Below are 115343 nucleotides of genomic sequence, written 5' to 3'. Positions count from 1 at the left end.
CCAAAATTTGCCCAGTACCAATTTCCAAACCGAAATGGGTTTGATCAATAAAAGCTCCAAAGTGCCCATTTTGCGTTCTTCGGAAAAACTTTTCATGGTGATGGCAGGTACCAAAAAGATGAAAATCCACGGGGCCAACAGAAAGAAATTGCTCAAATCGGCAAATCCGTAATCGAAAATATTGTACTCTCCCTTAAAGACCCACAAAAAGAGCCCGTTGAGCAATAAAAACGACCCAACGATCAAATAACCGATGGGCGATGTAAAAAAGGATCGTACCTCTCTCTTAAAAATTGCAAACATTAAGATGGGTTTGTTGATTGAATTTTATTGACGCTCCACGCTTCGGGTTTGTCGGCGAACAATATTTTGGTATTGCCCCACACCGCCTTGAAAAAATCGGATTGCCGATAGTTTTCCAAGTCAGCTTCCTTATCCCAAAAACTGTAGGTGAAAAATATACAAGGGTCTTTAATATCTTGATATAATTCTACCATGTTACAGCCCTGAAAAGCCAAAATCCCATTTTTGGATTCGTCAAACACTCGCTCAAAACTAGGAATATTTTCGGGTTTAAATGTCAGTTTTACGATGCGGATGAGCATTTATAAGAAATTTATGGTTACTGTGTCCCGATAATTCAATCCAAGGAGGGTCGAAGCACCCCCGACCGAATTTAGGTCACTTTTATAGATGGCCAGTTCAACATAGCCCGCCGAATTGAACAATGCCAAGGCATCGCCAGGACCTTTGCGCTGGTTTCTGTCCAAATCATAATTGATAATGCCGTTATAGCTTTGTTGAACTTCCTTAATTTTAGTGGTACGTGCTATAATCTCGAACGAACGGCCATTTCGATAGGCCTCAAACAAGCTTTTTTGAATATTGGTGACCACATTTCCGTAATTGTCAATGTAGATCACATTACCAGAAATGGTTTTACCCTCATTGATGACCCTGGGTTCAAAATCCCGAAGTTCCTTCAATCCTTCAAAAGGTTTTCCAATCACTTCCAATTTACCACCACGGGCAATATGGCATGCCACAGGAATAAAAATGTTCAATACGGGAAAAGAGCTTTGAATACTGTTAGGCAGGTTGATTTCCACAATTTTTTCTGGTTGCAGTTCCGAAGTGATCAATGAAATCACTCCACTGTTTGCACCCACAAAATAGTGACCATCAACCCAAACAACCAAATGCTCATTTTCAGGTGAAATTTCAGAATCTACCCCAACCACATGAACGCTTCCTTTAGGAAAGGATTGATAGGCGTTTTTTAAGATATATGCACATTCTTGAACATTGAACGGGCTTATGTTATGTGAAATATCAACAATGTTTGCATCGGGTAGACTGCTTAGTATTGCCCCTTTAACAGCACCAACATAGTGATCTTTATAGCCGAAATCTGTAGTTAAGGTTATGATTGCCATGCAATACTGTTGATATGTTTTTCCCTTCCCAAATTGATTTTTGGTTAAGTTTGTTTGGTAAAATTAGTTAAAAAAGAAAGAATATAATTCTTCAAAAACAACTGTAACACCTCACTTTTTTTGAACGAACTTGTAATTGAACTTACGGAAATAAGCCCCCAGGAATTTTTCGGGCAGCAAAATGCCAATATTGAGCTGCTGAAAAAGTACTTTCCAAAATTAAAGATTGTAGCCCGGGGCAACAAAATTAAAGTTTTCGGAGATGAAGAGCTCTTGGAGGAGTTCGATAAAAGATTCGATGAACTTACAGGTCAATTTGCCAAATACAACAAATTGGACGAAAACATGATCGAACGTGTACTTACGAGTACCAGCAAGGAAGATTACACCTCTTCCAAAAGTAGCGGTGATGTATTGGTTCACGGCGTAAGTGGCCGATTGATAAAGGCGCAAACAGCCAACCAACGACGTGTGGTGGATGCCTGTAAAAAGGACGATATGGTTTTTGCCATTGGCCCTGCTGGAACAGGAAAAACCTATACTGGGGTAGCTTTAGCTGTGAAAGCGTTGAAAGAAAAACAGGTAAGACGGATTATTTTGACCCGTCCAGCAGTGGAGGCAGGGGAGAACCTTGGTTTTCTTCCTGGGGATTTAAAGGAGAAATTGGACCCATACATGCAACCCCTTTATGATGCGTTACGAGATATGATTCCAGCAGAAAAATTGGAAAAATACATCGAGGACGGCACTATTCAGATTGCACCCATGGCCTTTATGCGAGGTCGTACCTTGGATAATGCCTTTGTGATTTTGGACGAGGCACAAAATACTACCCATGCCCAAATGAAAATGTTCTTGACCCGTATGGGGAAAAACGCCAAGTTTTTATTAACGGGTGACCCAGGACAAATTGATTTGCCACGCAGGGTGATTTCTGGACTTAAGGAAGCCCTTTTGATCCTAAAGGATGTGGATGGCATCAGTATTATTTATTTGGATGATAAAGATGTGATCCGTCACAAATTGGTGAAAAAGGTAATCGACGCATACAAGAATATTGAGCATCAAAATCAATTCTAAAAAATGGGAATGAATACATTGATGTCCACAGATTTTAACTTTCCTGGACAAAAATCTGTATACAAGGGAAAAGTTCGGGAAGTTTATACGTTAGAAAATGATGTTTTGGTGATGGTGGCCACAGACCGCCTATCCGCTTTTGATGTGGTGATGCCCAAGGGAATCCCTTATAAAGGGCAAATCCTAAATCAAATTGCCACCAAAATGATGAAAGATACCGAAGATATTGTTCCCAATTGGTTAATGGCGACCCCAGACCCAAACGTAGCGGTAGGGAAAGCCTGTGAACCTTTTAAGGTAGAAATGGTGATTCGTGGTTATATGTCTGGCCACGCAGCACGGGAGTATAAAGCGGGTAAAAGATTGCTTTGTGGAGTTCCCATGCCTGAGGGAATGCAAGAGAACGATAAGTTTCCTGAACCCATTATTACTCCAGCTACCAAAGCTGAAAAAGGAGATCATGACGAGGATATTTCCAAAGAAGATATTTTAAAAAGAGGTATTGTTTCCAAAGAAGATTATGAAATTTTGGAAAAATATACCCACGCCCTTTTTCAAAGAGGAACTGAAATTGCCGCAAAAAGAGGACTTATACTAGTGGATACTAAATATGAGTTCGGTAAAACCAAGGATGGGGAAATCGTTTTGATTGACGAAATCCACACACCAGATTCATCACGATACTTTTATGCTGAGGGATATGAAGAGCGTCAAGAAAAGGGCGAAGCTCAAAAACAATTGTCCAAAGAATTTGTGAGACAATGGTTGATTTCCAATGGTTTTCAAGGGTTGGAGGGGCAAACTGTTCCTGAAATGTCAGACGAATACATTGAATCCGTTTCCAACCGATATATTGAGTTGTATGAGAATATCACAGGAGAGAAATTCGTGAAAAGTGATATCTCCAGCCTTCAAGAACGTATTCTTGCCAATGTTACTACATATTTGGCAAAATAACCACCATAATTTATGGACTGACCAATAAACTAAAGGGAATTTTATTAATTCCCTTTTTTTATTGTTATGAAAATGACAAATATTTAAAGCTAAATTGATATATTTATGCTAATTAAGTATATCAGTTATGGAAAGCTGTCCAAATTGTTCCTCCACCGAGTTTACAAAAGCTGGAATTATTAAAGAAAGGCAACGTTTTAAATGCAAGGCTTGCGGTTACTACTTTACTGTTCCCAAAATGGGAAAACAAATCGATGATTATTTTGTAAACAAGGCATTACAACTGTATTTGGAGGGATTGACTTATCGTGAAATCGAACGTATTTTGGGTGTTTCGCATGTATCAGTAATGAACTGGGTTCGAAAATACAATATTAAACGTCCGTATAATTCTAAGTACCATCCTACCTACAAAATTTTGAATCATACAGAGCTTCAAAAATACTTTCAGAATCCAGAAAACTTAAAAGGTGCAGGTCAATTGGTCACTGAACTAGGTGATAAGTTTATGCTTATAAAATGGGACCGATTTAAAGATTAAGTATATAAAATTAACGGAAACATATATAGTTTTTTATTTCAGAACAAATTTTTAGGATGTTCGTAGAGCACATAACTCTCTAACATCCAAACTGAAATGAAGAAAATCCTAATTGGAATGGCATTTTGCCTTTTGTTCGTTCCCAAATCATTTTCACAAGGAAACACCGAATATACCGGTGGTTTTAAAATCAATTTTAACGAAGATGGATCTAAATATCTTCGTATGATCGCATGGGGACAATTTTGGGCCCAGTACAACGACAACGCACCAGAGGATCAAAGCGATATTAACTTAAGTGTTCGTAGAGCCCGTTTGTTGACCTTTACTCAGTTGAACAACAAATTCTTGATTCTGTCCCATTTTGGGTTGAACAGTTTAAATGGAAGCAACCTTAGCCCGACAGGGAAAGGTGAATCTTCCCAATTGTTCTATCATGCCTTTTGGGGTGAATGGAAGGTCGCCAAAAACTTCTATGCTGGAACGGGTCTGCACTATTGGAACGGTATTTCCCGTTTGAACAACAGTAGCACCCTCAACTTTATGACCTTGGACAATAACCGTCAATCATGGGCAGTATTGGGACTAAGTGACCAATTTGCTCGTCATTTAGGTGTTTATGTTAAAGGACGCGTGGGACGCTTGCAATATCGCGTTTCCTATAACGAAGCCATAACAAACACCTTGGATGCTGCCAATGATCCTTCCCCCAATGGAAGGGCGGTCTATCGTGGCCGTGAACTGTTGGGCTCCGCCGACGCAGGAAAAGTGTTTCAAGGATATTTTGATTACCAATTCTTGGATGAAGAATCAAATTTTCTGCCCTACAAAGTGGGCACCTACCTAGGAAGTAAAAAAGTATTCAACGTCGGTGCTGGATTCTTGACCCATAAAAATGGGGTAGTGGTTATGGACGGCGCTGGTAATTTGGAAGGTGAAAATGTAAACATATTTGCAATCGATGCCTTTTACGATGCTCCACTTGGAGAAGATGGTTCTGCAATAACTGCCTATGGGGTATTTCAAAATAACGATTATGGTCGTAACTTCAACCTTGGACCCTATGGTACTGGAAACATGATATATGGACATGTAGGCTATTTAATTCCAAGTGCTCCAGATAAGTCTAGAATTCAACCTTATCTATCATACCAAACCAGAACCATAGATGCCATAGATGCCAATGCCACACGGTTAGGATTGGGTATCAATCTTTTTATGACTGGACACCATTCCAAGTTAACACTGGAATATGCAAATTCAAAAGTGGGAAACGGGGATAGTAATGGTATTATCACATTGCAAGCACAGATTTATTTATAACTAAACAACCAACAAATTATGTCAGAAAAACAAAAAAAGGCTACGGCCTATTGGAAAGAGAACCTGAGATACTTGGTCATTCTACTGGTCATATGGTTCTTGGTCTCCTACGGAGCAGGTATCATCTTCAAAGATGCTTTGAACAACATTAAAATTGGCGGATTTAAACTTGGGTTTTGGTTCGCACAACAAGGTTCTATTTATGTATTTGTCATCCTCATTTTCGTGTACGTACGCCTGATGAACAAATTGGACAAAAAATACGGATACAACGAAGATTAACTAACCAACAAAATTTACAATTATGAGTGAAGAACAAATATGGACCTATGTATTGGTCGCACTATCATTCGGACTTTATATAGGAATTGCGATTTGGTCGCGAGCAGGTTCCACAAAAGAATTTTATGTTGCAGGTGGAGGAGTTTCTCCATTGGCCAACGGAATGGCAACTGCAGCGGATTGGATGTCAGCAGCCTCGTTTATCTCTATGGCAGGGATAATTTCCTTTGCTGGGTACGATGGAGCTGTTTACTTGATGGGATGGACAGGTGGCTATGTACTTTTAGCCTTGTTACTGGCACCATACTTAAGAAAATTCGGAAAATTTACCGTACCCGATTTTATCGGAGAACGCTACTATTCCAAAACCGCACGGGTCGTGGCCGTTATTTGTGCCTTGATCGTTTCCTTTACCTATGTGGCAGGACAGATGCGAGGAGTTGGGATAGTATTTTCAAGATACCTTGAAGTTGATATCAATACTGGGGTAGTAATAGGAATGGTGATAGTATTGTTCTATGCTGTTCTTGGTGGAATGAAAGGAATCACCTATACCCAGGTAGCGCAATATTGTGTATTGATTTTCGCCTTTATGGTGCCTGCAATTTTTATTTCCATTCAAATGACAGGGAATCCCATTCCTCAACTAGGTTTTGGAAGTACATTATCTGATGGTTCAGGTACCTATCTTTTAGATAAATTGGATGGTCTTTCCACCGAATTGGGATTTGCGGAATATACCGATGGCTCTAAAAGTTTGGTCGATGTATTTGCCATTACCCTTGCATTAATGGTGGGTACTGCAGGATTACCTCACGTAATTGTTCGCTTTTTTACCGTAAAACGAGTTCGTGATGCCAGAAAATCGGCAGGATTGGCCCTGTTGTTCATTGCAATTTTATACACCACAGCACCTGCAGTGGCGGTATTTGCAAGAACAAACCTGATTGAAACCGTAAGTGGTAAAGAATACGATAAAATGCCCGAGTGGTTCAGTCGTTGGGAGAAAACAGGCTTGATCGGTCATGAGGATAAAAACGGTGACGGTAAAATTCAATATGTAGCATCGCCAGAGGTAAACGAACTTACCGTAGATCGTGATATTATGGTGTTGGCGAATCCAGAAATAGCAGACTTACCTGCTTGGGTGATTGGATTAATCGCGGCAGGTGGACTTGCGGCTGCACTATCTACTGCAGCGGGTCTATTGTTGGTGATATCATCTTCAGTTTCCCATGATTTAATTAAAAACGTATTGAAACCAGACCTTTCTGAAAAAGGGGAGCTTTGGGCAGCAAGACTTTCAGCTGCAGTAGCTGTTGTAATTGCGGGTTACTTCGGAATCAATCCACCAGGCTTTGTGGCAGCGGTGGTCGCCCTGGCCTTTGGTTTGGCTGCAGCATCGTTCTTCCCAGCTATTATTTTGGGGATTTTCTATAAGAAGATGAACAGTAAGGGCGCTGTTTCAGGAATGATCGTTGGTCTTTGTTTGATGCTGTTCTACATGTTAAAATTCAAGTTTGGAATATTTGACGGAGGAAAGGATGCCGTAGCTGGACTTCAAGAAAGCTGGTGGTTTGGTGTTTCGCCTGAAGGTTTCGGTACCATTGCCATGATTGTCAACTTTATCGTGGCCATAGTAGTGAACCAATTCACACCAGAGCCACCTGAAGAAGTACAAGAAATTGTGGAGCACATAAGAATTCCTAGTGGTGCTGGAGAAGCAGCGTCGCATTAATTTAGTTGGTTGTGAAAAAACGGTGCGGGCTTATTTTACCGCGCCGTTTTTTGTAATTTTAAGACGCGGACCATGCAGATAAAAATGAAGAAAAGGCATCAGCAGAAATTGATTCTTATTTCCATCGTACTGTTCTTTTTATGGAATGTGCCTTTTGTCACCATTTTTGATGGTGATGCCCACTTATTTGGTTTCCCTATTTTCTATGTGTTCATTTTTTTTAGTTGGTTGATTTCCATTATTCTCACCTATATTATTCTAAAAAAGTTCTATGAATAATTATACCATAGGACTGGTCATCATCTTGTATTTGGCTATGCTTTTTGTGTTGGCTTATTTCGCCGAAAAGAACAAAAAGAGCAAATGGACCAACAATCCGTATGTGTATACCCTTTCCTTGGCAGTGTATTGTACCGCTTGGACCTATTATGGAAGTGTTGGGATAGCATCAAGCTCGGGTATAAGTTTTTTGCCCGTTTATTTGGGGCCTGCAATAGCCCTTCCCTTATGGATCGTTTTAATGAGGAAGGTCATCCGAATTTCCAAACAGCATAAAATATCCAGTATCGCAGATTTTATTTCCATGCGATACGGTAATAACCGACAATTGGGGGCATTGGTAACCATAACCAGTTTGTTTGCCATTATTCCTTACATTTCTCTACAGCTTAAAGCTGTTTCAGAAACCTTCTCTTTGATATCAGTAAAAGGAAGCTATGAATCCACAGGTTTTTTTGATGATTCCACCTTTTATATAGCCTTGTTGATTGCCGTTTTTGTAGCATTTTATGGCACATTGTCCTCAGATGCATCCCAACATAAAAAAGGAATTATTGCAACTGTAGCTGTTGAATCTATTTTAAAGTTGTGCTTTTTCTTGGCCATAGGTATTTATGTTTCGTTTTACTTATTTGATGGCACTACGGATATTTACAATCAAGCAAGTCTTCAAGAAAATTTCGAGCAATTGACATCCTTCGGAAGTATTGAAAATGGATTCAATTGGCTTTTTACCATTTGCTTGTCCATTTTTGCCATTTTTTTATTGCCAAGACAGTTCCATGTAGCCGTTGTGGAGAATGACAATGAAAGCTACCTAAAGAAAACCATTTGGTTGTTTCCCTTGTATCTTTTGCTCTTCAATATATTCGTGATTTTTATTGCATGGGCAGGTAACATCAATCTACCAGATACCGTGAACCATGATTATTATTCGCTTTTACTGCCATTACAACAAGATAATTACGGTTTGGCCTTTCTTGTTTTTATTGGTGGTTTTACCACAGTGATTTCCATGATTGTGGTGTCAACTTTGGCGTTGTCCACAATGGTGAGCAACAATATTGTGATTCCCTATGGATTTATAAAAACCCTGGTAGAAGGTAACCCTGAAGAAAATACCAAACGCATCAAAAATATCCGCAGGATGGCAATATTTCTGGTGATAATCATTGCCTATTTCTTTTATATCCGCTTTTCTGTACAGTTCTCGCTTTATTCCATTGGGTTGATTTCCTTTGTTATTATTTCTCAATTGGCCCCATCTTTCTTTTTGGGTCTTACCTGGCGAAGGGGAACCGCTAGGGGAGCCGAGATTGGCATCTTGGTCGGATTGGTCATTGTTTTTTACACTTTGTTTCTACCCATTATCAGCCAAGCAGTAATGCCCGAAGTAAAATTTGTTGAAGAAGGATTGTTTGGTCAGGCTTGGTTGCAACCTGCGCATTTATTTGGGCTAAATTATTTAACGCCAGAGAGCAATGCTTTTCTGTGGAGTTTATCTTTTAATACCCTCACTTTTGTTGGGTTTTCATTGCGTACAAAAGGCAATTACAGAGAGCGTAACTATGCGGAGATGTTTGTGAACCATGAGAATTATGGGAATCTTCAAGAAGGTGGTTTTATTTGGAAAGGGGAGGCCTATGTTGCAGACATCAAAAGGTTATTGATTCGATTTTTAGGAGAGCAACGTACCAATAGGGCGCTTCGCCTATTTAACAATAAATATAATATTTCCGAAACCGAAGAACGTGCCGATGCCCGTTTGATTAATTTCTCAGAGAAACTGTTAACGGGAACCATTGGAAGTGCCTCGGCCAAAATTCTGTTGGCCTCAGTTTCTAAAGAAACGCCCATTAGTTTGGTGGAAGTGCTCAATATTTTGGAGGAAAGTAAAGAGACCAAAGCGACCAATAAATTGCTTCGCGAAAAGTCGGAAGAACTTTCAGCTATGGCCAAACAATTAAAAGGAGCCAATGAGGAACTAAGAATTCAAGATAAATTAAAAGACGAGTTTTTAGATACGGTTGCGCATGAGCTGAAAACACCGATAACTTCCATAAAAGCAGCCTCAGAAGTTTTGGAAGACCCAGATATGCCCATTGAACTCAGAAATCAATTTTTGCAAAATATCACCAGAGATACGGACAGGTTAGATACTTTGATTCATAATATTCTGGATTTGGAAAAGTTGGCGAGCAATAGCACCGAATTGGACCTTCAAACCTATTTTGTTCATCAAACCATTCAAAAGGCGGTAAATGGAGTAGAGCAGATTGCAAAAAGGAAAAATGTAAAAATTAAGGTCAAAGCTTCCGAAGATGTCAAAGCAACGTACGATGAAGACCGAATTATACAAGTTTTAACGAATTTAATTTCTAATTCCCTTAAATTTACAGAACCTCGTATCGGGAAGATTAAAATTCATCTTGAAGAGCATAAAAGCGACTTTTTTATTGTTGTGGAAGACAATGGAAGGGGTATTCCAGACGAGGACAAAGAGTACATCTTTGAAAAATTCTATCAATCAAAAAATCAGAATATCAAAAAACCGCAAGGAAGTGGTTTGGGATTGGCTATCTGCAAAAAAATTGTGGAAAGTCATAACGGTTCCATTTGGGTAGACAAAAAAGCCAAGAAAGGAACCCGAATGATATTTTCAATACCAAAGGAGAATGAAACAACATAAAATACTAATAGTAGACGATGAGCCTAATATTGTGATGACCCTGGAGTATGCCTTTAAAAAGAAGGATTTTGGGGTGTTTATTGCCCGCGATGGCACGGAAGCTCTGGATATTGCAAAAAAGGAAAAACCAGATGTGATCTTATTGGATATTATGATGCCTGAAATGGATGGTTTTGAAACCCTTAAACATGTTCGCAGCAACAATGAACTAAGTCACACCAAAGTGGTGTTTCTATCGGCAAAAAATAAAGAAAAGGATATTGAAAAAGGGTTGAAACTTGGCGCAGATGCCTATATGACCAAACCTTTTTCTATTAAAAAAGTGATTGCAGATGTAGAACAGCTTATCACCGAAAAATAGAATTAAAACAATAAATAATATACAATTTAACTAAACTAACTTTCATGAGTAATTATCATATTAAGCACTTGGAGGAGTATTTTCAGGTGTACCGAAAATCGGTTAGAAATCCAGAAGGTTTTTGGGAAGAAGTGGCCGAAGAGCATTTCCATTGGAGAAAAAAATGGGATACAGTTTTGGAATGGGATTTTTCTAAACCCGAAATCAGTTGGTTCAAAGGAGCAAAACTGAACATTACTGAAAACTGTATCGACCGTCATCTTCGCATTCGTGGTGATAAGACCGCTATTCTTTTTGAACCCAACGACCCTAATGAAGAAGCTGAACATATTACATACAGTCAATTGCATGAGCGCGTATGTAAATATGCCAATGTGTTGAAAGATCAAGGCGTAAAAAAAGGAGATCGGGTGGTGATTTATTTACCTATGATTCCTGATTTGGCGATTGCCCTTTTGGCTTGTGCAAGAATTGGAGCCATTCACTCGGTTGTTTTTGCTGGTTTTTCATCCACTGCACTGGCAACCCGAATTAATGATTGTGGGGCCACTACGGTACTTACTTCTGATGGATCCTTTAGAGGCAGTAAAACCATCGACCTTAAAAAAATTGTAGACGATGCTTTGGAAGATTGTCCAGATGTAAAAACTGTTTTGGTAACCAAAAGAACGGGTGCCGATGTTGGCATGAAAGAAGGTCGTGATCAATGGATTCAACCTTTGTTGGATAAAGCTTATTCGGATTGTGTTCCTGAAATTATGGATGCCGAGGACCCATTGTTTATTCTGTATACTTCTGGGTCAACAGGTCGCCCTAAAGGGATGGTGCATACCACAGGAGGTTACATGGTGTATACGGCTTATACGTTTAAAAATGTGTTCCAATACCGTGAAGAAGATGTGTATTGGTGTACTGCGGATATTGGATGGATTACGGGGCACTCTTATATAGTCTATGGTCCTTTGGCCAATGGAGCCACCACGGTAATGTTTGAGGGTGTACCTTCTTATCCAGATTTTGGACGTTTTTGGGAAGTAGTTCAAAAGCATCAAGTAACACAGTTTTATACCGCACCAACAGCCATTCGTGCTTTGGCCAAAGAGAATTTGGATTTTGTCACAAAATTCAACCTGACATCTCTAAAGGTTTTAGGAACGGTAGGGGAGCCCATAAACGAGGAAGCATGGCACTGGTACAACGATCACGTAGGTGAAAAAAAATGTCCGATTGTGGATACATGGTGGCAAACGGAAACTGGAGGAATCTTGATTTCACCTATTCCGTATTCCACGCCAACCAAACCAACTTATGCTACCTTGCCCATGCCAGGAATTCAGCCAGCTTTAATGGATGAAAATGGCAAGGAAATCAAAGGAAATCAGGTCGATGGTCGTTTGTGCATCAAATATCCTTGGCCTTCCATTGCAAGAACTATTTGGGGCAATCACCAACGGTATAAAGAAACTTATTTCTCCGCTTTCGATAATATGTATTTTACTGGTGATGGTGCTTTACGTGATGAGGTAGGGTATTACCGAATCACAGGTAGGGTAGATGATGTGATTATCGTATCAGGACACAATTTGGGTACTGCACCTATTGAGGATGCCATTAACGAGCACCCAGCGGTTGCCGAATCTGCCATTGTTGGATTCCCACATGATATTAAAGGAAATGCCCTTTACGGTTACATTATTCTAAAAGAAACAGGGGAAACCCGTAACCGTGAGAATTTGAGCAAGGAGATCAACCAATTGATCACGGAGCATATTGGCCCAATTGCCAAGTTGGATAAAATTCAATTTGTTCCAGGTCTTCCTAAAACCCGTAGTGGTAAGATCATGAGAAGAATCTTGAGAAAAATAGCTTCCAAAGACACCAGTAATCTGGGTGATACCTCCACTTTATTAAATCCAGAAGTGGTAGAGACCATTATGAAGGAAAGCTTATAAATGGATTTTGGTTAATTAATGTTGAAGGACCTTCTATCTAAGGAGGTCCTTTATTTTTTGCGGTTTTAACTTCTCAATGGTACGCAAAAAGGCAATGGCCGTAATAAAGGCATCTCCCAAGGCGGTATGTCTATCTTTTCGGGAAATACTGAACTTTTTGGCCAAATCATCAAGCGTATAGCGCTCCTTTTTTTGAACCACGGTAGAAATCAACAGCGTTCGAATATAAAGTGATTCTGTATCCAAAGTTTTATTTTTCAGCTTGGGTAGCCCATTTCGTTTTAAGGCTGCATTGATCATATTAATGTCGAACATCACATGGTGACCAACCAATATGTGGTTTTTTGCGTACACCAAAAATTGCTTTAAAGCCTCGAGCTCTGACATCAAATCTCGTTTACTTTTTTTCAGGATTCCATGGATTTCTGCACTATCCGAATCGTAGTGTTCTTGTTCAATGTAGACTTCAAAACTATCCTTCACAACAATATTGTTGTCCAAAAGTTTTAAGGCCCCAATGCAAAGCATTCGGTCTCGAGTCAAACTAAAACCAGTAGTTTCCGTATCCAATACCACAAACGTATTTTCAGGGATACTATCAGGAAGCTTTTCGTTGAAATGTTCCTCGTATTCCCACCAAAAATCGGGAAGCTCCAGTTGCTTTTTCTTAGTGAATGGCCACATTAGCGCAAGAGGTTTTTAACTTGGAATCGCACTTCAATCAATGATTGAATATCCTTTATGGTCTTAAAAGTTCGTTTGAGTTTTATTTTTTCTTCCTTGTTCAATTGGTCCAAAGCAATGTATCGACCTGAATCGTTGTGCAATAAACCTTGTCGGGTTCTAAATTTGAGCAAAGCTTTGCTGGCATAGGAGCAGGCTAAATACAATTCTTTGTTGTTGGGTTCCAATTCCGCCAACTTTTCATAGCGTTCTGCTGTATTGTTGATGGATTTAATGGAATGTGATAAAATCAATACCCGAGCCGCGTCGATTATGGGCATAAGCGCCCGTAGTTTTAAATCGAAAAAGTCTTTGTGTTCCCCATCTTGTTCCACCAAAAAATCCCGAAAGAATCCTGAAGGGGAAGGATTTTGCAATGCACCACTTGCCAAATGGGTGAAGAATTGAGGATAGTGGTTAGCATGATCAAAAATACTGTGCGAAAGCTCATCCGCAAGTGCTTTTTCTCCATAGGTTACATTATAATCAAAAAAGATGGAGGACAATAAAATTTCATCAGGTCCTGGATTGTGAATCCAATGTGCGGTTACATTTTTCCATTCAGTTAAACTATGGCACCAAGAGCGGTTGGAGGCCATCATGTCCGCTGGGCAATATTCAAATCCGATGGTGTTGAGCATTTTGGAAATGCGTTCCCCTAGTTTAATAAAATAGCTTCGGGTTTCTTCCAATTTTTCATCTGGAACATCTTCAAAAATAACGGCATTGTCTTGGTCTGTGTTCAATAATTGTTCTCCCCGACCTTGACTCCCCATACTTAACCAAGTAAACTTCACAGGAGGTTCTTCATCCATTTTGGATAAGGCAATTTGTACCACTTGTTTTGTGGAGGCATCATTAAGTTCCGAAATAATTTTAGAGACCAATCCCAAAGGGATGTTTTGGTCTAAATAGCCCTGTAAAAGATTCATGATACCATGTCTGATACTCCGCAATCGTTTGGCATCGGTGGCTCGTTTTATGGCACGTAGCAGTACAGCTGGGTTATTTCCCACAGCGACCATAATATCGTGCTTGGACAAAATTCCAACTGATTTTGATTCCGTAGTACCGTCTTCTGTTAATATTAAATGGCTAATGTTGCTCTTCATCATGGCCATTTGGGATTGTGCCAATGTTAATTCTTTAGGATAGGTGATAATGGGGGATGACATGATGGATTTGGCTGTTGCCGTAATGGGAAATAATCCTGTAGCCACCTTCTTTCTTAAATCTTTGTCAGTGATAATCCCTAAAGGGAGGTTATCTTTTTCCACCAAAATACTGCTCACATTGTGCTTGGTCATTAAATCTGCAATGGTCTTAATTTTGGTTCCTTCTTTGCAAGTAATAAGTTGGGTGGAATATTTTATGGGCTGGAGGTCCAATATTTTATTGGTGGAATAGCGTTCTGCTGCCTCGTTGTCTCCGTATAATTTACCACGATGTTTAATGGAGTAGGGGTTACCAGTGTTAGATGCAAAGCTTTCGATCAAAAAGTTCCCGATACGCTTGTTTTCGAGTGCCAAGGGTTTAAAATCCTTGATAGGAACTGCATACAAGATGGTTTCTTCGTAGGCCTTGGCTTCTAATTTATAGTTTTCATTCGCCAATAACGGACGCAAACCAAATACATCACCCTCATCGCAAATATCCAAAATTTGACTTTGGCCAGTTTTTGAAAGCGCCACGGCCCCTTTATTTACCACATAAAAATGGGTATGTGGATTTTCATTTTGGGAAAAAACAACTGTATTGGTCTCCTTGTGAATAATTACCACCTCAAGGGAAAGTTGTTCCAGCTGTTTTGCCTCCATGGCATTAAAGGGAGGGTAGTTTTTTAGAAAGTCGGCAATGCGTTCGGAAATGGTGTTTTTCATGGTATCCTAAATGTAAGGGTAAATTCTAAAATTGAGAATTCCTTAAACAAAAAAAGACCACTTTAAAAGTGGCCTTTTGGATAGCATAAAATTGCATATTTCTATTCGGTAACCAAGTAAACCGATTTCAATGATTCCACTAGTTCTTGTTGAGGATCTATACTTGCTGCATTGATAATACCAACTCCCATGTCATGACCAACTGTGGTTCTTAATGGGCGTTTGACTTCCATATTTATTAGTGATAAAATTTCATCCGCAATGTTTTGAGCGTTGGTGGCATCCTCTTGTTGGGCAAACATTCCTTCAAACATACCCAAAAGTCGGTCTCTTCCTGTTGCCAAATTTCCATATTGCCCAAGTACTTGCTCATCGGAGGGTTTAGGGGCACTGTGGATTAAATTGGTACCGTGTCCTCCAGGTTCAACCAATACCGCCTCAATACCAAATGGTTCCAATTCATAGTGCATAGATTCTGTATAAGCTTCCAGAGCAAATTTACTAGCACAATACACCCCAAAATATGGAATGGCAATTCTACCAGCATTTGAGCTAATATTGATGAATAATCCAGATTTTTGCTCTCTCATAAAAGGTAGGGCAGCACGCATAACTCTTGCAGGACCGTAAACGTTAACATCCATGCAACGCTGGTAATCTTCAATGGTAAACGCTTCGGTTAATCCCACGGGCATAATGCCAGCATTATTTATTACAACGTCCAATTTATTACCTGTTGCTATGGTTTTAATTGCATGATTAACCGATTCTTCGTCGGTAACATCCATTTCAATCACCTTAATATGTACACTCTTTTCTTTGGCGTAATTTTCCAAGATTTGAGCTTCTTCTTTATTTTTTCCTTGTGTACCACGCATAGCAGCAAACACCTGGTGTCCCTCTCGCGCCAAAGTTTTAACTGTTAAGAGCCCAATTCCTCTACTAGCTCCTGTAATTACAATTGTTTTATTCATGATGATAAAAATTTAAAATAGACCAGTCGTCTATATTTTGATTAAAAAAATTTATATTAGTATTTGTGTTTTTAAAATTGCCACAAAGCTTTTCATTGGAGTAAGATCTTTAGTCACTTTAGTCCTAAGAATAGCACCTTCCCAGCTGTTGACAATAAAATCAGCCAATTGTTCCAAATCTTTACCCGATGAAATTTCCTTTTGTTCCTCTGCTTCTTTTAGACAAATGAGAAATATATTTCTCATTTTAATAAATTGTTGTTCCAGTATCTTTGAAAAGGTATAATTATTACCAGCTAATTCATTACTACAATTTCCCAATAGGCAACCTTCAGAAAAGTTGTTACTTATATAGACATTTTGGACATCTGAAAAAAGATTAAAAATCCTGGTTAAAGGTGAATATTGGGTTTGGGTAAGGAACGATTCGATATAGTTCAAGGTGTCTGTCGCATACTTCTGGATTACTTGTAAACCGAAGTCTTCCTTGCTTTTAAAATAGTGGTAAAATGATCCTTTTGGTACTCCAACTTGGTTCAATACTTCTTGAATACCAATGCCATTGTACCCCTTTTGAGCTATTATTTGTGTACCAATTGCTAAAATTCTATCCTTCGTTTCAACCTTCATAAGAACAAATATAGTAGAATTAGACCAGTCGTCTATATTTTTAACTGTTTCTTAAGTATAAATGTTTTAGGGGTTTAAACTCTTTTGTGATTTGATTTTAAAGTATGTGTAAAAAAAGACCACTTAAAAAGTGGCCTTCTATTCAAACACGATAGCGCTTAAATTTAGTTACTTTCTGTAGTCCAAAGCAGGAGGGCGATTGCCCAATAAAGGAACATATTTAAAATCCTTTCCTCGTTTTTCTTCAAACTCAATTTTGGCTTTTTCTATCAGTTTTTGGTCTTTATAAATATCAATAGCGGTAAGGGCAATGGTCTTGGCGGCTACCATCATTCCTTTTTTGCCAATAGAGGTCCCTCCAGCTGCAACGGCTTGCCAGCTATGCCCTGGGGTTCCAGGTACAAAGGTTGCCGCAATCATTCCAATGGTAGGTACCACAAAACTTACATCGCCAATATCGGTTGAACCATTAATTTTGGTTCCTGTTTTATAGGGTTGAATGGTTTCATTTTTGGAGGCGTCGATAGTTTCCATACCCAAACTTTTTACGATTTGCTCACCAAACACATTTTCTTCTTCTGAATAATCGAAACCTCCAACTTCTACCAAGTTATCGTACATCACTTCTTGAAGCGTAAGGTTTGGAAGTAATTCATAAGTTCCTCCGATCATTTCATATTCCATGGTAGTGCCAGTACCTAAAGCAGCACCTTCGGCAGCTTTTACGATTCGGTCGAACACATCAATAACCACATTACGGTTAAAGTGACGAGCATAGTAATATACTTCCGCATAATCAGGTACCACATTAGGTGCTTTTCCACCGCTTGTGATCACATAATGAATTCTAGCATCTTGCGGAATATGTTCACGCATCATGTTCACCATAAGGTCCATGGACTCTACGCCGTCTAGTGCAGAACGTCCTCTTTCAGGTGCACCTGCAGCATGGGCAGAGATTCCTGTAAATCTGAACTTAGCAGATTTATTGGCCATGGAGGTAAATGGGTTAGCATTGTTGGAATCTCCAGGGTGCCAGTGAAGTGCTACATCAACATCATCAAAAACCCCTTCACGCACCATATATACTTTACCAGAACCACCCTCTTCAGCTGGGGTTCCATAAAAACGGATTTTACCTTTGGTATTGGTAGCTTGCAACCAATCTTTTACTGCAATTGCAGCCGCAACGGAAGCAGTTCCGAATAGGTTATGGCCACAGGCATGACCAGCTATGCCTCCAGCAGGTTTTTTTTCGGGTACAGCTTGCTGTGAAAGACCAGGCAATGCATCAAACTCACCTAAAACAGCCAAAACAGGACCATCGATACCAAATTCAGCAACAAACGCGGTAGGGATTCCAGCGATTCCAGCCTTAATGGTAAAACCAGCATCTTGTAAAGTTTTTTGAAGTAAGGCAGAACTTTTCTCTTCTTGATAACCGACCTCGGCCAATTCCCAAATTTCCTGGGATATTTCGCCATAAGCTGCGGCTTGTTCGTCCAATTTTTTAAGGACATCTTTTTTGCTCTTTTGTGCTTGCAGATTACTTAAACACAATAGCAAAACAAGTAGGGTTGAGGTTGATTTCAACATACAATTTTGAGTTAGTTAGGCAGCTAAAGTATTGGTTGTGCAATTAAAGGGAAAGTTTTGCGAACTCTTTTGAAGTTGATTTATTGGATTCGTAAAAAATGGCAGAAAATATAACTGTGGTAGAAATGAGAAGCTCCTTAATCGGGAAGTTTTTCAATTCATGATGCGCGGATTTCAACCTTAAACGGACTACATTGATTGACCAAAAGTCAGCAAATTGTTGTCTGGATCAAGTATTGAAAATTCCTTTTGCCCCCAAGGTTTTATTTCTAGCCTACCATCGGGATGGATTGAAGTTTTAGTATCCAAGAAAGATTGGTATAATTCATTAATATTATCGGTTCGAATATAAACTTGACCATAATTTTCTTTTGGGTCAATGGATTTAAATTCAAAAAAATGGATTTGTATTTGGTCCTTTTCCATCATCAAATAACCGTCAAAATCCGCACTGCCAAATACCCTGAAACCTAACTGGTTTTTGTAAAATTCCAGTGTCACAGTTTTGTTGCGCATGGGTAGTTTGGGGTTGATATCGATCAGCATATTGGAATTGTTTGAAACGTAACTTAATGTAGCCATTTTAATTGTGTTTGATTATTGTATGCCATCTTCAATCTATTTCAGTAATTTCATGGAATCACTTTCAATAAAATACCATGAGCATAGATGTAACACCAGCCCAATTAAGTAGACGAACTTTTTTAAAATCTTCCTCCTTGGCAGGGGGCGGGCTGTTTTTGGGCTTTAGCTGGATGGTGTCTTGCAAGGATAATTCAACTGCTGTAAACGACAATCTGCCTGAAGAATGGATAAAAGTAAGTGGATATATAAAAATAGCCACTAACGGAAAAATTACCATTATGTCTCCAAACCCTGAGGGAGGACAGAACGTTAAGACATCCATGCCTATGATCATTGCAGAAGAGTTGGATGCTTTGTGGAAAGATGTGATAGTGGAACAGGCACCGTTGGACACCGAAAACTTTACAAGACAATTTATAGGAGGAAGCCAAGCCATTCGTCAAGGATGGCGAAGTCTTCGAACTGCAGGTGCAACCGTAAAGCAAATGTTGAAACAAGCCGCAGCAGAGACATGGCAAGTCCCTGCGGATGAAATTACAGCATCGGACGGGCAATTGTTTCATGCAGCAAGTAATAAATCGGGTAGTTATGGGGAATTTGTCGCTGCCGCTTCACAACAGCCTATTCCAGAAGATGTAGCTTTAAAGGAGGTCAACGACTTTAAACTAATTGGAACATCACAAAAGAATGTTGATGTTAAAAAGATTATTACTGGAAAGCCATTGTTCGGGATCGACACTTTTAAAGAGGGTATGTTGATTGCAATGCTAGTTCAACCGCCAGCTTTTGGCATGAAACTTAAGGATTTTGATGGTTTAGAAGTGAAAGCATTGCCTGGAATTAGGGATGTATTTGCTATTAAAACCTATAATGAGGATTACAAATGGCAATTTTTTGATACTTGCTCATTTATGGATAAGGTGGTGATAGTTGGCGAATCAACTTGGCAAGTAATTCAAGCTAAAAAACAACTGGAGTCAAAAATACAGTGGGAGTTAAACGATGCATTAGAGATTACTAGGGATAGATTCGGAACCGATCAAACATTGACTTTTCCAGCAGGTTTGGAATCCAGTAAGGATCATATGGATAAAATGAAACAATTGGTTTCTACCAAGGGAACCGAGCAGCGAAAAGACGGAAACCCCGAAAAGGTCTTCGCACAAGCAAGTAAAATTGTAGAAAAAACCTATTCTGCACCATTTTTGGCCCACAATTGTATGGAACCTATGAACTTTTTTGCCCATGTGACCGAAAACAGTGCATTCTTATCAGGTCCATTACAAAAGCCCGAGTTTACAGAAAAAACAGTATCAGCACGTTTGGGAATACCCTTGGAGAACATTGAAATTGAAATGACAAGATTGGGCGGTGGATACGGAAAACGTTCCTATGCCCATTGGTTGGTAGAAGCAGCCATAGTTTCGCAAAAAATGAACGCACCCATCAAATTGGTGTATTCTCGGGAAGATGATATGACTTCAGGAATCTACAGGCCAACCTATATGGCAAAATATAAGGCAGCTTTAGGTGATGACAATAGTTTATTAGGATTACAGGTAAATGCTGGAGGAACGCCCGAAAGTCCATTATATGCAAATCGATTCCCTGCGGGTACGATTGAAAATTATTTAGCTGAGAATTGGATCATTCCTTCCAATATAACATCAGGTTCGTTCAGGGCACCTAGTTCCAATTTTATGGCCAGTGCCGAACAGTCTTTTTTAGATGAATTGGCAGAAGAAATGGGGAAAGATCCTATTTCCTTGCGCTTGGAGTTATTGGAAAATGCAAAATCTAACCCTGTTGGTGAACGAAATGATTACGATGCCGATCGTTACGCGGGCGTTTTAAAATTGGTAAGGGATATGTCCAATTGGGGAGAAGAAAAAGAGGGTGTATATCGAGGTGTTTCTGCTTACTTCTGTCATAATACCTATGCTGCCCAAGTTGTGGATTTGACTTTGGAAAATGGTGCTCCCGTTGTCCAAAAAGTGTATTGTGTCGTAGATTGCGGAATTGTAATAAATCCAGATGCCGCCAATAATTTAATAGAGGGAGCCATTGTGGATGGTATTGGAAATGCCATGTATGGCAAACTTGATATAAAGGATGGAACACCCGAACAACAGAATTTTGATCGCTACAGAATTATTCGGATGACCGAAGCGCCCAAGGAAATTGAAGTCCGTTTTGTAGAAAACTCCATTGACCCAACTGGTTTGGGAGAACCTGCATTTCCGCCCGTGATGCCAGCTTTGGCTAATGCACTATACAAGGCCAAGGGAAAACGATTTGACCATCAGCCGTATAGCGATTATTTATAAATCCTAGCAATTCCCAAAAAAGGCTTGATAAACTGGGATTAGGAGGCTTTAAATCAATCTTTTATTTAAACTTTACTGTTTTCATTTTACCTGATAATCTATTAAATACCTTTTTTTAAACTCTTTAATTTGATTTTCCTCATAAAAAGGAACCCCTGGTTGAGTACCAAATATTTGCTTTCCATCCATTCTCCAATGATATCGGTCCACCAGAAGTATGAATATGTTTTCACTCAAATCCTCATTTTGGTATGCTTTCAAAGCATATGGAAATAATGTACTAAAAACTTCCAACTTGTTTGTATGTGTCATAATAACAGCTGCATTGGACGCAAATTTTGAACCAACTAAAGAAATTCCAGGATAACCATGTTTCTTACATATCTTATACAATGCCTCACTATTGGCATCATCCAAGGTCCTTTGCTTTTCAATCAGGGTTTGGTCTTGGAGAAAATTCGACAAACTCCGATATTTTTGATCTTTGGCAGACAAAGTTTTTATAGTCTCTTTTAGATCAATGTTCAACTGTTTTGCAGGAATATGACTATCGGTTACATTTTGTCCAATTTCTGCCTTATCAGGTGTTACCTTGGTTTCCATTAGATCAATGAATTTCTTACCCAACATTTCATGAAATGGAAGTTTTTCGATACTTCCATAATATCTTGAACTATCATCAATCAAACCTTGAAACTTAACATTGTTCTTGGCTTTACTTTTCAATAACAGAGCTTCTACTTTGGCTATGTCTTCCGATAATAAACAATGGGCAAGTGCCAAGTTCCAATAATCGGCATATGTGGTATCTTTTGACCTGGACAATAGCCTAGTGGTATTTTCAAGAATCTTTTGACCATATTCAAGCTTGAACTCCTCGGTCATTTTTGGTGCTCTGATTTGACTTGTCAATATATTGGCTATGAATAAGAATAAAATAAATGTTATTTTTTCCATGAGCTTGCCTTAATCCTACAAAGAATTTTATCGTTTATTTGAACTTTCAAGTGATAATTATAAGTTTAATTTTTGGTTGATTATTTAACACCAACAACTCATTACTATTCATTATCCCGTCCTTTAATAGTTACATACATTGCCAATATTATCATTAAACTTGATAGAATACGCATCCAAAACCCCAGACCCATATCATCAGAAAAGAAAATAAAATTTATAGCTATTAAAATGGCGCTAGCTATAATAATCAATAAGGGCAAATTCCTTCTTTTCATCGATTATTTTAATTCTCTAAATCACAACTTACGGTACTTTCTCTATAAATAAGAAAGTTTAGAAGGGTATTTACTGTTTTAGTTGACATTTTACCACTTCATTTAAATTGGCCAATATTGATAAGTAATTCTATTCATATTCTTGAGTTTCTTTCTCCAACAATTGAATCACTTTATTGTTCAATGTTTCATATTCTTGATTCTTGATCAGCATATTGTTTAAAAGGAACAATTTGTTATCCACCATACTTTCAAATTTTCTATCCTTTAAGATAATCCTGTTGTCCTGGGGAACAAGCTTACTTTTGCCTATCCTATCTTTAATGGGGGCGAACCTGTAGTCAACTTGTCTTAATGAAATATTGTCGTAGAGATAAGGAACAAAATTGTTTGAACCATCGTTATTTTCTATATCCTCTGTTTGCTGGATATTTGCATAAATACTTGGGATTTGATATAAGTAGTCACGCAAGCTGTCTGAAGCTATTAACGATACTTCACCAGAACTTAAGGCCTCATTTAAGGTGGAAGATTTATGGCTTAAATTTGGTGAGGTTAGAATAGAGTAAATTAGAGAGTCAACAGTTTGTTGATTTTTGTCGGCAAAATCTTCCCCCATAAGCTGTAAAAAATGCTCAGCATCAGTCATCAATGATTTAATTTCAGCAATATTCTTATCAATGGCCATTCTGTTGTTGTAGCTTTCGATAAGCAATCTGTCCATGAGGTTTTTTGATGCCCTACTCTCCGTTTGTTTGGTGTTCCAGTTATTCACTTGCAGAGCCAAAAGAATACCAATCATCACAAGTACAATTTCTCCAACGGCATATTTAAGGTATTTTCCCGTTTTTCCTTCTGAAAGTAATTGCTGGCGGATTTTCCTGAAGAACTTGATCATTGGAGGTTGGTTTCTCTAAAGATATGGTTTTTATGTAATTAGGATAACTTATTGGAAAAGTGATGTACAATTATGTTACGAATTTTAATGGTGATATGTAATAATCTGAGAATGAAATTCTAAAATGTATAGTTCGGCAAACAGTACTGGATACTTTACTGGTATTTTAATCGTTCCTAAATAGACCAATTCTTAACCTCAACTAAATAAACCAATCAATTAGTCAATAATGAAGCATCTTTCTATTACCCTTTTTCTAGTTTTAAGCTCAATTTTACATGCACAAGAAACCAAAACCTATTACGATACTGGTGAATTGAAGGAAGTTGGAATGATAAAGAATGGCAAGCATGTAGGACTTTGGAAAGCTTATCATAAAAATGGCCAATTGGCTGTAATGGTCAATGTTGTAGATGACAAACCAGACGGTGAAATGAAGTCATATCATGAAAACGGGCGATTGGCAGAAGTAAAAGATCATATGCATGGGGAGCAACATGGAATTTTTGCTAGATACGATGAAACTGGTCAAATATTGGAAGAGGGGAATTATGCAAACGGAAAAGAGCATGGCAATTGGAAAAAATTCTACGAAACGGGACAGTTGAAAGAAGTTGGAACTTACCATAATGGTAAAAAGAAAGGAGAATGGAAGACTTTTTATGAAAATGGACAGCAACATGAGTTGGAAACCTATGTTGATGGCAGTAGGGAAGGTCTATACAAAGAATATAACATGAATGGAAGTTTAATTTCTACGGGGAACTTTAAAGATGCATATGAGTCGGGAGAATGGAAGTTCTTTTATGAAGACGGAAAATTACAAGCCAAGGGTAACACACTAACGGGCAGCAGGAATGGAGAATGGGAGTATTATCATGAAAATGGTCAATTATCCATGGTCAAGTTATTTAATAGGGAAAGGCTTATGGAGGTGATTTCTTGTTTTGACGGAAAGGGGAATCCAATGAAAAAAGGAACCTTGATCAATGGAAATGGAACTGTGTATTATTATGATATTGAGGGTAATTTAACTGGTGATGAAGAATATATGGAAGGGGAATTGTTAACTTTTTAATGATTACACTTTTAAAGGGGTGGTTATTATCGTTTAACTGAACTTCGGTAACGTGTAAATGTAAGCGTCAGTAATGGGAAAATGTGCAATCACTTTCCGCTGACGCACCTAATTCAGCCGTTATTCCTTTTACATGTTTTTACAAGCTGCCTTTTATACATCAATGCTTACCTATAAATTCAAGGACAATTTTATTGAACTCATTAGGATTTTGATATTCTAAACCATGAGATGCATTTGATAATTCTTTTACTTCGCTATTAACTATACATTTTGATAACTCGTCAGTAATAACTGTGAGAACTTTAGGAGACCTATCACCCTTTATAAGTAAGGTAGGTTTATTTAATTTATTTAAATCTTCACACACTAATGGCGGATATGGATTTTCAGTTAATAAAATACCTTTAAGTTCGAACGCATTATCCATCATTAGTTTCTTTTCCTTTTCAGTTGCTTTCGAGAAATGGAGACTATCAGTTAAAATACTTCCAATAAATAGTTCAACTGCTTTTTTATCATTATTACTATTAAAGGCTTGAGCCGAAGGCATCACCACATTCATAATAAAATCATTACCTATAGTTTCACCATCAGAAGTATACTGCAAGAATGACACAACTGGTGGTTCACCAAGTGTGAGGCTTTTTACTAATTCTGGATTTTCTAATGCTGCCATTAAAGATGTAAAAGCACCATAAGAATGCCCAACTAGATGTACGGGACCTAAATTAAGTGCTTTTAAAAATTGAGTAAGGTCATTTGAATGTTGAGTTACGGAATAATCGTTAGTTTCATTGGCTTCCTGTTTGTTTGGGTGTGCATAACGTCTACTTATGGCAATTACCCTATAATCTTCTGAAAAAACTTCTGTTTGAGCTTCCCAAGTGCGATAATCACCTACACCACCATGAACAAAAACTACAGGCTCTCCCTTCCCAATATCAAGATAATTGATGGTATAGTCATTAACTTCTATGCTTTTCAATTTTGGAGATTCTACTTCCACCACTTTTTCAGGTTTTGCTTCCCTTTTGTTTTTGCATGAGTATGAACTAAAAAGCATCATTCCAATAATAATTACGGAGATAAGATTAGTTTTCATAATTGGATAATTTAAATTGGATAAATCAACACCTTTATAAAATACTACTTTACTAATTAATATTGTGGAGCTATGTGTGAACTGTTGACCAAAATGTATAGATGGGAATTTTAATTAATATTCTGTAATCCAGAACATTGGCAATGGTAACTTAGTTGATTGAAGGGGTTTATTAGGTTAATCGATGTCTGGAATTCCATAATTTATGCCTTCCTATACATATCCAAAAACCATAGCCTGAAAGTTCAATAAAAAGGTGGGTTAATTACGGCTAGTTGTTAAGGTTTATTTTGTAATATCAAAACGATTCACACGTAAAGAATTAAGTGCCTTCACAACTCTATAGGAAAGGGGCCTGGTCTTTTTTAATTTTTGGTATACCCCCGTCAAATCTTATAGCTTTTATTATCACAATGAGTGTTGAATTATATATTTTAAATAAGTCGAAGTCATATGGTCATTTAAATTATCGGGAAAATATCGGGCACAAAAAAAAGCCATTCAACTAAAACAGCTAAATGACTTTGATTTTTGTAGCGAGAGAGGGACTTGAACCCTCGGCCTCCGGGTTATGAATCCGACGCTCTAACCAGCTGAGCTACCTCGCCATGATTTTTGCTAAGCGGGTGCAAATATATGTTTAAATTTTCGCTGAATCAAAATTCATTATTAATTTATTATTTGATATTTATTTTTTTATCTTCCCAAATTATATCAAATGTCGAAAAGGAATTAAAGAACGCTAACATGAGTGATAAGACTAAATTTGAACTGGAGTTTGTAATCCATGCTTCACCTCAGTTGCTATACAATTATATTGCCACCCCATCAGGCTTGTCAGAATGGTACGCCGATAATGTGAATTCACGCGGTGAAATGTTTACTTTTATTTGGGACGGGGCCGAAGAAAAGGCCAAAATGTTGAAAAGAAAAAGCGAGGAATTCGTAAAATTTGCTTGGGAGGAAAATGAGGACGGTTCATTTTTTGAAATGCGCATTATCGTAGACGAAATAACCAAAGATGTATCTCTATTTATAACGGATTTTGCTGAAGATGACGAGGTGGACGAAGCTAAAATGCTTTGGGAAAACCAAGTATCCGATTTAAAACAGGTTTTGGGTTCCACCTAAACCAATTCTCCAGTAAGCTGTATCTTTGTCCCGCTAAAAAATCGGGACTTTTTCATGGTTAATTTTAACGGAGCACTTTTTGCTGAAGATTCAACGCTATTAACTGCCAACAACAGAGGACTTAAATATGGCGATGCCCTTTTTGAGACAGTTCGTTGTGTAAATGGAACTGTATTTTTTTGGGAGGACCATTATTTTAGGTTGATGGCATCCATGCGAATTCTTCGTATGGAGATTCCTATGGAATTTACGTTGGAATTCTTGGAAGAAGAAATCAAGAAAACTATCGAAGCCAACGCCTTGGGAGATAATTCGGTTAGAATTAGATTGACTGTATTTAGGAATGATGGGGGATTGTATACCCCAGAGACCAATAATGTGTCCTATGTAATTGAAACCTCAGCTCTGGACTCACCATTTTATATTTTGGAAGATGGTGATTATGAAGTAGAGCTTTTTAAGGATTTCTATGTAAACAAAGACATGTTGAGCACTCTTAAAACTTCCAATAAAGTTTTACATGTAGTGGCTAGTGTCTTTGCCAAGGAAAATGGTTATTCTAATTGTTTATTGGTCAACAACGAAAAACAAGTGGTGGAGTCCATAAACGGAAACTTATTTTTGGTAAAAGATAATGTAATTAAAACCCCACCTTTAAGCGATGGTTGTTTGGATGGTATTATTCGTAAAAAGTTGATGGAAATTATCGAAGCCACTGAGGGTTTAGAACTGCAGGAGGCATCCATATCTCCATTTGAACTGCAGAAATCGGATGAGTTGTTCATTACCAATACCATCATGGGAATTCAATCCATAAGTAAATACAGGAAAAAAGTATTCGGAAATACCGTTGCCAAAAGCTTGGTCGGTAAATTGAATGCGAAAGCTAGAATTTCACAGGCTAATTAAGCGAAGGATTTTCGGGGGCATTGGACCAAAGCAGATAATCACCTCCCAGTTCCACCATTTTTTCTTTCCAAAATGCAATGGCAGATTTTTCTAGGATACTGCTTTCATATTCATTTTGCACCACTACCCACGATTTGGAGGATAGTTCCTGGTCTAACTGCTGGGAACCCCATCCTGAATACCCTAAAAAGAATCGTATATCCTGTTGTGAAATGGTACCTCCATTGATAAGTTCTACGGTTTTATCAAAATTGCCGCCCCAAAAGATACCATCAGATATTTCAATACTGTTTTCAATCAAGTGAGGCACTTTATGAATAAAGTAAAGATTGTCCTGCTCAACAGGGCCGCCGTTAAATACTTGAAATGGAATTGTGATTTCAGAAACCAAATCACAAATGGTATAATCCAAGGGTTTATTTAATATAAAACCCACTGAACCTTCATGGTTGTGCTCTGCAATGAGAACCACAGATCTATTAAAGGAAACATCTCCGGTAAGCGAAGGCTCCGCAACAAGCAAATTTCCCTTTTTAGGCTCGTAACTCACCATAGTTATAGGATTCGTGTTCTTAAATTTAACATAATAATCAATATTTGCAAAAAAAGAAGTACCTATTTCAACTAAAAAAGCACCCCTAAAAGGAGTGCTTTCATATATTAAATAAAAAATTGATTAGTTTACTGCACCGCTCAATTCTGCTCCTGCTTTGAACTTTACTACGTTCTTAGCTGCAATCTTGATGGTTTGACCAGTTTGAGGGTTTCTACCTTCTCTAGCGCTTCTTTTAGAAACTGACCAAGATCCGAAACCTACCAAAGAAATTCTGTCTCCTTTTTTAAGAGTTCCTTCTACATTTCCCAAGAAAGATTCCAATGCTTTTTTTGCTGCTGCTTTAGTGATGCCAGCATCAGCTGCCATAGCATCGATTAATTCTGTTTTGTTCATAATGGAATTAAATTAATTGTTGTTAATATAATTTTAATGCTAAACAAATTTATATGGATTCTCCAGTAACGCAAGTAAAACCAAGGGAAATAGAGCTTTTTGTTGATAACTTGAAACGTTTGTTGATAAAGTGGGAAAAAAACGACAAGTTTTAGCTAGCCCAAGCCTAGCAAGGGTTTAGCGAAGATGGGCTTCATTTTCCAAATTTAGGCCATTTAGAATATCACCTACCTTCATTCTACGTTTACCAGGTAACTGAAGTTCCAATAATATAATGAAGCCATTTTTCACTGCAACTTTAAGTGATTTTTTCTCCAACACCAGTGTTCCAATGTTGTAGTTGTGCTCTGTAAGCTCTATTTCTGTAGAAAATATCTTGATTTGTTCTTCTTTATCCCCATTGATCATGGTAGTCCAAGCACCAGGGTATGGGCTCAACCCACGAATATGGTTTTGAATCTGTTCCAAGCTTGTGTTCCAATCAATTTTGCAGGTTTCTTTATGAATTTTTGGCGCTGCCTTTAATTCCGAACTTTCCTGTTGTACTTTTCGAATTACTGTTCCAGCTTCAATCTGTTGGCAAGTTTCTACGACCAACTCACCTCCGATAGCCATTAATTTATCGTGCAAGGATCCCACATTATCCTCGGGAAGTATCTTTTCTGTTTTTTGAAGGATAATATTTCCAGTATCTATTTTCTCATCAATAAAAAAGGTGGTTACTCCAGTTTCCGTTTCACCATTTATAATGGCCCAATTTATAGGAGCTGCTCCACGATATTGGGGCAGGAGGGAAGCATGAAGGTTAAAGGTGCCATATGTTGGCATTTGCCAAACAGCTTTGGGTAACATTCTAAAGGCAACCACAACCTGAAGATTGGCCTCAAGACTTTTCAATTCCTCCAAGAAGTCCTCATCCTTTAAATTGGTGGGCTGCAATACCTTTAAATTATGAGCAACAGAAAATTGTTTTACTGCCGATTCTTGAACCTTTCTACCACGACCAGCAGGTCTGTCTGGGGCAGTAATGACCCCAACCACATTAAAGTCGGCTTTTAAAAGTTGATCCAAGGTCCCCACAGCAAAATCGGGGGTGCCCATAAATACAATACGAAGGGGGTTATTTTTTGATGTACTCATTTTTAAAATTTAAAGCAACCACTTCATCTTCCAGAAGACGTTGCAATGTTTTAAGCAAATCCTTTTCATTCGCACCAGTAACTTTTTCCAACTTGCGGGAGGAATGTGGGCCTAGGTCCAGCAATTCCAATATGCGTTGCTCCAGTTCGTGGGGAGAGACAAGCTTGCTCTTTTTTGTGCAAATATCGCAGGTGCCACACTTTTCTGCATTTTTTTCTCCGAAATAATTCAACAAATACACGTTGCGGCACACCTTTTTATTTTTGATGTAGCCCAACATCGCAGCCATATTGTTCTGTTTCACGGCATTGAGTTCCTTAATTTTATTTGCGAAGGGATTAATGGTATGGTCATCTTCACGGGGAACCAAAAAAGTAATTTCAAGGTCGCTGGTGTTGTTTTGATACTCCACCATCCCATCAGCCAACAATTGCTCCATTATTTTTTTGAGCTTAGCCTCGCTTTCGCCAGTTTTTTTCGAAAGTAAATCCAGACTGATTTTAGTTTCGTATTCCATAATTCCGCCATAGGTGCGCAATATGGTCTGAATTATCGGTGCTGTTTTACGGTTTTTATCCAAATAATCGAATATAACAGCTTTGGACACCACAAATTGTAGGGTAGTTTTCTCCTTAAAGTTTTCGGAAAGGGATAACACTGAATTTTGGTCCAACATCCGAAGGGCATTAAAAGCCATGTTGGGATTAAAGTTGTAGTGCTGACAAAACTCATTGAACTTAAAAGCCAATGGTTCAGAAACCAATTCACCGTACGAAATTTGAAAGTGATTGTTGAGTTTGGAATAGACGGTTTTTACAAAATTGACATCGGGCAAGGCCGATAAAAATTGTTGTTTGGCCCGTTCCTCATCCTCTTTTGAGGTTAAAATAATCGCTGTGGAGGATTTTCCATCCCTTCCGGCTCTTCCAGCTTCCTGAAAATAACTTTCCAGACTATCCGCAATTTGATAGTGCACCACCAAACGAACATCAGGTTTGTCCACGCCCATTCCAAAGGCATTTGTGGCGACCATGACCCGTACTTTTCCGACTAACCATTCATTCAGTTTTTTCTCTTTTTCTGATTTTGGAATTCCCCCATGAAAAAAGGAGGCAGAATAACCATTTTCATTCAAATAGTTGGCGATGGTAATGGATGCTTTTCTGGAGCGGACATACACAATTCCACTTCCGTCTATTTTAGTTAGGTATTTTTTAAGCTGATAAAGTTTGTCCTCGGTATGTTTTACCTTAAATATAATATTGGAGCGTAAAAAAGAATCCTTAAAAACCGAAGCCTGTTCTAGGTTCAGGTTTTCTAAAATATCTTCGATTACCCTTGGTGTTGCTGTGGCTGTCAGTGCGATGATGGGTGTTTCTGGTATTAGTTCCCGCAAAATGGAACAGCCCAGATAGGCAGGTCTAAAATCGTTGCCCCATTGCGATATACAATGCGCTTCATCAATCGCAATAAGGTTCACATTCATTTGTTGAATGCGCTCCTGAACCATACTTTGTTGTAATCGCTCTGTTGAGAGGTATAGGAATTTATAATTGCCATAAAGGCAATTGTCCAATCGGTTGCTGAGTTCTTCAACAGAAATGCCACCTGTAAGGGCAACAGCTTTTATTCCTCGCTTTTTAAGTTGACTTACTTGATCTTGGATCAAGGCAACCAAAGGAGAGACCACAATGCAAATACCTTCGTTCACCAAAGCAGGCACTTGGTAGCAAATGGATTTGCCTCCACCTGTGGGCATTAAAGCCAATACATCCTTGCCCGATAAAACAGTATCGATGATGTTTTTTTGGGAGCCCCGAAAATCATCATGACCCCAAAATCCCCTTAAAATGGAAGTTGTCTCTTTTCGCACTAAGGATTTTTAAGTGTTTCCAAAATAAAATCAATCCTATTTAGGACCGTATCTTTTGGCACTTCGATGGGGTTATAGCCAAATTGTGTGTACGTGTTTACCAAGGCATGATGTAAATGTTCGGCTTCTTCAAAAGTTTCCAATCTTTCATTGTCCGAAACGTAAATATCTTTCCAAGGTGGCACTATAAAAACAATGTCATACCGATGTATTTTACAGGGATGTTCAAATTCTTCATCATAATGCTGACCAAAAAAATCCATGTAGGCCAATACATCTGGTATACCTCTATCAAAAAAACTGATGGGCTCAAGGTTGTCCAGCGCATTTATATACTGTGCTGTTCTTCCGTGAAGCAAATCTTTGTTGAACTGCATGGCGTCATCTGCAAATACCAAAGGATTGGAGATAAATTCTGCCAAACCACTTTTTGACTTTTCCTTTAAGGTCATGTCGCGAATGATCTCATGGTAGCAAATATGCCCTTGTTCCTCCAAAACTTTTACGATGGAAGTTTTTCCAGTTCCAGGTGCTCCTGTAATAACAACTTTGTTCTTGCCCAAACACATTAATTTAACAATACAAAGTAATGAAATAGCCCCAAGTAAAAAAAATTGTGCTCTAAGCCATATATTTGTAGAAAAATGAAGCATGGATAAGGATAATTCAGATGAATTTTATGCAAGGTTGAAGGAGCAGTTGTTGGAAAACACCAGTTGGCCATCCGATTACCTGTATAAATTTATTGTACCTACCGATGAGAAACGCATTGCCCAAATCCATGATATTTTTGATAATACGGGCGCTGTAATAGAATCCAAAAAATCAAAAAAAGGCACTTACACCAGTTTGTCAATTACGGTAAACCTGGAAAGTCCCGATGCGGTTATCGAAAAATATAAGGAAGTATCGGTTGTGGAAGGCGTAATTTCGCTCTAAAGCCTTGATTTGCCATAATTTTATTAATTTGCGTACGTTAATGGAAATACTTCCCGTTGATTAATTTTCATAATACATTTAGTTTGAACTCAGTAGAAAATATAGAATACAATACAGAGCGTCCTAAGCTTTTTATTCCAGAGTACGGTCGTCATTTTCAGAAGATGGTCGATCATGCCGTAACCATTGAAGACCGTGAGGAGCGCAATAAAATGGCCAAGGCCATCATCAGCGTGATGGGTAACCTTCAACCGCATTTGCGCGATGTTCCCGATTTTCAGCATAAATTATGGGATCAATTGTTCATAATGGCCGATTTTAAATTGGATGTGGATTCTCCTTTTCCGATAACCTCCAAAGAAATTTTGCAGCAGCGCCCAGAACCATTGGGCTATCCTCAAAACTTTCCAAAATATCGTTTTTACGGCAACAACATTAAGCGAATGATCGATGTTGCAGTAAAATGGGAAAAGGGAGACATGCGTTCAGGATTGGAATATACGATTGCCAATCACATGAAAAAATGTTACCTAAACTGGAATAAGGACACCGTGGAAGACATAGTGATTTTTGGCCACCTAAAGGAGTTGAGCAATGGTGAGATTGATTTGGCCAAGGATGGTGAAAATCTAACGGATAGTGGACAGTTCTTAAAAAACAGATTGTCCAAATCCAATCGAGGAGGAAGCAAAAAAGGTGGGCAAAGAGGTCGCAAAAAAAGATATTAAACTCCAAAGAAATACATGGGTACATTTCGTATTGAGGGTGGACACCAACTTCACGGTAGCATAACACCCCAAGGGGCAAAGAACGAAGCATTACAGATTCTTTGCGCAGTATTACTTTCAGAAGAAAAAATTACCATAAACAACATTCCCGACATTGTAGATGTCAATAAATTGATTGCCTTATTGGAAGATTTGGGTGTAAAAATCCAAAAGAAAGGCAAGGGTTCCTATACCTTCAAGGCAGATGATGTGAACTTGGACTATTTGCAATCCGACCAGTTTAAACAAGATGGTAGAGGGTTAAGAGGTTCCATTATGCTGGTTGGGCCATTATTGGCCAGATTTGGTAAGGGATACATTCCCAAGCCAGGGGGGGATAAAATTGGAAGAAGACGGTTGGATACCCACTTTGAAGGATTTATTAAACTTGGCGCCAAATTCCGTTATAACAAAGAAGAGCACTTTTATGGGGTAGAGGCTGAAAAGCTTACAGGAACCTATATGTTGTTGGATGAAGCTTCGGTTACAGGTACAGCCAATATTGTAATGGCCGCTGTTTTGGCAAAAGGAGCCACTACCATTTATAATGCAGCCTGCGAACCCTATTTGCAACAATTGTGCAAGATGCTCAACAGAATGGGAGCCAAAATCTCTGGAATCGGCTCTAATTTATTGACCATTGAGGGAGTTGATTCCTTGGGAGGTACCGAGCACACCATGTTGCCCGATATGATCGAAATTGGAAGCTGGATTGGATTGGCTGCCATGACCCAAAGCGAACTGACCATTAAAAATGTGAGTTGGGACGATTTAGGATTGATTCCGAATGTATTTAGAAAATTGGGAATTACAGTTGAGCGAAAAGGCGACGACATTTTTATTCCTAAACACGATAAAGGATATAAGATTCAGAATTTTATTGATGGATCTATCCTCACAATTGCCGATGCACCTTGGCCAGGCTTAACGCCCGATTTGTTAAGTATTATTTTGGTGGTGGCTACTCAAGCAAAAGGAGAGGTGCTTATTCACCAAAAAATGTTTGAAAGCCGACTTTTCTTTGTGGATAAGTTGATAGATATGGGTGCCAAGATCATTCTTTGTGATCCACACCGTGCTACCGTAATTGGTCATGATTTTAAATCTACCTTGAAAGCTACGACCATGGTGTCACCAGATATTAGGGCAGGTGTTTCATTGTTGATTGCCGCCTTATCTGCCAATGGTACATCTACCATTCATAATATTGAGCAGATCGATCGCGGTTACGAAAACATTGATGAACGACTTAGGGCTATTGGTGCGAAAATAGTACGCATGTAATTTAGTCTTCTTTCGGAATTAAAATCGTGACGCGAGTTCCAGTCGCAGTACCCTTGTTCAGGTTTTCAATTTGAACCAAATCAAGATTGGTGAATTTCTTCAGGGCATCGATACGTTTTTCAGTAATCGACATGCCTCTTGAGATTCTATCACTTTGTTTTTTGTTTTGGTTTGATGAGATGCCAACTCCATTATCCTCGATGATACATTCAATGAATTCTGGACTATCGTTGAAGTACAGGTTTAATTGTTTAGAACCCTCTTTGGGCATTAAACCGTGGATGATGGCATTTTCAATATAGGGTTGCACCAAAAGCATGGGCACTTCATGGGCATCCACATCCAGATTTTCATCAATATGAAAGACGTATTGGAAACTATTGTCGAATCGAAGGGCTTCCAATTCCACATAAATTTTTAGCAATTTGATTTCCTCGCTCAACAACAAACTGATGTTGATGGAGCTTTCCAGTACTTGACGGAGCAGTTTGGAAAACTTGCACAAATAATTGAGTGCATTTTCTCGGTCGTTGGCATGAATCAGGGATTGGATGGAGTTCAGTGAATTAAAAATAAAATGCGGATTCATCTGGGCACGGAGCATACGTTTTTCCAGTTCCTTGTTCATGCTCTCGATAGTTTGGTTCTGTTCGGAAATCAAGGTGTTTTTTTCCAATAGAACAGCATTGCTCTTTTTCTTGCTTCGAAACCTGAAGTACAACAAACTGGCAGAAAAAAGTAAAAGCAATGAAATAATAATTAAATACGTCATCCGTTTGTTGTTCAAAGAAATTTCACTGCCCAATAAGGCCATTTGCAGTTCATTTTCCTTTAACTCACGGTCTTTTATATAAACATCGTGAAGTATTTGCAGGTTTTGGATTTCCTTTACTTTGGTCTCGTTGAGTAGGCTGTCTTGGTACACCATACTTTGTTTGAGGTGTTCATTGGCTTTGCCATAATTGCCAATTTGCTCATGTATTTGAGCTGCCAAGTCATGTGCTTTTTGTTTGTTCTCATATTCGCCCATAACCTTTAGTGCTTCTAGATTTTTATTGGAGTATTCAAGGGCATTCTCCATTTTATTTTGCTGAAACATAAGGTTGGCCAGATTTTCATATGCTAGGGCGATTTCCTGTTTTAAGGAGTGTTTTATTGCTGTCTGTAACGACTTTAACAAGTAGTCTTCTGAAAGACTCCATTGCTTTAAGTTCAGGTAACAAAGACCAATATTTGAATAGACTTGGCTTAGTTGTAGGGTGCTATTATTGTTTTGAAAAATTGTGGCTGCTGGTAAAAGTTTCTCTAAGGCCGCATCATAATCCTTGTGTTTAAGGTCAATTTCTGCCATATCTGCATACATACTAGATTTAAAGGTTTCGCTATATGCTCTTCCATAATTTTCGACAGACCTTTGGTAACTATCAATGGCTTTTTGGTAATTTTCAATTGCCTTTTCATCTTCGTCCATTTTATCATATAACAATCCAAGGTTTCCGTAGATAAAATGTACGTCTTCATAGTACTGTACGGAATCAGCAATTTTTAATCCTTCAAGGTAATATTCTTGACTGGTGGGATAATCGCCGATTCGCTTGTAAATAATTCCAAAGGTGTTAAACAGATTGATTAGGGTATCAAAATCATTATGTTGTTTGGTTAGTTCAAGACATTGCTTCAAATATTCCAGCGACTCCACATAATTACTGGTCATTCCGTGGGTTAATGCCAGCGTATATATTCCTTTGATTTCCCCTTGGGCATATTCAATTTCTCTGGATTTTTCTATACTTTGTTGAATGAGGTCAATCGACTTTTCAACGTCCAATGAACGTATAGCAATGCTTTGAGATCGTAATAATTTTACTTGAGTAGTATCATCAGCAGTCTTCATCAGGTTTTGAAGACTGTCCAATTCCTTTGTTTGGGATAGACAAAACTGACCAATAAGAAGCACAACCCAAAGGGTTGGGATTAAGGTTTGGCTGGGTTTCATTTAGTTTGTTTTCAGCAAGATACATGAAACTATGCTAAAACCACAGCTAAATTTAGGGATTGCCCTTTTCAGTTTACGGATTAACCATATGAAACTACGGATTTACCATAGCGTGCAAAAAAACTAGCTTTTTTCCACCAATTTTCCATCAGGGTATAAGGCAAATCTACCTTTATCTTTTTCGTGTACATTATCGGCATGTGGCCATGGCCATCCTCCAAATTGGGTTAGACGGTATTCCTCCATCGCTTTTTGGATTTCCTCTTGGGTGTTCATTACAAAAGGACCATATTTTGCCACGGGTTCTCCGATTGGTTTACCTTGCAAAAGCATAAAATGAGCCTTTTTTGAACCTGTTTTAATATGTACATCTTCCGAAGGGTCCAATACAATTCCAAAATTCGGGTTGATTTTTTTATCACCGATATGGATTTCATCCCCATCATAAAAGTAAAGTACACGGTTTACCGATAAACTTGCTTTTGGCAAAACATATTCTGAATCAGCATTCACGTGAATGTTCCAAACAGCCACTTCATTTTCTGGATTGGCTGCCCAAGAATCTGGGGCAGGAGTAATGGGTTCAATATTTTTATACGTACCCGCAACTACTTTAATGGTTGCGTTATCTTCGTCAACAATAGGTATATCTTCATTCCATAGCATTTTAAAATGAGGGTCAACAAACTTTCCAGCTTTTGGAAGATTCAACCAAATCTGAAACAGTTCCAAAGGATTTTCCACATCATCTTTTAACAGCGGAAACATTTCAGAGTGTTGCACACCTCTTCCCGCCGTCATCCATTGCACATCTCCCTCTCCAAATCTTCCTGCGGCACCCAACGAATCGGAATGATCGCAATATCCTTTGTTTACAATAGTGATGGTTTCAAAACCACGGTGTGGATGGTATGGAAATCCAGGAATGGTTTGTCCGTGGTACATGCGCCAATCGTTACTCGGGTCAAAATCACTGCCCAAGTTTCTGCCAGCCAATAAAGAGGCGTCGGGGCCCATTTCTCCATTTCCTTTAGGAAAATGGTCCAAATGGTACACACTGAACAAAAATGGATCTAGGGTCTGCCAAGGTGAACTTAACGGAAAGGTTTGTACAACAGGATTTTTCATAGCGTAATAGGTAATGAGTTAAAAAAGGCCTGCAAAAGCAGGCCTGAGTTTAATTTATTTTCCAGGAATTGGTGGAGGACCATCGATCATGGCCTCATATTTTACATCACCTTTTCTGGTTTTATATTCTTCTTTTACTTTTTCCACCAATTTTGGGTCATCAAAAAGATCCAACATGGTCATCCCCATAGCTTTGGAGGCATAGATCATACCTTTGTGACCAATGCTCATTCCTCCACAGGCAACCACGGCCCAAGAGTGCCAAGGAGTTCCTTTTGGAGCTACGGTAACACCTAAATTAATGTTAGGTACATTCCAACTAACATCACCTACATCGGTAGATCCACCACCTGGAAGCGCTTCTGTTTCTTTTAGGGGGTAAACTGCTCCGTCCATACCTACTTGTGGTTTTCCAGTAGCTTCTTGAATGGCTTTTCCATAGGTTTCTTCCTCTTCGGTATAAGTGATAGGGCCCAAAAGCTCCAAGTTGTTTTGCATGATTTTGCCTCCCTCACGATTCACCAAGGTTTCATAAATACCAGAAATCAAGGAGTATTTGTATTCTACATTCGCCATGATAGCAGCACCTTCGGCCATCGCTTTAACTCGTTCAAAAGTTGGAAGCATCACCTCTCTTTTAGGGTCACGTACACGTACCCACAATCTTGCATAATCAGGTACTACGTTAACCACTTGTCCGCCATCTTGAATGTGGTAGTGGATACGAGAAGTTGGTTTAATATGCTCTCTGTAATAGTTGATACCTGTTGTGTATAATTCTAATCCGTCGGCAGCGCTACGTCCATTCCATGGGTCTGCAGAGGCATGGGCAGCCTGACCATAGAATTCAACCATAAAATCTATTAAGGAAAGACCACTTTGAACGTCGGCTTCAATTTGAGCAGCAGGGTGCCAGCTTACATTTACATCAACATCGTCCCAAAGTCCAGCTTCTACCATCCACACTTTACCAAAGTATTTTTCTTCTGCAGGAGTTCCGAAAAACTTAACGGTTCCTTTTATGGTTCCAGCTTCAATTTGCTCTTTGATTGCGATAGCAGCTCCCAAACTTGCAGCACCGAACATATTGTGTCCGCAACCGTGACCTGGTTCGCCTTCAATTCTTGGATCTTTGGTCGGTACCGTGTTTTGGGAAAGTCCAGGAAGCGCATCAAATTCACCCAACACACTAATTACTGGTGATCCAGAACCATAAGTAGCGATAAATGCGGTTGGAATATTCGCTACCCCACGAGTTACGGTCATTCCATTTTCTTCGGCATAATCTGCCAACAATTCTGCTGAAATAGATTCTTCAAAAGCGGTCTCGGCCAGTGCCCAAATGGAATCACTGATTTTAATTAGGTTGTCCTTGTGCTTCTCTACGGAAGCAACAACAGCTTTTTTGTCCTTGGTCATCTTTTGGGCGGAGAGGTTTAAGGTCACCATTCCCAAAAGGAGTAAGGTTGAAATTTTCTTCATTTTAAAGGTTTTGAGTTAGTTATAAACTGTTGATTTCATCTTTCTTCAAGAGTCTGAAACGAAACTTCATCAACAGGTAATAAAATTAAAGAAAAAGCTTCAACTGACCGCTTCTTTGTAGGTTTTTAAACAGCGTTCACGCGCCATTTTATGGTCGACCATCGGTTCTGGATAAGTCAATTCCTGAAGGTCTGGCACCCAAGTGTCAATGTATTTTTTGTCCTTGTCAAACTTATTGATCTGCGTGGTCGGATTAAAAATCCTAAAGTAGGGTGCAGCATCCACACCACTTCCAGCGGCCCATTGCCAATTGCCCACATTGCTGGCCATTTCGTAATCCAACAGTTTTTCGGCAAAATAGGCTTCTCCCCAACGCCAATCAATTAACAAATGTTTACAAAGAAAACTGGCCACGAGCATTCGAACACGATTGTGCATGTACCCAGTTTGGTTCAATTCTCGCATTCCAGCATCCACCAGGGGATAACCTGTTTCTCCCTTTTTCCACTTTTCAAATTCCGACTCATTGTTTCGCCATTCAATTCTATCGTATTTTGGTCGGAATGCCGAATTGACCGTATGCGGAAAATGCCATAAAATTTGCATGAAAAATTCACGCCAAATCAGCTCGTTCCAAAAGGTTTCATTCTTTTCGTCTATGGCTTTTTTTACCATTTTTCGAATGGAAACAGTACCAAAACGCAGGTGTGGACCTAAACGGGAAGTGCCATTTTCTTTTGCGGGATAGTCCCGTGTGTCCTCATAATTTTGAATCAGATCTGAAGTGACTGTAAAATCGGGAACTTTAATGGAAGCTTCCTCAAACCCTAAATCTTTTAAAGAAAGTTGTGGCAGAGATTTGGATTGGAATAGTTTGTCACTAAGGTGATTTATGCTATCGTACTCCTTTAAATTACTAGTTGGATTAAAATTCTCTTTCCATTTGCGCATGTAGGGAGTGTAAACTACATACGGGTCTCCATCATCTTTGACCACTTCGTCTTTTTCAAATATCACTTGATCCTTAAAGGTGTTGAACTGGATATTATGCTCTTCCAAGAACTCCTTTATTTCCTTATCGCGTTTTTTTGCATACGGTTCATAATCGTGATTGGTATAGACTGCGTCAATATGGTATTCTTCGATTAAATTTTTGAACACCTTTTTGGGTGGGTCATAAAATTGAGCTATTCCGCTACCATAATCTGTGCCTAGTTGCTTATTCAGTTTTTGAAGTTGATCATGGATAAAAGTGACTCGTGCATCATTTTTTGGTAACTGTTCTAATATTTCTGGGTCAAAAATGAAGATTGGAAGCACAGATACATCATTTTGAAGGGCATGGTAAAGTCCAACATTGTCATCCAGTCGTAAATCGCGTCTAAACCAAAAAATGATAATTTTATCCTGCATTAGTTTACATTTAATGTGGACATACCTCCATCAACACCGATTACCTGACCTGTAACCCAAGAATTATTGGAATCCAATAGAAAAGTAGCCATGTTGGCAATGTCTCCAGTTTTTCCAACCCTTTTCATGGGGTGTCTTTGATTTATCAGTTCTTTTTTCTTGTCGTTACTCAATAACCGTTCGGATAAAGGTGTATCGACCAATGAAGGGGCAACAACGTTTACTCGGATTTTTGGGGCATATTCGGCAGCCAATGCTCGCGCAAAACCTTCAATGGCACCTTTTGCAGCTGCAACACTAGTATGAAAAGGCATTCCAGTTCCAACAGCAACCGTACTGAAAAAAACCATACTCGAACCTTCATTCATTCTATTGATAATTGACTTGACTGCTTTTACCAATGCGAAAAAGTTGATTTCCATATCGTTTTGAATGGTGTCAATTCCCATGGTCTTAAATGGTTTTAGGTTGATGCTGCCAGGACAATATACAAAGCCGTCCAATTTTTCGGGAATTACTTTTTCAGAAATATCTTCTTTTAGTGCATCAAATGGAATGTGGGTAATATTTGGATTAGAAAGTAGTTCAGAGCTTCGGCTTGCCACAAAAACGTGATGGTCTTTGGATAGCTTTTTGGCCATTTCCAAACCAATACCGTAAGAGCCTCCAATCAACAATATCTTCTTTTTCATATTATATTTTTGATATACTCAACTGATTTTTTGTACCCGATACTTTCCCGAATAAATCCGCAAGTTTTTGTTCACGGAACTCAAAAATTTTCTGTAATTGTTTTTTAACCAAAATCGGATGAACCAAACGGCCTAAAAATCCAAAGGGTAATTTATAATCAATAATGTCTTCCATTTCCACACCTTCGGGAACTTCTTTTAAAAAGTGTTTATGATGCCATAGCGCATATGGGCCAAAACGCTGTTCGTCCACAAAGTATTCTCCATCTTTTACATGGGTTATTTCGGTGACCCATTTAGTGGATACCATTGGAAAAGGCTTTACTATATATTGGATGACCTGACCTTGAAACATAGGTCGGTCAGCTCCTGCCAAAATATGAAACCCCATATGGGATGGTGTAATTACTGCTAAATTTTTTGGATCAGACAGAAAATCCCATGCTTCCCTTTTGGTAATTGGGAATACTTGTTTCGATTTTAATTGATAGAGTTGCATCAAATTAAGTTTACACAAAGATAAAATTATATTGTTTAATAAAATAAAAAATAAGTTAAACAAAATTGTAAATTTGAAACTGGAACGCTTTTGATTTCATCTCAATCCTTTTAAGGATTTATTAACAAATAGAGGTGGGGTTTATCTTTAGCTTTGTTCCACTAATCACTTAAAAACATTATCATATGAAAAAAGTTGCACTACTATTATTTGTTGGTTTAATGTGTGTTACCCTAAATGCACAGATAGAAACTCCAGCTCCAAGCCCGTTCTCTACTTTGGAACAAAAGGTTGGATTAACGGATGTTACAGTTAAATATTCTAGGCCTTCTATGAGGGGTAGAAAGATTTTTGGTGGACTTGAAACTTATGGAGAAATCTGGAGAACAGGTGCCAATCAAAATACCATTATCACTTTTAGTGATGACGTAGAAGTTGAAGGAAAAAAAATAAGTGCTGGAAGTTATTCCATTTATACCAGACCTAATGAAGCTGTTTGGGAAGTTTTCTTTTACACAGATATAGAAAATTGGGGCAATCCAGCAGAATGGGACGCCTCTAAAGTAGCGGCTACTGTTAAGGTTGAAGCTATGGAAATTCCAATGCCTATTGAGACGTTCACTATTACCATTGACGATTTGCATAACAATGGTGCTACTTTGGGAATTATGTGGGAGAACACTTATGTAGGTGTAAAATTTGTGGTTCCAACCGTAGATAAGGCCATTAAAAGCATTGAAGCTACCATGAATGGTGGAGGAGAGCTAACTGCCAACGATTATTTTGCAGCTGGTTCCTATTATTTTTCTGAAGGTATGAACATGGAGCAAGCAAAAACTTGGGTTGATAAAGCTGTTGAAATGGATGGTGGAAAAGCGTATTGGATGATGCGCACCCAATCTTTGATCTATGCTAAACTTGGGGATAAAGAAGGAGCTATTAAAGCTGCCAAACGTTCTTTGTCTGCGGCTCAAGAAGCTGGCAACCAAGACTATGTTAAATTGAATACAGAGTCATTACAAGAATGGGCTGAGAATTAATCGTTCAGCTTTTCAAAATATAAGAACCCACTTTTTAAGTGGGTTTTTTTTAGCTCTCTACTTTCGAGTTATTGAGGAAATTATCGAATGCCTGTAGCAAACTTGCGAGCAGGATAACCAAAACACATCCAAAGGCATTCAGCCATAAATAAGACATCCAATCCATATACCACCCGACAATTACAATAATCTGGGTAACAATAGCCGCAACAAAAACTGCATTTCCTTTTACAAATTTGAAAAAGAAGGCCAGAAGGAATATTCCAAGTACATTGCCATAGAAAATGGAACCGATAATATTTACCAATTGAATAAGATTGTCAAATAGGTTGGCCACATTGGCTATCCCAATGGCAATAATTCCCCAAAGCAATGTAAAACCTTTGGTTGCCATTAAATAATGCTTTTGATCGAGATCTTTTTTCTGGTTTCTTTTATAAAGGTCCAAAGCGGTAATCGTTCCCAAAGCGTTTAATTCTGATGCTGTTGAAGACATTGCGGCGGAAAGAATAACTGCCAAAAGCAAACCGATAAGTCCTGTGGGGAGATTGTTCAAAATAAAATGGATGAACACATAATCTTTGTCATTGGTTTCCACTTGACCATCTGCTTTAGAAATTAAACTACGGGCCGTTTCACGACTCATGTTTTCCTTTTGGTTGATTCGGATGATATCCTGTTTGGCCTGTTCAATAGCATTATATTCCTTGAGTTCCAAGGCTTCGGAGAAGGCATCTTGTGCCATTCGCTTATCTACTTCAAGTTTTAGGTGCTCAGCCTCAAGGGATTTATAATTTTCTGCATATTCCGATTGCATCACGGCTTCAGTAGCTGCAGGATTAAAATTTAGGGGAGAGGCATTGTATTGATAAAACACAAAAACCATGGCTCCAACCAATAAAATGAAGAACTGCATCGGAATTTTAAAAATTCCATTGAACACCAAGGCCCACTGACTTTCCCGAATCGACTTTCCTGACAGGTAACGTTGTACTTGACTTTGGTCTGTACCGAAGTAGGCGAGTGCCAAAAAGAATCCACCAGTAATACCACTCCAAAAAGTGTATCGGTTGTCTGGGTCTAATGTAAAATCTAGAATATTGAGTTTATTATTGGCACCAGCAACCTTTAGAGCTTTTGCAAAAGAAATATCCGTTGGCAATGCACTGAGAATAAAAAAGAAGGCGAAGAACATACCCAGCATAATGATGAACATTTGCTGCTTTTGCGTAACACTTACAGCCTTGGTTCCTCCAGAAACTGTGTAAATGATTACCATTATTCCGATAATCACGTTCAGGGTTCTTAAATCCCAACCCAAAACCGCAGATAAGATAATGGAAGGTGCATAAATGGTGATTCCTGCTGCCAATCCTCGTTGAACCAAAAACAAGATAGCCGTCAATGTTCTAGTCTTAAGATCAAAACGGCCTTCCAACATTTCATATGCCGTATATACCTTCAGTTTTTTATAAATAGGGATAAAAATGAGGCAGATGACTACCATGGCCAAAGGAAGACCAAAATAGAATTGTACAAAACCCATTCCGTCATGGAAAGCTTGTCCAGGCGTAGATAAAAAGGTGATGGCACTTGCTTGGGTCGCCATTACTGATAGACCGATGGTCCACCATTTTATATTGTCGCCACCACGAACATAATCTTCAACACTATCATTGCCACGGGTTTTCCAAACACCATAGGCCACAATAAATAATAGGGTGCTACCAAGTATAATCCAATCGAGTAATGCCATTCAGGATTTTAGTTGTTTAGTATCATTATGAGGTAAAAAATCAAAATATAAATGGCGTTTAAAAAGAGTACAATGCTATACTCTTTTTTCCATTCGAATTTAGTATCCATGTTATCCTTTGACATTACTTTCTTTTTTTACTTCATCTTTTCCAACGGAAAGCATATTGGCGAACAATTTATAAGCTCCTGAAACTCCGACGGGAAGTTCCCTAAAAAAGCTCAAGCCAGTGTAAATATAATGACCTTCTCCATAAGGTGCCACTAAAAGGCTACCTTGGGTCGGTGATTCTCCTTCGTCGCTCATCTCTAAAATTGGAGTAAAATCTGCACTCCACTCACTTGGGAAATACAGTCCACGTTCTTGTACCCAACCATCAAAGTCTTTTTCCGTGATGGCATTTGGGTAGCTCACCAACGAATTATTTTTGGCCAAGATACGCACATTGGCATTTTCGTCTGTAACTCGATCTCTGGAAAGCGTTAAATCGTAAGGTGCAATATTTTCAAACTGACTGGCCCAACGACCAGCAGTGTTGTATTGCACAATCATGGTTCCCCCTTTTTCTACATAATCAAAAAGGATAGGCTGTTTAAATTTTAAGGCATCCACTACATTATATGCTCTAATTCCGACTACCACCGCGTCATATTTATCCAACGAACCCACTTGTATGTCATTTGGGTCAATAAGATGCACTTGGTAGCCAATCTGTTCCAAACTTTCAGGTACATTGTCACCTGCTCCCATAATGTATGCGATGTGTTCTCCAGATTTCTGAATGTTCATACGAACTACCTTCGCTTCTGAAGGCAGCAAAATGGATTGCTTTGGAATATGGTCGTAATTGATTTCAACAAGCTCTTTGTTATAGGTGTTGTTTCCAATAGTAATTACAGGTGAAATTTTTCCTTCACTGCCTGTTTGAGGTGGTGAAACCTTAAAACTCACACTGATTTCTTCCCCTTTTTGGGCAATAGAAAATGGAATGCTACTTGGGGAAACCAGCCAACCTTCAGGATGGTTCAAAACAACATTTCCAGAAACATCATTTTTACCTGCTCTAATTTTTACTTGCACGTCTTTGGTATCTGCATTGGCGAAAATCAAGACTTTTTCATCAATTTTAGAAGTAGCTTCGGGCAAAATTGCGAAAGGTTCGTACACCTCACCTTTATCGGGTTTGGAATAGCGATAAATAACAGGCTTTTCAATATTGATGGCAACACCATCAACTTCCAAAGCGAAAGTAGCCGTGAAAGCACTTGGCGTTTCAGGTTTACCAATCAATGTTTGGTCATTTACTGTATATGTACCTAAAGTTCCTGGCTCGTTCAACCAATAAGGACTCGTATAATTTGTATTTGCTGGAACCGCAAAACTGATATCGTAATTTAATTTAAGGTTGTTTGCCAATACTTTATTCGGTGTGATTTTTTCAGAAACACCACTAAGCGTTATGGATTTTAAAGTAATAGTATTCGCACTACGGTTGATAGCTTCAAAATTAACTTTTGCCGTGCTTCCGGGCGTAGCTGAAGCTTCAGCGGAACTAGCTTCAATATAAAGCCCTGCACAATTTAAAATTAAGGTTTGAAGCTCCTCCGATTTAAGGGTTCTCCAATGTTCATCCTCCACTTTTTGAAGCAATTGATATGCTTTCACCAATTCAGGAAGATGTTTTTCAGGATTCCTAAAATTGAAATTCTTTTCTACGGCATAAAGAATTTCACCAACTGCTTCACCACCTTTTACGCGAGACCAAGTGGTGTTGATGCCATCAAAAACATCGTTGTTTTTGGGCATATCTCCTTTAAGTAACTCAATGTATTCCATGGAAGACCCTCTATCGGTCAACCTTCCAAAGCCTTGACATAAATGTTGGCTACGCGCCAAAGCGGCAATTTCGTTATTGGATAGGCCTAATTCAGGATAATAAGTGCCCACATCCAAGCTGACCATACCCGATTTATCCACTTTTTCAAACGCTTCTTGACTTCCGTATTGCCACCAAGAAGTATTGTAGAAAATTCGTTTGGGTTGCCAAGGAGTAGTATATTCCAATTGCTCGGCATACACTTCGGGATTGTTCGCAATATCAAAAGCTTCAACACTTAAAACGGCGGAAGAAGTGTGATGGCCATGGGTTGATCCAGGTGTTCTGTGGTCGAAACGATTCACAATTACATCTGGTTTTATTTTGCGAATGGTCCAGACCACATCTGCCAAAACTTTTTCTTTATCCCAAATCTTAAGGGTTTCGTTAGGATGCTTAGAGAAGCCAAAATCGTTGGCTCTGGTAAAACGTTGTTCCCCGCCATCCTTATGTCGGGCAGCCAATAATTCCTCGGTACGCAAAACACCCAAAAGTTCACGGAGTTCGGAACCAATTAAATTTTGCCCACCATCTCCTCGCGTCATGGAAAGGTAGACCGTGCGCGCTTTTTCATGGTTGGACATATACGAAATTAGGCTTGTGTTCTCATCATCGGGATGAGCCGCCACATAAAGTGCCGTACCTAAAAAGTTGAGTTTTTGTAGTTCGTGATAGATCTCAGCAGATGTAGGTTTATCTGGTTTTTGGGCATGAAGTAAGGTTACAGAAAATACAATAGCCGAGAGGGTTACCCATACGTATTTCATTGTTGGTTGTTTAGTGGTTGTTTCAAATATAGCCTGTTTGTGGTCAGTTGGGGAATAATTTAGAAGAGTTTTAACATCGCCTTTAAAAGGTGTTACAAACCTAAACTGTCCCTTAATCCTAAATCCCTATTTTTATTCTGACCCCAATAGGCTGATTTATATGTTTTGATTTTTGTAGCGGTAGTGGTCATTTTTTTCGCATTTGGACCAAATCCGCTGTTAAATTCTTCTGTCCAACTTTCAATGGAAAAGGGAAAGTCAGATGTAAAAGTTATCATCAAATTTCGTTCCAAGTCTGGGTAGGAAATGGAATAGGTTGAAATTCCATTCGAGGTTGTAAGTTCGGCTTTTGCGGAGTATGCTTTCATTTCTTGATGCTTCAAGCGAAGAAATTCCAAAGATGGAATCATTTCTATTTCACCCAAAGGAAGATCGGTTGGATTAATTCGGATTTTGTTCCAGATTTCATTCTCAAGGTTGGACTTTTCCAATGAAAATTCTTGATCAGCCTCTCCCTCAAAATACGAATGGGAAGTGAACTCAAATTGTTCACGATTGTTCAATTGGGAGTACACATGTCCACACCACTCCTGAACCGACAAGCTGGTTTTAATGGCATTTTGATTATCGTAAACAGGATAAAACGTACTGGCCATAATAGAGTAGGGATAAATTCCCGTCACAAACTTTTTGGTGGCATTCAATTTTAAAACTGATATATTTTCAGGGTTGCTTTTATCCGCCTTAACTTGTTTTTCGGGTAAAAAAGGCTCGGTTACATAAATTAAAACTGCTTTGCCATCTCGTATTTCACCATAGCGGGCCTGTTGTAATTCGTAGGAAGTAATTTCAGCTTCACCAGCATACCAATAGGCCTTGAAATCTTCCGATAATGGTTTTTTTGGTGATTTTTCTTTGGAAATAGGCTTTGCTGTTGATTCAGTTTCTTTAGGTTTTGGTGCTTCTTGCTTGCAGCTAAAGGCAAAAACAAGAAACAGACTTAAAAGGAAAAAATAGGGTTTCATAGGAACATTTATCTGATTCATGGGAATTGTCGCGATATCTCAAGATACTTAACTTTTTGCAATGCAAGGAAAAATGTAGTTTTGCAAAATATTTCGGAAGCAAAAACTTTTGACATGCAACAGATTGAGTTGATGGCACCTGCGGGTAATTTTGAATCCTTACAAGCCGCATTGGACAATGGAGCGGATTCGGTGTATTTTGGAGTGGAACAGTTGAACATGAGGGCAAGGGCCACCATGAACTTTACATTGGACGACCTGCCAGAGATTGCCAAACGTTGTAATGAAAAAGGAGTAAGAACCTATCTTACCCTAAACACCATTATTTACGACCACGACCTTTCCATTGTAAAAACCCTGTTGAAGAAAGCCAAAGAGGTTGGATTGACAGCCATTATTGCCATGGATCAAGCGGTAATTGCATCCGCTAGGGAATTGGGTTTGGAAGTGCATATTTCCACTCAAATCAATGTGACGAATATTGAAACGGTAAAGTTTTATGCCATGTTCGCCGATACCATGGTGTTAAGTCGGGAGTTGAGTTTGCGACAAGTGAAGAAAATTACCGAACAAATTGAAAAGGAACAAATTAAAGGCCCATCTGGTCGATTGGTCGAGATTGAGGTGTTCGGTCACGGAGCTTTGTGCATGGCCGTTTCGGGTAAATGTTATATGAGTTTGCATTCCTATAACTCTTCTGCCAACAGAGGTGCCTGTAAACAAAATTGCCGCAAAAAATATACGGTGATTGACCAAGAAACTGGTTTTGAAATGGAACTGGACAATGAGTACATCATGTCGCCCAAAGATTTGTGTACCATTGATTTTCTGGATCAAGTGGCCGATGCGGGAATCAAAGTTTTGAAAATTGAGGGTAGGGGACGTGCTCCAGAATATGTGGCTAAAGTCATCAAATGTTACCGTCAAGCTTTGGATAGTTTGTACGAGGGTAATTACGATAAGGAAAAAGTCATCATTTGGATGCAAGAACTAGAAAAAGTCTACAATCGTGGTTTTTGGAGTGGCTATTATTTAGGACAAAAATTAGGCGAGTGGAGTAAAATTCCTGGTTCTTCGGCTTCCCAAAAGAAAGTGTATATTGGCAAAGGAGCTCACTTTTTTCCAAAAACCAATATCGGGGAGTTTATTATTGAAGCTTATGATATTTCCATTGGAGACACCATTTTGGTAACAGGACCAACTACGGGAGCCAAAGAAATGAAAATAACCCAAATGTTGGTGAACGATGCCAAACTTTCTACCGCTAAAAAAGGCGATTCTGTGACAATTCCTTTGGATTTTAGGATTCGACTTTCAGACAAATTGTACAAGATCGTTGAAAATAAGGTAGAAGCGTAATGGTGGTGGTTACGCTGCAACGCGATAAATGTATTGGGTGTAATTATTGTGTGGAAATGGCCCCCGAACAATTTGCCATGTCCAAAAAGGATGGGAAATCCGTTTTGTTGCATTCCAAGGACAAGAAAGGATTTTACACCATCAAATCTCATGACGAGGGTATTTTTGATACCTGCGAACAAGCCTCAAAAGCCTGTCCAGTAAAAATCATTTCTGTAAAAAGAACTTAACTATAGTTCCATCAAGGTTTCATAGACCAAATGGGTGGGTAGACCAACCACATTAGTGTACGACCCTTGAATTTCGGAGATACCAATCATCCCGATCCATTCTTGAATGCCGTATGCACCAGCCTTATCAAAAGGTTGGCAAGTGTCAATATAAAAGTTGATTTCTTCATCAGTAAACTCCTTGAGCTTCACTTTGGTGATGCTACTCACTGTTTTTTGAAAGTCTTTTGTGGTAAAACAAACGGAAGAAATCACCTCATGCCAATCCCCAGAAAGGATACGGAGCATTTCAAAAGCCTCTGTTTTATCAGCAGCTTTAGCCAAAGAGGCATTTTTGTGCCAAACCACTGTGTCCGAAGTAATCACAATTTGGTCAGGTTCCAATTGTTTTTTAAAAGGAGTGGCCTTTAATTCGGCTAAATATTCAGAAATTTCCTGACCTTGTAAATGTTCGGGATAAACTTCTTCAACAGATTTTGGGTCGATAATAAAATCGAGACCCAATTCTTCCAAGAACATTTTACGTCGTGGTGAACCAGACGCCAAAATAATTTGTTTGCCCTTAAGTTTTTCTTTCAGTGGATTTTTAGTCATTCTTGGCGCTAAAATTATCGTTCCAATCTCCACGAACTTTTAAAACCTGCTCAATGATGTCCCGAACGCAGCCATCACCTCCATTTTTATGGGAAACGTAATCACATATCGTCTTTACTTCTGGAATAGCATTTTGGGGTGCTGTGGCCAAAGCCACCATTTTCATAGGTGGAATATCAGGCATATCGTCACCCATATAAACCACTTGTCTTGGGTCAATATTGTAAATGTCCAAATATTCCTTTAAAGGCTCTTCTTTGTGGTGGGAGCCCATATAAAAATCAGTAACTCCAAGTCCTTTTAAGCGCTCTTTTACCCCCTCGTTGGTACCACCCGTGATGATACAAACATTATAGCCTTTTTGAATGGCAGTTTTAAGGGCGTAACCATCTTTTACACTCATTTTTCGAAGCAATTCACCCTCGGAAGTAATTAACACCATTCCGTCTGTAAAAACACCGTCCACATCAAAAACAAAGGTGGTGATATCGCTTAAAAGTTCTTTATAATTCTTTTTCATAGGCTTGTTTTATGGCTTCGCTCAATAATTTATAGATGGCAATGTGTTTTTCATTCTTTAAAAGTTCCAAATGACTTGCCATACTTTTTTCATCGTTTCGTCTTGCTGGTCCTGTTTGTGCCTCTTTGGGAGAGAGGGTTTGCACTTTTTCGGCAGTTTCCATAATCAAGGGTTGCAACAAATCAAAAGGTAGGCCCTCTTCCAAACAAATTTCTTCACCAACCCCATACAGGTAATTGGTAAAGTTGTTTACAAAAACGGCTGCAAGATGCAATTTTTTTCGCTGTTCAGAATCAATTTCATGGACCTTTTCTGAAATGGTTTCCGCTAGAATCCGCAATGTTTCCAAGGATTGAGGTGCATCAGCCTCAATACAAATGGGAATAGTTGAAAAATCGACAGCTTTACCTTTGGTAAAGGTCTGCAGTGGATAAAAAACACCACGGTTTTCAGGCTCAATGGCACTCATTTCCACAACACCAGACGTATGCACAACAATTCCTTTTTTATCTTTTAAATAGCTAGAAACTTCTGCAATGGCATCATCTTTCACCGCAATCACATAAACATCAGCATCTAAAATTGAATAGAAATCATCGGAAGTTGTGGTTTGGGTGGCAAAGTCTTTCAAACTTTCTTGATTTCGACCCACAAGCTGAACTACTTGGACCTTTCCCGATTTGGAAAATGCCCCGAACACATGTTTGGCGAGGTTGCCAGTACCCAAAATTACTACGTTGAGCATACCCAAAACTACAAATTTAGAGGCGATGCATCATACAGGAAATTAACAAATCTCATTCATTTTTATAGTTTCTAAAAACCAGTAAGTTGTAAAAAGGCCGTATTTTTGCCAGCCGAAAGCAGACCGAATTTCCATGATCGATATTCTTAAAAAGACCCTTTTTTCCACAAGACTTATGGCCGTTCTTTTTTTGGTTTTTGCGGCAGCAATGGCCATTGGAACTTTTGTGGAGAGTTATTACAGTACCGAAACCGCAAGAATTTACATTTATAATGCCACTTGGTTCGAGGCCATTATGGTCTTTTTTGTGATCAATTTTATCGGGAATATTTTCAGATATCGACTGCTCGAATGGAAAAAATGGGCAGTGCTTATTCTTCACGTATCTTGGATTCTGATCATCATAGGAGCTTTTGTGACCCGATACATCAGTTACGAGGGCATGATGCCCATTCGTGAGGGTGCTACAGAGAAAGTATTCTATTCCGATAAAACCTATTTGACGGCCTACATTGATGGCGATATCGGAGGCGAAACCAAAAGACGAATCCTTGAAGATGATATTTTGGTGACTCCCGAGGGTAAACGCTCGAGCTTACCATGGAAATCTGATTTTAATGGGCAACCTTTTACCATTTCTTTTGTGGATTTTATCCGTGGAGCTGAAAAAGGTTTAATTCCTGATGAAAATGGGCAAGAATACTTGCAAATTGTAGAAGCAGGGAATGGGCAACGCCACGAGCATTATCTGGAAAATGGAAAAATAGCCAGCATTCACAATGTGCTTTTTGCATTGAATAATGAAACCGATGGGGCCGTCAACATTTATTATGATGCTGAGAACGGATTTCGCATCCAGTCACCATTTGATGGAAATTTTATGCGCATGGCCGACCAATTTCAAGGCACGGTTGCCAGTGATAGCATTCAAACTTTACAATTACGCTCCTTGTACACCATGGCTGGAATGCAATTTGTGATTCCAGAGCCCATTGTCAAAGGAAAATACGGCATTGTAAAAGTGCCTGAAGAAGAAATTACTAAAGTAACCCAAGATGCCCTTGTGGTTGCCATTGAAGCCAATGGTGAATCTCAAGAAGTAAAATTATTGGGAGCCAAAGGAACCACCAATTTCTCAGATAAAATAAGTGTTGGAGGATTGGATTTTACCCTGAGCTACGGTTCAAAAGTCTACGAACTTCCATTTTCAATCGAACTGAACGACTTTATCGCGGAAAAATATCCTGGCACTGAAGCGGGTTATGCCTCATTTATGAGCAAGGTGACCGTGCACGATGAGCGTCCGTTTGATTACGATATTTATATGAACCATGTTCTGGACAATAAGGGATATCGTTTTTTTCAATCCAGTTTTGATCCAGATGAAAAGGGCACAGTACTATCTGTAAACCATGATGTTTGGGGTACTTGGATAACCTACATTGGATATTTCTTGCTGTATATAGGCTTGATGGGCATTATGTTCTTTGGCGATACGCGATTTAAAGATTTACAACAGATGTTGGAGAAAATCAAGGCAAAAAAAGCTGCTTTGACAATTGCTTTACTATTGTTGACTTTTACTGGAGTTCAAGCACAAGAAACTACAGACGAACATGACGGACACTCCAGCATGCCTACGCAAGCTCAGATTGATTCAGTTATTTCGGCTACAACCGTTTCCACAGAGCATGCTGAAAAATTTGGAGCCTTGGTCATCCAAGATAGTGAGGGCCGAATGAAGCCAATCCATACTTTTTCTTCTGAATTATTGAGAAAGTTAAGCGGAAAGGATAAGTATAAGGACATGACTGCCAATCAGGTTTTCCTTTCCATGATGCTGAACCCAGGCGTTTGGTATACCGTGGATTTGATTGAGGTGGGGAAATGGCAAAATGATAGCATTCGAAAAGTAATAGGAGTTCCCTCAGGAACGAAGTATGTAAAAGCGACTGACTTTTTTACTGACAAAGGGGCGTACAAATTACGATCTTATCTGGAAAAGGCCACCTCCACAACCAATCCCTCCAATTTTGAAAAGGACATTAAGAAAGTGGGAGAAAGGTTGAGCTTGTTGGATATTGCATTGAGCGGAAATATGGTAAAAATATTCCCTTTGTTGAACGATGAGAACAACAAATGGATTTCAGCCGTAGAATTTCGCGGTGGAGAATATCAAGTTCAGGATTCGTTGTATTCCAATTTTATCAGGAATGCAATGCCCTATTATTTGAATTCCCTGCAACAATCCATCGCTTCTGGCGATTACTCACAACCTGATAAATTGATTGAGGCGTTCACTCAGAACCAAAAAAATCATGGAGAAGAGGTTTTGCCCTCAGAAAATAAGATAAAGACAGAGATTATTTATAATAAGTTGGACTTGTTCAACCGTTTGTATAAATACTACGCCATGGTTGGGGTACTCTTGTTCTTTGTGTTGATTGCCAAGATTTTTAAAGAAAGAAAGTTCTTGGATGCTTTTGCCTATTTATTAAAAGGAACCATTATCCTATTCTTTGTTTGGCATACAATAGGTTTGGTGTTGCGATGGTATATTTCGGGCCATGCACCTTGGAGTGATGCCTATGAAAGTATTCTATATGTAGGATGGGCGACCATGGGAATCGGTTTGGCCTTGGGACGAAAAAGTGAACTCACTATTGCTGCCAGTGCCTTTGTTACTTCTATGTTGTTGTGGATCGCACACCAAAGTTGGGTAGACCCTGCCATTGGTAATTTGGTGCCCGTTTTGGACAGCTATTGGTTAATGATTCACGTAGCGGTTATTGTGGGTAGTTATGGGCCTTTAACAGTTGGGATGATCTTGGGTGTGGTCTCGTTACTTTTGATGGTAATGACCACTGAAAAGAACAAAAAGCGAATGGATCTTAATATTAAGGAATTAACCGTGATTAACGAATTGTCCTTAACAGCTGGTTTGGTAATGCTGACCATTGGAAACTTTTTAGGAGGACAATGGGCCAATGAGAGCTGGGGACGTTACTGGGGATGGGATCCAAAAGAAACTTGGGCCTTAATTTCCATTATGGTTTACGCCTTTGTGTTGCACATGCGATTGGTGCCAGGACTTCGAGGAAAATGGACCTATAACTTTGCCAGTATCGTAGCTTTTGCAAGTATTATGATGACATATTTTGGGGTGAACTTTTATTTGGTTGGACTGCACAGTTATGCAAGTGGGGACCAAGTAATAACCCCAAGCTTTGTATGGTATACAATACTTGGGGTCTTTATTTTAGGAGGCATAAGCTTCTGGCGTTATAAAGTGCATTACGCCAAAAAGTAGACTATTTTTCCAATAAAAGCTTCATAATTTCTTCAGCTGCAACTTTTCCCTTTTCCTTTAGGAAAGCTCTAGAAGTATTGTCACCCAATTCAAAAACGATGGCAGGCATTCCGTGGTGCACATAAAAGTACTTGCTGGAAACCATTGTATTTTCAATATCGTCCGAAGCACGAACGTTGGTCTGCTTTTGAGGTAATCTTTCACTGATGTTCTCTATCCAATCAAAAATGATTTTTCCCTTTTCACCAGTAGCCGTGGTATCAATAGGGTAATAGATATCATCCCAAGTAGAGTGGAAATCCGCTCCAAAAACAAAGTCATAGTCTTTGTCTTTCTCAACTAGAAAATCACGAACATTTCGGGTTTCAGGCTGATTGAAGTTCTGCCAATCCCTGTTCAGGTCAATTCCGCCCATGTTGTGTCTCCAGTGGCCATTATCGGCTCCATCAGGATTCATTAACGGCACATTGAAAACAACATGTTCTTGTCTAAAAGCTTTTGCCAAATCAGAATCTCCTGTAATGGTTTCAATAAAGGATTTCATCACAATAAAACCAGTAACCTCAGGTGGGTGCTGTCTGGAAATGATCATCAAGGCTTTTTTTGCTTCTTTGTTTTCATTGATTTCCATCACTTTCATGGTTCTCTTTTCTTTGGAAAGACCAATGGGATAATTCTCAATAAAGGGTTTTTGACTCAAGGAATCTACCCATTCTTGAACAACGGAAGAGGTATACAATTCCTGAGCCGTAATCCAAGTTGGATTTTCAGTAACGCTGATGGTCAATTCGGCAGATTCTGGTGCCGCACCCAATCCAAATTCACCCTCACCTGGATTTATGGGTTTAAAATAAATGCTGTCCAATGGCTTAAATGTTCTACCATCCGTACTAATTTTTGGGTAATACCTGCTTCGAGAATCCTGGTATTTCAATTCTACCTTAATATCCCTCGCCTCGGTTGACCATACTTTGAATCCATACCAAGGGCTCACATTGATCGGGGTATTTTCCGCAGTCACCCAAATGGTATAATGGTCATCACCATCATAGGCAACACCGTTTAAACGGGCACCATCAAACTGGTTGGAGAAAAATGTGGTACTGTCGTTAAATGCCCAAACCCCACGCCATTGCTTTTGAATGGGCTTGTCCACCGTGGGAACTATTGGGCTTTTTCCCTGACCTTGATAACCAGAAGATGTTGTTTCGGCTTCTTCAGGGGATTTTTTACAGGATAACATTCCTAGGGCCAGAGCAGCACTTAGGATAAAGACTTTTTTAAACATAAAATATTGAGTTAGTTGGACTGCTAAGGTAAGCACATGCTAATTAGCAGAAAATGAAAAAAGTATAATAATGTTTCCGTTTTTTTTGCATATTTGCATCATTATGAAGCTATAAGAATTATGTACGCGATAGATGTCACCGTTGGGGAAACCCGATTTATGTAACCGAAAACTCCTCGGTTACTCGACATTTCACTTCTTTTTTCACACATAATTCTTTTTATAATGACGAATCAACATACAAATTCATTTAAAAAATTTATTCAGTATTTCTGGATAGCTATTTCTGGTAAGGAAACTGAATTTACTTCGGGAAGCATCCGAAAGGCGATATTTATGCTTTCCATTCCCATGATTTTGGAAATGCTCATGGAATCCATTTTCGCATTGGTGGACATTGCCTATGTTTCCAGTGTTAGTGTTAATGCGGTGGCGACTATTGGATTGACGGAATCCGTAATCACTTTGGTCTATGCCTTGGCCATTGGTTTAAGTATGGCTGCAACGGCCGTGGTTGCCCGTAGAATTGGCGAAAAGGATGTTGCTGGAGCTCGAATAGCTGCAGTACAGGCCATTAGTTTGGGTGTTTTAATCTCCATCATAATCGGAATCATTGGAATTATTTATGCCAAGGATATTTTGGCTTTGATGGGCGGCGAACCTGATTTAATTGCGGAGGGATATGGTTACACCCAATTTTTGATTGGAGGGAACATCACAGTGGTCTTATTGTTCTTGATCAATGCCATTTTCCGAGGTGCGGGAAATGCATCCATTGCCATGTGGGCCTTGGTGCTTTCAAACGGACTCAACATTATTTTGGACCCCATGTTTATTTTCGGTTTTGGTCCAATCCCTGAATTTGGCGTGATGGGAGCAGCCATCGCTACGAATATTGGTAGAGGAACCGCTGTAATTTTTCAGCTGGGAATCTTGTTCTTTGGTTGGGGTAAAATCAAATTGGTGGCCAAAGATTTGGTCATCAACCTTAAGGTAATGTTGAACTTGATCAAGGTTTCTTTAGGTGGAATTGCCCAATTCTTGATCGGTACTTCCAGCTGGATTTTCCTTATGCGCATCATGTCCGAATTTGGCAGCGAAGTATTGGCGGGTTACACCATTGCCATCCGCGTGATGATGTTCACCTTAATGCCATCATGGGGAATGAGCAATGCTGCAGCTACATTGGTGGGTCAAAATCTTGGGGCCAAACAACCTGACAGGGCAGCCACTTCCGTTTGGAAAACTGGAAAGTACAACGCCATTTTTATGGGAACGGTTTCTTTGGGATATCTACTTTTTGCCAATAGCATTATTTCGTGGTTTAATACCACCCCAGCAGTTGTTAAGAGTGGTGCCCTTTGCTTACAAGTAATTGCAGCGGGCTATATTTTCTATGCCTATGGCATGGTGATGAGCCAAGCGTTCAATGGGGCAGGGGATACCAAAACTCCAACAAAGATCAACTTTTTATCCTTTTGGTTGTTCCAATTGCCCATTGCCTATGTAACTGCAATTATTCTGGATTGGGGTGAAATAGGTGTTTTTATGGCCATTACACTTGCGGAAGTTCTGCTGGCAATTCTAGCTATTGTTTGGTTCAAAAAAGGCAAGTGGAAGCAAGTTCAAGTATGATGGGTTTCGTATCTTTAGCCTAAAGATTGACCAACATGACTGACAACAAAAAAGGACTCAATACTATTTGCACCCATGAGGGTGAATTAGAGGATACCTTGTTCAAAGGAGCAGTGTCTCCTTTATATATGAGCACTTCCTATGAGTTTGAAGATGTAGACGTAAAAAGATACCCAAGATATTACAACACGCCCAATCAAGAGGCATTGTGCAAAAAAATGGCAGCCTTGGAGCATACTGAGGCTGCTTTAATTTTTGGTAGTGGAATGGCCGCCATCAGCACAGCCTTAATGGCATTTTTACAGGCTGGTGACCACGTGGTTTTACAACAGACCATATATGGAGGTACTTACCATTTCGCGGTAAGCCAGTTTGAAAAGTTTGGTATTTCCTATTCGTTTACCTCTGGTTGGGAGGTTGAAGATTTTGAAAGAGAAATCAAACCCAACACAAAAGTGTTGTACTTGGAAACTCCATCCAATCCCTTGTTGACCATTACCGATATAAAAGGTGTGGCTGATTTGGCCAAGAAGAAAGGAATCTTGACCATGATCGACAATACCTTTGCAAGTCCTGTGAACCAAACTCCTGTTGATTTGGGAATTGATATAGTGATCCACAGTGCTACCAAATACATGGGAGGTCACTCCGATATTTGTGCTGGTGTGGTTATGGCCTCCCAAGAGCATATGGATAAGGTTTGGCAAACTGGGATTTGTTTTGGGGGAAGTTTGAGCGATTACACCGTTTGGTTATTGGAGCGAAGCATCAAAACCATGGCGATTCGCGTAAAAGCCCAGAATGAAAATGCCATGAAGATGGCTACCTATTTAAGTCAAAGTAAGGATGTGGATAAGGTGTATTATCCTGGATTGGTTGATCATCCTGGGCATGAATTGGCAAAATCCCAAATGACAGGTTTTGGAGGTATGTTGTCTTTTGAATTGAATTCAGATATTGATGCCTCTTTGTTCTTCAAAGAGCTACAGTTGATAAAACCATCCATGAGCTTGGCTGGTATTGAGAGTACTATGCTTTCTCCTACTCAAACCTCCCATTCATTGATGAGTGCGGAAGATAGGGCCAAGCAAGGCATTAAAGATTCCCTGATACGTTTTTCGTTGGGAATTGAGGATATAGAAGATTTAATTGCGGATATTGAACAGGCCATTGCCAAAGTAAAATCCATGACCGTTACTGCATAAATACACATGAAGTTAGATATTTTAGTTTTCGGCGCGCATCCAGATGATGCCGAACTAGGGGCTGGTGCCACTATTGCGAAAGAGGTTGCCAATGGAAAAAAAGTGGGAATCGTTGATTTGACCCGAGGAGAATTGGGTACCCGTGGTTCTGCTGAAATCAGGGACCAAGAAGCCGCAAATGCCGCCAAAATATTAGGTGTTTCCGTTCGTGAGAATATGGAATTCGCCGATGGGTTCTTTGTAAACGACAAGCAGCACCAGTTGGAACTCATTAAAATCATTAGAAAATACAGACCAGAGATTGTATTGTGCAATGCCATAGATGATCGTCATATTGATCATGGTAAAGGTTCAAAATTGGTAAGCGATGCCTGCTTTTTGAGTGGGCTGGTAAAAATTGATACCAAAATGGATGGAGATGACGAATGGCAAGCTCCTTGGCGTCCGAAAGTTGTGTACCATTACATTCAATGGAAGAGCTTGGAACCTGATTTTGTGGTGGACGTTTCAGAATTTATAGAAAAGAAGACCGAAGCTATCATGGCCTATAGTTCACAGTTTTATGATCCTAACAGTGATGAACCTGAGACACCAATCAGTAGTAAAAACTTTACCGATAGTGTCAATTATCGTGCTAGGGATTTAGGTAGAATTGTAGGAGTTGAATACGCTGAGGGCTTTACCGTGGAGCGTTTTGTTGCCGTCGACAGTTTGGACAAGTTGATTTGATCAACTGGCTTTTTGGTATCTTTTTTCAGCTTTTGGTATCGTGAAATAGAATGTTGTTCCTTTTCTAACAACACTTTCTACCCAAATATTCCCGTTGTTTTTCAGGATCATTTCCTTACATAGAGATAAACCAAGCCCTGTCCCTTTTTCATTATTGGTTCCGTAAGTGGTTACATTGGACGAGCTTTCAAAAATCTTTTTCTGCATTTCTTCGTTCATACCCACACCAGTGTCACGAATGGAAATTTCCCAAACATTTTCTTTCTCCTTAGCGTCTATGGTGATGAGGCCATTTTCTGGCGTAAACTTGATGGCATTGCTCAACAGGTTTCTAACGACAATATCAATTTGATTGTTATCTGCCCAAATTCTTGGGTTATCAGGTAGCTGATTAATGATTTTGATGGATTTACTCTTCGCAATTTCAGACAATAACTGAATGTTATTGATCACTATATAACTTAAAGAAATACGCTTCGGCTTGGTCACCACTCCGTTCATTTGGTTTTGCCCCCACGAAAGCAAGTTGTTCAATGTAAAGGAAATATTCTCTACATCGGACTTAAGTTTTGGAATAAAAGAAAGGAACTCATCTTTGGTGATGTCTCCATCGGTAAACATTTTAAGCATACTTTGTAGTGCTCCAATAGGACCTCTTAGGTCGTGACCAATAATTGAAAAGAGCTTGGTCTTGGTACTGTTGATTTCATTCAACTGTACTTCACGTTCTGCCACCGCAATTGATTTTTCTTTAAGCTCCTTATTCAATTTTTTCTGAATGTTTTCACTTCTGCGAATAACAAAAGTGATAATACTCAAAATCAAAAGAATGATAACGGAAAAATAGATGTAGTTTCTTTGTTTGGCAAGTGCTTGTTGATTGGCCTTAATCAGTTCCTGTTTTTCTTGCTCGTATTGTAGCTTAGTTTCCAAAAGCGATAAGCTCTGTTTGCTTTTATCTTTGGACAACGAATCGGAAAGCATTTTAAAACTTTCAAGAAATGCTAAAGCCTCTGTATCGTGATTATTTTTTTTGTGCAGTTTATACAAGGTCTCAGAACAATCAATTTGTCCTTGAATGGATTTTATCTTTTTGGATAGGTCCAATCCTTCCTGTGCATATTTATAGGACAAACTATCGCTTTCAAGTCCTAAATAGGCCTTGGCCAAACCGTTCATCAATTGAATTTTTACTCGATCATCATCGATTTGATGTTTAAAAAGCTGATTACTCTGATCAAACCAGTATAATGCCCATTTATATTTTTGTTGATCCAGATAAATATCACCTTTTACTTCATAGGCATAAGCCAGCCAATCGATGATTTCGTGCTTTTCAAAAGTATTGATGCTTCGGTTGATGTTGAACATTGCATTCTTAAAGTCCTTTGCATCCTTGTAGAGCGTTGCCATGTTGCTCTGGGTTTCCGCATCCACAATTTCGTTGCCCAATGTTCTATTGATTTTTTGAACGGTGTCATAGAACATTAAGGCATTTTTAAAATCCTTTTGATCTGCATAAAGACTAGCTATATTTTCATTAAGAATGGAAAGTGCTTCCAGCTCGTTTACCTTTCTGGCAATATCAATACCTTTTAGGTTTAGGTTGAGCGCCTCAGCATAATTGCCTTCAAAACTTGCATTTTGTGCAAGCACATTTAAGATGGAGATTTCAGATACATAATCCTCAGTCTCTTCTGCAAGATAAAGGGCATCCTTATAAAGAGGCATAGCTTTTTCACGTCTGCCTTTTTCATAATAATAGCTGCCCATTCCACGAAGCCCATTAATTTTTCCATAGGAATAATCAACGGCTTCACTGTACTCAAACACTCTTTTTGAAATGGAATACACACTATCAATATCCAAATACCTATAGGATTTACCTAGTTGAACCAATAAGTTAATGTGGGTGGTATCGGATGGGTTAAATTTGTTGGTCGACTCCAGTCGTTGAAATTTATACTCCAAACTGTCCTTTTTATTGGACTGAGCTTTGCCCGTCAAACTTTGAAACAATATAACGGTGCATACCAATACATGTATCGGTAGTTTTTTTAAGTTAAGATTGAAGTTTTTTTCTGACAACAAGTGGTTGAATTATTTACGGTAAAAATAATTTTCAAACCCATATCCGAGAATTTTTTGTTGTGAAATGCTCGAAATTATGTGTTTGGTCTAACAAAACGTGCATTTGGTCGACAAATTATACCTTTGGAGTACTTTTTTGGTTCCGAGAGGTTTATAGTGAGATTGAAAAAGGATTTGAGATACCCTTTTAATAAATGCATCTTATTTGTAAAAATATTTTGGTTGAATCAATACAAAAAAGTATTTTTGCATCCGCTTTAAATGGTGGTTGTAGCTCAGCTGGTTAGAGCGCTGGATTGTGGTTCCAGAGGTCGCCGGTTCGAACCCGGTCTTCCACCCTTAAGTTGTAAAATCCCAAGCTTTACGGTTTGGGATTTTTTTTATGGAACAAACCAAAAAAAGGCCCTTTTAATGGGCCTTTTCGTTTTTTAAGTAATCTATTTTCTTAGTCCGTGGCTTTATCTACAACCAATTTGTTGTCCTTATTTGCAATTTCCCAAGCTGTGTAAAATATTAAACGGCTACGGTTTTCCAATAGGTCATAATTGATTTTATCAGGAGTGTCCCCAGGTCTGTGGTAATCTTCGTGGGTACCATTAAAATAAAAGATGATCGGAATATTGTTTTTAGCGAAGTTGTAGTGATCACTTCTGTAATAAAAACGATTGGGGTCGTTTTCATCATTATAGGTGTAATCAAACTCTATGTTGGTGTATTTTTTATTGATGTCTTCTGAAAGCTCATGCAATTCAGAACTCAATTTATCGGAACCAATAAGGTATAGGTAATTTCTTTGCCCTTTGTAATTAGGATCAATTCTACCGATCATATCAATGTTTAGATCAACAACAGTGTTTTCCAAAGGAAAAATAGGATCTACATCAGTATAATATTGAGAACCAAGCAATCCTTTTTCTTCTCCAGTTACATGTAAAAATACAATCGAACGCTTTGGTCCATTGCCCTCATCGGCTGCTTTTTTAAAGGCTTGTGCTATTTCCAATAGTGCTACGGTTCCCGAACCATCATCATCGGCCCCATTATTGATTTGTCCACCATCTGTGATTCCGATATGGTCCAAATGCGATGAAATAATTACATATTCGTCTGGCTTTTCGGAACCCTTCAAAATGGCTACCACATTTTCCGAACTCATTTTCTCATCGGCTGCAGCAATATTCAAGCTTAATTTTACAGGAACATTTTGGGCTTTGTTATCCGTTTCAATATCACTTTTAATGGCTGTAGCAGCTTTTTCATCCAAATAAATAAGAATATTGTCATTGCCTAAAGCAGTCAATTGCATTCTACCACTGTTGTTGTTTTTCATAAATTCAAAATACCCTTTGAATCTAGGAAATGTCAACGCATCAAAATAAAGAACCCCTTTGGCACCTTTGTTCAATGCAATTTCTGTTTTTTTACTAGTAGCTTCAGATGCATTGCTCCAAACCGATTTTTCCATGGAACCTGTTAGGGTATAAATTCCATTTTCAACAGGCTCCCCTGCTTTGATCAGAACAAACTTGCCCTTAACATCAATTCCGTTATAATCGGAATACTCGCCATCTTCAATGCCGTATCCAACATAAACAATGCTGTTAACTTCTTCTTTTGCTGCTGAAAATGTTACGATATTTTCACCCAACTCCAAGGTTGTGTTATTGATGCTAATATTTCCCACAGGAACCTTAGATACTTCCAGGGGTACATTTTGAAAATAATCACCATTGGCTTGTGCTGCTGGAATTCCCATTTCTTCATAAAAAGACTTCAAATATTCCACCGCCTTTTTTTGTCCAGCAGTTCCTGTTTCCCTGCCTTCAAATTCATCTGATGCATAGGTGTACAAATGGTCTTTTAAATCGTTTTCTGTAATGGTTTCGCCGTAGGCAACGGGATCTAATATTTTAGGAGCCTGAGGAGCTTCCGTAACTGTTTTCTGCGAAGAGTTGCAGGCAAACATCAGCCCAACGGCCAATACTAATAATTTTCTCATCTATTAATTTATTTTCAAAATCTCCCAAAAGTAGTCAAAAACTTGCTAAAGAATTCGCAATATATGCATTAACATTATCGTACCCTTTATGTATCTTGGCGCTCTTTTAATTTCTAGGTCAAAGGCAGTTATATGGGGAAGAATAAAAGTGTTATTGTTGTTGGGGGAGGTATTGTTGGACTATCAACAGCTTACTTTTTGCAAAAGGAAGGACATGAGGTTACGGTTTTGGATAAATCGGATATTACTTCAGGAGCTTCATTTGTTAATGCTGGGTATTTAACACCGAGCCACATTATTTCATTGGCTTCACCTGGAATGATTACCCAAGGATTGAAATATATGTTCAATTCTGCAAGTCCTTTTTATATGAAACCTCGATTAGATCCAGAGTTTATTAAATGGGCCTGGAATTTTAAAAAGTCGTCTACAAAGGAAAAAGTAGCTATCGCAATGCCTATAATCCGTGATATTAATTTATTGAGTCGTTCACTTTATGAAGACATGCAAAAGTCTGGTGATTTGGGCGATTTTGAAATAGGGGACAAGGGACTTTTAATGATGTACCAAACCGATGCCGCCCGCGATCATGAAATAGAGGTGATTGAAAAAGCAGCTCCTTTAGGATTGGAAGGAAAAGTTCTGAGCTTGGAAGAACTTAAAAAATTGGAGCCCAATGTGGAGTTGAATGCAAAAGGAGCCATTCTTTGGGAGTGCGACCGACATACTACACCACCATTAATTATGAAAAGATTGTTGGAACACCTGGAGAAATCTGGAGTGACCATCAAGAAAAATGAGGCTGTTTTGGATGTTTCGACCAGTAACGGAAAAATTACCGAAGTAAAAACAGAAAAATCATGCTACAAAGCAGATGAAGTAGTTTTTGCAGCAGGTTCATGGACTACTGGCATAGCCAAAAAACTTGGTGTAAAAGTGCCTTTGCAAGCAGGAAAAGGGTATCGAATTAACATGGAAGCTCCCACTCATATTACCATGCCAGCCATTTTAATGGAAAAGAAAATTGCCGTGACCCCGATGGAAGGATTTACCCGTTTTGCTGGAACCATGGAGTTTTCGGGAATTAACCATACTATCCGAAAGGAAAGGGTAGAGGCCATTGCAGCTGGAGTTGAGGCCTATTATACTGGACTTAAAATTCCAGAAGCAGATAAAAGCAATGCCAAATGTGGATTACGCCCTGTTTCTCCAGATGGTTTGCCTTATATCGGAAGAGCAAAGGCATTCAGTAACCTAACTATTGCTACGGGACACGCTATGATGGGTTGGAGTTTGGGACCTGCCACAGGTAAAATGGTTACTGAAATCATTTCAGGCAAAAAATTGTCTATGGACATTAGTCCGTTCCATCCACAGCGTAGGTTTTAAAAATAGTGTTGATACTGTAAAAATAGGCACGGTATGTGCGATAAATTTTTTGGTTGCCCCTATTAAAAGGCTAATTTTACAGCATGAAAAAACACTATACCATCTTTTTCCTTTTTTCTGTTTTTATCAGCCTAACAAGTTGGTCACAAGAAGTTCAGATTTTCCATGTTAGGGATTTTGATCTTGTGGGCAAAGTAAAATCTTGTTTGGTGATCACGGATTATGGCCGTGAACTTTTCGAATTTAACGAAGATGGTATTTTAGTAAAGACTGTAACCCAATACAACGAACAAGACCAAGATATTACCTATTATAAATATGAAGGAGTAGAATTGGTTGAAAAACGAATGGAAAGTTACAAAAACAATACCTTGGACGAATCCACTTCCATGGCCAATTTTTACGAGATTGATACAGTTCCGAATCGGAAGGTGTTGGAAAAAATAATTTCCTACGACAAGCAATTTTTGGAGCAACAAGAGTATCAATACGATGATCTAGGAAATTTGGTTCGTATAGTTTCTTCGAATACAGATGGGGTAGATGAGACCACTTTTGAACATACCCAAGTAAAAAATGAAACTACGGTGAGCACCTTTACCAATGGCATACTTGAAAAATCTGTACGTACTTCCGAAAAAAATGGCCCTAAAGGAACACAAAAGGTGGTATTAACCAAGGAGTATATCGATGGTGAACCAAACCGAGCCACCGAAGAGGTGTTCAATACAAATAATAAGCTGGTGACCCACGAAGATTTTGTGTACGACCTCAATGAAAAGGAATTTGTGTCGCAACAAAAGCAATACTACCAGTATTCGAATAATAGTTTAAGCAAGGTGGTAACCAAAACCCTGAATACAGAAGCTGCTGAAGAATATATTTTTCAGTATGATAGTCACAAACCCAGCAACTGGGTAAAACAAATTGTTACGCCCAAAAACAACTACACTACGCGAATAATTAAATATTACGAGGAAACTGAACCTTCAGAACAGTCCAATAAAAAGTAATTTTTTTTAGGAGAGGTTTTAAATCAACCCTTCGATAATTTCGGGTTTTACTTCATGGGTGCCTTCAAAATTTATGACCTCGGCTTTTCCTTGAAACAGATTTTCGTATTTCACATGTTCGGCTTCCAATCGTTCTGGAGTTAGGAATTCATCATTGTCACCATAAATTATTTTGATTTTGGTTTCATCAAAATCTAAAAACTCAAAATCTGTAGGTGTAAGCTCATTGGGTATTCCTCCCGCATAAAGCACCACCAGTTTACAGTTCATTTTACGTTGGGTCAACCATCTGGCAGCGACAGAAACCCCTTGTGAAAATCCAAAAAGGATAAAATTCACATTATTTGGAAGGGATTCAGCATCAAGAACTGCATCAATATAACTGAGCACATTATTGATTTCGGTGGTTGTATTTTCTTTGGTCAACCAGCTTGCACCGACATATTTAAATTCGTTTTTCAAATAATATTTCGATGGAGCTTGCGGAACAATAATGTAGTTTTCTTCAGCATTTAGTCCATTGAAGTATTTTACAAAGTATCTGCTTAAATACCCATACCCATGAAAAACCAACCATACATTTTTTGTTTTTGGGGTTAACTCGTTCTGGGTCAAGTATGTATTTTCTGTGGTATAGGTTACGGTCTTTTCGGTGTTGGACATGATTGGTCTTACCTATTTAATTATTGCAAAAGCTTTGTGTAATTTTACAAAAAACTAGAAGGATGAACGAGCACAAAGAGAAAATTCTGTCCGTTTGCAACGAAATATGCAAGGGCACCATGATGGAGACATTGGATATAACTTTTATAGATGTTGGAGAGAATTTTCTGTTAGCACAAATGCCCGTAACACCAAAGGTGCATCAACCCGATGGCGTTTTGCATGGAGGAGCTTCCGTGGCATTGGCTGAAAGCGTAGGCAGCGCCGCATCCTATATTTTTTTGGATGGAAAGGAGTTTTTTGTGAGAGGAATTGAGATCGCGGCTAATCACGTTAAATCCATTCGGGAAGGGTATGTGTATGCCAAGGCTTCTATTTTGCACAAAGGCAGAACCACCCAACTTTGGGAAATAAAAATCACCGATGGAGAGGGTCAACTGATTTCCAACTGTAAATTGACAACCATTGCATTACCCAGAAAATAAGTCGGCAGAAGACCTTTTTCATAAAATTGAGGAGAGTTTTGAATCAAAACTTCCTTTTGTGGTGTATCGCAAACCTCAAGAAAATAAACTCACTGCCGTTTTTCAACAAACAGATCACCTTCATTTTGTAAAGGATTTTACGGAACGAGGGTTTGTTTTTGCTCCCTTTGTTTCGAAAGATGACCTTGTTTTGATTCAACCAGATTCGGTTTTGGAGATTGAAGCAGCATTTGAAAACAAACTCGAAAGTTCGTCAATTTCACCAAAATTAGATGATGAAGAAGCTCATGTTCAATTGGTGGAAAAGGGTATTCAAGAAATTCAAAAAGGGAACCTTAAAAAGGTGGTGCTATCTCGAAAAATAGAGGTTGAAGTTTCAAAGGACCCCACCACCATTTTCAAATCACTTTTAGGAAAATACTCCAATGCATTTTGTTATTTGTTTCATCATCCAAAAGTGGGAACTTGGTGTGGTGCCACGCCTGAGACTTTGGTAAAATTGAAGCAAAATGAATTGTTTACAGTCTCCTTAGCGGCAACCTTACCTTTTCAAGAAAATGTAGAACCAAAATGGGGAAGTAAAGAGGTGGAGGAGCAACAAATGGTTTCTGATTATATCAATGGTCAGCTCACCCCATTTATGGACCAATTGGATATTAGCAAAGCTAAATCTGTTAGAGCGGGGAATTTATGGCATCTACAATCTGAAGTGAAGGGAACCTTGAGCTCCAATGTTGTTTTAAAAGAAGTGATTTCTGCTTTGCATCCCACACCTGCGGTTTGTGGAATTCCTACCAAAGAAGCTCAAAAGTTCATTTTAGAAAATGAGAATTACCAGCGTAGTTATTACACTGGATTTTTGGGCGAAATCAATTTAAAAGCATCTAAAGAAGTTTCCCTTTATGTGAATTTAAGGTGTATGGAATTCAAGGACTCAATCGCATCTATTTTTGTGGGTGGCGGAATCACTGGAGCATCCAACCCAAAATTGGAATGGGAGGAAACCCAAAACAAGAGCAAGACCATGCTCAACATCCTCTAAAATCCTATTTCAGAATTTAGGCGAATCCCGTTCAAGGATGTATTTTTGTAGTCCATGATGTACTCAGATATTCCCGCTGCACAAACCTTGGTTTTGTATTTTAAATCCAAGGGGGTTAAAAATATTGTAATCGCGCCAGGGTCCAGAAATGCTCCACTGACCATAAGTTTTACCAAGAACTCTTTTTTCAATTGTTATAGCGTTGTAGATGAACGCTGCGCTGCCTTTTTTGCCATGGGAATGGCCCAGCAGTTGCAGGAGCCAGTCGCCGTGATTTGTTCTTCGGGTAGTGCCATGTTGAATTTTTATCCTGCAGTGGCTGAAGCTTTTTATAGTGATATTCCTTTGATTGTGGTATCGGCAGATAGGCCTAGTTATGGTATCGATATTGGTGATGGACAAACCATTCGTCAAGAGAATGTACTGGAAAAACATATTGGATATTCTGCCAATTTGAAGCAGGATGTGTCCCATGCTTCCTATAAAGTAGCGAAGTTTGGCAAAGTTCTTTTGAAAGAATCTCAGGAAGATATCCAATCCTATAACGAAAAGGAATTGGCCAAAGCATTGTCAGTTGCTTTCAATGAAAAATCTCCTGTGCACATCAATATTCCTTTTGAAGAACCATTGTACGGTAGGGTAGAAGAGCCAACGGTTACCATTCAAGATGAAGCTATTTTGGATGTTGAGCCTACAGCCATTGAAGATTTAGATGGGTTAAAGGAAATTTGGCAAAATACCACTAAAAAAATGGTTTTGGTAGGGGTAAATCAACCCAATGACATTGAGCAGTCGATATTAAAAGCACTTGCGGAGGATGATAGTGTTTTGTTGTTTACCGAAACCACTTCCAACCTGCATCATCCCGAATTTTTTGAAAGTATTGACAGCATTATTGCCCCCATTGAAAAATCGGAGGATAAGTATAAGTTGTTTAAAGACCTGCAACCTGAACTTTTGGTCACCTTTGGTGGTTTAATTGTTTCCAAAAAGATAAAGGCTTTTTTAAGGGAATATCAACCCAAAAACCACTGGCATATTGGTACAAAAAAGGCCTACGATACTTTTTTCTGTTTGAATCGACATATTGAACAGGATCCTAATACCTTTTTAAAGACTATTGTTTCAGATAATAAGGTTTCTAGCCGTTACAAATCCCGTTGGAAAAAGGTCAAGGCAAAATATGAGCAAAAAAGGGATGAATACGTTAAGCAAATTCCATTTTCCGATTTCAAGGCTTTTGAGCAGATTTTAAAAACTATTCCCAAAGGTGCACAGGTACATTTGGCGAATAGTTCCACCGTTCGTTATGCGCAATTATTTCCCATGAATGCTTCTTTAAAGGTATTCTGTAATCGTGGCACTAGTGGAATTGACGGTAGCACTTCTACAGCCGTTGGGGCATCAATCCATAGCTCGGATCCAACTTTGTTGATTACAGGGGATCTCAGTTTTTTTTATGACAGTAATGGGTTGTGGAACCGATACGTCCAACCAGATTTTCGGATAATTCTCATCAATAATGAAGGTGGTGGCATTTTCAGAATTTTGCCAGGAAAAGAGGATACTAAAGAATTCGAGACCTTTTTTGAGACCCATCATCATTTTACAGCAGAGCATTTGGCCAACATGTATGGTTTTGAACATCAACAAGTGAACAACGAAAATGATTTGGCCGAAAGTCTACAAAACTTTTACAAAGCTTCAGATAAACCCAAAATTCTAGAGATAGCAACCCCTAGAACATTGAACAATAAAATTTTGCTTGGCTATTTCGATTTCATATCTTAGACCTCCACTATAAAAACAAAGAACACCTAACTGTTATGAGTAAAAGAGACGAATTGATTGTAAAGTACGCTGAAGACATCAAAAATAAGTTTGGCGTAACTCCAGATATGGATTTTTTAACCAAAGTAGCCATTGGTTTAGGTCCAGCGATATACAATTTAGATGCCTCCAAAGTTTCTGGTTCCGATGATAAAGAATTGGAAACGGTAAAGAATAATTTCTTGATGAAAAAATTGGGCTTGGATGATAGTCCAGCTTTAATGGAAGCCATTAATGATGTTATCGTGAAATACGGAACATCAGAAAAAAACAAACATCGTGCGGTCATCTATTATATGTTGGCAAAGCACTTTAAAAAAGAATCGGTTTACAATTAAGATTACACAAATCCGGTTAAGAAGCTGCCCACACTGAGGGCAGCTTTTTTTATACACACAATTTACACTTACATTTGTCCTATGATAGAATTGGGAAATTATAACACCCTTAAAGTGCTCAGAAGCACTAGTGTTGGACTTTTTTTGGGAGATGATGAAGGAACGGAGATTTTGTTGCCCAACAAATATGTGCCCGAAGATTTTGAAATAGATGCAGATCTTGAAGTGTTCTGTTATTTGGACAATAATGAAAGACCGATTGCCACCACTTTGCGACCCAAAATAATCCGTAACGGTTTTGCTTATTTGGAAGTCAAGGAAGTGGGAACTTATGGTGCTTTTTTGGATTGGGGATTGGAGAAGCAATTACTTGTTCCCTTTAGGGAACAGCCCCAACGAATGGAGGAGGGTAGGAAGTATGTGGTCCATTGCTATATGGATGAAGAAAGTATGCGTTTAACGGGTTCTGGCAAGGTGGATAGATACCTTTCCAATGATAATGTGGACTACGAATTGAATGCAGAAGTAACCGTTTTAGCGCAACGAAAAACACCTTTAGGTTGGGAAGTGATTGTGGACAACAAACACAAAGGCCTCATTTTTGACAGTGATATTTTCAAACCGATTTCGGTGGGAAACCAATTGAGGGGTTATGTGAAAAATGTAAGGGAGGATAAGAAAATAGACATCTCGTTACAACCTATCGGGGCCAAAATGTTGGAGCCTACGGCAAAGATTATTTTTGAAGAATTGGAAAAGAACAACGGATTTTTGCCCTTGCACGATAAATCATCTCCAGAGGAAATAAAGGCCACATTGCACCTAAGTAAAAAAGCATTTAAAAAAGGGGTGGGTATTTTATACAGACAACGCAAAATAAACATTCAGGACGATGGTATTTATTTGTTGTAACCTTCTCTATTTGTGCTGAATGTTTCAAACCGATTAGTTTTTTTCTTCCAACAAAAATTTTACATTTGTAGGTATACGTATTAACATATTGGTAGTTATGCCTTTAGCATAGCGAATAATTTATAACTCCCTCACCATATGCCTTTTATTGAAGAAAGTGATTTATTGGACCTTCATAAGGATATAGACAAGGCCCAGATTATCAACGAACGTCTGCTCGACCAAATAAAATACAAGAATAAAGACCTCAGAAAAATAAAGCTTCAACGTAACGTGCTCTTAGGTTTTGTTGGCCTATTTGTAGTTGGTGCTTTGGCCATTACCTCGTTTACAGCAGGATTGAGTAGCAAGCAATCTTTTGAAAACCAGAACAACGTCTTGGTGTCCATTGATAGTTTGGATGTGATTAAGGCCCGTTTGGATAACCTGAGAAGTCAAAACGAAGAATTGAGTTTGGTGAAGGAATTCTATTTGGCCAAAGAATTCTTGGGCAAGAAAAAGATTTACTCCGTTCAAGTAAAATCCTTTGTGGATAATAACGTCACTTTGGCTTCCGAAGCCTTGACAAATACCCTTTTTGTAAAGACCAATCCATTTTATGCCTATTCCCTGGGGAACTTTGAAACTTTGGAAGAGGCACAAAAATTTAGAAAGCAATTGGTGCAAATGGGATTTGATGATGCTTTTGTAGCATCTTATCAAGACGGAAAACGAATACAAATCGAAGACCCCTTTTAGTATTGGCAAACACTAAGGCTTGGATTCAAGCTGCAAGACTCCGAACATTACCACTTTCCCTATCTGGGATTATAGTCGGTACCGCTTTGGCCATGATGCATGGTCAGTTTGATGTAACCATTTTTGTTTTAGCCCTGTTGACCACGGTCGGTTTTCAGGTGACTTCCAATTTTGCCAACGACTACGGTGATGGTGTAAAAGGAACCGATAACGAAGACAGAATTGGCCCCGTGAGAGCGTTGCAAAGTGGTGCCATTAGCCGTGCCAATTTAAAGAACGGAATAATCATCTCCATTATTATAAGTATGGCCTTGGCCTTGGTTTTGATCTATAAAGCCTTTGGACTTGATAACCTTCTCTATATTCTCATTTTCTTCGTTTTAGGGCTTTTAAGTATCTGGGCAGCCATAAAATATACTATGGGTTCCAATCCGTATGGTTACAAAGGCATGGGTGATTTGTTTGTGTTCTTGTTCTTTGGATTACTGGGTGTTTTGGGCAGTATGTTTTTATTCACCAAGAGTTTACATGCCACGGCTTGGTTACCTGCCATTGCCATTGGCTTGTTATGTGTTGGTGTTCTCAACCTGAACAATCTACGCGATGTGGTATCCGATAAAAAACACGGAAAGTACACCTTGGTGGTGAAAATGGGATTTGAAAACGGGAAGCAATATCATTTTGCATTGATAAGCATACCTTTACTTTGTTTTCTATTGTTCATTTATTTGGAGAACATTCATTGGTCGCACAGCTTCTTTTTATTGGCTTTTATTCCCTTGTTGATTCATTTACGAAAGGTAATGGTGACCCAAGATCCAGGATTGCTGGACGGGGAGTTGAAAAAATTGGCATTAAGTACTTTTTTATTGGCCGTACTCTTCATAATTTCAGTTAATATTTTTTTGTAAATTTGATTTACAACCATATAAACTATAAAGGACTTGGAACAACCAATTAAGATTTTAATCGTTGAGGATAATGTGATCATCGCGGATGATATGCAATCCATGCTGGAGGAAATAGGCTACGAGATCGTAGACAATGTGATTGTTTATGAACAAGCCGTAGATGTACTTAAAAACAATCATGTAGACTTGGTCCTTATTGATATTATCCTTGCTTCGGATAAAACAGGCATCGATTTAGGAAAGCATATAAGGGACACTTACAACATTCCTTTCATTTTTGTAACATCCAACTCTGATAGAGCTACAGTAGAGAATGCCAAAACCGTTAAACCAGATGGTTATTTGGTAAAACCGTTTGAGCAGCAAGATTTGTACACTTCCATTGAAATTGCACTTTCCAATTTTAATTATGCCAAAAAAGGCAATGCTGGTAACTCAGAAGAGAATGATGCTGCAGACGGCATAGCCTCTAATTCTATTTTGAAGGATTCCATCTTTGTAAAAAAGCAACACCTATATTATAGAATTCAGTTTTCCGATATTCAATTCATCAAGGCAGATAACGTTTATTTGGAGGTGAACACGGTAGATAAGAAATTCTTGGTACGTTCCCCTTTAAAGGATTATTTGGAGAAATTACCACAGAACAAGTTTTATCGTGCACATAAATCGTACATCGTAAATGTAGATCATATAGATGCCATCAACTCAAAGGATATTATGATCAATAATAACCTTATTCCAATTTCAAAGGACTTTAAGGAGTTTATCCTTTCATCGATGAACAGTTAAACAACTTAGCTTTAGAATATATAAAGTGTCTTTCGGGGCACTTTTTTTATGTCCAAAAATCATTTTTAGGGAGAACACCACAAGTTTTGGTCGGTTCACAACAATATTTTCCATCCCAGAACAAAGGCCCCTACTTTAGCAGTGTTAATAAATCAGAAAGTAATTTTTTCATTTTCATATAGTGTTCTCGTAAAAGGGTCTTGTTGGTAAAAAGCAGGGCCTTTTTCAATTTATGGGAGTTACGTTTTATTAGAACTCCATGAAAAGCACAAAACATCGATAAACTGCTACTTCACATACATTGAAGTGCTTTTCACAACAGAAATTGACCCTTTCACAACAATACCGAGCAACTCTTTCCTATTGGATTTAATTTTGAGGACAAACTAACGTTCTTTATATACCCCATACTTTGTTTTCAGTGTCATTTGGTCTTTGAAAACAGTTACATTAATTGGGGCTATAAAGGAAATGGGCACAATAACTATATAGGGCACAAGAATTCATCTTCCTGAGCACTATATCAATTTAATTAATGGGACGTTACGTAAGACTTTTATTCACCGCGATATTTTTTCTTTTTCTGTGCAATGCATCAGCTCAGTCTATTTTGGACGACGAGCAAAGTGTATTGAAAGAATTTCAAGATGCCAATATGCCTGCCAATAGGTTTGAGGTATTTTTTAATTCCATCAACAGATATAACATAAATTCACCCTACGATTGGTTGGATACCATCAAAATCTATAGGACAAATGCCGAAAAAACCAATGATACCAACGCGATTCGCTTGTATTTGGTGATGGAGGCCCAGCTCTACAATGATTTAGGGGAATTTGATAAAAGTACTGCGGTAGCTCGTGAACTTTACGAGTTGAAAGACACCTTGGATATGGAATCCCGTAATAGGGTTCTTAATGTGCTGGATAACAACTATGCCAATTTGCAGTTGTACGACAAGCAAATTGAGATTCGCCAAGAAAAACGGGAATTGGGCATTACGGATAACGTAGCTTTTTACGATATCTACAGTAATTTAGGCCTTTATACTGAAGCGTGGCAGCAATTTGCAAAAGAAGTAAGACCAACCATTGCTGATAACGATTCTTACACATTGGCCAAATACCATAGTAAACTTGGTAACTTCCTCAGATTGGACGATTCTGCACCAACTGCACTTCGAGAATTGAACAAGGCCAAAGGATATTTGAATATCTATAACAATGATATTTCCATTCAAAAAAGCGAAGATGATATTTTTGAGGCGGAATTATTAGAGGCAAAAATAGATGGAGGTATTGCCAAGTGCCATGTGGTAATGGGCGAGTTGGAAGAGGCCATTCCATTATTGGAAAAAAGCATCGAAGTTTTAAAAGCTTCTCCCCATAACAATGATCAGAAGGAAGTGGTTGAAAATACGCTGTTCTTGGCCGAAGCCAATTTAAAAATGGACAAGAATATTGCGGCCAAAAGAATTTTGGACACCGAATTCAATAATGTTAGTATTCTTCAGACCATTAAAAAGAATAGTTTACTGGCAATTTATTATGATAAGATTGAAAACTATCAAAATGCCACGAGCTATTATAAAAGAAATGAAAGAATAAAGGATTCGCTGGAGGCAAAACAATCCAACATTATTAAACAGCAATTGGTGACCATTGTTGCCAATGAAGATTTGATAAACAAAGAGCGTTTACTCGATCAAAAAAATCGAGATATGGAGATGATAATGAGCGACATGAAGGCCAAGGAAGAAAGAAGTAATTTGGTATTTGTATCCTTGATTTTTACGCTGATGGGTTTTGCAGGATTGGTTTATGCCTATTTAAAAAGTATTAAAAACCAACGATTGATTGCAGAGCAAAAATATATTATTGAAAATGCTCTGATTGAAAAGGACTCTTTACTAAAGGAAATTCACCATAGAGTAAAAAACAATTTGCAAATGGTGTCGAGTTTGTTGAGTCTTCAAACCAAAAACACCCGAAGTAAAGCAGCTATTGAGGCATTGGAAGAAGGTAAGAGTAGGGTGAAGGCCATGGCTTTAATTCACCAAAAACTGTATCAAAACGATGATCTTTCTGTGATTGAAATGCAGGGTTACATCGAAAGTTTGATTAATAGTGTACAATCGGTTTACAAAAAAGGAGGACATAATATCAGTATTACCATTGATGCAGAAGGCACCGAATTAGATATTGATCGCGCCATTCCTTTTGGATTGATATTGAACGAATTGGTATCCAATTCCTTTAAATATGCCTTTCCTGAAAACGACGAAAACGGAAAAATCTACATCCATTTGCGTAAAAATGGAGACCAAGGTTATTTTGAATATACCGATAACGGAGTTGGATTACCAGAAGACACTGATGAGCGTTCCAATTCGTCCATGGGTATTCGCTTAATGAACAGATTGGTGAACCAGTTGCAATCTAAATTGAATATTGAAAAACAAACGGAAGGTGTTCGCTTCTGGTTTAATTTTAGTTAAGGTTAACGCACTTGACTTTTCAGTACCATTTTGTGCAATAGTTTGGGGAAGAATCTTTTTAAATAGATGCCCATAATTTCTTTTCCCCCGATATAGGCTTCAAACTTATTTTTCTCAATTGCCGCAACGATTTTTTTTGCCGCAAGTTCGGGGGTAATACCATTTTGTGTAGCAACATCATCCTTAATTTGTGGGGAACCATCACCTGTTAGTGCATTTTTGGCCACATTGGTTTGAACAAACCCTGGGCAAATCATTGTGACTTTTATGCCATGCTTTTCATGCTCCATTCGCATAACATCAAAAAATCCATGAAGCGCATGTTTGGCCCCACAATACCCCGATCTATAGGGTGAGCCAAATTTTCCCATCAAGCTCGTAACAGAAACAAAATGACCACTTTTTTGGGCAATAAAGTGGGGTAGAATGGCTTTTGATAGGGCAACAGTACCTAAATAATCTATATCAATGAGTTTTTTATAGACAGACATGTCGGTGTCCATAATCAAAGAACGTTGACTGATTCCAGCATTGTTCACTAGCATATCCACCTTGCCAAAAACACCAATGGCCTTTTCACTAATGGCCTCCAATTCCTCATGGTTTGCTAAATCTAAGGGTATTACGGCAACTTTGGCTGGGTTTTCACAACTTTCCTTGACCCGTATTAATTCCGATTCGTTTCTAGAGGAAATAATCAGATTACAGTTGTGTTTGCTTAACAAAAGCACCAAGCTTTTGCCAATTCCTGAAGAGGCGCCAGTTACCCAAATGGTTTTTCCGTCGATGCTTGCCATTAGTTCGTATTTAGATGTAAAATATACTTAAATTTGAATCCACTCCATGAAAGCAAGCTACAAAAAGTATATCCTCGATTTTAAAGTTCCAAGTGGCACTTCGCGTGGCATACTCACCCAAAAAGAAACTTGGTTTATTGTTCTCAAAGACCAAGATAAAATGGGAATAGGGGAGTGCGGAATTTTACGAGGCCTGAGTGTGGATGATGTTCCCGATTACGAACAAAAACTAAAATGGGCTTGTGAAAATATTCATTTAGGAAAAGAGGTATTGCTTAAAGAATTGAATGAATTCCCCTCAATCCAATTTGGTTTGGAACAAGCGTATCTATCCCTCGATGCAAACAATATGTTTGAGCTTTATCCTTCTGATTTCACCAAAATACAAGCTCCAATTCCCATTAATGGGTTGATTTGGATGGGTGATTCTAACTTCATGTTGAAGCAGTTGGAGCAAAAACTAAAAGATGGGTTTCAATGCATCAAAATGAAAATAGGTGCTATTGATTTTGAAAGTGAAATTGCCATACTTCAATCCATTCGGGATAATTTTTCACCTGAAGAAATAGAGCTTCGTGTTGATGCCAATGGTGCTTTTGCTCCTGAAGAGGCCTTGCAAAAATTGGAGCGTTTGGCTCAATTTAAAATTCATTCCATCGAGCAACCCATTAAAGCAGGGCAGTGGGATAAAATGGCCCAACTTTGCGAAAAAACACCTTTCCCCATTGCATTGGATGAGGAATTGATTGGCATTTTTGATGTAACTAAAAAGGCGGAACTGCTACAAACCATACAACCGCAATACATTATTTTAAAACCAAGTTTGGTAGGTGGATTTCAAGGAAGTCAAGAGTGGATTGATTTAGCAAACAAACAACAAATAGGATGGTGGATCACCAGTGCACTCGAGAGCAATGTTGGATTGAATGCCATTTCGCAATGGACCTATACTTTGAGTAGTCCCATGCCTCAAGGACTGGGTACAGGGAGTTTGTATACCAACAATATTGAAAGCCCTTTACAAGTGGAAAAAGGAGCTATTTTTTATAACAATGCCCTAAATTGGGACAAAGAGCTAATTGAAAATATATGTACATAGAACAAGCGTATAAAGGACTTACAAATCGTTGGAGATATATTGTGGGACTTTTGATTGTATTTATTTTTTGGCAAATACTTGGTGGAATACCACTATTGTTTGCTGTAATGATGAAATCTGAGACCTTTACTAATTTACCAATCGATCTAGGTCAAATGGCAAGTTTACTTGGATCCAATCTTTTTTTCCTTCTGATCATGGTAACGTTTTTTGTGGCTATGCTTAGTTTATGGATAGTTGTAAAGTATATCCATAAACTGCCCTTTAAACACTTTACCACATCACGTAAAAAGGTGGATTGGAAAAGAATCATTTTCTCATTTGTACTCTGGGGAATAATTTCATCAGGTATGATCGTTTTGGATTTGTATCTGTCACCAGAAGATTACGAGTTTACTTTTCAACCAGTCCCATTTTTTATTCTTTTAATACTTTCCATAATTTTTGTCCCGATTCAGACAAGTTTCGAGGAATATTTTACAAGAGGGTATTTAATGCAGTCCATTGGATTGGCTGTTCACAATAAATGGCTGCCATTGATTGTAAGTTCCTCTCTTTTTGGCCTGTTGCACATTTTTAATCCTGAAGTGGAAAAATTGGGCTACGGTATTTTGGTTTTTTATATAGGAACAGGATTTTTTCTTGGTATTTTAACCTTGATGGATGAAGGTTTGGAATTGCCTTTGGGTTTCCATGCTTCCAACAATTTTTTTGCCGCACTTTTAGTAACGGCAGATTGGATGGCATTTAACACCAATTCCATTTATAAAGATGTGTCAGAGCCTGTACTCGGTTGGGATGTTTTGATTCCCGTTTTTGTGATCTATCCCATTTTACTTTTTATTTTCTCTAAGAAGTATGGCTGGAAAAATTGGAAAGAAAGACTTTTTGGAAAAGTGATGACTGAAGAAGAATTTGTAGCGCTATCAAATGAATCATCCGATTTGGCATAATATTCATCCTGATTTTAGATTTAATGGAGCTTCATACACTAATGATGAGCTGATTGCATTAGGAAAGGAATTGGTCAATACGGATGAAGCTTATCAAGTACATATAGGTCAATTTTTATTGGATTGGCTTTCGGATAAATCTATTGTTGAAGTTTCAACTTCAGGATCGACAGGTACTCCGAAGATAATCGAACTGAGAAAAGAGCACATGGTCAATTCTGCTTTGGCCACAGGAGCTTATTTTCAATTGGAACCCAGACAAAAGGCACTTTTGTGTCTCCCTTTAACTGGAATTGCAGGAAAAATGATGCTGATCCGAGCCATGGTTTTAGGGCTTCATCTGGACGCTGTAGAACCCTCTTCAAAACCTTTGCAAGAGAATAAAACCTATGATTTTGCGGCCATGGTTCCTTTGCAGGTGCAAAATTCAATCGACCAACTTTCCCAAATCAGAAAATTGATCATTGGCGGTGCTCCAGTTGACACAAAGCTTCGCTACATATTACGGGATAGTTCTGTTGAAGCTTTTGAAACTTATGGGATGACGGAAACCATAACCCATATCGCAGTTAAAAAAACCAACCATAAACCATCCGAATATTTTGAAACCCTTTCTGGAGTTACCATTCAAACCGATGACAGAGGATGTTTGGTAATTGATGCTCCCAAAATTTCAGATGCTGAAGTGGTGACCAATGATTTGGTGGAAATAAATGGTGAAAACCAATTTAAATGGTTAGGTAGATATGATTCAATAATCAATTCTGGAGGCATCAAACTGTTCCCTGAAAAAATTGAAGAGAAATTGGCACCCTTAATTAGGGAAAGATTTTTCTTGGCTGGTTTACCAGATGAAACCTTAGGACAAAAATTGGTATTGGTTGTGGAAGGAGAACCTTATAATGAGCAAGATTTACTGCAATCGATCAAATCATTGCCAAGCATTTCAAAATACGAAGTACCCAAACAGGTTTACTTTGTAAAAACCTTCACAGAAACAGCTACACAAAAAATCAACCGAACAAAAACACTCGAACGAATTACTTAAATTTACTAGCTTCAAACCAAAAATAACCCTCATGCGAAAAACCATCCAACTTCTATTATTTGTTTTACCTCTAATTGCACTATCCCAACAAATCCTGCCTGAGGTGGAACGGGCCAGAGTAGTGGATGAAATTTTGGAAGAACGTTTCAACGTATTGCTTCCCAAATTAATGGACGATACAGGAATTGATCTGTGGGTGGTGATTTCACGGGAATACAATGAAGATCCTATCTTAAAAACCATGCTGCCAGCCACTTGGTTGAATGCGAGAAGACGAACTATTCTACTTTTTTATAGGGACAAATCCAAAAATACCATTGATAAATTGGCCGTAGCACGTTACAATGTGGGAAAAAGCATTGAGTCTGCTTGGGATAAGGAAAAAGAACCTGACCAATGGAAAAGATTGATGGAATTGATTTCGGAAAGAAACCCCAAGACCATCGGACTTAATTTTTCCGAGGATCATAACATTGCAGATGGATTGGATAAAACGGATTATGATGCTTTTATGGACTATTTGCCCAATAAATTCAAGAATAAAGTTGTTTCAGCAGAGCAATTGGGTGTACGTTGGATTGAAACCAGAACGCCGCGTGAAATGGCCATTTTTGCACAATTGACTGACATTACCCATAATATTGTAGCTGAAGCATTTTCCGAAAAAGTTATTACTCCAGGGATCACCACCACTGATGATGTTGTTTGGTGGATGCGCCAAAAAGTAACTGATTTGGGCTTGGAAACTTGGTTTCACCCAACAGTGGACATTCAACGTAACCAAGAAGCACTGGTGGACCATTTGAGTTCTTTTTCTGGAAAGGTGGATGTGGACAAAGTGATCATGCCTGGTGATTTATTGCATTGCGATTTTGGAATAACGTATTTACGATTGAATACCGATTGTCAAGAAATGGCCTACGTGCTTAAACCAGAAGAAAAAGAAGCACCGTCTTTTTTAAATAATGCGTTGTATGATGGAAACCGAGTACAGGATTTCTTGACCACCAATATGATCAAAGGACGCGTTGGCAATGATATTTTGGCAAAGGCACTTCAAGGAGCGAAAGGTGCAGGGCTTCGTCCTTCCATTTACACGCATCCACTGGGAACTTATGGCCACTCTGCAGGAACAACAATCGGAATGTGGGATGCCCAAGGTGGTGTGATGAAAGATGATGGTGAAAACTATCCATTAAACCCAAATACATGCTATGCCATCGAATTGAACGCTACCGTAAATATCCCTGAATGGAACCGAGATGTGCGCATTATGCTTGAAGAGCCAGGTTTTTATGGAGAAGATGGATTTAGGTACATCAATGGAAGGCAAACGGAGTTGTTGTTAATCCCAAGACAAAAAGAACAATTGGGCAATTAAATTTTGTAAATTTAGTAACCATCTAATTTTCATCATATTATGAGGTTGCTAAAAATTGCTTGTTTTTTCCTTTTATTTTCTGGATTTTCTTATGGTCAAAATGCGATATCAGGTCGTATTTCTGATGGTAAATCCCCTTTGTCCAATGTCAAGGTGCATAATTTAACCTCTGGTGCGCAAACCAGTTCCGATACACAAGGAATTTACCAGATTAAAGCACAACCGAGGGAAGAACTCCGCTTCACCTACATGGGAATGGATACCGTAGCAATTCTAGTGGAGGATGTAACTCGAATCCTTAATGTAAAAATGGAGTTGAAGATTGAAGAATTGGATGAAGTGGAATTGGTAAGTGAGGTTGGAAGAAATAAACAACGTATTCTTGAGCATCAATATGCGACCAATAAAAATTTGATTCGTACTGCCTTTGGAATAATAGATAAGGAAACTTTTGCGGGAAGGCTACCGATTCTCACGAATAAGGATATGATCAGTAACCATTATAATTTTGGAATGTATCTGATTGGAAAATTCGCAGGGACAAAAGTTATCATCAATCCCGACTATACCTTTCAAGTATATTCAAGAGGAATGGGATCAATTATGGCGCAACAACCCATGATTTATGATATTGACAGCCAAATTTTCACGGAAGGGCCCTCTTGGTTAGATCCAAATAATATTGAACGTGTTGCCCTTATGCCTGGTATCAATGCCACTGCAAAATATGGAACTATTGGGGCAGGAGGTGTTATCGTGGTGAATACTAAAAATGGGACCTACAAGGCAAATCCCAAAGAACCCTATGATCAAGCTAAACTTCGTAACAATTATATGAATGGTAAAGTTGCTCAAAATGGAAATGGCGCATCCAAACCACAATATTTGATTGACCTTGAAAATAGTGCAACTGTTGAGGAAGCAAAGGTTGTTTATCAAGAAAAGGGGCAGGTATATGGAAATCATCCCAACTTTTTATTGGATGCATACGTTCATTTTTATGACGTAAGAGGGCAAAAGGAATTTGCAGATGCTATTTTAGAGCGATTTGTTCAGGTGTCTGAAAAAAATCCTGTAATGTTAAAGGCATTGGCCTATACCTTGGAAGATCAGGATAGAACAAAAGATGCACACGAAATTTATAAAAAGATCTATAAGCTACGACCAGATTACGCCCAAAGCTATATTGATCTCGCCAACAGTTATAGAAACTTGGATATGCCAGATTCGGCTACCTCGCTTTTTGCCAGACATTCCTATCTATTGGATGAAGGAATGCTACAAAACGATTCTTTGAACCTGGCCACCTTGATGCAACGCGAAATGGATAACTTGTTTTTATTGGAAAACAGTTCCATGAAAATTCATAAAAGAAAAAAAACCGAACAAGATTTTTATAGTACCCGATTGGTTTTTGAGTGGAACGATTCGGAAGCAGAATTTAACCTGCAATTTGTAAATCCAGAGAACCAATATTTTAATTGGAAGCATAGCTTAGCAGAAATGCCCGAGCGCATTCGTTCCGAAAAGAAACTAGGTTTTTCCATGGCCGATTTCTTATTGGACGATGAATTGGCAGGTATTTGGAAGGTGAATGTGACCTATCTGGGCAATAAACAATTATCCCCATCTTATTTGAAAGCTACTATTTACAAGAATTACGGGAGTAAAATTCAGAGTAAGGAAGTTCAGGTCTTTAAGCTAAGTACTAAGGGGGCGAATCAACAATTTTTCGAATTGAGGCTTCCATCAAGGGTTGCTAATAATTGATAGCAAGGTTATGAGGAATATAGTCATTGCTTTCATCCTAGTGTTGGTTTGTCATAACTCTATGGCTCAAAAGGTGGTACAAGGTCATATTTCCAATGAAGGACTGCCCTTATCTGGTGTGCACGTTATCAACCTTTCATCTGCAAAAAAGTCATTTTCCAATTCTGAAGGATTTTATACAATCGTTGCAGCACCAAAAGAAGAACTTCAATTTACCTACATGGGAATGGATACCGTTTCGATAATTGTTGAAGATGTGACCAAAACCCTGAACATTTCAATGATATTACGAACAGAGCAATTGGAGGAAGTCGTAGTGTCCAAAAAAGTTAATAAACAGAAGGAATTGGGGATGAATTATTTTTCCGACCCATCAATAGTAAATTCCTTTTACGGGTACTTAAGTCCTAATACTGTTGCCTATCAGCTTAAAGTAATAGATGGTTCTGAATTTAATGTGGGAGCAGATATTTTGGAAGCGATCGCCAGTAGGCGATCGGGAATGCGGGTGAAAACCATTTTAAAGGGAGGGATTCCAACAAAAGTGTTGTATATGAGGGGAATGGGGTCCATAAATAATAGTCGACCAGCCATTTTTGAAGTAGATGGACAAGTATTTCAAGATGCTCCTGTTTGGATCGATTTGGCCATGGTTCTCCGCGTTGGTATCATTCCTGGAATACAAGCCGTTGTTCGTTACGGTCCCACGGCGAGTGGTGGAGTTGTAATTATCAATACCAAAAGCGGGGTACATGGTTTACGAGAAGAAAATAGCGGTAAACTTTATGATCAAGCGCGTTTGCGCAATAATTTTGTTACGGGTAAGGTAATTTCCAATCAGGATGTATCAGAAGGCTATCCTGAATATATTTTGGAAATGGAAGGCACAACAACTCAAAATGAAACCCTTGAGCTTTATCATAAATATGAGCGGCAATTTTCCAACGTCCCCTATTTTTATGTGGATTCCTATGCCTTATTTTTTGAAAAATATGGGGGAGCGGTGGCAGATAAAATTATTGAAGCGAATTTTGATGCTTTTGAAAATAATGCCGTTTGGTTAAAAGCTTTGGCATTTACCTACGAATCCCAATCCCGTTTTAAACAAGCTCATGAAATCTATAAAAAGGTCTATACTTTACGCCCAGATTATGCGCAAAGCTATATGGATCTGGCCAATAGCTATCGGAATGTAAATAGGTCAGAATCTGCCAACTCATTACTTGCTCGACATTCATTTTTGTTGGATGAAGGTTTGTTGGTATCAGATACTTTACATCTTACCGAAATGATGCAAAGAGAGATTGACAATTTAAATTGGGACAATACTAAGAATTCCAATCAATTTGAAACTGGTACCCCACAAAATGAATTTAGCACACGTTTGGTGTTTGAATGGAACGATTCCGAAGCCGAATTTGATTTACAGTTTGTAAATCCAAATAATCAATATTTTAGTTGGAAACATAACTTGTTGGAAATGGCAGATCGCGTCCGTTCGGAAAAGCAGTTGGGCTATTCTATGGTCGACTTTTTATTGGATGATGAACTACCAGGGATTTGGAATGTAAATACCACCTATTTAGGAAACAAACAATTGACTCCAACCTATTTAAAAGCCACGATTTATAAAAACTACGGGAGTAAATTTCAAACTAAAGAAATAAAGGTGTTCCGTTTGGGTATGAAAGGTGTGAATCAACGATTGTTCTCCTTTCCCGTGACATCAAGTATTGTCCAAAGCAAATAAATTATACCTGTAGAACGCCCATATTAAAGTGCTTTTCAATGGGGGAGTGATTAGCAGCTTCAATACCCATACTTATCCATTTGCGAGTATCCAAAGGATCAATAATGCCATCCGTCCAAAGTCTTGCGGCAGCGTAATAAGGCGAAATTTGATTGTCGTAACGTTGCTTTATTTCATCAAAAAGTGCTTTTTCCTTATCAGCATCCAAAGGCTCACCACTTTTTTCCAAACTAGCCTTTTCAATTTGCAACAATACCTTGGCGGCAGAATTTCCACTCATTACGGCTAGTTCGGCACTTGGCCAAGCCACAATTAATCTAGGATCATAAGCTTTTCCACACATGGCATAATTACCAGCACCGTAACTGTTGCCAATTACCACTGTGAATTTGGGTACCACTGAATTACTCACGGCATTCACCATTTTGGCACCATCCTTAATAATGCCTCTGTGTTCACTTTTGCTACCCACCATAAAACCCGTTACATCCTGCAAAAACACTAAAGGAATTTTCTTTTGGTTGCAATTTGCGATAAATCGTGTGGCCTTGTCCGCGGAATCGGAATAAATGACCCCGCCAAACTGCATCTCACCTTTTTTGGTTTTTACCACCTTACGTTGGTTTGCTACAATACCTACGGCCCAACCATCAATTCGAGCATATCCTGTTAAAATGGTTTTTCCGTAGCCTTCTTTATATTGTTCAAACTCGGAATCGTCGACCAAGCGTTTGATAATTTCCAACATATCGTATTGGTCACTACGAGACCTGGGCAAGATTCCGTAAATATCCTCTGGATTCTCAATGGGTTTTTTGGGTTCAGAACGGTTAAAACCAGCCTTGTCAAAATCTCCAACTTTATCGACTATATTTTTGATTTTATCCAAGGCATCTTTATCATCCTTGGCTTTGTAATCGGTAACGCCGCTTATTTCAGAATGGGTTGTGGCTCCACCCAATGTTTCATTATCAATACTTTCTCCAATGGCAGCTTTTACCAAATAGCTTCCAGCCAAAAATATGCTTCCTGTTTTGTCAACAATCAAGGCTTCGTCGCTCATAATAGGCAAATACGCACCTCCAGCAACACAGCTTCCCATCACCGCAGCAATTTGGGTAATTCCCATACTGCTCATAATGGCGTTGTTTCTAAAAATGCGACCAAAATGTTCTTTATCAGGAAAAATCTCATCCTGCAAGGGCAAATACACCCCAGCACTGTCCACCAAATAAATGATGGGCAATTTGTTTTCAATGGATATTTCTTGGGCCCTTAAGTTTTTCTTTCCAGTAATCGGAAACCAAGCCCCAGCTTTCACTGTGGCATCATTGGCCACCACCACACACTGTTTGCCTTTTACGTAGCCTACTTTGACCACCACACCACCTGATGGACATCCACCATGTTCTTGGTACATATCCTCTCCAGCAAATGCACCAATTTCAATGGAATTTGAACCCTCATCCAACAAATAATCAATACGTTCACGAGCCGTCATCTTGCCTTTGGCATGATGCTTTTCTATTCGCCCTTTTCCACCACCCAATTTTACCTTGGCGAGCCTGCGTTTAAGGTCAGAAAGTTGTAATTTATTATGGTCTTCGTTTTTATTGAAGTTAAGGTCCATAGGATCAAATATGATTAGTGGGATAAAGATAAGGAGTTATAATCATTACTTTTGAAGTATATGGAAAGCAAAATAAAATGGGGTATTCTGGGCCCTGGGAAAATTGCCAGAAAATTTGCGTCAGACCTACAATTGGTCGAGGATGCAGAAATTTCCGCCGTAGCATCAAGGAATTTGAATCGCGCTAAACAATTTTCAGATGAGTTTAATGTGGAGCATGTTTTTGGAAGCTATGAAGAATTATTTGAGTCCAAAACAGTGGATGTGGTCTATGTAGCCACTCCGCATAATTATCACAAGGATCTGACCATTCAAGCTTTGAAGCATGGTATTGGGGTGATTTGTGAAAAACCTTTGGGTGTGGGTAGTAGCGAAGTGAAACAAATGGTGGCTGCTTCCAAAGAAAACAATGCCTTTTTAATGGAGGCCTTGTGGTCCAGATTCAATCCCTCCATTCAAAAAATAAAACAATTGGTAGATGATGGTGCCATTGGCGATTTGGCTTATTTGCATGCCGATTTTGCTTTTTATGCCCTCGACCGCGATTTGGATTCCAGATTGCTGAATCCAGATTTGGCTTCAGGTTCAATCCTCGATATTGGAATTTATCCCATTTTCCTATCCTATTTATTATTTGGAATGCCCAATGAAATAATGGCGAAATCAAAGTTTCATGAAAACGGGACTGAACTTCAAACCAGCATGATTTTTGATTATGAAAATGCTCAGGCGGTCTTGTTCAGTGGTTTGATGGGGGATTCAAAAATGGAAGCTGAACTATCAGGTTCCAAAGGTGAGATTTTCATCAATCCTAGATGGCATGAAACAGATGGTTTTACTTTAGTAAAGGATAAAGAAGAAAAGGTGTTTGATCTTCCTTTAAAAGGAATCGGATACTATTATGAGATTCTCGAAGTCCACCAGTGTTTGAGGAACAATCAGATTGAAAGCAATTTATGGTCGCATCAAAATAGTTTGGATTTGGCCGAATTATTGGATAACGTAAGGGGAAAATGCGGAGTAACCTTTCCTTTTGAAACTTAAATCCTATTTTCGGCTTTGCATTATACCTATTTTTACGATATTTGAATTTCTTCAGAAATAGATACAATGGGAATGAACAAGAACACAGTGCTAGCCTATGCCACATGGATTATGATTTTGGTTGGATTGGGTATGATCGCACTTGGAGCTTTTAAATATGACGAGGTTGCTGGATACGGTTTTGCCGCAGTAGGAATTGGCTTTTTTGCCGTTGCTTGGGTATTCAATGCCCTAAAAGGTAGAGTGTAACCTTATTTTTTCATAACAATTTAATTTACAGTAAATGTCAGACGATAAGAAAGTCATTTTTTCAATGTCTGGGGTTACCAAGACCTATAAAACGGCCAATACCCCTGTGCTTAAAAATATATATTTAAGCTTTTTCTACGGAGCCAAAATTGGGATTTTGGGTCTTAATGGTTCAGGTAAATCCACCTTGCTAAAGATTATCGCAGGGGTTGATAAAAACTACCAGGGTGATGTGGTTTTTTCACCAGGATACTCTGTGGGGTATTTGGAACAGGAACCACAATTGGATGAAGACAAAACCGTACTTGAAGTGGTAAAGGAAGGTGTTGCTGAAACCGTTGCCATTTTGGACGAATACAATAAAATAAACGATATGTTCGGTTTGCCCGAAGTGTATGAGGATGCTGATAAAATGCAGAAGCTTATGGACAAGCAAGCAGCACTTCAAGATCAGATCGATGCTTCAAACGCATGGGAATTGGATACCAAGTTGGAAATCGCGATGGACGCTTTGCGTACCCCTGATTCTGATAAAAAAATCAGTGTATTATCTGGTGGTGAACGCAGGAGAGTAGCTTTGTGCCGTTTGTTGTTGAAAGAACCCGATGTTCTGTTGTTGGATGAACCTACCAACCACTTGGACGCCGAATCGGTACACTGGTTGGAGCATCATTTGGCACAGTATAAAGGAACCGTAATTGCCGTAACGCACGACCGTTATTTCTTGGATAATGTTGCGGGTTGGATTTTGGAATTGGATCGCGGTGAGGGAATTCCATGGAAAGGAAACTACTCCAGTTGGTTAGACCAAAAGGCCAAACGTTTGGAGCAAGAGAGCAAACAAGCTTCCAAGCGTCAAAAGACATTAGAACGAGAGTTGGAATGGGTGCGTCAAGGTGCCAAGGGTAGACATGCCAAGCAAAAGGCCCGTTTGAACAATTATGATAAATTGATGAGCCAAGACCAGAAACAGGTTGAGGAAAAATTGGAGATCTATATTCCGAACGGTCCCCGTTTGGGAACCAACGTAATTGAGGCCAAAGGCGTAAGCAAAGCTTTTGGTGACAAATTATTGTATGAAAATTTAAACTTCAACTTACCACAAGCGGGTATTGTTGGTATCATCGGTCCTAATGGTGCTGGTAAAACTACCATCTTTAAGATGATCATGGGAGAGGAAACTCCCGATAAGGGTGAATTTATTGTAGGTGATACTGCAAAATTGGCTTATGTGGATCAGTCACATTCCAATATTGATCCAGAGAAATCCATTTGGGAAAATTTCAGTGACAGTCAAGAATTGATAAATATGGGAGGGAGACAAGTAAACTCCCGAGCTTATTTGAGTCGATTCAACTTTTCAGGAAGTGAGCAGAATAAAAAGGTAAACATGCTTTCGGGTGGTGAGCGTAACCGTCTTCATTTGGCGATGACCTTAAAAGAAGAAGGCAACGTATTGCTTTTGGATGAGCCTACCAACGATTTGGATGTGAATACGCTCCGTGCCTTGGAAGAAGGTTTGGAAAATTTTGCTGGTTGTGCCGTGATCATTTCGCACGACAGATGGTTCTTGGATAGGATCTGTACCCACATTCTTGCTTTTGAGGGCGATTCTCAGGTGTATTTCTTTGAAGGTTCGTTCTCAGACTACGAAGAGAACAAAAAGAAACGCTTGGGAACGGATATCATGCCCAAGCGTATCAAGTATAAAAAGTTGATTCGATAAAAGGAGGTAATTATTCTTCCCTTTCGAGATTTTTGATTCCGTCCTCCAATAATTTTTTGGCCTTTTCCAAATAAGCTTTTTGGTGAGAGGCCAAACTATTAGGGTCTTGGGTTCCCGCAGGCACTGTGCCTATGGATTTCGATAATTCCACCAATTGAATGATGGCATTTTCGGCGGAGATGAGTTTGTCATCTGCATGCTTTTCGAACACCTTGATCATTTCGGCCTCCATGGAATTATTGGAAGTAGTGGTTGTTTCTTCCTCAATGATTTCAGAATTCTCGTCAATGGAAACAACATCCATATCTTCATTTGGGCCAGGCGAAGAAACTCCAAGCGTGCATTGATCAACAATGGTTATTAACTCATTAATTTCACCCAAAGCTTTTTTTGTGAAAAAACGTCCAGCTTCCCAGTCGGTTGGCTCAATGGCTTTGTCCAAGGTCTCCATGGCATCGAGTCTTTTATTTTTTGCCTTATCGCATCCGCAATCCTCCATAAAGGGTTCGGATTTTTCAAGAGCGGTAAGAGCTCTTTCAGCATAATACATTTGATGCTCAAAGTTAGTGGCGGACATTGCCTTTTTACTATGACTTAGGGCATAGGTTACTTTGGAATAAAAATTGTCGCATTGACTATAGGTAGCATTTGCAGCAAAAATAAGTGCCGCAACTACAAGAACATGGGATTTGGGAGCCATATTACTGTATTTGATTTGGTTACTAGTTCGATACCCTAACGGTTAAATAGGGAATTTATTTTGTTTTGTTAATAATCTTCATTGGGGTACCAATCCACGAGCACTACTTCGATGTTTGGATCACCCGCATTTACCAAACTTTTAAACTTGTTCACATCGCTTACATTGGGACGACCTCTAAAGTGATATGGATAAACTTGTTTTGGTTTAAATTCAATCACGGCATCAGCAGCACTTTCTTCCGTCATGGTGTAAGGGAGGTTCATACAAATAAAAGCCTTGTCAATATTTTCTAGGGCACGCATTTCGGGAATATCTTCGGTATCTCCTGAAAAATAAACTCTTTCATCACCAAAAGTGAACACATATCCATTTCCTCTGCCTTTTATATGAAAATCTTTGGCCTCTTCTCGAAGATTATACATAGGAATAGCCTCTACGGAAAATCCTGCGATTTCTTTTACCTCCCCATTTTTCATGGTTGTGGTTTTGGATTTTAAATCTTCGGACATTTGTAATGCCACGGCATCAGGTGCAATAATGGTTGTTCCCTCTAGCTCCAATTCACCCAAAGTTTCTGGGTTAAAGTGATCTCCGTGCACATCGGTAATAAAAATAAGGTCTGGTGATGGTTGACCTTCAAAGGCGGCTTTTCCACCTACGGGGTCTATATATATGGTATTCCCATCCCATTCAACTACAGCAGTGGCATGCTCAATAGGGATAATGGTTGCAGCTGCAGGTTTTTCTTCTATCGCCACAGTTTCAACTTCTGTGGTTTCCTCAGTCTGTTCTTTTTTCTCTTTGCAGGAAATGATGGTCAATGAAATCAGTCCCATCAATAAAAATAATTTACTTTTCATGTTGCTTTGTTTTCTTTAAAAATAAGTGATTACTAATACATATATCGGAATCGGTTAACAATTTTTTTTAATTCATATAATCCAAATCGAAATCCAATGCGTATATAAATCAAACACGATTGATTAATAACCTTAAAACTGAAATCAATTAAAATAAAAAAATTATGACTGAAACAAAAAATAACAACGGATTGAAGGTAATTGCTGGATTGTTGGGTGTTGTTCTTTTGGGAACTATTATATACACCGTTAGCCTTTACCAAGACAAAAAAGCCACTACTCAAGCTTTAACTCAAGAGAAAGATTTGGTAGTTGAGGATTTGAACAACCTTAAGTCTGAGTACGACAAGGCTATTTTGGAAAGCAACGCCACTAACGAAGAGTTGGTTGCTGCACGTGACAACATTGCAAAATATATCGATTCTGTAAACGGAATGAAAGCTGATATCGCTTCCCTTTCTCGTTACAGAAGACAAGTAAGCGTTCTTAAAGCAGAAAGAGAAAAATTGTTGAAACAAGTAGATTCGTTAACGCAATCTAACAGCTTGTTGGCTATGCAAAGAGACAGTACTTATTCTGAATTGGAAAAGCAAACTGTTTTCAACGATTCTTTGATCGTACAAAATACACAATTGGCTGATGCCGTTGAAAGAGGTTCTGCGCTTAACCTATCTGTAATTAGTGTAGATGCAGTAAAAGAAAGAAGCAGTGGGAAATTGGTTTCTACTTCTAGAGCCAGAGCTACTGATAAATTCAAAGTTTGTTTCACTATTGCTGATAACGTAATCGCTGAAGCTGGTGACAGAGAGTTCTTTATTGAAGTTCTTGGACCACAAGGAAATGTATTGGGAGAAGGTTTGACAGCTACTACAGAAGAAGGTGCAACCTTGACTTATAGTAAAGCTACAAACTTCTACTACGAAAATGATGCTTTGGATGTATGTGACTATCTAAACAAGCCTGCTGATGAGTTCCAAAAAGGTAACTACATGGTAAATGTTTACGATAGCGGATTGAAACTATTGGGTACTTCCAAGTTCATCTTGAAATAATACACACTATTATCACTATCACTAAAAAGGCCCGTCCAACTTGGACGGGCCTTTTTTATTCAATTGGTTCGGTTTAAAATTTATTTTAAACTTCCCACCATATCTTCAGGTTTTACCCATTCGTCATATTCCTCGGGAGTAACATAACCAAGGGAAATGGCCTCTTCTTTTAAGGTTGTACCATTTTTATGGGCAGTGTTGGCAATTTCCGCAGCTTTGTAATATCCAATTTTGGTATTCAAGGCAGTTACCAACATCAATGAATTGTTCAATAAGGTTTTAATGATTTCGTGGTTCGGCTCAATACCAACAGCACAATTCTCATCAAAACTCACACAAGCATCCCCAATCAATTGAGCAGATTGTAGAATGTTTGCGGCCATTACGGGCTTAAATACGTTCAATTCGTAATGACCTTGTGTTCCACCAACGCTAATGGCAACATCGTTACCCATAACTTGGGCACAAACCATTGTCAAGGCTTCACATTGGGTTGGATTGACTTTTCCTGGCATAATGGAACTACCTGGTTCATTGGCTGGAATAATAATTTCTCCAATTCCTGAACGAGGACCTGAAGCCATCATACGGATATCGTTTGCAATTTTGTTTAAAGAAACAGCCAATTGCTTCAATGCACCATGACTTTCTACAATGGCATCATGGGAAGCCAAAGCTTCAAATTTATTTTCCGCAGTGATAAATGGTTTTCCTGTAAACTCGGCAATGTATTTTGCAACAAGCACATCATAACCTTTTGGTGTGTTCAGTCCAGTACCAACAGCAGTACCACCCAATGCCAATTCACTTAAATGTGATAATGTGTTTTTCAAGGCTTTTAATCCATGGTTCAATTGGGATACATAGCCCGAAAATTCTTGACCAAGGGTTAGGGGAGTAGCATCCATCAAGTGGGTTCTACCAATTTTAACCACATCTTTAAAGGCTTTGGATTTGGCCTCCAAGGTATCGCGAAGCTGTTCTACACCTGGTATGGTAACGTCCACAATTTTCTTGTAAGCCGCAATGTGCATTCCTGTTGGAAAAGTATCGTTGGACGATTGACTTTTATTCACATCATCATTGGGTTGGATGGTTTTTTCACCCTCACCTATTTTTTTACCAGCAATTTCATGGGCACGGTTTGCAATAACCTCGTTCACGTTCATATTGCTCTGGGTTCCCGAACCCGTTTGCCAGATTACCAAAGGGAATTGGTCGTCGTGTTTTCCTTCAAGAATTTCGTCGCAAACTTGGGCAATCAAATCTCTTTTTTCTACCGCTAATACACCTAATTCGTGATTCGCGTACGCAGCAGCTTTTTTTAGATAGGCAAAACCGTAAACCACATCCAATGGCATGGATGCAGGTGCACCTATTTTAAAGTTGTTTCGGGAGCGTTCAGTTTGGGCGCCCCAGTATTTATCCGCGGGCACTTTTACCTCGCCCATGGTGTCTTTTTCTATCCTAAAGCTCATAGTTAAAATATTATACTTACAAAGGTAGGGGTTAGGGCTTTTAAATGGTAGTGGAATAGGATAATTACACTTTTTTTTGAGCTAGGATTTGTTTTTTTTCCGAATAAGAAAGTATCTTTGTTGAAACAAAAGGATAAAAGATGTTCGATTTTGACCAATATTTAGGTTTTTTAGCTTTTTTAACAATTTTAACCATCGGATTTTGGTTGATGATTTTCTTGTTGACCTTTGTAGTACCTTACTGGTTGATTGGTAACCTTAGGGAAATGTTTAAAGAAAGAAAAGAGGCTAAACAAGCCCAACTAGAAGAATAAAAAAAGAAGCCGTTTGGCTTCTTTTTTGTTTTGGACCTTTTCGTATTTGAAATTATTTCAAATTTGATCAGGTTATTTTTTTGACGATATTTTAAACGCATAAAAAAAAGGAAGCCTTTCGGTCTTCCTTTTTTCATTATAGAGAGGTTGGTTGGTTTCTAATTTTCTATCCTTCAAATTGTCTTTCCTCTTCTCCATCATCTTGCCCAGGACCGCGTCGGTTGTTACGCTCTTTGGGTTGGTTGAATCGGTAAATGAATGACAAGTTAGCCTGTCTTTTTCTCCATTGGAACTCACTGTCCGTGGTAAATGTAGGTGTTTGTGTAAACGACTGACGTTTTCTGGAGTTGAATACATCACTAACATTTAAAGAAAGTGTGGCTTTATCTTTAAACAAGTCCTTGCTCAATGCCAAATTTAAAGAGAACATAGCTTTGCTCTCGGTTTGGGCATTCTGACGAGGGCCCATAAAGAAAGAGTTGGCCTGCAATTCGATTTTTGCTGGAAGTGTGAACTTGTTGCTCATTCTAGAGAAAAAGCTAGAGTTGGACGTTCCGTAATCGATACCATTAAATTCACCATCAGAAGTGAAGGTAAAGAAGTTGACACTTCCGTTCATTCTCCACCATTTGAAGGGACTATAAATAATTCCTGCTTCAGCACCTATTCGCTCATTAGTGGAAAGGTTGATGGGTACTGAACGGATGATTTGAATACCATCTGAAGTAAATGACCCTGTTTCTTCCGTAATAAATTCAAAAGATTGTGTTTCTCTTTGATAATACACTGAGGATGTTAAGGTTAACTTCTTCCATCGTTTCATATACCCCACATCAAAGGCATCTGCATAAGCAGGATCTAAGTCTGGGTTACCTTGAAACACATTGGTTCTACTTGATCTAGAAGGGAATGGATTAATGAACCATCCTCTAGGTCTGTTGATTCTACGGTTATAACCTACCGAAATATTTTGTGTCTCGGAAAGTTCATAGATCAAGTTCACTGTTGGGAAAAGACCTAGGTAGTTTTTATCAAAATTAAGGTCCACATCTTCACCGACTAGCTCTTCCAAAACTGAAGTATCTACATCGGAATCTACATTACCCTTCATTACGGTATTCTCTAATCGCAATCCTAACAATACAGAGATCTTACCATATTTGTTACCGTATTGGGTGTACAATGCATTTACATTTTCATGGTAAGTGAAAATATTGGTCAAATCCCTATTGGTTTCAAAGTTTCCTGAACCTTGATTTAAGGTATCCAACTGGTAATCATTTACTTCCTTTTGGAAATTACCACGGTAACCTGCTTCAAATTGAGCATCACCCATGGGCAACACATAGTCAATCTGGGTTAAAAACTCATCTTCAGTTTGTATTTCGTATATATTCTCTAAGGCAATTAAGCTATCACTAGGAATAAACTGATCTTCGCGAATTCCAGTTAAAACATCTTCCGTGTTGGTTGAATACTGGAAATCTGCTGTCAATTTGTGACCGTCATCATTGATATTGTTGGTATAATTGAATGAGTATTGGGTACTACGGTCTTTTTCACCCTGTTCCTCAGTTCTAAGGGTACGACTGCTCAAACTTCCATCATTAAAACGTTGATTGTTGTTTTCAGTAATATCGTTCCCATCGGACCATCTGTAAAAAACACTACCAGTAATGGAAGATTTATCAGTTAAGAAATATTCCATTCCAAGGTTGATGTTGAACCCGTCGTTGTTTCTGGTAATATCCCTGTCCTCCAAAATTCTATCGAAAGCACTGGCATCAGACAAATAACGGTTATCGTTAAAACCACCTCCTGGAGATTCTCTGTGGAAATATCCAAGGGTGTTAAAGATGTTGAACTTTTCGGTACGAATGTTCAAGTTGGTTGTAGCTCTTGCGTTAAAAGGAATACCAACGGTTGTGTTGATAGATCCATTGATACCCAATGTCTTTTCCTTTTTAAGAACAATGTTCAAAATACCCGCGGTTCCTTCAGCATCATATCTAGCAGATGGACTGGTAATTACCTCTACTTTTTCAATTGCATCTGCAGGTAGTTGCTGTAAAATATCGGTAGAACCAAAACCTGCTAGGGCAGAAGGTTTACCGTTGATAAGAATCCGTACATTGTCGTTTCCTCTAAGGCTGATGGCGCCCTCTACATCTACAGATACAGAAGGAATATTACTCAAGGCATCACTTACGTTACCACCGCTGGTGGTGATGTCTTTTCCAATATTATATACTTTTTTGTCCAAACGAACCTCTACGGTGGTTTTTTCTCCAACCACTTCTACTTCGGCTAATTGGGCAACATCAGGTGATAAACTGATACTTCCAAGATTAGTGTCGGAAGTAAGAGCTTTACCGTTTAAAGAATAAGTTTTATATGAAATAAATTCTACACGAATATTGTAGGTTCCTGGTGCGGTTTCAATTTCGAAATTACCATCCAAATCGGTGATTCCCCCTGTAACACTATTGGGGTCATCAGCTTTTTGAAGAACAAAAGTGGCATATTCCAGTGGTTGACCAGAATCGGAATCCATTACTTTTCCAGTAACGGTTATGGGTTTTTGCTTCTGCTGTGCCTGACCTTGAAAAACAAATGCGGACATCAACAGTAAAGGAATTATAATCCTGTACATAGTTTGATTTTAGTTCCGCAAAATTGTCTGGAATAAAAGAAGGCACGAAATTAATCTCTATCAACAACGGATTTGTGCCTGCGAATGACCTTAAAGAATTGTTAATCTTTTTTGTTCTTCTTTTTTCGCTTCTTTTTCACCTTAAACTGGTTATTTTGGAGCTCAACATAGGCTTCATACTTTTCAGGAGGGAGACCAGCTTTAAGTTCTTCGTCTTGTCTTTTCTGAATTTTTTCTACCTCTTCCTTCATTTTCAAAGGTTCCAATTCCAAAATGGAAAGTTCAATACGTTGTTGTACCGATTTGGTCAATGAGGTTTTAACAATGGCCTCCTCAAACGGATCCAATCCCAATGCTTCAGTAATGGAGGGCATTTGTGACTCCACAATTTCTTCGGCAGTAGGAGGGGTTTCCTTTTTATCTGTTTCAACGGGTCCAGCCTGAGGAACATAGCTGCGTCCCCTGCCATACATGCCTCCATAACCGTAGGGTGAACCATAGCCGTATTGGGCAGAAACTTCGTTAATGGCAAAAAATCCAAGACAAAGGGATAAAAACAAAAGGGACTGAATGCTTTTCATGCGATAAATATAAGATTTAGGAATTAATCTATTGAAGAACCTTTGTTAAAATAACTGATTATCAGAATTATAATATACTCTTGATTTGCTCTGGTGGTCTACCCACAATCGCTTTGGAACCATTAACTACAATGGGGCGTTCAATGAGTTTTGGATGCTCGACCATGGCGGAAATCACCTCGTCATCTGACAAGGTTTTGCCCTTATAATTTTCCTTCCAGACAGCTTCATTTTTGCGCACCAAATCCAAAGGTGAAATACCTAATTTTTCAATCAAGATCGATAGTTCTTCTTTGGAGGGAACATCATCCAAATACTTTACAATTTCAAAATCCTGACCAGATTCTTCTACAATTTGCAATCCTTCTCTAGACTTTCTACAACGCGGATTATGATAAATTTTAATCATGATTTTTTAATTTTCTGATATCTGAATTCTATTCCTCTTTTTGCCCCATCATCATCAAATAGGCCTTTAAAAAGGCATCCAAATCGCCGTCCATAACCGCATCCACATTTCCTGTTTCTTCAGCTGTACGTACATCTTTTACTAATTTATAAGGATGCATCACATAATTTCGAATTTGAGATCCCCATTCAATTTTCATTTTGGATGATTCAATTTCGGCACGGGCTTCCTGTTTTTTTCGAAGTTCAATTTCGTACAACTGCGATTTCAACATTTTCATAGCTGTAGCCCTATTATCATGCTGTGATCTTGAATCCGAACAAGAAATTTGTATCCCTGATGGCTTATGCACCAATTGCACTTTGGTTTCCACCTTATTTACATTTTGTCCACCTGCACCGCTAGAACGTGCTGTAGTGATCTCAATATCGGATGGATTTATATCGATTTCTATGGTGTCATCTACTAAGGGATACACATAAACGGATGCAAAAGAGGTGTGTCTTTTGGCATTGCTGTCAAAAGGGGAGATGCGCACCAAACGATGCACCCCATTTTCACCTTTCAGCCAACCAAAAGCATATTCGCCATCAATTTCCAAGGTAACTGTTTTTATGCCTGCTACATCACCTTCTTGATAGTTAAGCTCTTTGATTTTATACCCATTCTTTTCGGCCCACATCATGTACATACGCATGAGCATGGAGGCCCAATCACAACTTTCGGTACCACCTGCGCCAGCAGTAATCTGAAGTACAGCAGTTAGTTCATCACCTTCTTCGGAAAGCATGTTCTTGAACTCCAATTTTTCAATGGCAGCAAGGGATTTTTCCAACTGTTTGGTGACTTCTTCTTCGGAAACCTCACCAGCTTGTTGAAATTCCAATAAAACTTCAAGGTCACCAACCAAATTGGTGGCTTCCTCAAAATCTTCTACCCATTTCTTTTTGGATTTTATGGACTGCATTTGTTTTTGGGCTTCTTGTGGGTTGTCCCAAAAACCAGGTTCGAGGGTCTTTTCTTCCTCGTTTTCTATTTCGATGAGTTTGGCATCAATGTCAAAGATACCTCCTTAACGCACCAAGGCGCTCAATAAGATCTTTTTGCTGATCTGTAGTTACCATGTATTTAATTTTCGGTCAAAAATAAGTTTCTTTTGGCATATAACCTTGCAAAATTATTGCTGCTGTTGTTGCTGTGCCGCTTTTACCATTACGGTGTATTTGGTTTCGTTTTTACCTTGCGTGTACACTACACCTTTAAGTGGGGCACAATCGGTATAATCCTTTCCGTGGCATACCTTAATATGGTTGTGGTTGGCCAATAGGTTGTTGGTTGGGTCAAACCCAATCCAGCCTACATTGGGCACAAAAGCTTCGGCCCAGGCATGCATTTGTGAATCTCCAAAAAAGCCGTTACCTTGGTGTAAATATCCTGAAACGTAACGCGTTGGCACGCCATGATGCTTGGCTATGGCACAAAACAAATGGGTGAAATCTTGACAAACGCCATGTCTGTTTTCAATGATTTCATCCAGTGATGTGTTTACGTCGGTCACCCCTGTTTTAAAATATAAATGTCCAAACGCCCAAGTGTTCAACTCGGTTAAATTTTGGAAAATGGACAATTCATCTTTAAAGGTGTAAATGTTGCTGTGGTGCTCTTTAAGAATGGTGAATTTTGTTTTTCGTAAATAAGGCTCGTTGTCGGTCTTAAATTCGATGCTATTTAGTAAAGCTCTTTCTTCAGCAACATCCAAGGGTAAATCAAAATCATAGGGATTGATTTCTTTTTTGGTAAGCTTAAAATGGGCATTGAACTTTATATGGTCTATAATTCTGTTTGCACGAACCTGCACCGTGGTAAAGCCCAAACCATTGATGGAAACACTGTTTTTTTCTCCTAGATCATTTTCAAAATGCCAATAGGTAAGTTCCTGTGTTTCATTCTCTTCTGGAATAACAAGGAACTGCCAAAAAGCAGCATCCAACCCTTTTTCATACGAATTCTGGGTATCGTAATCTATTTCATAATCGTACAACATTCACCGCATTTAAAATCGGGCCAATTTAATTAAATTCGACTAGTAGTGGAAGAATTCTTTCTCCATGTTCTCGCTAATTTTGAACATTTTGTTAAGAATGTTGTTTAAGTTGCCCTGAATGTCTTCTTGTATTTCTTCTATTAATTTAAACTCATATTCTGCACGTATTTTCCCAACCTGAAACGCAGTGGATGCTTTGGCATATTCCACTTTTTTGTCCAACACCAAAATATGTTTGTACACTTGGTTGATGCAGTTCATAAAGGAACGTGGACAGTTCGGATTGAGCAATAAAAACTCTAAAGTAGAGGTGCTATTTGGTGATTTTTTATACAAGCGGCGCATCATGTCGTACGATTCGGCACATTTTAGCAGGGTGCTCCATTCGTAACTGTTGCCAATGGGGTCACCATAACTTCCTTGGGCCATCAAGGCATCGTTGAACTTTGTATTTACGATTCTAGTTATCTGAATTGCCCGCTCTATGTTCACGCCTAACATAATGATGGCATAAACTTCATCATGTAACAGAGTACCCCTAATTTTACCGCGAAGCACGGCCGTCATCTCCGTTACATTAACCGTAAAATCGTATAAGTTGGTTTTCATGTAAGTCTCTGACGGATAATCTATCACAAAGTGATAAAACTTGTTCAGAGCTTCAAAAAGTTCCGTGGAAATCAAATCCCGAGAACTACTGGCATTCTCACGAGCCAATTTAATACTGCTTAAAACAGAATAGAATTTATCCTTGTTCAAACCGATATCGTATAAAACTTCTTCTTCATTCAATTCAATGGAATCGTCCATAACGGGGTCGCCCACCATAAAAAGCATGGATCGTAATACAAATTGTCGTGATTGTGAAAGTTGATGCGGCGCATCGAGGGATGAGAAATAATTCACGTTCATAAAACGAGCAATATGTTCTGCACGTTCAATATATCTACCCATCCAAAATAGGTTGTTGGCTACTCTTGCAAGCATAAAATTATTCTTTTAGTACCCAGGTGTCCTTGGAACCACCGCCTTGGGATGAGTTTACAATAAGATTTCCTTCTTTTAATGCGACCCGTGTTAATCCACCTTTCAACACAAATTGTTCGTCTTTACCCAGCACAGTGAAAGTCCTAAGGTCGATATGGCGTTGCTCAAAGGATTCTTTTTGGTCTATATAGGTAGGATGAACCGAAAGTGACATAATAGGTTGGGCCACATATTTTCTTGGGGCGGCTTTTATTTCTTCCTTTACCGTGTCAATTTCAGCTTTGGTCAATCGGTTTCCAATGGAAATTCCGTAACCACCAGCCTCATCCACAGGTTTAATTACCAAGTCCTTAATATTATCCAACACATATTTAAGCTCATCAGGTCGGCTACAATGGTAAGTATGTACATTTTTTAAGATGGGCTCTTCGTTCAAATAATACTTTATAATGTCTGGCATGTAGGTATAAATGGCCTTATCATCAGCAACTCCAGTTCCAGGCGCATTGGCGATGGTCACGTTTCCTTTTTTATAGGCAGCGAACAATCCAGGTACGCCGAGAGTAGAATCAGGATGAAATTCCATAGGATCAATGAACAAATCATCTATTCTACGGTAAACTACATCCACCCGAACTGGACCTTGGGTGGTTTTCATGTACACAAAATCGTTCTCGACAAAAAGATCACGTCCTTCCACCAATTCAACACCCATGGCCTTCGCTAAATAGGAATGCTCATAATAGGCGGAATTGAACCTACCTGGAGTAATTACTACACAAACGGGAGTGTCTACGCCCTGTGGTTTCGCAGTTTCCAGAAGATTCAACAAGTTTTCTGCATAGTTGGTAACGCTATAGGTTTTGTAATGGTTAAAAACGCCAAACAATGCCCTTTTTAGAGCTGTTCGGTTACAGATAACATAGCTTACGCCTGAGGGACACCTAATATTATCTTCCAATACATAATAATTGCCATCGGAATGTTTAATAATATCGGTCCCAGAAATATGGTTGTATATTCCATTCGGTGGGTCAACACCCATCATTTGATGCAGATAGTTAGGAGAGGAGCTCAAAAGTTCCAAGGGCACAATTTTATCCTTTACAATCTTCTTTTCGTGGTACACATCCCATAGAAAATGATTGAGGGCAATGTTTCGTTGAATGGCCCCTTTTTCAATAATATCCCATTCTTCTTTGGAGATTATTCGAGGAAAAAGGTCAAAAGGGAAAATTTTCTCCTGACTATGCTCATCACCATACACTTGAAATGTGATTCCTTGGTTGAAAAATGAGGATTTTGCCTTGGTATTCAAGTTTACGTAGTCCTCAATGGTTCTAGACCCATAAAGATCTAAAAGCTTCTGGTACACAGATTTAACATCGCCATTGTTTTTGAAAACTTCGTCAAAAAGGCCGTCCTTTTTGGTATAGCTGGAGAAGATGGATTTGTCGATTGGTGGGCCCATATTTGTTTTTCCTTAAAATATGGAATTTCAACGGCTTATGAAATGAACATCACAAAAAAATTAAGCCTTCAAAAAACAAACCCCATAAAAATATTCATGCAATTTTATCAAATTGAACAATAGTTTGAATGTCTATTAGAAAACTAATTTTTTAAAATGATTTCCATAATTTAGGGGGCAATATTTCAACCAAATTATGAAGAATTCAGTATCCCTCTTATCCCTTTTTTTAATGGCCTGTTTGGGTCTGGGAGCCCAAACTTTTGAGAAAACAAAAGATTTCCAAAAATTCAGCGGCTATTTCAACTTTTTCTATGACGATAGCACCGACAAAATTTATTTGCAGGTAGATGACCTTGAAAAGGAATTCCTGTATGTGTATGCTCTAAGTAGTGGTGTAGGAAGTAACGATCTTGGTCTGGACCGTGGTCAGTTAGGAAATGAGCAAGTCGTTTTTTTTAGAAAAGCGGGCACCAAATTATTATTGATTCAACCCAATTTGACGTTTAGAGCCATCACAGACAATGATTTGGAACGTAAAGCTGTAGAGCAGGCGTTTGCCAAATCAGTTTTGGAAGGTTTTAAAATCGAGGAAGAATCCGACGGAAGCTACCTAATCGATTTCACCGATTTCTTGATGCGCGATGCACATGGAGTTTCCAACCGTTTAAAAATGAGAAAGCAAGGCTCGTACAATTTGGACAAATCCAAAAGTGCATGGGCATTTGACAGAACCAAGGCATTTCCTAAAAATGTGGAGTTTGATGTAACCTTAACCTTTAAAGGTGACCCTCAAGGGTATTTTATCAGATCTGTGACACCAACTCCAGGTTTGGTGACTGTTGCACAGCATCATTCTTTAATAGCATTGCCCGAATATGAATTTGAAAAGCGGGATTTTGACCCAAGAAGTGGCGGTTATCCTTTTTCGTATTACGATTATGCAACTCCAGTGCAAGAATCTCTCATTAAAAGGTCAACAAGGAGACATCACTTGGAAAAGAAAGACCCTAATGCAGCCGTAAGTGAAGCTGTGGAGCCAATTATTTATTATTTGGATAACGGAACACCAGAACCCATCCGTTCCGCTTTGTTGGATGGTGGTAAATGGTGGAACCAAGCTTTTGAAGCTGCTGGTTACAAAGATGCTTTTCAAATGAAAATGTTGCCAGACGATGCAGATCCATTGGATGTTCGTTATAATGTAGTGCAATGGGTGCACCGTTCCACAAGAGGTTGGAGCTACGGTAGCAGTGTTGTTGACCCTAGAACTGGTGAAATCCTAAAAGGACACGTTAGTTTGGGAAGTCTTCGAATCCGTCAAGATTTCTTGATTGCCCAAGCTTTGATGAACAAGCCATTTGAAGAAAGAGACGACAATTACGAACCGATGTTGGAAATGGCATTGGCTAGAATCCGTCAGCTTTCCGCACACGAAATTGGCCATACTTTAGGGTTTACACACAACTTTGCAGCAAGCACCAACAATCGTGCTTCCGTAATGGATTATCCACACCCACAATTTGAGTTGGATGGTGATGATATTAGTTTCGCCAATGCATACGATACTGGAATCGGGGAATGGGATAAAGTCATAGTAAAATATGCTTATACCGATTTTCCTGAGGGTACTGATGAGAAAGCAGCATTGAATGCCATCTTAAAAGAAGCTCAGGATGCAGGATTGCGTTATATTTCCGATCAAGATGCAAGACCACAAGGTGGTGCGCACTATTTGGCGCATTTGTGGGATAATGGCAAGAGTGCTAGTGAAGAATTGGACGCTATGTTGGCCATCAGAAAACAAGCTATCGACAATTTTTCTATTGATAACATAAAAACTGGTGAGCCGTATTCAGTTTTGGAAGATGTGTTTGTACCCATTTACTTTTTCCATAGATACCAAACCGAAGCTGTTTCTAAAATAGTTGGTGGTTTGGATTATAATTATGCCGTAAAAGATGGAGGTCAAACCCCAGTTGAAATGGTAAGCAAAGCTGTTCAGGAAGATGCCATGGAGGCTATTCTAAAAACATTGGATGCTTCCGTAATTGCCATTCCAAAGGATAAATTAGCCTTGTTCCCACCAAGAGCTATTGGTTTTAACCGTACCAGAGAGTCCATCAACAGCAGAACAGGAGTAAGTTTTGATGCACTAGCAGCTACTGAAACTTCTGCAGATATGACCTTGGGTCTTTTATTGCACCCTCAGCGTGCTTCCCGATTGATTCAGCAAAAGAGTTTGGATAAAAACAACTTGGGTCTTGAAGAAGTATTGGATGAAGTTATCGATGGGACAATAGGATCCAGCCATAAAGATGCTTACGAAGCGGAAGTACAGAATACCATTAACTATAGAGTGTTGTACCACATCATGAACTTGGCTGCTCACAACGAAGTGCACCCTCAAGTAAATGCGATTGCGAACCAAACATTGGGTGAATTGAAAGCCCAATTGTTGAGCAGTGGAAAAAGTGCTACTGCTTCTGAAATGGTACGTAGAATAGATGCTTTTGCAAAAGAGCCTTCAGAATTTAAATTGATTCCTGTAGAGAAAATCCCTGATGGATCACCGATCGGGATGGACTGCATGGATTAAAAAATTCAAGAACAAGTTCAAGAGTCAATTGTGATTCAATGAAAAGAGTATGAAATCTTGATAATAAAATAAGGTATTGTATTTGGACTTTATTTTTGAATTTGAACTTTTATGATAATTAATCTTATAAGTGATACAGTCACAAGGCCTTCAGCAGGAATGTTGGAGGCCATGATGGCTGCTAAGGTTGGGGACGATGTTTTTAAAAACGACCCGACCGTTAATGCTTTGGAGGCTAAAGTGGCCGACTATTTTGGGATGGAAGCTGCTTTATTTTTTCCAAGCGGCACCATGACCAACCAAACGGCAATTAAAATCCATACCCAACCAGGAGACCAGTTGATCTGCGACAAATACGCCCATATTTATAATTATGAGGGTGGTGGCGTAAGTTTCAACAGTGGCGTTTCCTGTAAATTGGTAGATGGAGAGCGAGGCATGATGACCGCAAAACAAGTGGAAGCCTCCATAAACCCACCTGATTTTTACCATAGTCCTTTAACTACTTTGGTGTGTATCGAAAATACCACTAATAAAGGCGGAGGAGCTTGCTGGGATTTTGAAGAATTGAAGAAAATCCGAAAGGTTTGTGACGAACACCATTTAAAATATCATTTGGATGGCGCTCGTTTGTGGAACGCCCTGGTAAAAAAAGGGGAGGACCCAAAAGCATACGGTCAATTGTTTGATACAATCAGTGTTTGCTTAAGCAAAGGAATGGGTTGCCCTGTGGGTTCCGTTTTATTGGGAAGCAAAGCTGATATCGATAAAGCACTTCGAATCCGAAAAGTATTTGGTGGAGGTATGCGACAGTCTGGATTTTTGGCTGCGGCTGGAATTTACGCCTTGGCAAACAATATCGAGCGATTAGCAGAAGATCATAAAAAAGCAGAAGAAATAGGGGAGCTTTTGGGTTCGTTGGATTTCATTAAAAAAGTAGAACCGATTGAAACCAATATCATCATTTTTGAGATTGATGAAGAAAAAATGTCATCCGAGGAATTCTTGGCCCAGTTGACGCAAAACAAAGTTTCCATCATTGGAATGGGGCAAGGAAAATTGCGCATAGTTACGCATTTGGACTACACCGACGAAATGCATGCCCATTTTTTGAAAATCCTAAAAACTATTGGATGATTTGTCATTTCGGGCGAAGTCTAGAAGTCATTGGGTCTCGACTGCGCTCGACCTGACAATTTAAGTTCAAGTATCAAGCTCAAGAGCATCTAAAAATCCAACAATCCAAAAATCTAGATATCCGAACCGTTCTCGATACATTCCGAAATGCTTTCGGAACACTCGAACTGACAATTTAAGTTCATGTATCAAACTCAAGTTCAATATCATTTAAAATCTTGCAATCCAAGAATCTAGTAATCCAGCTATTCGAACTCGTTCTCGATACATTCAGAAACGCTTTCAGAACACTCGAACTGACGACAGATTTCAGATTTCAGACCTCTGACTACTGATAACTGATTACTATATACTAACTGCTATCTACTTCATAAAAGCATCCATCCCAGGAATATTGGGCATGCCTTCTTTGGCAACAGCGGCCAATTCAACTTCGTTGATTTTAGTTGCTTTTTCGATAGCTTTATTGAGGGTTAAAATCAAGTAATCTTCCAATTGTTCTTTGTCTTCCAACAACGAATCATCAATGGAGATAGACTTAATTTCCCGATTCGCAGTCAAGGTCACTTTTAATTTGCCATCCGAAGATTGTTCATCTACCATAACCGTGTTCAATCGTTCTTTTGTGGCTTCCACTTTTTTCTGGGCTTCTTTTAGTTTGCCCATCATTCCCATTAAATCTCCAAACATAGGTTCAATTTTAATTCATTGTAAGCCCAAAAGTAGTAAATTGGCTAAAACACTAACCAATGAAACAGTACATTCCAAAGGTATTTATTCTGGGATTATGCCTTATTTTTGCAAGCTCTTGTAAAAACAGTAAAGAAGAATCCATGAGTTTAACTCCCCCTGTGGCCCCAAAACATCCGACCAAACTAGAAAAGCACGGTGATGTTCGTATCGATGACTATTATTGGATGAACAATCGGGAGGACCAACAAGTTTTGGATTACTTGAATGCCGAGAACGAGTATTACCAAAAAATGACGGCCCATACCCAAGCTTTTCAAGAAGAGCTTTTTAAGGAAATGAAGGCCAGAATTAAAGAGGACGATTCTTCTGTACCCTACAAAATGGATGGTTACTGGTATATTACCCGATACGAAGAGGGGAAAGAATATCCCATCTATTCTAGAAAAAAGGAATCTTTGGATGCCGAAGAGGAATTGTTGTTTGACTGTAATGTGATGGCCGAGGGTCATGAATTCTTCAATTTAAGGGGTGTTTCTGTAAGTCCAGATAATACCATGGCCACTTTTGGAACCGATACCATTTCCAGAAGACAATACAATATTCAGGTGAAGAATTTGGATACAGGTGAAATTTATCCTGACATTATCGAGAACACCACGGGAAGCTCTGTTTGGGCCAACGACAATAAAACTTTGTTCTATACCAAAAAAGACCCAGTTACGCTTCGTTCCGATCGTATTTTCAAGCATGTTTTGGGAACTTCCTCCGATGAGGACGAGTTGGTATTTCACGAAAAAGATTCTACCTACAACACATTTGTTTACAAGACCAAATCAAGAAAATTCATTGTTATTGGTTCAGGAAGTACATTGACCACTGAATTTCGTTTTTTAAATGCAGATGATCCAACGGGTGATTTTACCATTTTCTCACCAAGGGAAAAAGGGGTGGAGTATTCCATTTCGCATTACGATGGCAACTTTTATGTCTTGACTAATAAAGACAAAGCCACCAACTTTAAGTTGATGATCACGGATGAGGACAATACCACCTCCGACAACTGGAAAGAATTCATTCCACACCGAGAAGACGTTTTGTTGGAAGATATTGAGATTTTTAAAGACTATTATGTGCTTTCAGAGCGTGATAATGGCCTCAACAAGATGAAAATCTCCAAATGGGATGGTTCCGATAGCTATTATTTGCCTTTTGATAGCGAAACTTACGTAGCGGGCCCATCAACCAACCTAGATTTTGATACCAAAGAACTCCGCTATTATTACAATGAAATGGGGGCTCCGTATTCCATTATCGATTTTAATATGGAAACTCAGGAGAAAACCGTCAAAAAGGAACAAGAAGTTCTTGGCGGCACCTTTGATAAAAACAATTACAAAACAGAACGTCTTTGGGCCACGGCTAGAGATGGGGTAAAAGTGCCTATTTCTTTGGTTTATCATAAAGACACGCCTTTAGATGGTACGAGTCCGTTGTTGCAGTACGGTTATGGTTCCTACGGCGCAACTATCGACCCTTATTTCTCATCCATTCGTTTGAGTTTGTTGGATAGGGGATTTGTATATGCCATTGCGCATATAAGAGGAGGGGAGTACTTGGGAAGACCTTGGTACGAAGATGGAAAACTCTTCACCAAAAAGAACACGTTTACCGATTTTATCGATGTTTCCAAGTTTTTGATTGACTCCAACTACTCAAGTCCAGAGCATTTGTACGCCATGGGCGGTTCCGCTGGTGGACTTTTGATGGGAGCCGTGATCAATATGGCTCCAGAGCTGTATCACGGCGTTATTGCAGGAGTACCTTTTGTGGATGTGGTCACTACCATGTTGGACGATACCATTCCACTTACTACTGGAGAGTATGACGAATGGGGGAATCCAAATGAGAAAGAATATTACGATTACATCAAAAGCTATTCTCCATACGATAATGTGGAGGCCAAAGCTTATCCTAATATGTACGTTTCCACTGGTTTGCACGATTCGCAAGTGCAGTATTGGGAACCTGCTAAATGGGTGGCCAAATTAAGAGAATACAAAACTGACGATAATCTTTTGTTTTTAGATACCAACATGGATGCTGGACACGGTGGCGCTTCTGGCCGATTCGAAGCTTTGAAGGAAACCGCAAAGGAGTACGCATTCATTTTAGATCTTGAAGGAAAAGTCAATTAAAAAATAAAATATTACATTTGCAGCGAGTAATTTACTTATCCCCATAAGTGTTGCTCCTTACCTAATACCAGTTATGAAGAAACAGATAAATGCGCATAGCAATATCCTAGACCTAATTGGAAGTACCCCCTTAGTTAAGCTAAACAACATTACAGCCCCACTTTCTGGAAACTTCTACGCGAAATTGGAATCCTTTAATCCTGGGCACTCCGCAAAAGATAGAATTGCAAATCATATCATTGAGGAAGCCGAGCAAAAAGGTATTTTAAAACCTGGTAGTACCATTATCGAAACCACCTCGGGCAACACAGGATTTAGTCTTGCCATGGTGAGTATCGTAAAAGGTTACAAGTGTATTTTGGCAGTAAGCTCAAAATCATCTCCAGATAAGATTGACATGCTTCGTACCATGGGTGCCAAAGTTTACGTTTGTCCTGCACACGTGAGCGCCGATGATCCAAGATCGTATTACGAAGTGGCTAAAAGATTGCATAGCGAAACTCCAAATTCCATTTATATCAATCAATATTTTAACGAATTGAATATTGATGCCCACTATAAAAGCACAGGTCCTGAAATCTGGGAACAGACCAATGGACAGATTACTCATTTAGTGGCTTGTAGTGGAACAGGCGGGACTATTTCTGGAATTGCACGCTATTTAAAGGAGCAAAATCCAAATATTAAAATATTAGGGGTTGATGCCTACGGTTCTGTATTGAAAAAATACCACGAAACTGGAGAGTTCGACCACAACGAAGTATATCCCTACCGAATTGAAGGTTTGGGTAAAAACTTGATTCCAACCGCTACAGATTTTAACAGTATAGATCGTTATATCAAGGTTACCGATGGCGAAAGTGCCCACATGGCCCGTAAATTGGCGCAAACTGAGGGTATTTTTGCAGGATACACCAGTGGTGCTGCCACCCAAGCGTTGTTTCAATTGAACACGGAGGGTGAATTTACCGAAGACAGCAATGTGGTTGTGGTATTCCCAGACCATGGATCAAGATACATGAGCAAAGTGTACAGCAACGAATGGATGGAAAACCAAGGCTTTTTCGATATTCAAAACGCTGAAGTGCCCGAAAAGATTGAGTATATCAAATAAAACACTACTACTCTATAACACCTCGGAACGGCAATGAAATTCATTGCCGTTTTTTATATCTGAAAATCGTTGTGTGAGGTTCACAAAAATCTATATTTTTGCAGTTGAAATAATATTAAGGTAGATGAGAGATTTATTCGATAGAATCATTGAGAACAAGGGACCTTTGGGAAAATGGGCTTCACAGGCTGAAGGATATTTTGTGTTCCCGAAATTGGAAGGACCTATTTCCAACAGAATGAAGTTTCAAGGAAAAGACGTAATAACGTGGAGTATCAATGATTATCTCGGATTGGCAAATCTGCCAGAAATTAAAAAAGTGGACGGAGAAGCCGCATTGGAACACGGTGCTGCCTACCCAATGGGTGCTCGAATGATGAGCGGTCACACCGATTTCCACGAACAATTGCAAGATGAATTGGCAGCATTTGTCAATAAAGAAGCTGCTTATTTATTGAATTTCGGTTACCAAGGATTTATGTCGGTAATCGATGCTTTGGTTTCCAAGGATGACATTATCGTTTACGATGTGGACTGTCACGCCTGTATAATTGACGGTGTTCGTTTGCACATGGGTAAGCGCTTTACTTTTAAGCACAACGACCCAGAAAGTTTAGAGAAAAACTTGGAACGTGCCACTAAAATGGCCAATGAAACTGGAGGTGGAATCTTGGTGATTTCTGAAGGTGTATTTGGAATGCGTGGTGAGCAAGGTATTTTGAAAGAAATCGTTGCACTTAAAGATAAATTCCAGTTTAGACTATTGGTTGATGATGCACACGGTTTCGGTACTTTAGGTAAAACTGGTGCTGGAGCAGGTGAGGAGCAAGGAGTGCAAGACCAAATTGATGTGTATTTGGCCACTTTTGCTAAATCTATGGCTGGTATCGGTGCTTTTGTAGCCGCGGATAAAGAAATTATAGAGTATTTAAAATACAATCTTAGATCGCAAATGTTCGCAAAATCTTTACCAATGGTGTACGTAAAAGGCGCCTTGAAAAGATTGGATATGTTGCGTACCATGCCAGAATTGAAAGCCAAGCTTTGGGAGAACGTGAATGCGCTTCAAAATGGACTTAAAGAACGTGGTTTTGATATAGGAACCACTACCAGTTGTGTAACTCCTGTATATTTGAACGGTAGTATTCCAGAAGCGATGGCCTTGGTAAAAGATCTTCGTGAAAACCATGGAATTTTCTGTTCCATAGTTGTATATCCCGTTATTCCAAAAGGATTGATCTTGTTGCGTTTAATTCCAACTGCAACCCACACTATGGAAGATATCAAAGAAACTTTGGATGCCTTCTCATCTATTCGTGAGCGTTTGGAAAATGGAACTTACAAAAGACTTTCTGCTGCTGTAGCTGCGGCAATGGGAGAGTAATTTAAAGTTTCACCCCAATTTTTAGGGACAATTCGGGATTAAGAAAAGGAGGGTCATAAATTTGATTGTCCACCCTAATATCGTCCGTTCCTGCAACCCGAAGGCTCAAACCCGCCCATGGACTTAAGTAAAATCTATTGCTTAAATTAATAATGTATCCTATACTGCCATTCAATAAATAACTTTGATAGGAGGTGGTTTCCAACTTTTGGTCTGATTTTATGGTGCCATCCCATAAAACTAATCCACCACCAAGCCACATGCCAGTTTGATTCTCATTTAAAAAATAATCTGCAATCAGTGCATAGGAATTAATTTCATTATCGGTAAACCCTTCAGGAACAATAAAATCGGGCATATTCACTTTAGCGAATAATGCTCGCCCCCCAAAGTGACCTTTTCTGGCCCAAATTGCACCAAAATAACCTCCAGTAATATAAGGCAGCACATCCAACTCAACTCCTACTTGGATTTTATTCTGTTGTTGGGAATGCCCTGTTTGTACTATGGTAAAAAACACACTGAAACAGAGGAAGACTTTAAATAGCGCTGTAAATGTTGGGGTAGTATGGTGCATCCTGCTATGAGTTTACCACACTAAGTTAAAGATTTTTCAACTCTAGAGTCTCTAAAAATAGATCAATGATTTCTTTATCCTTGGGATAATCTTCATTCAATAACATGGTCACTACGATAATCCCCTCATCTTTCTTACCATAGGTAGCAACCGTATAGACCTCTTTGTCACCTTTATACGTTAGGGTAGCTTGAATCCCTTCAATAGTTTGACCGCTTTTGAGTTGTTTTTTGAATTCAGATTCCGATTTTTCGTACCCGTAGTTGATGCTTTCTTTGGTTATCTCGTTAAGCATAAGTTGAGTTAAACTACTAGGGTTAATAGTTCTGTACTTTTGAACCATAAAACCATTTCCTGTGGAACTCATTATCATACATTGGTCAATTCCTTCATCAATTTCTGAATTGGAAACACTAAAAGTTTTATCGTGACTAAAGGAAACCATGTCATCGGAATAGGTCAACACATTGGGTTGGGCAATTTTCAGGGTCAAATGCTCTCCAGAAGTCGTTTTGTATTGAACCGTCTGATTCATGTTTACAGATACCGTATCCTGATTAATGATTACATAATAATTGCCTTGTGCTAAGGCAAAATTTATAAACCCTAAAAGGAAAATCCCTAGGGTGATGATTGATTTCTTCATAGTTAATGGTACAACACGTTTTAATTTGGTTGGAGTATATAAAACGAAATATTGGATTTAGTATTGTTAAATTTATTAGGCTAACAATATCAACAAATTACTCCAAAGTGTTCGCCGAGTTGGGTGGAATAGGGTCATGGTATTCCTGTTCCAGTTCCTCTACGTTTTTCTTACTTAGGTTTATGGTGTGTGATACATGTAACCAAAGTGCATGGGTATGCACATACTGTCCCGCGCTAGATGTATTAAAAAACTGGTCGTTCCAGGCCAAAGCCACGCTCATCCATTTGCTAAATTGTACGGTGGAAGTAATAACAAAACGGTTTTTATCGAACACATTGTACACCACATTTTTGCCTGCATTTAGCATAACCTCGTCGCTTATTCCCAAGCTTAATTTAAAATCGGGATTGTCCTTAGAAAGTTTCGCAATGGGAATTTTTGTGCTCAATGCATACCTGAATCGAACCGCGAATGTGTTGTCCGATTGAATTTTATCGTCCACAATAGGGTTGAAAAAGCGTTGCTCAAACCGAAACCGATGGCTCAAGCCAAACTTTTTGCCCGCCGTGGGCACTACCAATAATTCTTCGTAGGGTCTAAATTCGGCAAGTCTACGGTCTCCATTACTAATTAATTCAACATAGGTAAATCCAGATGCAACACGAACATGGTCAGTTAATACAAATCGACCTCCAACTCGTCCGAAAAAAACAGAAAATGATTCAAAACCGTCACGCCAACGTGCTCCAGCATTTCCAAATACGGACCAATGTTCGCTTAAAAGAACGGTGTTGTTATATTGAAGCCATTGTTCGCCTCGTTTAATAATCTCTTTTTCCTGTGAAAAGAGTAGGGCCATGTTAAAAAAACATAGCGTTAGAATCGTGATATGTGCAGTTTGAGTTTGTTTTAGAAGGGGGAAACTTCTTTTCATTTGCAACGGGATTGGATAGGTTCCCATTGCTTTTTTAAAGGTTGAAACATAGGGTTTGGTTGGTTATTTATTGGTTTTACAGGTCTTTTACATAGGTTCTTCTTCTTTTAATCACTTTTGGGTCAAAATGCTTCCACATTTGTTGGATAGCAAGATTATCCTCCAACTCTGGCGTTCGTATACAGTTGACCACGCCCCGTTTTTTAAAGGTATGATAGTATTCGTTAAAAATAATGGATGTTACCCCTTTATTTTGATAATTTGGGTGGATTCCAATCAAATAAAATATGGCATCCTTGCTGTTTTTTCGTGCACTCAATAAATGAAATATACCCAAAGGGAACAATTTTCCATTTGCTTTTTGTAGCGCTTCAGAAAAGGAAGGCATTACAATGGCAAAAGCCACCAAATTGTCTTCGGCATCCACAACAAACTTGATGTATTCTGGATTGATAAAGCTGATGTATTTCTTTTTGAAATACTCCTTTTGGATATCCGTAATCTTTACAAAGGAAGAAAGCTTGGCGTAGGTCTCATTAAATAGGTCGAACATTTTATCCACCCATGGCATAATGTCCGCACTTTTATCAAAGTTGAGTTCTTTTAGACCATATCTTTTCTTGATGAGCAAATTGGCTTTTTCAAAAAGCTTAGGGTCGGCATTGGAGGCCAAAAATTTGCTTTCGCGATATTCTTTTTCTTTGGTAAAACCGTGGTGTTCAAAATGAGATTGGTAATACGGGTGGTTGTACCAAGTAACCATGGTTCCAATATGGTCAAAACCTTCGGTAAGTACACCCACCTTATCCAAATTGGAAAAACCAACGGGACCTTCCATATATTCCAGTTGATGTTGTTGGCCAATTTCTTTTACCTTATCCAATAAAGTTTTGGAAACCTCTAGGTCATCCACAAAATCGAACCAACCAAAGCGCATTTTCTTAAGACCTTGTTCTTCAACTTCCAACCGATTGATGATGGCAGCTACGCGGCCTACAATTTTATTGTCTTTATATGCTAAAAAGAAGGTAGCCTCCGCACTTTTAAAAACAGGATTTTTGGTCTTGTCAAAAGATTCCATCTCATCTTTGATGATGGGTGGCACCCAATAGGGCGAACCTTTGTAGAGGGAAAAAGGAAATTTCACAAAGTCTTTTAAGTCCGACTTGGTCTGAACTTCTTTAATGGTAACCATACATCCTAATTATACCTCAATATTAGGAATATTACCATCAGCATAAAAGCGTCGGGGGGCAAAACTTAGAAATCTATGCCGTCTTTATTCTTTTTGCCCCGCTTTTTTGACTTTTTCCTATTGGAATTCTTTTTGATTTTACCATTTACACCCGATTGTTGCTCCACAATGGGAATAAATTCATCTTTATGAAAATCCAATCGGTAGGAGAAGCCAA

At 38.8% G+C, this 115343-nt stretch carries 101 protein-coding genes, 2 tRNA genes and 1 pseudogene (2 of these 104 running past the window's edge); 52 read left to right on the top strand and 52 right to left on the bottom strand.

Annotation, left to right across the window (positions count from 1 at the left end):
- The 3 genes in view from gldF to BLQ18_RS13395 are tightly spaced (each overlapping or abutting the next) and all read right to left on the bottom strand, a layout consistent with a single transcriptional unit that may run on beyond the window.
- Window positions 1–303, bottom strand: the beginning of a protein-coding gene (gene gldF, locus BLQ18_RS13405) for a gliding motility-associated ABC transporter permease subunit GldF (protein ID WP_090297280.1). Its footprint begins 429 nt before the window's first position; 303 of the gene's 732 nt are visible here — the first part of the coding sequence; it begins with the start codon at window positions 301–303; its stop codon lies off the left edge, out of view.
- Window positions 303–605 carry a putative quinol monooxygenase gene (locus tag BLQ18_RS13400; protein WP_090297276.1) on the bottom strand — a complete coding sequence of 101 codons (303 nt, stop codon included), beginning with the start codon at window positions 603–605 and terminating at the stop codon, window positions 303–305. The genes gldF and BLQ18_RS13400 overlap by 1 nt, the downstream gene beginning before the upstream one ends.
- Entirely contained in the window at window positions 606–1436 is an 831-nt protein-coding gene (locus BLQ18_RS13395) for an SAM hydrolase/SAM-dependent halogenase family protein (RefSeq protein WP_090297273.1), read from the bottom strand.
- Between the two features lie 120 nt (window positions 1437–1556).
- Between BLQ18_RS13395 and BLQ18_RS13390 the strand changes: the two genes are divergently transcribed.
- The 11 genes and pseudogenes from BLQ18_RS13390 (at window position 1557) to acs (ending at window position 12638) form a co-directional block, all read left to right on the top strand.
- Window positions 1557–2516: a PhoH family protein gene (locus BLQ18_RS13390; protein ID WP_090297271.1), complete on the top strand. Its 960-nt coding sequence runs from the start codon at window positions 1557–1559 to the stop codon at window positions 2514–2516.
- 3 nt (window positions 2517–2519) lie between these two features.
- The gene (locus BLQ18_RS13385; protein WP_417935110.1) at window positions 2520–3473 is read left to right on the top strand and encodes a phosphoribosylaminoimidazolesuccinocarboxamide synthase; all 954 of its coding nucleotides are present in this window, start codon (window positions 2520–2522) and stop codon (window positions 3471–3473) included.
- Window positions 3474–3600: 127 nt separating this feature from the next.
- Window positions 3601–3690: pseudogene (locus BLQ18_RS17220) on the top strand (transposase-like zinc-binding domain-containing protein); the annotation flags it as partial.
- Window positions 3691–3711: 21 nt separating this feature from the next.
- Entirely contained in the window at window positions 3712–4014 is a 303-nt protein-coding gene (locus BLQ18_RS13380) for a helix-turn-helix domain-containing protein (RefSeq protein WP_175443763.1), read from the top strand.
- Between the two features lie 96 nt (window positions 4015–4110).
- Window positions 4111–5337 carry a hypothetical protein gene (locus BLQ18_RS13375; protein ID WP_090297265.1) on the top strand — a complete coding sequence of 409 codons (1227 nt, stop codon included), beginning with the start codon at window positions 4111–4113 and terminating at the stop codon, window positions 5335–5337.
- An 18-nt stretch (window positions 5338–5355) separates the two neighbouring features.
- Window positions 5356–5619 carry a DUF4212 domain-containing protein gene (locus BLQ18_RS13370; protein WP_090297261.1) on the top strand — a complete coding sequence of 88 codons (264 nt, stop codon included), beginning with the start codon at window positions 5356–5358 and terminating at the stop codon, window positions 5617–5619.
- Window positions 5620–5641: 22 nt separating this feature from the next.
- Window positions 5642–7357 (top strand): sodium:solute symporter family protein, encoded by a 1716-nt coding sequence (locus BLQ18_RS13365; RefSeq protein ID WP_090297258.1) that lies wholly within the window; start codon window positions 5642–5644, stop codon window positions 7355–7357.
- Between the two features lie 72 nt (window positions 7358–7429).
- Window positions 7430–7636, top strand: a complete 207-nt coding sequence (locus tag BLQ18_RS13360; RefSeq protein WP_245668123.1) for a hypothetical protein — start codon at window positions 7430–7432, stop codon at window positions 7634–7636.
- Complete coding sequence (locus BLQ18_RS13355; protein ID WP_090297254.1) at window positions 7629–10325, top strand: ATP-binding protein; 2697 nt, start codon at window positions 7629–7631, stop codon at window positions 10323–10325. Before BLQ18_RS13360 ends, BLQ18_RS13355 begins: the two co-directional genes overlap by 8 nt.
- Window positions 10312–10686: a response regulator transcription factor gene (locus BLQ18_RS13350; RefSeq protein WP_090297250.1), complete on the top strand. Its 375-nt coding sequence runs from the start codon at window positions 10312–10314 to the stop codon at window positions 10684–10686. Before BLQ18_RS13355 ends, BLQ18_RS13350 begins: the two co-directional genes overlap by 14 nt.
- A gap of 44 nt (window positions 10687–10730) precedes the next feature.
- The gene (acs, locus tag BLQ18_RS13345; protein ID WP_090297247.1) at window positions 10731–12638 is read left to right on the top strand and encodes an acetate--CoA ligase; all 1908 of its coding nucleotides are present in this window, start codon (window positions 10731–10733) and stop codon (window positions 12636–12638) included.
- A gap of 33 nt (window positions 12639–12671) precedes the next feature.
- Here acs and BLQ18_RS13340 read toward each other — a convergent pair whose 3' ends face one another.
- From BLQ18_RS13340 to BLQ18_RS13315, 6 genes are all read right to left on the bottom strand, one after another.
- Window positions 12672–13322: a 3'-5' exonuclease gene (locus tag BLQ18_RS13340; RefSeq protein WP_090297243.1), complete on the bottom strand. Its 651-nt coding sequence runs from the start codon at window positions 13320–13322 to the stop codon at window positions 12672–12674.
- Complete coding sequence (locus BLQ18_RS13335) at window positions 13322–15241, bottom strand: DUF294 nucleotidyltransferase-like domain-containing protein (protein WP_090297239.1); 1920 nt, start codon at window positions 15239–15241, stop codon at window positions 13322–13324. The genes BLQ18_RS13340 and BLQ18_RS13335 overlap by 1 nt, the downstream gene beginning before the upstream one ends.
- A 101-nt stretch (window positions 15242–15342) precedes the next feature.
- Window positions 15343–16215: an SDR family oxidoreductase gene (locus BLQ18_RS13330; protein ID WP_217630555.1), complete on the bottom strand. Its 873-nt coding sequence runs from the start codon at window positions 16213–16215 to the stop codon at window positions 15343–15345.
- Between the two features lie 51 nt (window positions 16216–16266).
- Complete coding sequence (locus tag BLQ18_RS13325; RefSeq protein WP_090297232.1) at window positions 16267–16845, bottom strand: TetR/AcrR family transcriptional regulator; 579 nt, start codon at window positions 16843–16845, stop codon at window positions 16267–16269.
- Between the two features lie 168 nt (window positions 16846–17013).
- Window positions 17014–18441, bottom strand: coding sequence for an amidohydrolase (locus tag BLQ18_RS13320; protein WP_090297228.1), 1428 nt, complete (start codon window positions 18439–18441; stop codon window positions 17014–17016).
- A 189-nt stretch (window positions 18442–18630) separates the two neighbouring features.
- Window positions 18631–18987, bottom strand: coding sequence for a bleomycin resistance protein (locus tag BLQ18_RS13315; protein ID WP_090297636.1), 357 nt, complete (start codon window positions 18985–18987; stop codon window positions 18631–18633).
- Between the two features lie 113 nt (window positions 18988–19100).
- Between BLQ18_RS13315 and BLQ18_RS13310 the strand changes: the two genes are divergently transcribed.
- On the top strand, window positions 19101–21353 hold the full coding sequence (locus tag BLQ18_RS13310; protein ID WP_090297225.1) for a xanthine dehydrogenase family protein molybdopterin-binding subunit: 2253 nt from the start codon (window positions 19101–19103) through the stop codon (window positions 21351–21353).
- A gap of 81 nt (window positions 21354–21434) precedes the next feature.
- Here the strand turns inward: BLQ18_RS13310 and BLQ18_RS13305 are convergent, their stop codons facing one another.
- Together BLQ18_RS13305 and BLQ18_RS13300 are read right to left on the bottom strand one after the other, a co-directional pair.
- Complete coding sequence (locus BLQ18_RS13305) at window positions 21435–22238, bottom strand: hypothetical protein (protein ID WP_175443762.1); 804 nt, start codon at window positions 22236–22238, stop codon at window positions 21435–21437.
- Between the two features lie 480 nt (window positions 22239–22718).
- Window positions 22719–23486, bottom strand: coding sequence for a DUF6090 family protein (locus BLQ18_RS13300; protein ID WP_090297216.1), 768 nt, complete (start codon window positions 23484–23486; stop codon window positions 22719–22721).
- A 229-nt stretch (window positions 23487–23715) separates the two neighbouring features.
- On the opposite strand from BLQ18_RS13300, the gene BLQ18_RS13295 reads away from it, so the two are divergent.
- On the top strand, window positions 23716–24564 hold the full coding sequence (locus BLQ18_RS13295; RefSeq protein ID WP_090297213.1) for a toxin-antitoxin system YwqK family antitoxin: 849 nt from the start codon (window positions 23716–23718) through the stop codon (window positions 24562–24564).
- 160 nt (window positions 24565–24724) lie between these two features.
- Here BLQ18_RS13295 and BLQ18_RS13290 read toward each other — a convergent pair whose 3' ends face one another.
- Together BLQ18_RS13290 and BLQ18_RS13285 are read right to left on the bottom strand one after the other, a co-directional pair.
- Window positions 24725–25669, bottom strand: coding sequence for an alpha/beta fold hydrolase (locus BLQ18_RS13290; RefSeq protein ID WP_090297209.1), 945 nt, complete (start codon window positions 25667–25669; stop codon window positions 24725–24727).
- A 534-nt stretch (window positions 25670–26203) separates the two neighbouring features.
- A tRNA-Met gene (locus BLQ18_RS13285) sits at window positions 26204–26277 on the bottom strand.
- A gap of 139 nt (window positions 26278–26416) precedes the next feature.
- Between BLQ18_RS13285 and BLQ18_RS13280 the strand changes: the two genes are divergently transcribed.
- Together BLQ18_RS13280 and BLQ18_RS13275 are read left to right on the top strand one after the other, a co-directional pair.
- Window positions 26417–26800 carry an START-like domain-containing protein gene (locus tag BLQ18_RS13280; protein ID WP_090297633.1) on the top strand — a complete coding sequence of 128 codons (384 nt, stop codon included), beginning with the start codon at window positions 26417–26419 and terminating at the stop codon, window positions 26798–26800.
- Window positions 26801–26854: 54 nt separating this feature from the next.
- Complete coding sequence (locus tag BLQ18_RS13275; protein WP_090297206.1) at window positions 26855–27709, top strand: aminotransferase class IV; 855 nt, start codon at window positions 26855–26857, stop codon at window positions 27707–27709.
- Here BLQ18_RS13275 and BLQ18_RS13270 read toward each other — a convergent pair.
- From BLQ18_RS13270 to BLQ18_RS13250, 5 genes are all read right to left on the bottom strand, one after another.
- Window positions 27702–28262 carry a YqgE/AlgH family protein gene (locus tag BLQ18_RS13270; protein ID WP_090297200.1) on the bottom strand — a complete coding sequence of 187 codons (561 nt, stop codon included), beginning with the start codon at window positions 28260–28262 and terminating at the stop codon, window positions 27702–27704. The two genes, BLQ18_RS13275 and BLQ18_RS13270, sit on opposite strands and share 8 nt — an antisense overlap.
- A 123-nt stretch (window positions 28263–28385) precedes the next feature.
- The gene (locus BLQ18_RS13265) at window positions 28386–28658 is read right to left on the bottom strand and encodes an HU family DNA-binding protein (protein WP_090297196.1); all 273 of its coding nucleotides are present in this window, start codon (window positions 28656–28658) and stop codon (window positions 28386–28388) included.
- Window positions 28659–28835: 177 nt separating this feature from the next.
- Window positions 28836–29798, bottom strand: a complete 963-nt coding sequence (gene fmt, locus BLQ18_RS13260) for a methionyl-tRNA formyltransferase (RefSeq protein ID WP_090297193.1) — start codon at window positions 29796–29798, stop codon at window positions 28836–28838.
- Window positions 29779–31671 (bottom strand): RecQ family ATP-dependent DNA helicase, encoded by a 1893-nt coding sequence (locus BLQ18_RS13255; RefSeq protein ID WP_090297189.1) that lies wholly within the window; start codon window positions 31669–31671, stop codon window positions 29779–29781. The genes fmt and BLQ18_RS13255 overlap by 20 nt, the downstream gene beginning before the upstream one ends.
- Complete coding sequence (locus BLQ18_RS13250) at window positions 31671–32234, bottom strand: AAA family ATPase (protein ID WP_090297630.1); 564 nt, start codon at window positions 32232–32234, stop codon at window positions 31671–31673. Before BLQ18_RS13250 ends, BLQ18_RS13255 begins: the two co-directional genes overlap by 1 nt.
- 88 nt (window positions 32235–32322) lie before the next feature.
- On the opposite strand from BLQ18_RS13250, the gene BLQ18_RS13245 reads away from it, so the two are divergent.
- The 3 genes from BLQ18_RS13245 (at window position 32323) to murA (ending at window position 34661) form a co-directional block, all read left to right on the top strand.
- Window positions 32323–32610: a DUF493 family protein gene (locus tag BLQ18_RS13245; RefSeq protein ID WP_090297185.1), complete on the top strand. Its 288-nt coding sequence runs from the start codon at window positions 32323–32325 to the stop codon at window positions 32608–32610.
- Window positions 32611–32693: 83 nt separating this feature from the next.
- Window positions 32694–33338: a DUF4290 domain-containing protein gene (locus tag BLQ18_RS13240; RefSeq protein ID WP_090297623.1), complete on the top strand. Its 645-nt coding sequence runs from the start codon at window positions 32694–32696 to the stop codon at window positions 33336–33338.
- 15 nt (window positions 33339–33353) lie between these two features.
- On the top strand, window positions 33354–34661 hold the full coding sequence (gene murA / locus BLQ18_RS13235; protein ID WP_090297182.1) for a UDP-N-acetylglucosamine 1-carboxyvinyltransferase: 1308 nt from the start codon (window positions 33354–33356) through the stop codon (window positions 34659–34661).
- A gap of 1 nt (window position 34662) precedes the next feature.
- Here murA and BLQ18_RS13230 read toward each other — a convergent pair whose 3' ends face one another.
- The 6 genes from BLQ18_RS13230 to BLQ18_RS13205 form a co-directional block, all read right to left on the bottom strand.
- The gene (locus BLQ18_RS13230; protein WP_090297178.1) at window positions 34663–36657 is read right to left on the bottom strand and encodes a tetratricopeptide repeat-containing sensor histidine kinase; all 1995 of its coding nucleotides are present in this window, start codon (window positions 36655–36657) and stop codon (window positions 34663–34665) included.
- 123 nt (window positions 36658–36780) lie between these two features.
- Window positions 36781–37785 carry a pirin family protein gene (locus tag BLQ18_RS13225; protein WP_090297173.1) on the bottom strand — a complete coding sequence of 335 codons (1005 nt, stop codon included), beginning with the start codon at window positions 37783–37785 and terminating at the stop codon, window positions 36781–36783.
- A 54-nt stretch (window positions 37786–37839) separates the two neighbouring features.
- Window positions 37840–39267 carry an amidohydrolase gene (locus BLQ18_RS13220; RefSeq protein ID WP_090297170.1) on the bottom strand — a complete coding sequence of 476 codons (1428 nt, stop codon included), beginning with the start codon at window positions 39265–39267 and terminating at the stop codon, window positions 37840–37842.
- Window positions 39268–39366: 99 nt separating this feature from the next.
- Window positions 39367–40680, bottom strand: a complete 1314-nt coding sequence (locus BLQ18_RS13215) for a cryptochrome/photolyase family protein (protein WP_090297167.1) — start codon at window positions 40678–40680, stop codon at window positions 39367–39369.
- Window positions 40680–41372, bottom strand: coding sequence for an SDR family NAD(P)-dependent oxidoreductase (locus tag BLQ18_RS13210; RefSeq protein ID WP_090297164.1), 693 nt, complete (start codon window positions 41370–41372; stop codon window positions 40680–40682). Before BLQ18_RS13210 ends, BLQ18_RS13215 begins: the two co-directional genes overlap by 1 nt.
- A 1-nt stretch (window position 41373) precedes the next feature.
- On the bottom strand, window positions 41374–41871 hold the full coding sequence (locus tag BLQ18_RS13205) for an SRPBCC family protein (protein ID WP_090297160.1): 498 nt from the start codon (window positions 41869–41871) through the stop codon (window positions 41374–41376).
- A 185-nt stretch (window positions 41872–42056) separates the two neighbouring features.
- On the opposite strand from BLQ18_RS13205, the gene BLQ18_RS13200 reads away from it, so the two are divergent.
- Window positions 42057–42911: a DUF2911 domain-containing protein gene (locus tag BLQ18_RS13200; RefSeq protein ID WP_090297157.1), complete on the top strand. Its 855-nt coding sequence runs from the start codon at window positions 42057–42059 to the stop codon at window positions 42909–42911.
- 49 nt (window positions 42912–42960) lie between these two features.
- Here BLQ18_RS13200 and BLQ18_RS13195 read toward each other — a convergent pair whose 3' ends face one another.
- The 3 genes from BLQ18_RS13195 to BLQ18_RS13185 all read right to left on the bottom strand — a co-directional run bounded on the left by BLQ18_RS13195 (window position 42961) and on the right by BLQ18_RS13185 (window position 48335).
- The gene (locus tag BLQ18_RS13195) at window positions 42961–44667 is read right to left on the bottom strand and encodes a sodium:solute symporter family protein (RefSeq protein WP_090297154.1); all 1707 of its coding nucleotides are present in this window, start codon (window positions 44665–44667) and stop codon (window positions 42961–42963) included.
- A gap of 111 nt (window positions 44668–44778) precedes the next feature.
- Window positions 44779–47310, bottom strand: a complete 2532-nt coding sequence (locus tag BLQ18_RS13190; protein WP_090297151.1) for a PIG-L family deacetylase — start codon at window positions 47308–47310, stop codon at window positions 44779–44781.
- A gap of 92 nt (window positions 47311–47402) precedes the next feature.
- Complete coding sequence (locus tag BLQ18_RS13185; RefSeq protein WP_245668122.1) at window positions 47403–48335, bottom strand: septum formation inhibitor Maf; 933 nt, start codon at window positions 48333–48335, stop codon at window positions 47403–47405.
- Between the two features lie 114 nt (window positions 48336–48449).
- Here BLQ18_RS13185 and BLQ18_RS13180 point away from each other — a divergent pair, with 114 nt between their 5' ends.
- The gene (locus BLQ18_RS13180; RefSeq protein ID WP_090297620.1) at window positions 48450–49694 is read left to right on the top strand and encodes a peptidase U32 family protein; all 1245 of its coding nucleotides are present in this window, start codon (window positions 48450–48452) and stop codon (window positions 49692–49694) included.
- On the top strand, window positions 49694–49924 hold the full coding sequence (locus tag BLQ18_RS13175; RefSeq protein ID WP_090297143.1) for a ferredoxin: 231 nt from the start codon (window positions 49694–49696) through the stop codon (window positions 49922–49924). The genes BLQ18_RS13180 and BLQ18_RS13175 overlap by 1 nt, the downstream gene beginning before the upstream one ends.
- Here BLQ18_RS13175 and BLQ18_RS13170 read toward each other — a convergent pair whose 3' ends face one another.
- From BLQ18_RS13170 to BLQ18_RS13160, 3 genes are read right to left on the bottom strand one after another with little or no spacing between them, the layout of a single operon-like run.
- The gene (locus tag BLQ18_RS13170; RefSeq protein WP_175443761.1) at window positions 49925–50518 is read right to left on the bottom strand and encodes a Maf family nucleotide pyrophosphatase; all 594 of its coding nucleotides are present in this window, start codon (window positions 50516–50518) and stop codon (window positions 49925–49927) included. It lies immediately after the preceding gene.
- Window positions 50511–51038 (bottom strand): KdsC family phosphatase, encoded by a 528-nt coding sequence (locus tag BLQ18_RS13165; protein ID WP_090297134.1) that lies wholly within the window; start codon window positions 51036–51038, stop codon window positions 50511–50513. Before BLQ18_RS13165 ends, BLQ18_RS13170 begins: the two co-directional genes overlap by 8 nt.
- Entirely contained in the window at window positions 51022–51783 is a 762-nt protein-coding gene (locus tag BLQ18_RS13160; protein ID WP_090297131.1) for a Rossmann-like and DUF2520 domain-containing protein, read from the bottom strand. Before BLQ18_RS13160 ends, BLQ18_RS13165 begins: the two co-directional genes overlap by 17 nt.
- A gap of 133 nt (window positions 51784–51916) precedes the next feature.
- Here BLQ18_RS13160 and BLQ18_RS13155 point away from each other — a divergent pair, with 133 nt between their 5' ends.
- Window positions 51917–55093 carry a cytochrome c biogenesis protein CcsA gene (locus BLQ18_RS13155; RefSeq protein ID WP_090297128.1) on the top strand — a complete coding sequence of 1059 codons (3177 nt, stop codon included), beginning with the start codon at window positions 51917–51919 and terminating at the stop codon, window positions 55091–55093.
- Between the two features lies 1 nt (window position 55094).
- On the opposite strand, the gene BLQ18_RS13150 is transcribed toward BLQ18_RS13155, so the two are convergent.
- The gene (locus BLQ18_RS13150) at window positions 55095–56381 is read right to left on the bottom strand and encodes a M14 family metallopeptidase (RefSeq protein WP_090297125.1); all 1287 of its coding nucleotides are present in this window, start codon (window positions 56379–56381) and stop codon (window positions 55095–55097) included.
- Window positions 56382–56606: 225 nt separating this feature from the next.
- On the opposite strand from BLQ18_RS13150, the gene BLQ18_RS13145 reads away from it, so the two are divergent.
- From BLQ18_RS13145 to bshB1, 3 genes are read left to right on the top strand one after another with little or no spacing between them, the layout of a single operon-like run.
- Complete coding sequence (locus tag BLQ18_RS13145) at window positions 56607–58016, top strand: MATE family efflux transporter (RefSeq protein ID WP_090297122.1); 1410 nt, start codon at window positions 56607–56609, stop codon at window positions 58014–58016.
- Window positions 58017–58051: 35 nt separating this feature from the next.
- Window positions 58052–59221 carry a trans-sulfuration enzyme family protein gene (locus tag BLQ18_RS13140; protein ID WP_090297118.1) on the top strand — a complete coding sequence of 390 codons (1170 nt, stop codon included), beginning with the start codon at window positions 58052–58054 and terminating at the stop codon, window positions 59219–59221.
- A gap of 6 nt (window positions 59222–59227) precedes the next feature.
- Entirely contained in the window at window positions 59228–59950 is a 723-nt protein-coding gene (gene bshB1 / locus BLQ18_RS13135; protein WP_090297115.1) for a bacillithiol biosynthesis deacetylase BshB1, read from the top strand.
- On the opposite strand, the gene BLQ18_RS13130 is transcribed toward bshB1, so the two are convergent.
- On the bottom strand, window positions 59951–61921 hold the full coding sequence (locus tag BLQ18_RS13130) for a tetratricopeptide repeat-containing sensor histidine kinase (RefSeq protein ID WP_245668121.1): 1971 nt from the start codon (window positions 61919–61921) through the stop codon (window positions 59951–59953).
- A gap of 383 nt (window positions 61922–62304) precedes the next feature.
- Between BLQ18_RS13130 and BLQ18_RS13125 the strand changes: the two genes are divergently transcribed.
- Window positions 62305–62380 (top strand) — tRNA-His (locus tag BLQ18_RS13125).
- A 106-nt stretch (window positions 62381–62486) separates the two neighbouring features.
- Here the strand turns inward: BLQ18_RS13125 and BLQ18_RS13120 are convergent.
- Window positions 62487–64040, bottom strand: a complete 1554-nt coding sequence (locus BLQ18_RS13120) for a M28 family peptidase (protein ID WP_090297109.1) — start codon at window positions 64038–64040, stop codon at window positions 62487–62489.
- 132 nt (window positions 64041–64172) lie between these two features.
- Between BLQ18_RS13120 and BLQ18_RS13115 the strand changes: the two genes are divergently transcribed.
- Window positions 64173–65429, top strand: coding sequence for an NAD(P)/FAD-dependent oxidoreductase (locus BLQ18_RS13115; RefSeq protein WP_090297106.1), 1257 nt, complete (start codon window positions 64173–64175; stop codon window positions 65427–65429).
- A gap of 83 nt (window positions 65430–65512) precedes the next feature.
- Entirely contained in the window at window positions 65513–66442 is a 930-nt protein-coding gene (locus tag BLQ18_RS13110) for a hypothetical protein (protein WP_090297102.1), read from the top strand.
- A gap of 18 nt (window positions 66443–66460) precedes the next feature.
- On the opposite strand, the gene BLQ18_RS13105 is transcribed toward BLQ18_RS13110, so the two are convergent.
- A complete protein-coding gene (locus BLQ18_RS13105) occupies window positions 66461–67105 on the bottom strand; it encodes an alpha/beta hydrolase (RefSeq protein ID WP_090297099.1) in 645 nt (214 codons plus the stop codon).
- Window positions 67106–67167: 62 nt separating this feature from the next.
- Here BLQ18_RS13105 and BLQ18_RS13100 point away from each other — a divergent pair, with 62 nt between their 5' ends.
- The 9 genes from BLQ18_RS13100 to BLQ18_RS13060 all read left to right on the top strand — a co-directional run bounded on the left by BLQ18_RS13100 (window position 67168) and on the right by BLQ18_RS13060 (window position 76650).
- Window positions 67168–67590 carry a PaaI family thioesterase gene (locus tag BLQ18_RS13100; protein WP_090297094.1) on the top strand — a complete coding sequence of 141 codons (423 nt, stop codon included), beginning with the start codon at window positions 67168–67170 and terminating at the stop codon, window positions 67588–67590.
- Entirely contained in the window at window positions 67571–68632 is a 1062-nt protein-coding gene (locus BLQ18_RS13095) for a chorismate-binding protein (protein WP_090297091.1), read from the top strand. Before BLQ18_RS13100 ends, BLQ18_RS13095 begins: the two co-directional genes overlap by 20 nt.
- A gap of 54 nt (window positions 68633–68686) precedes the next feature.
- Window positions 68687–70423, top strand: a complete 1737-nt coding sequence (gene menD / locus BLQ18_RS13090) for a 2-succinyl-5-enolpyruvyl-6-hydroxy-3-cyclohexene-1-carboxylic-acid synthase (RefSeq protein ID WP_090297087.1) — start codon at window positions 68687–68689, stop codon at window positions 70421–70423.
- A 35-nt stretch (window positions 70424–70458) separates the two neighbouring features.
- Window positions 70459–70800: a DUF2853 family protein gene (locus tag BLQ18_RS13085; protein WP_090297083.1), complete on the top strand. Its 342-nt coding sequence runs from the start codon at window positions 70459–70461 to the stop codon at window positions 70798–70800.
- An 81-nt stretch (window positions 70801–70881) separates the two neighbouring features.
- Complete coding sequence (locus tag BLQ18_RS13080) at window positions 70882–71712, top strand: CvfB family protein (protein WP_090297079.1); 831 nt, start codon at window positions 70882–70884, stop codon at window positions 71710–71712.
- A 138-nt stretch (window positions 71713–71850) separates the two neighbouring features.
- Window positions 71851–72450 (top strand): SPOR domain-containing protein, encoded by a 600-nt coding sequence (locus tag BLQ18_RS13075; RefSeq protein WP_090297076.1) that lies wholly within the window; start codon window positions 71851–71853, stop codon window positions 72448–72450.
- Window positions 72451–72452: 2 nt separating this feature from the next.
- Window positions 72453–73361: a 1,4-dihydroxy-2-naphthoate octaprenyltransferase gene (gene menA, locus BLQ18_RS13070; protein WP_090297072.1), complete on the top strand. Its 909-nt coding sequence runs from the start codon at window positions 72453–72455 to the stop codon at window positions 73359–73361.
- Window positions 73362–73394: 33 nt separating this feature from the next.
- Window positions 73395–74153: a LytR/AlgR family response regulator transcription factor gene (locus tag BLQ18_RS13065; protein ID WP_090297067.1), complete on the top strand. Its 759-nt coding sequence runs from the start codon at window positions 73395–73397 to the stop codon at window positions 74151–74153.
- Window positions 74154–74688: 535 nt separating this feature from the next.
- Complete coding sequence (locus tag BLQ18_RS13060; RefSeq protein ID WP_090297063.1) at window positions 74689–76650, top strand: sensor histidine kinase; 1962 nt, start codon at window positions 74689–74691, stop codon at window positions 76648–76650.
- A 2-nt stretch (window positions 76651–76652) separates the two neighbouring features.
- Here BLQ18_RS13060 and BLQ18_RS13055 read toward each other — a convergent pair whose 3' ends face one another.
- Window positions 76653–77447 (bottom strand): SDR family oxidoreductase, encoded by a 795-nt coding sequence (locus BLQ18_RS13055; RefSeq protein WP_090297059.1) that lies wholly within the window; start codon window positions 77445–77447, stop codon window positions 76653–76655.
- A gap of 46 nt (window positions 77448–77493) precedes the next feature.
- On the opposite strand from BLQ18_RS13055, the gene menC reads away from it, so the two are divergent.
- Genes menC through BLQ18_RS13025 form a run of 6 tightly spaced genes read left to right on the top strand, consistent with a single transcriptional unit; the run spans window position 77494 to window position 85448 of the window.
- A complete protein-coding gene (gene menC / locus BLQ18_RS13050) occupies window positions 77494–78546 on the top strand; it encodes an o-succinylbenzoate synthase (protein WP_090297052.1) in 1053 nt (350 codons plus the stop codon).
- Window positions 78537–79499 carry a CPBP family intramembrane glutamic endopeptidase gene (locus BLQ18_RS13045; protein WP_090297048.1) on the top strand — a complete coding sequence of 321 codons (963 nt, stop codon included), beginning with the start codon at window positions 78537–78539 and terminating at the stop codon, window positions 79497–79499. Before menC ends, BLQ18_RS13045 begins: the two co-directional genes overlap by 10 nt.
- Window positions 79477–80547 carry an AMP-binding protein gene (locus tag BLQ18_RS13040; protein ID WP_090297043.1) on the top strand — a complete coding sequence of 357 codons (1071 nt, stop codon included), beginning with the start codon at window positions 79477–79479 and terminating at the stop codon, window positions 80545–80547. Before BLQ18_RS13045 ends, BLQ18_RS13040 begins: the two co-directional genes overlap by 23 nt.
- 31 nt (window positions 80548–80578) lie before the next feature.
- The gene (locus tag BLQ18_RS13035) at window positions 80579–81928 is read left to right on the top strand and encodes a M24 family metallopeptidase (RefSeq protein WP_090297038.1); all 1350 of its coding nucleotides are present in this window, start codon (window positions 80579–80581) and stop codon (window positions 81926–81928) included.
- 39 nt (window positions 81929–81967) lie between these two features.
- On the top strand, window positions 81968–83698 hold the full coding sequence (locus tag BLQ18_RS13030) for a carboxypeptidase-like regulatory domain-containing protein (protein ID WP_090297031.1): 1731 nt from the start codon (window positions 81968–81970) through the stop codon (window positions 83696–83698).
- Window positions 83699–83708: 10 nt separating this feature from the next.
- A complete protein-coding gene (locus BLQ18_RS13025) occupies window positions 83709–85448 on the top strand; it encodes a carboxypeptidase-like regulatory domain-containing protein (RefSeq protein WP_139150399.1) in 1740 nt (579 codons plus the stop codon).
- Between the two features lies 1 nt (window position 85449).
- Here BLQ18_RS13025 and BLQ18_RS13020 read toward each other — a convergent pair whose 3' ends face one another.
- Entirely contained in the window at window positions 85450–87078 is a 1629-nt protein-coding gene (locus BLQ18_RS13020; RefSeq protein WP_090297023.1) for an acyl-CoA carboxylase subunit beta, read from the bottom strand.
- 60 nt (window positions 87079–87138) lie between these two features.
- On the opposite strand from BLQ18_RS13020, the gene BLQ18_RS13015 reads away from it, so the two are divergent.
- The 3 genes from BLQ18_RS13015 to ettA all read left to right on the top strand — a co-directional run bounded on the left by BLQ18_RS13015 (window position 87139) and on the right by ettA (window position 90097).
- Entirely contained in the window at window positions 87139–88122 is a 984-nt protein-coding gene (locus BLQ18_RS13015) for a Gfo/Idh/MocA family protein (RefSeq protein ID WP_090297019.1), read from the top strand.
- Window positions 88123–88188: 66 nt separating this feature from the next.
- Window positions 88189–88371: a CAL67264 family membrane protein gene (locus tag BLQ18_RS13010; RefSeq protein ID WP_090297015.1), complete on the top strand. Its 183-nt coding sequence runs from the start codon at window positions 88189–88191 to the stop codon at window positions 88369–88371.
- Window positions 88372–88405: 34 nt separating this feature from the next.
- On the top strand, window positions 88406–90097 hold the full coding sequence (gene ettA, locus BLQ18_RS13005) for an energy-dependent translational throttle protein EttA (protein ID WP_090297012.1): 1692 nt from the start codon (window positions 88406–88408) through the stop codon (window positions 90095–90097).
- A gap of 10 nt (window positions 90098–90107) precedes the next feature.
- On the opposite strand, the gene BLQ18_RS13000 is transcribed toward ettA, so the two are convergent.
- Together BLQ18_RS13000 and BLQ18_RS12995 are read right to left on the bottom strand one after the other, a co-directional pair.
- Window positions 90108–90797, bottom strand: coding sequence for a hypothetical protein (locus BLQ18_RS13000; RefSeq protein ID WP_090297009.1), 690 nt, complete (start codon window positions 90795–90797; stop codon window positions 90108–90110).
- Window positions 90798–90865: 68 nt separating this feature from the next.
- Entirely contained in the window at window positions 90866–91660 is a 795-nt protein-coding gene (locus BLQ18_RS12995; protein ID WP_090297006.1) for an MBL fold metallo-hydrolase, read from the bottom strand.
- Window positions 91661–91824: 164 nt separating this feature from the next.
- On the opposite strand from BLQ18_RS12995, the gene BLQ18_RS12990 reads away from it, so the two are divergent.
- Window positions 91825–92712, top strand: a complete 888-nt coding sequence (locus BLQ18_RS12990; RefSeq protein WP_090297002.1) for a hypothetical protein — start codon at window positions 91825–91827, stop codon at window positions 92710–92712.
- 80 nt (window positions 92713–92792) lie between these two features.
- Here the strand turns inward: BLQ18_RS12990 and fumC are convergent, their stop codons facing one another.
- The 8 genes from fumC to BLQ18_RS12945 all read right to left on the bottom strand — a co-directional run bounded on the left by fumC (window position 92793) and on the right by BLQ18_RS12945 (window position 102649).
- A complete protein-coding gene (gene fumC / locus BLQ18_RS12985) occupies window positions 92793–94190 on the bottom strand; it encodes a class II fumarate hydratase (protein ID WP_090296999.1) in 1398 nt (465 codons plus the stop codon).
- Window positions 94191–94670: 480 nt separating this feature from the next.
- On the bottom strand, window positions 94671–97157 hold the full coding sequence (locus BLQ18_RS12975) for a TonB-dependent receptor (RefSeq protein ID WP_090296990.1): 2487 nt from the start codon (window positions 97155–97157) through the stop codon (window positions 94671–94673).
- A 101-nt stretch (window positions 97158–97258) separates the two neighbouring features.
- Entirely contained in the window at window positions 97259–97738 is a 480-nt protein-coding gene (locus tag BLQ18_RS12970; RefSeq protein ID WP_090296985.1) for a hypothetical protein, read from the bottom strand.
- 67 nt (window positions 97739–97805) lie between these two features.
- A complete protein-coding gene (gene arsC, locus BLQ18_RS12965; RefSeq protein ID WP_090296982.1) occupies window positions 97806–98147 on the bottom strand; it encodes an arsenate reductase (glutaredoxin) in 342 nt (113 codons plus the stop codon).
- A gap of 28 nt (window positions 98148–98175) precedes the next feature.
- A protein-coding gene (prfB, locus tag BLQ18_RS12960; protein WP_139150398.1) for a peptide chain release factor 2 occupies window positions 98176–99271 on the bottom strand; the annotation gives its coding sequence in 2 pieces (ribosomal slippage) (window positions 98176–99207 and window positions 99209–99271; 1095 coding nt in all).
- A 53-nt stretch (window positions 99272–99324) separates the two neighbouring features.
- A complete protein-coding gene (locus BLQ18_RS12955) occupies window positions 99325–100191 on the bottom strand; it encodes a transglutaminase-like domain-containing protein (protein ID WP_090296979.1) in 867 nt (288 codons plus the stop codon).
- Between the two features lie 39 nt (window positions 100192–100230).
- On the bottom strand, window positions 100231–101178 hold the full coding sequence (locus BLQ18_RS12950; protein ID WP_090296975.1) for an alpha-E domain-containing protein: 948 nt from the start codon (window positions 101176–101178) through the stop codon (window positions 100231–100233).
- Window positions 101179–101182: 4 nt separating this feature from the next.
- Entirely contained in the window at window positions 101183–102649 is a 1467-nt protein-coding gene (locus BLQ18_RS12945) for a circularly permuted type 2 ATP-grasp protein (protein WP_090296971.1), read from the bottom strand.
- Window positions 102650–102845: 196 nt separating this feature from the next.
- On the opposite strand from BLQ18_RS12945, the gene BLQ18_RS12940 reads away from it, so the two are divergent.
- Both BLQ18_RS12940 and BLQ18_RS12935 read left to right on the top strand, forming a co-directional pair.
- The gene (locus tag BLQ18_RS12940) at window positions 102846–105248 is read left to right on the top strand and encodes a zinc-dependent metalloprotease (RefSeq protein WP_090296966.1); all 2403 of its coding nucleotides are present in this window, start codon (window positions 102846–102848) and stop codon (window positions 105246–105248) included.
- A 111-nt stretch (window positions 105249–105359) separates the two neighbouring features.
- Window positions 105360–106385: a threonine aldolase family protein gene (locus BLQ18_RS12935; RefSeq protein WP_090296963.1), complete on the top strand. Its 1026-nt coding sequence runs from the start codon at window positions 105360–105362 to the stop codon at window positions 106383–106385.
- Between the two features lie 363 nt (window positions 106386–106748).
- On the opposite strand, the gene BLQ18_RS12930 is transcribed toward BLQ18_RS12935, so the two are convergent.
- Entirely contained in the window at window positions 106749–107075 is a 327-nt protein-coding gene (locus BLQ18_RS12930) for a YbaB/EbfC family nucleoid-associated protein (protein ID WP_090296959.1), read from the bottom strand.
- A 59-nt stretch (window positions 107076–107134) separates the two neighbouring features.
- On the opposite strand from BLQ18_RS12930, the gene BLQ18_RS12925 reads away from it, so the two are divergent.
- The 3 genes from BLQ18_RS12925 (at window position 107135) to BLQ18_RS12915 (ending at window position 111771) form a co-directional block, all read left to right on the top strand.
- On the top strand, window positions 107135–109273 hold the full coding sequence (locus BLQ18_RS12925; protein WP_090296955.1) for a S9 family peptidase: 2139 nt from the start codon (window positions 107135–107137) through the stop codon (window positions 109271–109273).
- A gap of 73 nt (window positions 109274–109346) precedes the next feature.
- A complete protein-coding gene (locus BLQ18_RS12920) occupies window positions 109347–110387 on the top strand; it encodes a cysteate synthase (RefSeq protein WP_090296951.1) in 1041 nt (346 codons plus the stop codon).
- Window positions 110388–110511: 124 nt separating this feature from the next.
- Window positions 110512–111771, top strand: coding sequence for a cysteate-C-fatty acyltransferase (locus BLQ18_RS12915; RefSeq protein WP_090296947.1), 1260 nt, complete (start codon window positions 110512–110514; stop codon window positions 111769–111771).
- A 1-nt stretch (window position 111772) separates the two neighbouring features.
- Here the strand turns inward: BLQ18_RS12915 and BLQ18_RS12910 are convergent, their stop codons facing one another.
- The 5 genes from BLQ18_RS12910 to BLQ18_RS12890 form a co-directional block, all read right to left on the bottom strand.
- The gene (locus tag BLQ18_RS12910) at window positions 111773–112348 is read right to left on the bottom strand and encodes a hypothetical protein (protein ID WP_139150397.1); all 576 of its coding nucleotides are present in this window, start codon (window positions 112346–112348) and stop codon (window positions 111773–111775) included.
- A 25-nt stretch (window positions 112349–112373) separates the two neighbouring features.
- Entirely contained in the window at window positions 112374–112994 is a 621-nt protein-coding gene (locus tag BLQ18_RS12905) for a hypothetical protein (protein ID WP_090296938.1), read from the bottom strand.
- A gap of 97 nt (window positions 112995–113091) precedes the next feature.
- Window positions 113092–113856, bottom strand: a complete 765-nt coding sequence (locus tag BLQ18_RS12900) for a DUF2490 domain-containing protein (RefSeq protein WP_175443760.1) — start codon at window positions 113854–113856, stop codon at window positions 113092–113094.
- Between the two features lie 151 nt (window positions 113857–114007).
- On the bottom strand, window positions 114008–115126 hold the full coding sequence (locus BLQ18_RS12895) for a GNAT family N-acetyltransferase (RefSeq protein WP_090296930.1): 1119 nt from the start codon (window positions 115124–115126) through the stop codon (window positions 114008–114010).
- 65 nt (window positions 115127–115191) lie between these two features.
- A protein-coding gene (locus BLQ18_RS12890) for a transporter (protein ID WP_090296926.1) crosses the window boundary here: on the bottom strand, window positions 115192–115343 show its 3' portion. Its footprint extends 832 nt past the window's final position; only the last 152 of its 984 coding nucleotides appear in the window; its start codon lies off the right edge, out of view — the gene reads right to left on this strand; it ends in the stop codon at window positions 115192–115194.

Source organism: Flagellimonas zhangzhouensis, from assembly GCF_900102925.1.
Lineage (GTDB): Bacteria > Bacteroidota > Bacteroidia > Flavobacteriales > Flavobacteriaceae > Flagellimonas > Flagellimonas zhangzhouensis.
This window is presented reverse-complemented; position numbering and strand designations above follow the sequence as displayed.

Bases quoted from the DNA above. Each gene is read 5' to 3' on its own strand.
- BLQ18_RS13400 (WP_090297276.1), bottom strand. From the start codon at position 605: ATGCTCATCCGCATCGTAAAACTGACATTTAAACCCGAAAATATTCCT.
- BLQ18_RS13395 (WP_090297273.1), bottom strand. From the start codon at position 1,436: ATGGCAATCATAACCTTAACTACAGATTTCGGCTATAAAGATCACTAT.
- BLQ18_RS13385 (WP_417935110.1), top strand. From the start codon at position 2,520: ATGGGAATGAATACATTGATGTCCACAGATTTTAACTTTCCTGGACAA.
- BLQ18_RS13380 (WP_175443763.1), top strand. From the start codon at position 3,712: ATGGGAAAACAAATCGATGATTATTTTGTAAACAAGGCATTACAACTG.
- BLQ18_RS13375 (WP_090297265.1), top strand. From the start codon at position 4,111: ATGAAGAAAATCCTAATTGGAATGGCATTTTGCCTTTTGTTCGTTCCC.
- BLQ18_RS13370 (WP_090297261.1), top strand. From the start codon at position 5,356: ATGTCAGAAAAACAAAAAAAGGCTACGGCCTATTGGAAAGAGAACCTG.
- BLQ18_RS13365 (WP_090297258.1), top strand. From the start codon at position 5,642: ATGAGTGAAGAACAAATATGGACCTATGTATTGGTCGCACTATCATTC.
- BLQ18_RS13360 (WP_245668123.1), top strand. From the start codon at position 7,430: ATGCAGATAAAAATGAAGAAAAGGCATCAGCAGAAATTGATTCTTATT.
- BLQ18_RS13355 (WP_090297254.1), top strand. From the start codon at position 7,629: ATGAATAATTATACCATAGGACTGGTCATCATCTTGTATTTGGCTATG.
- BLQ18_RS13350 (WP_090297250.1), top strand. From the start codon at position 10,312: ATGAAACAACATAAAATACTAATAGTAGACGATGAGCCTAATATTGTG.
- acs (WP_090297247.1), top strand. From the start codon at position 10,731: ATGAGTAATTATCATATTAAGCACTTGGAGGAGTATTTTCAGGTGTAC.
- BLQ18_RS13340 (WP_090297243.1), bottom strand. From the start codon at position 13,322: ATGTGGCCATTCACTAAGAAAAAGCAACTGGAGCTTCCCGATTTTTGG.
- BLQ18_RS13335 (WP_090297239.1), bottom strand. From the start codon at position 15,241: ATGAAAAACACCATTTCCGAACGCATTGCCGACTTTCTAAAAAACTAC.
- BLQ18_RS13330 (WP_217630555.1), bottom strand. From the start codon at position 16,215: ATGAATAAAACAATTGTAATTACAGGAGCTAGTAGAGGAATTGGGCTC.
- BLQ18_RS13325 (WP_090297232.1), bottom strand. From the start codon at position 16,845: ATGAAGGTTGAAACGAAGGATAGAATTTTAGCAATTGGTACACAAATA.
- BLQ18_RS13320 (WP_090297228.1), bottom strand. From the start codon at position 18,441: ATGTTGAAATCAACCTCAACCCTACTTGTTTTGCTATTGTGTTTAAGT.
- BLQ18_RS13315 (WP_090297636.1), bottom strand. From the start codon at position 18,987: ATGCTGATCGATATCAACCCCAAACTACCCATGCGCAACAAAACTGTG.
- BLQ18_RS13310 (WP_090297225.1), top strand. From the start codon at position 19,101: ATGAGCATAGATGTAACACCAGCCCAATTAAGTAGACGAACTTTTTTA.
- BLQ18_RS13305 (WP_175443762.1), bottom strand. From the start codon at position 22,238: ATGACCGAGGAGTTCAAGCTTGAATATGGTCAAAAGATTCTTGAAAAT.
- BLQ18_RS13300 (WP_090297216.1), bottom strand. From the start codon at position 23,486: ATGATCAAGTTCTTCAGGAAAATCCGCCAGCAATTACTTTCAGAAGGA.
- BLQ18_RS13295 (WP_090297213.1), top strand. From the start codon at position 23,716: ATGAAGCATCTTTCTATTACCCTTTTTCTAGTTTTAAGCTCAATTTTA.
- BLQ18_RS13290 (WP_090297209.1), bottom strand. From the start codon at position 25,669: ATGAAAACTAATCTTATCTCCGTAATTATTATTGGAATGATGCTTTTT.
- BLQ18_RS13280 (WP_090297633.1), top strand. From the start codon at position 26,417: ATGAGTGATAAGACTAAATTTGAACTGGAGTTTGTAATCCATGCTTCA.
- BLQ18_RS13275 (WP_090297206.1), top strand. From the start codon at position 26,855: ATGGTTAATTTTAACGGAGCACTTTTTGCTGAAGATTCAACGCTATTA.
- BLQ18_RS13270 (WP_090297200.1), bottom strand. From the start codon at position 28,262: ATGGTGAGTTACGAGCCTAAAAAGGGAAATTTGCTTGTTGCGGAGCCT.
- BLQ18_RS13265 (WP_090297196.1), bottom strand. From the start codon at position 28,658: ATGAACAAAACAGAATTAATCGATGCTATGGCAGCTGATGCTGGCATC.
- fmt (WP_090297193.1), bottom strand. From the start codon at position 29,798: ATGAGTACATCAAAAAATAACCCCCTTCGTATTGTATTTATGGGCACC.
- BLQ18_RS13245 (WP_090297185.1), top strand. From the start codon at position 32,323: ATGGATAAGGATAATTCAGATGAATTTTATGCAAGGTTGAAGGAGCAG.
- murA (WP_090297182.1), top strand. From the start codon at position 33,354: ATGGGTACATTTCGTATTGAGGGTGGACACCAACTTCACGGTAGCATA.
- BLQ18_RS13230 (WP_090297178.1), bottom strand. From the start codon at position 36,657: ATGAAACCCAGCCAAACCTTAATCCCAACCCTTTGGGTTGTGCTTCTT.
- BLQ18_RS13225 (WP_090297173.1), bottom strand. From the start codon at position 37,785: ATGAAAAATCCTGTTGTACAAACCTTTCCGTTAAGTTCACCTTGGCAG.
- BLQ18_RS13220 (WP_090297170.1), bottom strand. From the start codon at position 39,267: ATGAAGAAAATTTCAACCTTACTCCTTTTGGGAATGGTGACCTTAAAC.
- BLQ18_RS13215 (WP_090297167.1), bottom strand. From the start codon at position 40,680: ATGCAGGATAAAATTATCATTTTTTGGTTTAGACGCGATTTACGACTG.
- BLQ18_RS13210 (WP_090297164.1), bottom strand. From the start codon at position 41,372: ATGAAAAAGAAGATATTGTTGATTGGAGGCTCTTACGGTATTGGTTTG.
- BLQ18_RS13205 (WP_090297160.1), bottom strand. From the start codon at position 41,871: ATGCAACTCTATCAATTAAAATCGAAACAAGTATTCCCAATTACCAAA.
- BLQ18_RS13200 (WP_090297157.1), top strand. From the start codon at position 42,057: ATGAAAAAAGTTGCACTACTATTATTTGTTGGTTTAATGTGTGTTACC.
- BLQ18_RS13195 (WP_090297154.1), bottom strand. From the start codon at position 44,667: ATGGCATTACTCGATTGGATTATACTTGGTAGCACCCTATTATTTATT.
- BLQ18_RS13190 (WP_090297151.1), bottom strand. From the start codon at position 47,310: ATGAAATACGTATGGGTAACCCTCTCGGCTATTGTATTTTCTGTAACC.
- BLQ18_RS13185 (WP_245668122.1), bottom strand. From the start codon at position 48,335: ATGAAACCCTATTTTTTCCTTTTAAGTCTGTTTCTTGTTTTTGCCTTT.
- BLQ18_RS13180 (WP_090297620.1), top strand. From the start codon at position 48,450: ATGCAACAGATTGAGTTGATGGCACCTGCGGGTAATTTTGAATCCTTA.
- BLQ18_RS13175 (WP_090297143.1), top strand. From the start codon at position 49,694: ATGGTGGTGGTTACGCTGCAACGCGATAAATGTATTGGGTGTAATTAT.
- BLQ18_RS13170 (WP_175443761.1), bottom strand. From the start codon at position 50,518: ATGACTAAAAATCCACTGAAAGAAAAACTTAAGGGCAAACAAATTATT.
- BLQ18_RS13165 (WP_090297134.1), bottom strand. From the start codon at position 51,038: ATGAAAAAGAATTATAAAGAACTTTTAAGCGATATCACCACCTTTGTT.
- BLQ18_RS13160 (WP_090297131.1), bottom strand. From the start codon at position 51,783: ATGCTCAACGTAGTAATTTTGGGTACTGGCAACCTCGCCAAACATGTG.
- BLQ18_RS13155 (WP_090297128.1), top strand. From the start codon at position 51,917: ATGATCGATATTCTTAAAAAGACCCTTTTTTCCACAAGACTTATGGCC.
- BLQ18_RS13150 (WP_090297125.1), bottom strand. From the start codon at position 56,381: ATGTTTAAAAAAGTCTTTATCCTAAGTGCTGCTCTGGCCCTAGGAATG.
- BLQ18_RS13145 (WP_090297122.1), top strand. From the start codon at position 56,607: ATGACGAATCAACATACAAATTCATTTAAAAAATTTATTCAGTATTTC.
- BLQ18_RS13140 (WP_090297118.1), top strand. From the start codon at position 58,052: ATGACTGACAACAAAAAAGGACTCAATACTATTTGCACCCATGAGGGT.
- bshB1 (WP_090297115.1), top strand. From the start codon at position 59,228: ATGAAGTTAGATATTTTAGTTTTCGGCGCGCATCCAGATGATGCCGAA.
- BLQ18_RS13120 (WP_090297109.1), bottom strand. From the start codon at position 64,040: ATGAGAAAATTATTAGTATTGGCCGTTGGGCTGATGTTTGCCTGCAAC.
- BLQ18_RS13115 (WP_090297106.1), top strand. From the start codon at position 64,173: ATGGGGAAGAATAAAAGTGTTATTGTTGTTGGGGGAGGTATTGTTGGA.
- BLQ18_RS13110 (WP_090297102.1), top strand. From the start codon at position 65,513: ATGAAAAAACACTATACCATCTTTTTCCTTTTTTCTGTTTTTATCAGC.
- BLQ18_RS13105 (WP_090297099.1), bottom strand. From the start codon at position 67,105: ATGTCCAACACCGAAAAGACCGTAACCTATACCACAGAAAATACATAC.
- BLQ18_RS13100 (WP_090297094.1), top strand. From the start codon at position 67,168: ATGAACGAGCACAAAGAGAAAATTCTGTCCGTTTGCAACGAAATATGC.
- menD (WP_090297087.1), top strand. From the start codon at position 68,687: ATGATGTACTCAGATATTCCCGCTGCACAAACCTTGGTTTTGTATTTT.
- BLQ18_RS13085 (WP_090297083.1), top strand. From the start codon at position 70,459: ATGAGTAAAAGAGACGAATTGATTGTAAAGTACGCTGAAGACATCAAA.
- BLQ18_RS13080 (WP_090297079.1), top strand. From the start codon at position 70,882: ATGATAGAATTGGGAAATTATAACACCCTTAAAGTGCTCAGAAGCACT.
- BLQ18_RS13075 (WP_090297076.1), top strand. From the start codon at position 71,851: ATGCCTTTTATTGAAGAAAGTGATTTATTGGACCTTCATAAGGATATA.
- BLQ18_RS13060 (WP_090297063.1), top strand. From the start codon at position 74,689: ATGGGACGTTACGTAAGACTTTTATTCACCGCGATATTTTTTCTTTTT.
- BLQ18_RS13055 (WP_090297059.1), bottom strand. From the start codon at position 77,447: ATGGCAAGCATCGACGGAAAAACCATTTGGGTAACTGGCGCCTCTTCA.
- menC (WP_090297052.1), top strand. From the start codon at position 77,494: ATGAAAGCAAGCTACAAAAAGTATATCCTCGATTTTAAAGTTCCAAGT.
- BLQ18_RS13045 (WP_090297048.1), top strand. From the start codon at position 78,537: ATGTACATAGAACAAGCGTATAAAGGACTTACAAATCGTTGGAGATAT.
- BLQ18_RS13040 (WP_090297043.1), top strand. From the start codon at position 79,477: ATGAATCATCCGATTTGGCATAATATTCATCCTGATTTTAGATTTAAT.
- BLQ18_RS13035 (WP_090297038.1), top strand. From the start codon at position 80,579: ATGCGAAAAACCATCCAACTTCTATTATTTGTTTTACCTCTAATTGCA.
- BLQ18_RS13030 (WP_090297031.1), top strand. From the start codon at position 81,968: ATGAGGTTGCTAAAAATTGCTTGTTTTTTCCTTTTATTTTCTGGATTT.
- BLQ18_RS13025 (WP_139150399.1), top strand. From the start codon at position 83,709: ATGAGGAATATAGTCATTGCTTTCATCCTAGTGTTGGTTTGTCATAAC.
- BLQ18_RS13020 (WP_090297023.1), bottom strand. From the start codon at position 87,078: ATGGACCTTAACTTCAATAAAAACGAAGACCATAATAAATTACAACTT.
- BLQ18_RS13015 (WP_090297019.1), top strand. From the start codon at position 87,139: ATGGAAAGCAAAATAAAATGGGGTATTCTGGGCCCTGGGAAAATTGCC.
- BLQ18_RS13010 (WP_090297015.1), top strand. From the start codon at position 88,189: ATGGGAATGAACAAGAACACAGTGCTAGCCTATGCCACATGGATTATG.
- ettA (WP_090297012.1), top strand. From the start codon at position 88,406: ATGTCAGACGATAAGAAAGTCATTTTTTCAATGTCTGGGGTTACCAAG.
- BLQ18_RS13000 (WP_090297009.1), bottom strand. From the start codon at position 90,797: ATGGCTCCCAAATCCCATGTTCTTGTAGTTGCGGCACTTATTTTTGCT.
- BLQ18_RS12995 (WP_090297006.1), bottom strand. From the start codon at position 91,660: ATGAAAAGTAAATTATTTTTATTGATGGGACTGATTTCATTGACCATC.
- BLQ18_RS12990 (WP_090297002.1), top strand. From the start codon at position 91,825: ATGACTGAAACAAAAAATAACAACGGATTGAAGGTAATTGCTGGATTG.
- fumC (WP_090296999.1), bottom strand. From the start codon at position 94,190: ATGAGCTTTAGGATAGAAAAAGACACCATGGGCGAGGTAAAAGTGCCC.
- BLQ18_RS12975 (WP_090296990.1), bottom strand. From the start codon at position 97,157: ATGTACAGGATTATAATTCCTTTACTGTTGATGTCCGCATTTGTTTTT.
- BLQ18_RS12970 (WP_090296985.1), bottom strand. From the start codon at position 97,738: ATGAAAAGCATTCAGTCCCTTTTGTTTTTATCCCTTTGTCTTGGATTT.
- arsC (WP_090296982.1), bottom strand. From the start codon at position 98,147: ATGATTAAAATTTATCATAATCCGCGTTGTAGAAAGTCTAGAGAAGGA.
- BLQ18_RS12955 (WP_090296979.1), bottom strand. From the start codon at position 100,191: ATGTTGTACGATTATGAAATAGATTACGATACCCAGAATTCGTATGAA.
- BLQ18_RS12950 (WP_090296975.1), bottom strand. From the start codon at position 101,178: ATGCTTGCAAGAGTAGCCAACAACCTATTTTGGATGGGTAGATATATT.
- BLQ18_RS12945 (WP_090296971.1), bottom strand. From the start codon at position 102,649: ATGGGCCCACCAATCGACAAATCCATCTTCTCCAGCTATACCAAAAAG.
- BLQ18_RS12940 (WP_090296966.1), top strand. From the start codon at position 102,846: ATGAAGAATTCAGTATCCCTCTTATCCCTTTTTTTAATGGCCTGTTTG.
- BLQ18_RS12935 (WP_090296963.1), top strand. From the start codon at position 105,360: ATGATAATTAATCTTATAAGTGATACAGTCACAAGGCCTTCAGCAGGA.
- BLQ18_RS12930 (WP_090296959.1), bottom strand. From the start codon at position 107,075: ATGTTTGGAGATTTAATGGGAATGATGGGCAAACTAAAAGAAGCCCAG.
- BLQ18_RS12925 (WP_090296955.1), top strand. From the start codon at position 107,135: ATGAAACAGTACATTCCAAAGGTATTTATTCTGGGATTATGCCTTATT.
- BLQ18_RS12920 (WP_090296951.1), top strand. From the start codon at position 109,347: ATGAAGAAACAGATAAATGCGCATAGCAATATCCTAGACCTAATTGGA.
- BLQ18_RS12915 (WP_090296947.1), top strand. From the start codon at position 110,512: ATGAGAGATTTATTCGATAGAATCATTGAGAACAAGGGACCTTTGGGA.
- BLQ18_RS12910 (WP_139150397.1), bottom strand. From the start codon at position 112,348: ATGCACCATACTACCCCAACATTTACAGCGCTATTTAAAGTCTTCCTC.
- BLQ18_RS12905 (WP_090296938.1), bottom strand. From the start codon at position 112,994: ATGAAGAAATCAATCATCACCCTAGGGATTTTCCTTTTAGGGTTTATA.
- BLQ18_RS12900 (WP_175443760.1), bottom strand. From the start codon at position 113,856: ATGGCCCTACTCTTTTCACAGGAAAAAGAGATTATTAAACGAGGCGAA.
- BLQ18_RS12895 (WP_090296930.1), bottom strand. From the start codon at position 115,126: ATGGTTACCATTAAAGAAGTTCAGACCAAGTCGGACTTAAAAGACTTT.